The sequence below is a fragment of the Streptomyces sp. BHT-5-2 genome (assembly GCF_019774615.1).
Lineage (GTDB): Bacteria > Actinomycetota > Actinomycetes > Streptomycetales > Streptomycetaceae > Streptomyces.
This window is the reverse complement of sequence record NZ_CP081496.1, coordinates 6,236,203-6,317,233: the sequence shown is the minus strand read 5'-3', so window position 1 is coordinate 6,317,233 and position 81,031 is coordinate 6,236,203. Positions and strand designations below refer to the sequence as shown.

Here is an 81,031-nt window from a genome sequence, read left to right as displayed (position 1 = left end):
CTGGGTGCCGGGGCGGCCGTGGATGCCGCGGAGGCTGACCTCCGAGAAGACGGGCTGGATTCCGGCGAGCAGCAGGCCGCGGTTGTACCAGGCGGCGAGGTTCGGGGTGGAGAGCAGCAGGTGGCCGTCCGGGCGGAGGACGCGGCGGAGTTCGTCGAGGGCGGCGTCGGGGTCGACGAGGTGCTCGATGACCTCGCTGAAGAGGACGGCGTCGGCCGCGCCGGTCGTGAACGGGAGGCCGCCGTCGGTGAGTTCGCCGCGAACGACGTGCCGGATGTGGGTGCGGGCGCGGCGGAGGGCGTCCTGGGACCAGTCGACACCGATGACGCGGTGTCCCGTGAGGGTGTTCGCGGCGGTGGCTGCGGCGGTGCCGTCGCCGCAGCCGATGTCCAGGATGGTGGCGGGTGGGACGCCCGCGTGTACGGGGCCGAGGGCGCGGGCCAGGAGGCGGGCCTGCCGTCGGCTTCGGGCGTCGCCGGATGCGACGGGGACGGCGGGGTTCTCGTAGAAGTTCCGGAGGGCGGGGGGTGGGGTGGGGGTCGCCGGGGCCGCCGGCGCGGGGGGCGGTGTGGGGGTGGTCATGGGGTGGCTCCTTCCGGTTTCGGGGGTGGGGCGTCTCCTTGGGGTCGTGGGGTTTCTTGGGCGGTTCCCGCGTCGAGGGGTGGGCTTCCCTGTCCGGTTGGGGGTGTGAGGGGGCCGGGAGTGGGGTGGGTGGTGGCGAAGGAGGAGCGGAGGAGGGCGAGGAGCTGGGCGGCGGAGGCGTCGTCGAGGAGGGCGCGGGACCAGCGGAGGGCGAGGTGGACGCGGTCGCCGTCGTGGGTGGCGGCGGTGGTGATGCTCAGGCCGCGGGGCATCCGGGCCGGGGCGGAGAACCACACCGCGGTCGCCCGGCCGCCCGCCTCGCCGAAGTCGAGGGGGTACGGGATGCGGCCGATGTTGGAGACGAGCGCCGTGGGTGACCAGGGGGCGGCGAGGGTGCGGAGGGCGCGGACGAGGGCGCGGCGCGGGCCGACGGGGAGGGGGAGGGCGGCCAGCAGGGTTGCGGGCAGGCCGAGTTGGGAGGTGGGGGCGGCGGATTTGAGGGCGCGGGTTCGGGCGGCGGTCTGGTGGAGGAGGTGTGTCAGCGGTGGGGGCGGAGGTGGGGGCGGGGGGAAGGGGACCTGGGTGAGGCGGGTGCCGTTGCCGATGGGCATGTGGGGGCCGGGAGGACGGTCGTCGATGGGCATGGTGAGGACGACGGGGGCGGTGGGGCGGTGGTGGTGGAGTTGATTCCAGCGGGTCGTCATCAGGTAGGTGGCGACGAGGAGTTGGTCGTTGATGGTGTAGAGGGGACGGGAGGATTGGTTGGTGGGGTGTGGGGTGCGGGTGGGGAGGGGGAGGTCGGTGAGGAGCAGGCCGTTGCCGGTTGGTGGGGCGGTGGTCGCTGTCGTGGTGTGGTCGGGGGCGAGGCGGGCCGGGCGGGTGAGGGGGTTGGGGCGGGAGGGAAGTGAGGGGAGCAGGGGGACTGGGGGGAGCGGGTGGACGGTGTGGGGGGTGGGGGCCGGGGGTGGGGGCATGTCGGGGGTCTCGGCGTACAGTTCGGCGGCGGTGGCCAAGATGCGGAGGCAGGCCGGGCCGTCCAGGGCGGTGTGGTGGACGGTGAGCAGCAGCACGGTGCCGCCGGGGACGCTGGTGGCGGTGTTGCCGCCGGTGGGGGGTGGCTCGATCACCTCCAGGCGGAGCGGTGGCGAGGCGTCCAGAGGAGGGCACTCGGTGAGCGCGCGGGTCCGGGCGCGGGCGAGGGCGTCGGGTCCCGGGGGCGGGAAGGCGACCGGGTCCACGTCCGGGGCCGGGGTGAGCTGCCAGGTGTAGTGGCGGTGCCACCAGCGGGTCGGCACCTGGCGCATCAGGACGCGGGGATGGCGGGCGAGGGCCTGGTGGAACGCGGTGCGCAGCCGTTCGTGGTCGAGTCGGCCGGGGAGGTGCACTTCTATGTGGACGGTCTCCGGTTCGGCGTCCTCCAGGCAGTGGCGGGAGATCTCGTCCACGAGGGGGAAGGGGACGCGGGCGTCGGCGGGGCGGCGGGCGCCCCGCGCCTGCGGCGGGTCGTGGCGGGCCGGTTGGAGGGCGGTCATCGGGGGCTGTCCTCCTGGGGCGGCGCGGCCGGGTTCTCCCGGGGCGGTCCCCCTGCGTCTTCCCGGGGTGGTCCTGCCGCGAATTCCCGGCGTGGACGTACGGAGTTGGCTGCGGGCTCGGGCTCGGGACCGGGATCAGCACCGGGATCGGGATCGGACGGGGCCCCGTCCGTGGTGGCGCCCGTTGCGGGCGTCGGCACGGTGATGACCGCCGAGGCGAGGGCCAGGAGGGCCAGGGCCTGGGCGAGGGGACTGAAGGCGCCCGTCTGCTCGGCGACGGGGTGGCCCGCGCCGAGGGCCGCCGTGATGCCGGCCGCGAGCATCGCGGCGCCCGCCAGCGGTACCAGCGCCCGCGGCCGGAGCCGGGCCACCACGGCCAGCGGCAGGACGATCAGCGCGTACGGGCCGGCGGCCAGGGCCAGCACCGCCGTCAGGGCCGGTGTGCCCAGGACCCAGGACGGGGCGGGCGGTTGCTGCGGAGCGGTCGGCGGGGTCGGCGGTGTGCGGCGCGGGCGGCGGATCAGGGCGGAGGCGATGAGCGCGGCGATGCCCAGGACGCCGGCGATCAGGCCCAGGTCGTAGGAGGTTGCCGGGGCGTAGGAGAGCGTGACGGTGCCGCCGGCGCCGGCCGGGACGAGGAACGCCTGCTGCCAGCCGTCCACGCGGAGCGGGGTGAGTTCCCGGCCGTCGAGGGCGGCGTGCCAGCCGTCGTTGGCGTTCTCGTGGAGCTGGAGGTAGGCGGCCTGGCCGGCGCCGATGGTGACGGTGCGGTGGTCGCCGGACCAGTCCTTGACGGCGACGGTCCGTCCCGCCGCCGCAGTGCTCCCGGTGGAGGGCCGGCGGTCGGCAGGGGAACGAGCGGGGGCGGCGGACCTCTCCAGCCGCACGTCCGTGACCACCAGTGCCCCCTGGTCGCCGGCCTCCACGCGGTGTTGGCCGGCGCGGAGGAGGAGGTGGCTGCCGGGGGCGGCGGGGCCGCAGGGGCGGATGGTGACGGGGCGGCGTTCGGTGAGGTCGCGGACGTGGCCGTTGGCCTCGGTGGCGTAGAGGATGCCGTCGACGGCGAGCATGGGGCCCTTGCCGCAGGGGAGGGCGAAGCGCGCGGTGGGGTCCGGGCGGGGGGTGCGGTAGGCGTCGAGGGCGGGGAGGTAGATCTCGCTGAGGCCGACGGGGAGTTGGAGGGGTTGGCCGGCGACGGGGTTGCTGAGGGTGAGTTCCTTGACCTTGCTGATCGTGATGTCGAGGCGGTCGGTGGTGATCGGGTCGAATCGGGCCAGGCCGTTGTCGTCGACGCCGGCGGTGGCGGCTCCGTAGGGCGAGTTGAGCCGGATCTCCTCGGGGCGGGTGGAGATGCCGCCGGCGGCCGCCAGGACGATCCGGTCGATCTTCTTCTTGCCGGGCCAGCGCAGGTGGACGGTGGGTTGGGCGCCGGCGATCCAGGCCGTCGTCAGGTCGCCGTCGACGAGGTTGCGGGGGCTGAGGGAGCGGCCGAAGCCGAAGCCGGTGGAGTCGGCGGTGGCGGTGATGCGGTCCTTCTGCTCGGGGGCGACCTGGTCCAGGAGGCGGTCGAGTGCGCCGCCGGGGACGGCGAGCGCGCTGCCGGTGACGGTGTACGGGGCGGTGCGGCCGGTGCTGAACTGGCGGTGCAGGCCGGTCTCGGCGGAGGCGGGCGAGAGGCCGCCCGGGTCGCTGCCCCGGTGGAGCGAGACGATCTCGGAGGGGGCGTCGGACTTCGCCGCGTCGGTGGGGAGTTGGAGCAGCCGGGTGACCTGGACGCCGGGGACGGAGATCTCGGTGAAGCCGGCGCCGGAGAGGCCGGCGCGCGGGCTCTGGGAGCCCAGGATGGTGAGTTGGAGCCAGCGGGCCTTCCCGGGCGGGGCCTTGATCTGCTGGCGGGTGCCGTCGGGGCGGAGGGTGCTGTCGGCGCTGCCGCGGTCGGTCCGGATGCGGACGGCGGTGGGGGCGGCGCGCAGTCCGTCGCCGGGGAGCGGGGTGACGAAGAGGTGGGCGGGGATGGCGGTGGGCGTGGTGAAGGCGATGCGGATCCACTGGCCGACGGGGTTGCCGGCGCTGCCCTCGGCCCAGGCGGTGTCGGGGTTGCCGTCGAAGGCGTTGACCGGGTCGTACTGCGGCAGGTGGAAGAGCCAACTGCCGCTGGAGGAGGCGGTGACGGCGGCGGCGCCGCGGAGGACGGCGGTGGTCTGGTGCTCGATGCCGTTGGTGGGGAGGATCTGCCGTGGTGGTCGGCCGGGGTCCTGGAGGCTGCCGGGGAGGTTGTTCTCGTCGGCGCTGTAGGTGTACGAGGTGTTGCTGTTGACCAGGCCGAAGCGGGTGTCGGCGCGGCGCAGCCCGTCGGCGGTGAGCTGGAGCGGCGGGGTGCCGATGCCGGGGTGGCGGTCGCCGGTGAGGACGGTGGGCCGGTCGCGCAGCGCGGGGTCGGCGGAGAGTTGGAGGAGGGCTTCGGGGCCGCCGCTGAGCTGGGCGGTGGCCGCGGCGGCGGGGGCGGTGACGGGCCCGGGTTCGGGGACGCCCTGTGGCCGGTAGATCTCCACGGAGCGCTGCCGCGGGTAGAGGCCCTGGACCTGGAGGGGTGCGTCGGCGGGGATGCGGCCGCCGGTGGTGAGCGGCCCGAAGGCGGCGGTTTTGCGGTAGCCGGACGCCTCCAGGGTGCGTTCGACGGTCTGCGGGGGGACGTAGCCGATCTGGTCGGGGTCGAGGTCGTTGCGGACGACGACGTCGTGGATGCCGGCCCGGTGCAGATAGTCGCGCAGTCCGGGGACTTCGGCGCCGGTGAGCAGGGCCTGTTCGACGGCGTCCAGGGCACGGCGGGAGCCGGGGGTGCCGAACGGCACGAAGTCGCGCTGTGCCCACGGGGACCGGGCGAGCACGTCGAGGGGGTCGTCGATGGGGGAGCCCCAGGTGAACAGGCCGTGCGCGGTGGCGGGGACGACCAGGGCGCGGCTGCCGTCGGTGTGGGTCTTCAGCCAGTCGGCGGTCTGCTGCCAGTAGGCGGGGAGGCGGGTGAAGGCGCCGGGCTGGAGGACGTTGCCGTTGAGGTAGGGCAGTGCGAGGGCCGGCAGGACGAGCACGGCGGCGACGGCGGCGGGCAGCCGGCGGGCGGCGGGGCGGGTGGCGCGCCGCCCGGTGCCCGTCCACCGGACGGCGGCCAGTAGATGGGCCAGGCCCAGGGCGAGTGCCAGGCCGAGGCCGGGGGTGAACTTGTAGATGTTGCGGAACGGGCGCAGCCAGCCGTTCAGCCAGTCCTGCCAGGTGCCGTGCAGGGGGCCGCCGAGGGCGCCGCCGTAGCCGGCCAGCGTGATCAGGGCGACGGTCAGCACGGTGAGCAGCAGCCAGCGGCGTTCGGGCAGGTCGCGGCGGGCCAGGCCGGCCAGGCCGAGGGCGGCGGCGAGTGCCGAGCCGGCGACGGCGGCGGCGTTGCCGGTCAGGGTCCACCCGGCGGGCAGCCAGGGTTTGCCGAAGTCGAGGTAGCCGACCCAGTTGCCGGCGCCGCGCAGCAGTTCGGTGGCGGACATGGTGCCGGTGGTGGTGTCGGCCTGCTCGATGAACGGCATGAAGTTCTCGCCGTGCAGCCCCAGCAGGAGCAGCGGGATGGTCCACCAGGCGGTGGCCAGGACGACGCCGGGCAGCCACCGGACGAGCAGGGCGCGGCGGCGGGGGCCGGTACGGGAGAGCAGGTACAGCAGGGCGGGCAGCAGGGCCGCCAGGGTGGAGGCCGCGTTGACGCCGCCCATGCAGGGGATCAGCAGGGCCGAACGGGTCGCCGCGGCGCGGGCGTCGAGCCGGTGGTCGGTGAGCGGCAGCAGGACCCAGGGCAGTACCGCGCCGGGCAGGGCGGCGGCGGAGGTGGAGCCGACGACGAGGGTGAAGGCGGGCCACAGGGCGTAGCAGGCGGCGCCCAGCAGCCGGGTGGGCGGGCTTCCGACGCGGAACCGTTCGGCGAGCCGCAGCGCGCCCCAGAAGGCGGCGGTGACGATCAGCGACATCCACAGCCGCTCGGCGAGCCAGACCGGCAGGTGGACGAGGCGGGCCGCGCCGTAGTACGGGAGGGAGGGGAAGGCGTAGCCGATGTACTGGTCGGCGAGGCCGCCGAAGCCGGCCCGGTCGTGCCACATCTGCCCGAGGTCGGTGAGGAACCGCCAGGGGTCGAGCGCCACCCCCAGTTTCGTCTCGAACGTCGTCCGGCCCGCGGACGGGACCAGGAACGCGATCAGGACGGCGGCCCAGAAGGCGAACAGCCAGCGCCTGCGCCGGGGTTCGCCGGGCGGTGGCGCGGGGGCGGTGGCCGGGGTGCCGCCGGCGTCGGGCGCGCCGGGGGACGGGGACATCTTCAGCGTCTGGGTCATGGCAACCGCCGGAGGATGAGGAGGAGGTTCCAGGTGGCGATCTCGCGGACGCCGGGCAGGCGGGGGATGGTCTCGGCGAGGAACGGCGCGTAGCGGGAGCGGGCGGTGAGGACCGTGACGTCGTCCCGGGCGCGGACCTGGCGCAGGGTGCGGCCCACGTGCACGGCGAAGAGGTTCTCGCCCAGGGTGTGCTTGGCGGGGCGGCCGGTGCGCCGTTGGTAGCGGCGGCGGGCCCGCGCCGCGCCGAGGTAGTGCCAGGGCGCGGTCTCGTGGCCGCCCCAGGGGGAGAGCCAGTTGGTGAACGCCACGTAGATCAGGCCGCCGGGGCGGGTGACCCGCACCAGTTCGCTGAGGAAGGTCTGCGGGTCGGCGACGTGCTCCAGGACGTTGGAGGAGAAGCAGACGTCGGCGGTGCCGTCGGCGAGCGGCAGCAGGTAGCCGTCGGCGAGCACCGCGCCGTCGGGGGCCCGGCCGCGGGCGGTGAGTTCGGCGGTGTCGGGTTCGAAGAGGTAGCCGTGGGCGCCGCGGCGGCGGAACTCCTCGGTGAAGTGGCCGCTGCCGCCGCCGACGTCGGCGACCGTCGCGCCGCGCAGCGGGACGTACCGTTCGACCTGGTCGGCGGCGTCCCGGGCGAGCAGCCGGTAGCAGTGTCCGGGGTCGGCGGGTTCGTTCAGGAAGGCCCGGAAGAGGGTGAGGGACCTGCGCAGCGAGGGGTCGCGCACGGGGCCGTCACCACCCTGGGAGCGGCCGGAGGTACGCCTCCGCGGCGACAGCCCGGAAGCTGCGGACGGTGCGGCTCCATCTGAAGCGGGCGGCACGGTCGGCGGCGGCGGCGCCCAGGGCGTGCCGCCGCCGGGCGCTCAGGCCCAGGGTGCACCAGTGCGCGGCGAAGGTGCTCTCGCCGCGGGCCAGCAGCCCGGTGGTGCCGTTCTCGACGGAGTCCCGCAGCCCGGCGATGTCGAAGCCGACGGTGGGGGTGCCGCGCGCGGCGGCCTCCATCACCACCAGGCCCCAGCCCTCGACGAGCGAGGGGTGCAGCAACAGCCAGGCGGAGCAGAGCAGTTGGTGCTTGCGCTGTTCGGAGATCCGGCCGGTGAAGGTGACGTCGGGGCCGGCCAGCGCGGTCAGCCGGTCGCGTTCCGGGCCGTCGCCGACGATGACCAGCCGGCCGCCGGTGACCGGCCGGACCCGTTCCCACAGCCGCAGCAGCAGGTCGATCCGCTTGTACTCGACGAGCCGGCCCATGGCCAGGAACAGCGGCTCGGGGGCCTCGGGGAGGAGCGGGCCGGGCTCCTCGACGCCGTTGTGGACGAGCCGGATCCGGTCGGGGGCGACGCCGAGGTCCGCGAGGGCGCCGGCGGTCGAGTCGGAGACCGCGACCATCAGGTTGTGGCGGTGGGTGCCGGTCAGCGCCCAGTGCTCCAGGCGGCGGCCGAGCCGGGCGGCGGGCGCCGGGTAGCGCATCCGCCACAGGTCGGTGTGGACGTGGTTGACCAGGCACAGCGTCGGCCCGCGGTGCCACAGCGGCGCCAGGTACGGCATGCCGTTGCAGACCTCGACCAGCAGGTCGCAGCCGCCGGTCCGGCGCGCCACCTGGCGGGGGACGCGCAGGAAGTGGCCGGCGTCGCCGCCCGCCGACAGGACGCGGTAGCCGTGCTCGGCGGTCTGCCCGCCGCACAGCAGGGTGACGTCGTGGCCGTGGGCGGTGAGCCCGTCGGCGATCCGGTCCACCAGCAGTTCGGAGCCGCCGGCGGCGGGGTTGGCCAGGTCGCGGCGGGCCAGGAAGACGATCCGGCGGGGCAGCGGGGGCGCGGCCGGGGCGGCCGGCGTGGGGGCCGCCGGCGGAGCGGACCGGACGGGCGGAACGGGGACGGGCGGTGCGGCGGGCAGCGGTGGGGAGGGGGGTACATGCTGGGGCATGTGCGATCCAACTCGTCTCAGGGTGCGGTACCGGCGGTGGGGGACGTACTGCGTGCTGAGTCGTGCGGGCCGTGCGGAGCGTCGGGGAGCGGTCGGCGGGTGTTACGGAACGGTCTGCGGGTGTACGGGGCGGACGGTGCGGGGGGCGTACGGGGTCGTGCGGGGGCGTGTTCCCGGTGTGGGAGGCACAGTGTTCGCGGCGGGGCGGGGCCGCGGCTACTCACCGGGGTGACAAAAACCGCTCCGGTCCCGCCCGTCACGTCGTCACGCCGCTGAGAATCGGCCACCGGACCGTCGGCCGCGGGCCACCAGCAGCACCCAGGCGGCGGCGAGCACCCCGCCGGCCGCGGCCGCCGCCACCGGCAGGGTCCGCCCGACCAGCACCAGCTTGTCGCGGTCGGCCCGCGCCAGGGCGCTCTGCGCCCGCCGGGTGGCCGGCGTGAACGCCAGGTGCCGGGCCCGCAGCAGCACCACCGCGTCCCGCCGGGCGCCGGGTGCCCGCAGCGTCTTGACCGGCGCGATCGACGCGTCGACGATCCGCCCGGTGCGCTCCTCGACGACCAGGGCGATCCCGGTGTTCGCGTACCACTCCTCGGCCTGGATCTGGCCCTGTCCGGGCCGGCCGACCAGCCGCCCGGGGACCTGCCGGGTGCCGGTCCGGGTGGCCGGCACGGTCCCGGTGAAGCGGTAGCCGGTGATCCCGGACAGCCGCACGGTGCCGGCGAAGCGGAGCGGGACGGCCGCGCCGAGGGTGTCGTCCCACCAGCGGTAGGTCCTCTTCTCCAGCGCGAAGGGGAACTTGAGGTAGGCGTCCCCGTCGAAGCGGGTGGGGTACTCCCCGCAGCAGTGCACCGGTTCGTTGCTGCGCCGGTCGGTGACCCAGCGGCCGGTGGTCCACTGGAACGACCGGCGCGGGTCCGCGAGCGGCAGCGTGCGCGGGGTGTCCACCGTCGTGGACACGTTCCAGACCGCCCGCCCGCTCCGCTCGCTCGCCGCGACATCGCCCAGCACGTGCCGGGTGACGGTGATCCGCTGCCCGTCGCGGGTGGTCAGCGCGCCGGCGTCGAAGTAGCTGCCGGTGCCGGTGAAGACGGTGGTGACGTCCACGTCGACGGGGGTGACCGCGGCCCGCGGCGTCACGTACCAGGCCAGCAGCGGGGCCAGCACCAGCAGGAACACGCCGGCGCCCAGGAGGACGAGGGAGAGTGGCGAGGCGGTGCGGGCGGCCGGCGAGGGGGCCGCGGGGGACGCCGCGGAACGGCCGGAACATCTGGATCGGCGCATACGAGCACTCCTGGAAGCGGTGGGGGAACACGCCCTGGTGCACGTGCGGCGCCGCGACGCGGCGTCATGGGCCGGGAACGTAAGCGAACCCTTGACAGCGCGTCAATGCCCTTCCACACTCGGCAGGCACCACGACCGAAGCGGCGCCGCGCGGTGGGAACGCGGCACCGCCGCCGGTCCTCCGAGCCGTCGGACCCCGCGGGCCGCGGGGCCGCAGGGCCGCCCGCACCGGCGGCCGCACACCTGTCGACTGTCGACGTGCTCCGCTGTGCCGCTTTTCCGATACCGGTCCGGTTCGTGCCACTCGCCCGGTACCGGCTGCCGACGAAGGGACCGCCGCGTCATGCACCGCACGCTCGCCGCCGCGCTGACCGCGCTGGCCGCCGCCGCCCTGGCCGTGGGCGCCGCGCTGGGCATCGTCGCCGCCCTGCGGGCCGCCCCCGAGCAGCCGAACGTGCCGCTGGTGACCTTCGGCCGGCCCGGCGCGTAGGGCCGCGTCGTGGTGACCGCGGTCCGCTCGGCCTGGCGGGAGGTGCCGGCCTGTCAGGTGCACCGGTTCGCCGCCCTCGCCCTGGAGGAGGTCCCCGCGCTGGCGCAGGAGATCTTCCGGGAGATCCGGAGCGAGTACCCCCGACTGCCGCTGGTCCCCGACGAGTCGGGGGAGCCGCGGGCCCTGGTCGGCATCCGCCAGTCCCTGGAGCACTTCGTCGCGCACCTCACCACCGGCCTGGACCGGCCGCACGTCCACCCGCGCGTCTTCCAGGAGTTCGGCCGCGGCGAGGTCCTCCAGGGCCGCAGCCTGGACGTCCTCCAGGCGATCTACCGGCTGGGGGTGCGGCTGGCGTGGCGGCGGCTGGCGGAGATCGGCCAGCAGGTCGCCATCCCCGCCCCCGCCATGTACGAACTGGCCGAGTCCGGCTTCGAGTACCTCGACGGGCTGGTCGCCGAATCCGTCCGCGGCTATGCGGAGGCCGCCGCCCGCCAGGCCGGCGAACGCCTCCGGATGCAACGCCGCCTGATGGACCAGCTGTTCGCGGAACCGGACCCGTATCCCGGGGAGGGCACGGAAACCCTCCGCCGGCGGGCCGGCGCCGGGTACGGCCCTGCGGCCGGCCGCGCAGCCGGCGCAGTCGGCGTGGCCTCCGCTTCCGCCGCTGTCCCCGCCGCCGCCCCCGGTGGACTCTCCGAGGCGGGGGCCGCGGCTCCGCCCCCGTCCCCGCCCGCCCCCGGTGCCGGGAGCCCCCACCCCCGACTTGCCGAACGCGCCCGGCTGATCGGCTGGCCGCTGCCCGAACGGGTCGCGGTGGCGGTGCTGCTGCGCCCGGACCGGGAGGCGGTCGCGCCCGCGGTGGCCGACGGGATCCTGCTGGACATGGAGTGCGAACGGCCCCGGCTGGTGGTGCCGGACCCGGACGCCCCGGGCCGCCGCGAGCTGCTGGCCCGCGCCGCGGCCGGCTGGTCGGGTGCCATCGGCCCCGCCGTGCCGCTGCCGGACGCCGGGAAGTCGCTGCGCTGGGCGGCCTCCGCGGTCGACCTGATGGAGCGCGGACTGCTGCCCGCCGGCGAACTCCTGCAGTGCACCGAGCACACCGAGGCGCTGGTCCTGCTGCCGCCCGGCGAACTGATCGAGGACCTCACCCGCCGCCGCCTCGCCCCGCTCGACCACTGCGGCCCCACCCACGGCCGCCGCCTGGCCGAGACCCTGCTCGCCTGGCTGGAGACCCGCGGCGGCGCCCCCGAGGTCGCCGCCCGCCTCGGCGTCCACCCGCAGACCGTCCGCTACCGCCTCCGCCAGATCCGCGAGCTGTGGGGCCCCGACGTCGACGACCCCGACCGCCGCTTCGAACTCGAACTCGTCCTCCGCGCCCAACGCTTACGAGGCGAACTCGGCTAGCCGGCGGGACGCCTCACCTCCTCAGGTCTCAGGAACTCGTCAGCACGACCAGCTGCCGGGTCGCCCGGGTCATCGCGACATAGCGGTCCACCGCCCCCTCGATCCCGTCGCCGAACGTCTCCGGGTCGACGAGCACGACCAGGTCGAACTCGAGCCCCTTCGACAGCTCCGGCGTCAGCGACCGGACCCGGGGCCGCTCCCGGAACACGGGCGCGCCGATGACGCACGCCGTCCCGTCGTCGTGCGCGGCGAGCCAGCCGTCCAGGACGGAGTCCAGCTCCGCGACGTGCCCGTGGACGACGGGGATGCCGCTGCTGCGGATGGACGTCGGCACGTTCGCGTCCGGCAGCGCGGCCCGGATGACCGGCTCGGCCGCCGCCATCACCTCTTCCGGCGTCCGGTAGTTGATGCTCAGGGACGCCACCTCGACCCGGTCGAGTCCGATCCGTTCGAGCCGCTCCCGCCACGACTCGGTGAAGCCGTGCCGGGCCTGGGCCCGGTCCCCGACGATGGTGAAGCTCCGGGACGGGCAGCGCAGCAGCAGCATCTGCCATTCGGCGTCGGTCAGTTCCTGGGCCTCGTCCACGACGATGTGCGCGAACGGGCCGGCGAGCCGGTCCGGGTCGGTGCCGGGCAGTGCGTCCGAGTCGATCAGGGTGTCCTGGAGGTCGCGGCCGCGCAGCATCGTCACCGCGCCCTCCCCGTCGGCGTCGGCCGCGACGATGTCGCCGATCACGTCGGCCATACGGGCGCGTTCGGCGGCGACGGCGGCCCGGTGCCGGCGCTTGCGCCGAGCCGTCTCCGGGTCGCCGAGCCGCTGCCGGGCCGCGTCCAGCAGCGGCAGGTCGGACGCCGTCCACGCCTGGGGTGCCGCCTTGCGCTGGAGCCTGCGGACCTCGTCGCGGTCGAGCCAGGGCGCACACATCCGCAAGTACGCCGGGACCGACCACAGGTCCCCTACGAGGTCGGCCGCTTCGAGCAGTGGCCAGGCGCGGTTGAGGGTGGTGACCAGTTCCTCGTCGTGCCGCAGCGACCGGCGGAGCCGGTCGGGCGAGATGCCGCTGTCGTCGCCGCCGAGCTTGTCCAGCAGGATCGCGACCAGCTCGTCCCATATCTGCTCGCGCGCCTCGTTGTGCGGGGTGCCCGGGTCCGGTGCGTCGAACGCCTCGGCCCAGTCGTCGGCGCTGAGCCGGACGTCGGCCCAGTCGGTCGTGACGGTCATGCCCTCGGTGGGCGGCTCCTCGTAGAACCTCACGGCCGTCTCGATCGCCCGCACCATGTCCGCGGACGACTTCAGCCGGGCCACCTCCGGGTCGGCCTCGTCGGCCGCGCCGGCGCCCTCGGCGACGAGGTCCCGCAGCGTGCAGATCTGCACGCCCTCCTCGCCGAGGCTGGGCAGCACGTCGGAGACATAGGCCAGATAGGGCTGGTGCGGACCGACGAACAGCACGCCGCCCCTGCGGTGCCCGAGGCGGGGGTCGGAGTAGAGGAGGTAGGCGGAGCGGTGCAGTGCGACGACGGTCTTGCCCGTGCCGGGGCCGCCGTCGACGACCAGCGCGCCGCGGGAGCCCGCCCGGATGACGGCGTCCTGGTCGGCCTGGATGGTGGTGAGCACATCGCGCATCCGGGGCGACCGGCTGCTGCCCAGACCGGCGATGAAGGCGGACTGGTCGTCGAGCGCGGCATGCCGCTCCAGTCCGTCGGCGGTGAACACCTCGTCCCAGTAGTCGCTGATCCGGCCGCCGGTCCAGCGGTATCTGCGGCGGCTGGCCAGCCCCATCGGGCGGGCGTGGGTCGCCGCGAAGAACGGTTCGGCGGCGGGGGAGCGCCAGTCGAGCAGCAGCCGGCGCCCCGCGCCGTCGGTGAGGCCGAGCCGTCCGACGTACACGGGCTCGGGGTCGTCGGCGCGGACCATGCGCCCGAGGCACAGGTCGAGGCCGAAGCGGCGCAGGGCGCCCAGCCGGCCGGTCAGCCGGTGGATCTCCAGGTCGCGGTCCATGGCCTGCCGGCCGACGCCGCCGGGCGCCCGGCGTTCCGCGTCGAGGCGGTCGGAGAGTTCGGCGACGGCCGCGTCGAGGCTCTCCGCGAGGGCCGCGAAGTGCTTCTCGTCGCCGGCGATCAGCGCCGGGTCGGCCTTGGCCGCGAGTCGCTCGGGAAGGCCGAACGCGCCGGTGGTCAGGGAACTCATGCGATCGGCCCCGCTTCCGTGGCCGTCGCGCTCCCGGAGTGCGTCGACGCGCACACCCGGATCTCCGCCTCCGCGGCGCCGAGCGCCCGGCGTGCACCCGGCGCGATCCCCACCACGGGCCCGATTCCGGCCCACCGTTCCAAGACATGCAATTCCACACGCACTTCGCGAGTCCCCCGTTTCCGCAGCTACCGGCTCAGGCCAGTGATTGTGCGGCACTACCGGGGCCTTGCCGCAAGGCCCCCTGTGCGCTATACGTTGAGAGTGGCGAGGAGCGGAAAGTCTCCTCGCCTTTTCCTGTGAGCGGCCGCTTCTTGTCAGTGGCGTCTTCCTGCGAGCGGCGTCTTCCCGCGAGCGGCGTCTTCCCGCGAGTGCGGTTTCCGCTTGCCGTTCCGGCTCCTGCCGTTCCGGCTCCTGCCCTTCCGCCGGGCGCGGCGCCCGGACACGGAGGGAACAACCTCCCTCCCGGCCGCGTTGTGGCCCCGCAGGGGGCCCGCGCATCCCCTACGGGATCCGTTCGCCCCGCCTCTAAGGGATCCGTCCCGGCGACCGCCCCTCCACCACCATCGACATCCCGTCCAGCAGTCGCGCCAGTCCGAATTCGAAGAGCGAGTCCAGGGTCACGGCTTCCCCCTCCACCCCGTCCATCTTCGCGTACATGGGATACGCGCCGGACCGGAGGATGCGCTCGTAGGCCGGCTCCATGGCCGCCATCCACTGGTCCCGGTCCATTCCGGTGTGCTGCTCGGCCTCCAAGTCGTCCTCAAAGCCCGCGGCGGTGGCGCGCACATGGTTCAACAGCGTCACCGCCATGTGCAGCAGCGTCACCGGGTCCACCCCCTCGACCCGCGCCATGGTCCACTCGATGAGCGCCATCGCCCGCCCCATCGGCTGTGGCCGGCTGATCGACAGGTACGGGGCGAGCCACGGGTGCCGCCGGTAGAGCGCCCACTGCAGGCGGGCGCCCGTCTCCATCCGGTCCCGCCAGTCGGCAGGCGCCGGATCCGGCGTCCGCACCTCGGCGAACGCGGCGTCCGCCATCAGCATCACCAGCTCGTCCTTGCCGGCCACATGCCGGTAGAGCGCCATCGAGGAGACCCCGAACACGGCCGCCACGCGGCGCATCGACAGCGCGCGCAGCCCCTCCGCGTCGGCGACCTCGATCCCTGCCCGGACGATCCGCTCACGGGTCAGCGCGCCGTCGGCCTCCCGGGGCCGCCGCCCCCTCGGCGTCCCCTCGGGCTCCGCGCCCGCCGGCATGTATGGAGCGGCCTCGGGGGTGCCCGCCCGGTCGGCCGGTTCGGCGACCACCGTCCCCACTCCCGGTACGACCCGCACGACGCCCTCCTGGCGCAGCGCGACCAGTGCCTTGGTGGCGGTCGCCATCGCGACGCCCCACTCCTGGGTGATCCGCCGGGTCGACGGCACCCGGTCGCCCGGCGCCAGCTCGCCGGCGTCGACGCGCGCCCGGATCACGGCCGCGATCCGTCGGTAGGGCGGTGGCGCGGACTGGTTCACGCGGCGACCTCCGTACTAGTGCACTAGGGGGATCTCCCGGGTTTTCCGGGGTGTTGAGCGTAGCAGCGCCTGTGCCGGCGCCCGTTCGGCCCTCCAGGTGCACTAGTGTGATGCACCTCTAAATCCCTTGTGCGGCAAGGTGTTTGTGCCGTAAACCCCGCGTGCTTACGCTGTCGGCCATGACGTTTACCACGTATACCCCCGCGGTGCCGGGTGCGCCGACCCCGCCCACGACCGCGGGCCGTCGGGAGTGGACCGCTCTGGTCGTCCTCCTGCTGCCCTGCCTGCTCGTCTCGATGGACGTCTCGGTGCTCTACTTCGCCGTGCCGTTCCTGACGGCCCAACTGGAGCCCAGCGCCGTCCAGCAGTTGTGGATCCTCGACGTCTACGGCTTCGTGCTCGCCGGCCTGCTGATCACCATGGGCGCGCTCGGCGACCGAATCGGCCGCCGCCGGCTGCTGCTGTTCGGCGCGGTCCTCTTCGGCCTCGCCTCCTGCCTCGCCGCCTACGCGCAGAACGCCGAGATGCTCATCGCGGCCCGGGCGCTGCTCGGCGTCGGCGGCGCCACCCTGATGCCGTCCACCCTCGCCCTGATCCGCAACCTCTTCCTCGACGAGCGGCAGCGCGGCAAGGCCATCGCCATCTGGTCCGCGGCGGTGACCGGCGGGATCGCCCTCGGTCCGGTGCTCAGCGGGGCGCTGCTGGAGAACTTCTGGTGGGGCTCGGTCTTCCTGGTCAACACCCCTGCCATGGCACTGCTGTTGATCTGTGGGCCGCTGCTGCTCCCGGAGTTCCGGAAGCCGGCCGCCGGCCGCTTCGACCTCCTGGGGTCGGCGCTCTCCCTGGCGGCGATGCTGCCCGCGGTCTACGGGATCAAGGAGATCGCCCGCAACGGCGTGACCGCGCTCCCCGTCGCCGCCCTGGCCGTCGGCGTACTGGCGGCAGCGGCCTTCGTCCTGCGGCAGCGCACCGCCCGTCATCCCATGCTCGACCTGGAGCTCTTCCGGCACCGCGGGTTCAGCGGCTCGGTCCTGATGAACCTGCTGGCGATGTTCGCGGTCGTCGGGTGCGCGGTGTTCTTCACCCAGTACCTCCAGACCGTACGGGGCATGAGCCCGCTGCGGGCGGCGCTGTGGAACCTGGTGCCGACCCTGGCCGTCGGCGGGATGGCTCCGCTGTCCGCGGTGCTCGCCCGCAGGTTGGACCGGGCCTTCGTCGTCGCCCTCGGCTTCGCCGTCGCGGCCGGCGGCTTCGTGTGGCTGTCCTGGTTGGCGCCGTCCTCGCCGCTGTGGTTCGTTCTGGGCGGGTCCGCGGTCTACGCCTCCGGCCTGGTGGTGGTGATGTCGCTCGGCAACGAGCTGGCCCTCGGCGCCGCGCCGCCGGAGCGGGCGGGCTCCGCCTCGGCGCTGCTGGAGTCGGGCACCGAACTGGGTGGCGCCCTGGGCATGGCGATCCTCGGCACCGTCGGGAGCGCGGTCTACCGCGGCGACATACGGGGTGTGCTGCCCGGCGGTCTCACGGATCAGGCCGCCGGGACGGCACAGGAAACCCTGGCCGGGGCGCTGGCGGTCGCCGCCCGGCTTCCGGGCGAGGCAGGTCACGTGCTGGTGGCGGCCGCCAAGGACGCCTTCACGCAGGGACTGCACACCGCCGTGCTGTGTGCCGCGGGCGTGATGGGCACGGGGGCCGTCCTGGCGGTGGTGCTGCTGCGCGGCATGGGGGCGGCGCGGGGCACGGCGAAGGAGGGGGAGACGGCACGGCCAGGGGCGACGGGCACGGCGACGGGCGACGCCTCCGAGGACGCCGCTTCCGCCGCCGTCAACTGACCTCAGCTGAAGTCGAATTCCCCGGTGCGGGTCCGCTTCAGCTCGAAGAACCGGTCGTAGCCGGCGAGCAGCCGGGCGCCGTCGAAGACCCGCACCGCGTCCTCGCCCCGCGGGATCGACATCAGGACCGGGCCGAAGAAGGCCACCCCGTCGATGTGGATCGTGGGCGTGCCGACGTCCTCGCCGACCGGGTCCATGCCCTCATGGTGGCTCTTGCGCAGCGCGTCGTCGTAGGCATCCGTCTCCGCGGCGCGCGCCAGCCCGGCGGGCAGCCCCACCTCGGCGAGCGCCTCCTCGACGACGGTCGCGGTGTCCTCCCGGCCCTCCTTGTGGATCCGGGTGCCGAGCGCGGTGTACAGGTCGCGCAGCACCTCCTCGCCGTGCTCCTGTGCGGCCGCGATGCACACCCGCACCGGCCCCCAGCCGGCGTCCAGCAGGTCGCGGTACTTCTCGGGGAGGTCCTCGCGGCCCTCGTTGAGCACGGACAGGCTCATCACCCGGAACCGCAGCTCGATGTCCCGCTGGCGCTCCACCTCCAGGATCCAGCGGGAGGAGATCCAGGCGAACGGGCAGATGGGGTCGAAGTAGAAGTCAACGGAGTGCCGGGTGGGGCTCTGGTGCGTCATGCGGTCCAGATTAGGACGTCGGCGGCCCGGTCGGCTGGGACACTCCACTGCCGTGCGCCTGGGCCAATTCGGCCGCCGTGCGGCCCGGCCCGCCTTCCAGATCCTCCTGGCCTACCCCGCTGTGCCGCCCTTCTTGCCCCTGCCGGTCGTCCCGGCGCTCCCCGTCCCTCCGGTGTCGCCCGCGTCCTCGTCCGCTTCCGGCTCGACGCCCAGCATCCGCTGGAGCAGCTCCCTGAGCAGGGTGCGCTCGGCGACCGTCAGCCGGCCGAGCGGCTGACGGGCGAAGTCCAGCGACGTGCGCAGCCGCTCGGCCGTCTCCCGGCCTTCGGGGGTCGGCACGGCCAGCTTGACCCGGCGGTCGGCGGGGTCGGGGCGGCGCTCCACCAGGCCGCGGGACTCCAGGCGGTCCACGATGCCGGTCACGTTGGACGGCTCGCACTTCAGGCACTGGGCGAGCTTGCGCATCGGCATCGGCTCCATCACCAGCATCCGCAGCAGCCTGGCCTGGGCACCCGTGAGGGAGTGCTCGGCCGCGGCGCGCTCGTACTCCTCGTGATAGCGGGCGACGACGGTGCCGATGAGATCGACCACCTCGACGGTCAGCGGGTCTGGGCGCGGAGTCATACACACCAGGATACCCAATTGCTTGACAAGCTGAAATATTCAGCTGCATCATTGTTTCAGCATCTGAAGCATTTGGAGGATCACGCTCATGTCCGCACCGCTGCCGACGACCAGCCGCGAATGGCACCTCGTCGCCCGCCCGCAGGGCTGGCCCACCCCCGACGACTTCGCGCTCCGTGAGGCTGCGCTGCCCGAGCTCGCCGACGGCCAGATCCTCGTCAAGAACGTCCACTTCTCCGTCGATCCGTACATGCGCGGCAGGATGAACGACGTCAAGTCCTACGTCCCGCCCTTCCAGCTGGACCAGCCGATGGAAGGCGGTGCGATCGGCGAGGTCCTCGCCTCGCGCGCCGACGGCTTCGCGCCCGGCGACCACGTCCTGCACGGCCTCGGCTGGCGCGAGCACGCCGTCCTCGGCGCCGACCGCGTCGCCAAGGTGGACGCCTCGCTCGCCCCGCTCACCGCCTACCTCGGCGTCCTGGGCATGCCCGGCCTGACCGCGTACGCGGGCCTGCTGGCGGTCGCCGGGTTCAAGGAGGGCGACGCCGTCTTCGTCTCCGGCGCGGCCGGCGCGGTGGGCAGCCAGGTCGGGCAGATCGCCCGCCTCAAGGGCGCCTCCCGCGTCATCGGCTCCGCCGGCTCCGACGAGAAGGTCCGGCTGCTCACCGAGGAGTACGGCTTCGACGCCGCCTTCAACTACAAGAACGGCGACGTCACCGAGCAGCTCAAGGCCGCCGCCCCCGACGGCATCGACGTCTACTTCGACAACGTCGGCGGCGACCACCTCGAAGCCGCCATCAGCGTGCTCAACGTCCACGGCCGTGCCGCCATCTGCGGCATGATCTCGATGTACAACGCCACCGAGCCGAGCTGCGCCCCGCGCAACCTCCCCCTGGTGATCGGCAAGCGCCTCCGCCTGGAGGGCCTGCTGGTCAGCGACCACCAGGCGCTGCAGCCGCAGTTCGTCGAGGAGGTCTCCGCCTGGATCCGCTCAGGCGAGCTGAAGTACAGCGAGACCAAGGTCTCGGGTATCGAGAACGGCGTCGAGGCGTTCCTCGGCATGCTCCGCGGCACCAATACCGGGAAGATGATCGTGAGCCTGGCGGACTGAGGCCACCGTCCGGACGGCCGGGAAGCGCGGCGGCCGGCGGGCGTGCTCAACCGGCCTCCGTCCGGGGCGTGTTCACTCGGCCTCCGTCCGGGGGTGCGCTCGCCCGGCCACCGTCCGGCGGGCGCACCCACCCGGTTCCGACCGGCGGGCGCGCTCCCGGCTTCCGTCCGCCCGCTTTCCCGGCTCGCTCGTGGCGGGGCGAACTCCCTTGCGGCCGCGCCTGTTTCGCGCGGGCTGCACCGTCCCGCCTCCGCGGGCGCTAGCCCGTGGGTCCGTAGGTCGTAACCTCGCCCGTATGAACAACCGGAAGCGCAAGAAGCTCGCCGAACGCCTTGTCGCGGCAGCGGCGTTGGCGGGGGTCGCCCAGGTGACGGCGCTGCTGCGGGCCGGGGCCGACCCGGCGGCGGCCGACGCCGACGGCACCACCCCGCTGTACGCGGCGTCCGTGCACGGCGACGCCGACAGCGTCCGCGTACTCCTGGCGGCGGGCGCGCCGGCCGACGCCGAGAGCGGGCACGGCGAGCAGGGCACCCCGCTGTGCGCCGCCGCCTGCTGGGGCCACACCGCGGCGGTCCGCGAACTCCTCGCGCACGGCGCCGACCCGCGGCTCCGCGAGGACCACGGCACGGGCCTCGGGCCACTGGACTGGGCGCTGGCCGGGCCGCACCCGGAGACGGCCGCACTGCTCCGGGCCGCCGGCGCCGTCCCCACCCGCGCGCCGGCCGATCCGGCCTCCGCACTGTGAGACTCGCCTCCCGCCGGGCGGCCCCGGCCCGTTAGGCTCGTCGGCAAGCCGTCGCGATGAGTGGGCGCGAGTCGCGGCGAACCACAGGAGGATCCGGTATGTCCATCCAGCCCGTCGACGTCGTCTACACCGCCGTCGCCACCGCCGAGAACGGCCGCGACGGCCGCGTCGCCAGCGACGACGGCAAGCTCGACGTCGTCGTCAACCCGCCCAAGGAGCAGGGCGGCAGCGGCGCCGGCACCAACCCGGAGCAGCTCTTCGCGGCCGGCTACAGCGCCTGCTTCCAGGGCGCGCTCAGCGTCGTCGCCCGCCGGGAGAACGCCGACGTCTCCGGTTCCCGGGTGACCGCCAAGGTCGGCATCGGCAAGACCCCGGACGGTGCCTTCGGCCTCGCGGTGGAGATCGTCGCCTCGATCCCCACCGTCGACGCCGCCACCGCCAAGGACCTCGTGGAGAAGGCGCACCAGGTGTGCCCCTACTCCCACGCCACCCGCGGCAACATCGAGGTCACGCTGACCGTCGCCTGACGGACCGGAGCGGTCGGGGCGCCCCGGGAGGTCGGAGCGACCGAAGCGAACCGAGGGAGCCCGGGCGAGTGAGGGCGACCGAGGCGAGCGAGGTCGCCGAGTCCACCGGGACGGTCCGAACCGCCGCGTCCGGCATCGGCACACAGAGGGCCGCACCCCCCGACGGGGTGCGGCCCTCCGCCGTTCCGTACCGCTCGGCCGCGGCCCCGCCGGCATCCGCCGTGACACAGGTCACGTTCGCCGAATCTTGACGCCCGGCCCGTGTAATCGATTACGTAGCCCTCGCGCGACACGCGTAATCGATTACACACCGGCAGGACGGCGGCGGAGCCATGGCGAACATCAAGGACGTGGCGGAGCGGGCGGGGGTCTCCGTCGCCACCGTCTCCCGGGTCCTCAACGGCAACAGTCCGGTCGCCGAGACCCGCGAGCGGGTGCTCGCCGCGGTACGGGAACTGGGCTACCGGCCCAACAACGTCGCCCGTGCCCTGCGCACCGCCCGGACCGGCGCGCTCGGTCTGGTGATCGGCGATCTCACCAACCCCTTCTTCACCGAGCTGGCCGACGCCGTCGAGGACGCCGCCCGGGGCCTGGGCTACAGCCTCGTCATCGGCAACGCCGGCGAACGCCCCGCCCAGCAGGACGACTACATCCGCACCCTGCTGGACCGCCGGATCGACGGCCTGCTGGTCAGCTCGGCCGGCACCGGCTCGGCGATGCTCCGTGAGGTCGTCGCCTCCGGCACCCCGCTCGTCCTGCTGGACCGCGCCGTCCCCGGCATCGACGCCCCCTGCGTCCGCGCCGACGGCCGGACCGCGCTCACCGACCTCGCCGCCCACCTCGCCGCGCTCGGCCGTCGCCGCCCCGCGATCATCGTCGCCCCGGCCGGCACCCCCACCGGCGACGAGCGCCTGGAACTCTTCCGCTCGGCCCTGGCCGGCCACGGCATCGCGCTCCCCGACGAGCGGGTCGGCGCCACCCCCGACCTCCAACCCAGCGGCGGCCGCCGGGTGATGAGCGGTTTCCTGGACCTCCCCGAACCACCGGACGCGGTGCTGGCCACCGACAACCTGATGGCGCTCGGCGCGATGGACGAACTCCGCGCCCGCGGCCTGCGGGTGCCCGACGACATGGCGCTGGTGGTCTATGACGACGTGCCGTGGTTCGCGCACACCGACCCGCCGCTGACCGCCATCGCCCAGCCCACCCGCGACCTCGGCCGGGCCGCCGTGCAGACCCTGCTGGCACGCATCGAGGGCCGTCCCGCCGAGTCGGTCCTGCTGCCCGCCCGGCTGGTGCCGCGCCGCTCCTGCGGCGAGGCCCCCGCCCGCTGACCGCCCCCGCCCGCCGGCACCACCGACCGTCCGGAACATCCGGATCGCCCCGATCCGCCCGTCCCCCGCAGCCGATACGGCCCGCACAACCCACACGACCCGGGGGCCCGCCACCGCCACACCGTCCGGGGCCACCCGCCACCCGACGAACACCCACCCGAGGAACACACCGAGGAGAGAGGGGCAGCGCATGACCGGCGTCAACGACGACGTACCGGACGGCCGCGAACTGCTGCGCGTCGAGGGGGTGACCAAGGCGTTCCCCGGAGTCCGCGCGCTGGACGGCGTCGATCTGAGCCTGCGCGCCGGCGAGGTGCACGTACTGCTCGGCGAGAACGGGGCCGGCAAGAGCACCCTGATCAAGATGCTCTCCGGCGCCCACCGCCCCGACGCGGGCCGCATCCTCGCCCACGGGGGCCCGGACGGCTCGGCCGACGGGCTCCGCGAGGTGCGGATCCGCTCCGCGCAGGACGCCGAACGGCTCGGCATCGCCACCATCTACCAGGAGTTCAACCTCGTCCCCGGGCTGACCGTCGCCGAGAACATCTTCCTCGGCCGCCAGCCGCGCACCGCCCTCGGCCTGGTCGACAGGAAGACCATGCGCGCCCGCGCCGCCGAACTGCTGCGCCGGGTGCGCCTGGACGTCTCCCCGAACGCCCCGGTCGCCGAACTCGGCATCGCCCGGCTCCAGATGGTGGAGATCGCCAAGGCGCTCAGCCTGGACGCCCGGGTCCTGATCATGGACGAGCCGACCGCGGTGCTCACCTCCGAAGAGGTGGAGACGCTCTTCGGCATCGTCCGCGAACTGCGCGCCGCCGGCGTCGGCGTCGTCTTCATCACCCACCACCTCGACGAGATAGGCGCCCTCGGCGACCGCGTCACCGTCCTGCGCGACGGCCGCTCGGTCGCCGAGGTGCCCGCCGACACCGGCGAGGACGAACTGATCCGGCTGATGGTCGGCCGGGACATCGCCGAGCAGTACCCCCGCCGCCGTCCCGACGCACCGGGCGCGCCGCTGCTGCGGGTGCGGGGCCTGACCCGCCGCGGCGCCGGGCGAACCGGCGGCGCCCCGGCCCGGCCGGTCTTCGAGGGCGTCGACTTCGACGTCCGGGCCGGCGAGGTGGTCGGGCTGGCCGGGCTGGTCGGCGCCGGCCGCACGGAGGTCGCCCGGGCCGTCTTCGGCGTGGACCGTTACGACGCCGGCAGCGTCGAGGTGGCCGGTGAGCCGCTGCCCCGGGGCGACGTCCGGGCCGCGATGCGGGCCGGGTTGGGGCTCGTCCCCGAGGACCGCAAGGGCCAGGGCCTGGTGCTGGACGCCTCGCTGCAGGACAACCTGACGCTGGCCCGACTCGATCGGGACACCCGTGGCGGGCTGGTCGACCGGCGCGGGCAGCGTCGCCGGGCAGCCGCCGTCGCCGAGCAGTTGAAGGTGCGGATGAGCGGGCTGGGGCAGCACGCCCGCACCCTCTCCGGCGGCAACCAGCAGAAGATCGTCATCGGCAAGTGGCTGCTGGCCGAGACCCGGCTGCTGATCCTGGACGAGCCGACCCGCGGCATCGACGTCGGCGCCAAGGTCGAGATCTACCGGCTCGTCAACGAGCTGACGGCGGCCGGCTGCGGAGTGCTGATGATCTCCAGCGACCTGCCCGAGGTGCTCGGCATGAGCGACCGGGTGCTGGTGATGGCGCAGGGCCGGCTGACCGGCGAACTCACCGCCGACCAGGCCACCCAGGACGCCGTGATGGAGCTGGCGCTCCAGACCCCGCACGGGGCTTCCGACGGCACGCACACCCACGAGAGCGCGATGGAGGGCTCCGATGTCCGCTGAGCTGAAGACGACAGCCGCCCCCGAGGCGGCGGGCGGGGGCCCGGCCCCGGGCGGCCTCGGGCCGTGGTTCTCCCGGGCCGTCCTGCGCAACGGCCCGCTCGGCGGTCTGCTCGCCCTGGTCGTGGTGATGGCCGTGCTGTCGCGTGACTTCCTCAACGGCCAGAACCTCCTCAACGTCGGTGTGCAGGCATCGGTCACCGCGATCCTGGCCTTCGGCGTCACCTTCGTGATCGTCTCGGCCGGCATCGACCTGTCCGTCGGCTCGGTCGCCGCCCTGTCGGCCACCGTCGTCGCCTGGGCCGCCACCGGCCAGGGGCTGCCGGTCTGGCTCGCGGTGCCGCTCGGCCTCGCCGTCGGCGCGGCCGCCGGCCTGCTCTCCGGCGCCCTGGTCGCCTATGGACGGCTGCCCGCCTTCATCGCCACCCTGGCGATGCTGTCCGTGGGGCGCGGCCTGGCGCTGGTCATCTCCGGCGGTTCGCCGATCCCCTTCCCCGGAGCCGTCAACGCGCTCGGCGACACCCTGGGCGACTGGCTGCCGGTGCCCGTCCTCGTCATGATCGCGATGGGGCTGGCCGCCGCCCTGATCCTGGCCCGCACCTACTCCGGCCGCGCGATGTTCGCGATCGGCGGCAACGAGGAGGCGGCCCGCCTCTCCGGCATCGACGTCAGGCGCCGCAAGCTGGTGATCTACGCGCTCTCCGGGCTGTTCGCCGCCGTCGCCGGCATCGTGCTGGCGGCCCGGCTCACCTCCGCCCAGCCACAGGCCGCCGGCGGTTACGAGCTCGACGCCATCGCCGCCGTCGTCATCGGTGGCGCCAGCCTCTCCGGCGGCTCCGGCAAGGCGTCCGGCACCCTGATCGGCGCGCTGATCCTCGCCGTGCTGCGCAACGGCCTCAACCTCCTGAGCGTCTCGGCCTTCTGGCAGCAGGTCGCCACCGGTCTGGTGATCGCGCTCGCGGTCCTCCTGGACACCCTGCGGCGAAGGAGCGCGCGATGAGGCGGCGCACGGCACTGCTCGGCGCCGCCCTCGTGGTCGGTGCCCTCGCCCTGGCCGGCTGCGACCGCGGCGGTGACACCGACCTCGGCCTGGCCCTGTCCACGATGAACAACCCCTTCTTCGTCGGGATCAAGAAAGGTGCGCAGGCCGAGGCGGATGCCCGGGGACTGCGCATCAACATCACCGACGCGCAGAACGACCCGATGCAGCAGATCAACCAGATGGAGACCTTCACCAGCCAGCAGGTGAAGGCGGCCGTCATCAACCCGGTGGACTCCGACGCGGCGGTCCCGGCCGTCGGCGTCGCCAACCGCGCCAAGGTGCCGGTGATCTCCATCGACCGTGGCGTCAACGGCGGACGGGTCGGCTCGACCATCGCCTCCGACAACGTCGCCGGCGGCCGGCTCGCCGCGAAGACCCTCGCCGAGGCGCTCGGCGGCAGGGGCAAGGTGGCCTTCCTCGAAGGCCAGCCCGGCACCTCCGCCGCCCGCGAACGCGGGCAGGGCTTCGAGGAGGGCATCCGGCAGTACCCCGGAATCGAGGTCGTCGTCCGGCAGCCCGCGGACTTCGACCGCACCAAGGGCATGGACGTGATGTCCAATATGCTCCAGGCGCACCGCGACATCACCGGGGTGTTCGCCGCCAACGACGAGATGGCACTCGGCGCCTCCAAGGCGCTGGGCGCCCGCTCCGGCAAGGACGTGAAGGTGGTGGCGTTCGACGGGACCCCGGACGGGGTCCGGGCCGTCCGCGCCGGCACGCTCACCGCCACCGTCGCCCAGCAGCCCGAGCTCCTCGGCAGGCAGGCCGTGGACTGGGCGCTGAAGGCGGCCCGCGGGGAGAAGCTGCCGCGGACGGTCAGGGTGCCGGTGGTGCTGGTGACGGCGGCCAACGCCGCCCGGTTCGGCGGCTGACCGTGCCGCCGGGCGGCACCGGGGCGGCACACCGCCACCACCACCGGTACCCGCCGGGCGGCGACACACAGGAAGAAAAGGCAACGCGGCGTATGGACACGAGTGAACGACGCCCGGACAGAGAAGAGGAACGGCGCATGTACGACGTCCTGGTGGTCGGCTCGGCCAACGCGGACCTGACCGTACGGGTTACCCGGCGGCCCGGCGCGGGGGAGACCGTGCTCGGCACGGACCTGGTGGAGTCGGCCGGCGGCAAGGGCGCCAACCAGGCGGCCGCGGCGTCCCGGATCGGCGGGCGCACCGCCCTGCTGGCCCGGGTCGGCGGCGACGCCTTCGGCGAACTGCTGCTGGCCGCCCAACGCGCGGCGGGCACCGACGTGGCCCCCGTCATCGTGGACGGGAACGCCCGCACCGGCACCGCGATGATCATCGTCAGCCCCGACGGCGACAACAGCATCGTCGTCTCGCCCGGCGCCAACGCCGCCCTGACCCCGGACGACGTGGCTGCCGCCAAGGACGTCATCGCCGCCTCCGCGGTGGTCTCCCTCCAGCTGGAGATCCCGATGGAGACCGTGCGGGCGGCCGCCGCGGCCGCCGAGGAGGCCGGCACCCGCGTCGTCCTCAACCCCTCCCCGGCGCCCGAGAGCCTCGACCGTGAACTCCTCGCCGCGGCCGACCCGTTGGTCGTCAACGAGCACGAGGCCCGGCAGCTCTCCAGCCGCACCGACGGCACCCCCGCCGACTGGGCGGCCGCCCTGCACGAGCGCGGCGCCCGCTCCGTCGTGGTGACCCTCGGCGGCGACGGCGCGCTGGTCCTGGACGCCTCCGGGACGACCGCCGTGCCCGGCGTACGGGTCGAGGCCGTGGACACCACCGGCGCCGGCGACGCCTTCACCGGCGCCCTGGCCACACGACTGGCCGGCGGCGCGACCCTCGCCGAGGCGGCCCGCTTCGCGGTACGCGTCGGCGCCGCCGCCGTCACCAAGCCCGGCGCCCAGCCGTCGTACCCCACCACCGACGAACTCGCCCAACTGCCGGAACAGCCGTAGCCCCCGCAGACACCGGCCCCCGAGCCGGCAGAGCCGGCAGCGGCGACCGGCCCGTCCGGCCCGTCCCCTGAGCCACCGGAGGGGCCGCCCGGCGGTGCCCGGCGACTCGGCCGGACGGGCCGGACGGGCATGGTGGGACGGTCGGGCCGGACGGGACGGTTGTCGGGCTGGCCAGACCGACCTGGCCGACCTGGCCGAGCCGACGGGGCCGTCTGAGTCGAGTGGATCGACCAGGTGGCGCGGGCCGACGGGGCCGGCCTGGTGCGCCAAGACCGGGCCGGCCGGGGCGGCCTGCCGGGGGCAGGGCAAGGCTGGCCCAACGTGCCAGCACACTACGGCAGTTGACCGCGGGGCCGCCCCTCCCGATCGGCCCCGCCCACCACTCACCGCTCGGCCCCCACCGATCCCGTGCCGCCCGCGCCACCACCCATGCCCGCCGCGCCTTCCCCGTCTTCCTTGCCTTTCGATCCTCCGGCGCCTTCCTTCCCCGCCACCTTCGCCGTCCCTTCCGAGCCCTCCACCACTTCTGTCCCCTCCGTCTCATCGGTCGCAGGCTCCGCGCCCGGTTCCACGGGCCCGTACAGTGCGTGTTCCGCGCCGGTCTCCACTGCCCAGTAGCGGTCGCCGTAGGACCAGTGCCACCACTCGGTCGGGTAGTTGACCAGGCCCGCCCCGCGCAGCGCGGCGGCCAGGATCCGGCGGTGGGCGCGGGCTGCGGGCGTCACGTCCGGCGCCGAGGTGTAGCAGGCGCCGCCGCTCTCCTCCGGGGACGCGTCGACCGGTGTCCCCATGTCGACCTCCTCGCCGTCCGCGGTGACCAGCGTGAGGTCCACCGCACCGCCCGCGCTGTGCGGGGCGATCTCCGGTGGCGACACATAGCGGCTGGCCGCCCGGCGGATCCGTGCCTCGTCCCAGTCGGGGTGGTCGGCGCGGAGCCTGTCGGCGTACCCCGTGAAGTAGTGGCGCTGGAGGGCCGGCGGGCGGTACCCCTCGACGACCCGGAGCCGCCACCCGTCGGGCAGTGCCTCCTGCGCGGCCAGCAGCCGGCGCAGCACACCCTCCCGCAGCTGGGCGAACACGCCGTCCGCACCGTCGCCCTCGCCGTCCGCCCCGGTCCTGAGGCGGCCCGCCATCAGCTCGGGCGCGGCGGTGCGCACGTCCACCAACGGCTCGCCGCACTCCCGGACCGGCACCGCGGCCACCGCGGGGTCGGCCATCAACGTGATCGCGTCCCGGACGTCGCTCAGCACCAGCTCCGCACCGTCGCCGCCGGGACCGGCCGACGCCACCGGTTCGCCGGACGGCAGCCAGCAGCCGCTGAGCCCCGCGGCCGGCCCGGGGCTCCCGACGCCCGTGCCGTTGGCGAGCAGGACGTGCAGTCCGTGCTCGCGGGCCAGCTCGCCATAGCGCGCGACCCGTTCCGCGTCGCCGTGGAAGGCGCTGGACAGATACACCCGGCAGCCGTCCGCCACGGCCCGCTCCGCCACCTCGGGGAAGGAACTGTCGAAACAGGTGGCGAGCGCGAAGCGGATCCCGCCCAGGGTGAACCGGCCGTGCGCGCTGCCCGGCGCGAACACCGCGCTCTCGGTCTCGGTCAGATGCCGTTTGTCGTAGCGGGTGAGCAGGGCGCCGTCCGGTCTGTAGACGAAGCTGGCGATGGTGGGCCGGGCGCCGTCCTGGCTGCTGCCCCCGGGGCAGTTGACCACCGCCGCGACACCGGTCGCGCGGCACACCTCCCGTATGGGCGCCAGCCGGGGGTCGTCGGGCGGGACGGCCGCCTTCGCCGGATCGTCGGCAATCGGCCGGAGGTCGTAGTGGCTCAGGGCCAGCTCGGAGAACACCACCAGTCCGGCGCCGCGCTCGGCGGCCTCGGTGATGAGATGTGCCATCCGCGTGGCATTGCCGGCGATGTCGCCCGGTACGGAGGGGAGTTGTGCGGCTGCGATGATCATTCCCTCATGATGCCCACCCCGCATCCCGCCCGCGGCGGCCTGTGGATAACTCCCGACCAAACAGTCGGCACAGCACATGCAGCACACGCGGCCCGCGACGGCCGGCCGAGTCCCTCACCCCCGCTCCCCGCCCACGCCGCACCCACCCCTCCCGCCGAACCCACGCCCCTCATCTCCCCGTCCCCTCCCCGGACTTCCCGTCTCCGAGCAGCGTCAGGAAGTCGCGGAACGAGGCGGGCATGTCGACCCGTTCCGGATCCAGCAGCCACTGCAGCTGGAGTCCGTCCATCACCGCGACCAGGAGCGGGGCCGCCCGCTCCGGGGACAGGCCGCCGGGCAGGCGGTCGCCGAACTCGGCCCGCAGCGCGCCGGCGAGCGCCTCGCGGACGGCGCGGAAGCGGGCCTCGAAGAAGTCGCGTGCCGGGTGGTCCTCGGTGACGCTGTCGGCGGAGAGCACGGTGTACGCCTGGACGACGCCGGGGCGGGTGGCGTTGTAGTCGACGAGCTGGGCGAGGGTGGCGGTGCGCCAGGAGCCGGAGGCCGCGGCGGCCGCGTCCCAGCGGTCGCGCGCCTCCAGTACGCCGACCAGCAGCAGCTCCTTCGTCGGGAAGTGGTGCAGCAGCCCCTGCTGCGTCAGTCCGGCCCGCTCGGCGACGGCGGCGAGCGAGGTCCGGCGGTAGCCGCGCTCGGCGATCAGCTCCATGGCGGCCTCCAGGATGGCCTGCCGCCGTTGCGCGCGCTGCGCCTCGCGCCCGCCGCCGGCCCGCCGGGTACTGCGGGCCGGGCCCTGCTCCTGTGCACTCACCGGCCGAGGGTAACCCTCCCGTTCCGCCCCCTCCGCGGCGCGGCACAGGGGTAACGGAACGGGAACAGTGCCTACCTGCCATCCGGTGTGGCGGTAAGAATTCGGCCAGGGGGTCGCCCGTCCACGCAAGGGAGCGCCGCACATGACCGACCAGTCGCACGCCCGCCATGCCGCGCCCGGCCCCCGCACCGCCCCCGGCCCGGACGGGACCGCCCACATGGACCCCCGCGACCACGCCGCCGCGGTGGAGCGGGCGCTCGGCGCGCTCGACCTGGACACCAAGGCCCGGCTGCTCTCGGGCCAGGACATGTGGAGCCTCCCGGCGGTGCCCGCGATCGGACTGCGGTCGCTGGTGATGTCGGACGGTCCGATCGGCGTCCGGGGCCGGCAGTGGAGCGCGGAGGACCCGTCGGTGGCGCTGCCCAGCCCCACCGCCCTGGCCGCCACCTGGGACCCCGAACTGGCCCGCCGGGCCGGCCGTCTGCTCGCCCAGGAGGCCCGCCGCAAGGGCGTGCACGTCCTGTTGGCACCGACCGTCAACCTGCACCGCTCGCCACTGGGCGGCCGCCACTTCGAGTGCTACTCGGAGGACCCGCTGCTGACCGGCGCGATCGGCGCGGGCTATGTGCGCGGCGTGCAGGACGGCGGCGTCGGCACCACCGTCAAGCACTTCGTCGGCAACGACGCCGAGACCGAGCGCTTCACCGTCGACAACCGCATCGCCCCGCGCCCGCTGCACGAGCTGTATCTCGCGCCTTTCGAGCACATCGTCGCCCACGCCCGCCCCTGGGGCGTCATGACCGCCTACAACCAGGTCAACGGCTCCACGATGACCGAGCACCACCACCTCGTCACCGAAGTGCTGCGCGGTGCCTGGGGCTTCGACGGCTGCAACGTCTCCGACTGGACGGCGGCCCGGAACACCGTCCGGGCCCTGCGAGGCGGCCTGGACGTGGCGATGCCGGGGCCCCGCACGGTCTTCGGCGCTCCGCTCGCGGCGGCCGTCCGCGCGGGCGAGATCGACGAGTCGGAGGTGGACGCCGCGGTCCGCCGGGTGCTGCTGCTCGCCGCCCGGACCGGCTGTCTGGACGGGGTGCCGCCCGCGGTGGCCCCGGCCGACGCGCCCGGGGGCATCGACGGCCGGGCCGTCGCCCGCGAACTGGCCCGCCGTGCCATGGTGCTGCTGCGCAACGAACCGGTGGGCGAGACGCCCGAGGGCGGTGCGCGCCCGCTGCTGCCGCTGGACGCCGACGGGCTGCGCAGCGTCGCCGTCGTCGGCGCGGCCGCCCGTGACGCCCGGGTGCTCGGCGGCGGTTCCGCGACCGTCTTCCCCGCCGGGATCGTCTCCCCGCTCGCGGGCCTGCGCGCCGCGCTCCCCGAGGGCGTCGAGGTGCTCTTCGCCACCGGCGCCGACCCGCGCACCCGGATCCCGCACGCCCGCGAGGGCTTCACCCTGCGCGCCCGCTACCTCGCCGCCGACGGCCGGGTGCTCGCCGAGACCCCGCAGTTCGACGGCCGGGTCCAGGTGCTCGGCAGCTTCCCCGACGGCGTGGCCCGGCGGGACCTGCACGCCGTCGAACTCACCGGCAGCTTCACCCCTCGGGCCACCGGAACCCACACCCTGGCGGTGGCCGGCTCGGGACGGCTCCGACTGACCCTCGGCGCCGCCGTCCTCTTCGACGGCGACGGTGCCGGGCAGGAGAGCAGCAGCGACCCCTTCGAGGCGTTCATGCAGCCCACCGAACACCTGGTGGCAGCCGATCTGGCGGCAGGTCAGGAACTTCCGCTCACCCTGCGGTACATCCCGCACCACCTCGGCCTGGGCGGGGGCCTGGACACCCTGAACTTCGTCCTCGGCCACCGCGAGCCGCAGTGCGACGGGGACGCCGAGATCGCGGAGGCGGTTCGCACGGCGGCCGGCGCGGACGCCGCGATCGTCGTCGTCGCGACCACCGAGGAGGTCGAGTCGGAGGGGTTCGACCGCACCGACCTCAGGCTGCCGGGCCGGCAGGACGAGCTGGTCGCCCGGGTCGCCGCCGCCAACCCCCGCACCGTGGTGGTGGTCAACGCCGGCTCCCCGGTGGAGATGCCCTGGCGCGACCTGGTCCCCGCAGTGCTGCTGAGCTGGTTCCCCGGCCAGGAGGCCGGGGCGGCGCTGGCCGACGTCCTGCTCGGCGCCCACGAACCGGGCGGCCGGCTCCCCACCACCTGGCCGGTCCGCCTCGCCGACGCCCCCGTCACCGCCGTCACCCCCACCGACGGCACCCTGCCCTACGAGGAGGGGCTGTTCATCGGCTACCGCGCCTGGCAGCGCATCCCCACCGCCCCCGCGTACCCCTTCGGCCACGGCCTCGGCTACACCCGCTGGGCGTACGACTCCCTGGACACCACCCCGGACTCCGTACGCGTCCGGCTGCGCAACACCGGTGACCGTCCCGGCCGCGAGGTCGTCCAGATCTACCTCGCGCCGACCGGCGACATCTCCGGAAGCCCAGAACGCCCGTCCCGTTGGCTGGCCGGTTTCACCACCGTCGAGGCGGGCCCCGGCGAAAGCGTGGAGGCCGAGATCCCGCTGCCGGGGCGCGCCTTCGAGGTCTGGTCGGAACCGGACGGCGGCTGGCGCCGCGTCCCGGGCACCTACACCGTCGAGGCGGCCCACAGCAGCGCCGACATCCGGCTCACCGCGCGGATCACTGCCGACTGAGCACCGAGACGTCGCCGCCGCTCGTCCGGGCGGATATTTTGTGCGCCGAGCCCTCGTCCGTCGCGACGGAGACCTTGCGGTTCCCGCCGCTGGTCCCCGCGTCGACGGCGTAGGTGCCCTTGGGCACGCGGATCGTGAGGTCGCCGCCGCTGGTCCGCCCGGACACGTCGTCGGGCACCGCGTCGAGCGTCAGCTGCACATCGCCGCCGCTGGTCTTCACCTTCGCCCTGCGGACCTTGCTGTCCTCGACGGTGATGTTGCCGCCGCTGGTGTCCGCGGTGATGCCGCCGGAGGCGCCGCGGACGGTGATGTCCCCTCCGCTGGTGTGCAGGTCGACGGAGGCGTCACGCGGCAGCAGCACGCGGTAGCCCACCTCGCAGTGGCTGCCCGTCGAGCAGTCGTCGGCGGTCAGCGTCAGCCGGCCGTCCTTGAGGGTGTGCGCGGTCTGCGGCTTGGCGTCGTCGTAGCGGAACTTCTCCGTCACCTTGACCGGGACGCCGGCCTCCACCGGCACGATCTCGATGTCCCCGCCGTGCGTCGTGGCCGACAGCGAGCGGACCGTGCCGTCGACGCCGTATGTCCGCTGGGCGGACTTGAGCGGGCCGGTCACCAGCGAGCAACCGGTCGTCAGCAGGGTCAATGCCGCACAGGGCAGGACGAGATGGGCGGCGCGAAGACGGGCCATGGCGATTCCCCCGAAGCAGTGGTGACGGTGCGGATGCGGAAGGGCCGGAGCCGGCCGAACCGCATGGTCAACATCATCCCCATGCCGCACCCCGCGGACGTCGCCGCACGGTATGAGCTTCGCCATCCCCGCACGGTATGAGCCGCACCGCCGCCCCCTTAGGGGTATCCCCGAGACCGGTGAGGGCCGGACCGGCTCACCCGGCGGACGCCGCCTCACCCTTCAGGGGGTTTTCCTTGCGCGTGATCGTCCGGAACGCCAGCTCCGCCAGCTCCTGCTGGCCGCTCGGTCCCGGATGGAACCAGTCCCAGGTGCTCAACTGCCGCCCGGTGAAGCGGTAGTCGAAGACCGACCGGTCGAAGCGGCACAGCGCGTCCCGGGCACAGACCGCCGCCAGCGCCTCGTTGTACGCCATCACCCGCTCCCGGACCAGCGTCCGCCGGTCCTGTGCCGGCTTCGTCAGGTCGTCCGGGTCCCGCAGCATCGACCCGCAGATGCCCAGCTTCCACACCTGCTTGCCGAGCTCGTTCCGGCGCCCCTCCGACCACAGCCGCAGCAGGTCCGGCACGGCCGCCACGTACACCTGGGTGCGCGGCAGGCTGCGCCGCAGGGTCTTCAGGGACCGCTCGAAACCGGCGCGGAAGTCCGCCGGGGCGGTCATCGCCCCCACGTTGCTGCGGCAGGCGTCGTTGGCGCCGATCAGGACGGTGACCAGCTCGGGTCTGCGGGCCGCCGCCGCGGTGATCTGCCGCGGCAGATCGCTCATCAGGGCGCCGGTCCGGGCGAAGTTCCAGCTGTGCCCGGCCGGGTTCCTGAGCAGCCGTCGGGCGAGGCTGTCGACCTTGGGGCTGGTGCCGGTGGACCAGGAGACCTCCGGGCAGTCGGAGAGCACCGTGCAGGCGTCGAAGCCGACGGTGATGGAGTCCCCGAGGGCGGCGATCGAGGCGGGGTCCGTGCGCCAGGCAGGCGTGGGCTTCACGGTGGGTTTCACCGCGGCCCGGCCCTTCGGGGCGGAGTCGTCGGCGCAGGCGGTGGCGGTGGCCAGCAGCGCGGAAACCGTCGCGCAGGCCAGCGCGGCGCGGGCGGCGAGGCGGGGACGGCGAGGGCGGACGGGCTGATCGATCGGCGTCATGCCCTGTCCTCTCCGGCGTGCGAGTGATATCTCTTCGGGTACCGACGGTACGTCACTTCCGGTCCGGCACCGCGCGGTAGCTTGGCCCTGTGCCTGCCGGTCGGTGACCCGAAGTGGTACATGCAGTCGGCACAGACAAATTACAACACGTCATTTCCTGTCCCTTTTGCGGCAAATTCCGCCTAGTGGTGTTTACTGTAGGTCACCTCGCATGCTGGTGCCGAAGTGATCACTGGGGCAGAATGTTGGAAGCTGTCCCGGCCGCGACCGGAACGGGCACGAGGCCGCTGGGGAAGGCGAACCTCGAACCGCACGGGAGGTCCCGGTGACGACACGTGGAGTCTTGTACGTCCACTCCGCTCCACGAGCACTCTGCCCGCACGTCGAATGGGCGGTGGCGGGTGTCCTCGGGGTGCGCGTCAATCTCGACTGGATCCGCCAGCCGGCGTCGCCCGGCACCTGGAGAGCGGAGTTCTCCTGGCAGGGCGAGGCCGGCACCGCCTCCAAGCTCGCCTCCGCGCTGCGCGGCTGGCACCTGCTCCGCTTCGAGGTGACCGCCGAGCCGTGCTCCACCGCCGAGGGCGAGCGCTACAGCTCCACCCCCGACCTGGGTATCTTCCACGCCGTCACCGGCCTCCACGGCGACATCCTCATCCCCGAGGACCGGCTGCGCGCCGCCGTCGCCCGCTCCGCCCGCGGCGAGACCGAACTCGCCGCCGAGGTCGCCAAGCTGCTCGGCAAGCCCTGGGACGACGAGCTGGAGCCCTTCCGCTACGCCGGCGAGGGCGCCCCCGTGCGCTGGCTGCACCAGGTCGTCTGAGCGACGTCCCGCAAAGGGGCCCGTACGGAGCCTTGTGCGGGGGCCGCACGACGACACACGGTACGTGGTTGACCTGGAGTCCGCTCCAGGTCCTAGCGTGCGTCCATGGCTGACAACAACACCTCCGACACCCTCTCGGTCGCCGTCCTGGGCACCGGGATCATGGGCGCGGCGATGGCCCGCAACCTCGCCCGCGCCGGGCTGGACGTCCGCGCCTGGAACCGCACCCGCGCCAGGGCCGAGCCACTGGCCGCCGACGGGGCCCGGGTCACCGACACCCCGGGAGAGGCCGTCGACGGCGCCGACGTGGTCCTCACCATGCTGCTCGACGGCCCCGCCGTCCTGGACGCCATGCGCCAGGCCGCCCCGCACCTCGCCGCCGGCACCCTCTGGCTCCAGATGAGCACCGTCGGACCCGCGGCACTCGAACCGCTCGCCCGGTTCGCCGCCGAACAGGGCCTGGGCTTCGTCGACGCGCCTGTACTGGGCACCAAGGCGCCCGCCGAGAAGGGGCAGTTGACCGTCCTCGCCGCCGGGGCGCCGGCGCTGCGGGAACGCGCCGGGCGGGTCTTCGACATCGTCGGCGGCCGCACCCGGTGGGTCGGCGAGGACGCCGCGGGCGGGGCCGCCAGCCGGCTCAAACTCGTCGTCAACAGCTGGGTGATGACCGTCATCAGCGGTACCGGTGAAACCCTGGGGCTCGCCAAGGGGCTGGGCGTGGACCCGCGGGAATTCCTGGAGGCGGTGGCCGGCGGCTCGCTCGACATGCCGTACCTGCGGATGAAGTCGGAGATGATCCTCTCCGGCGAACTCGCGCCCAGCTTCACCGTCTCCGCGGCACGCAAGGACCTCCGGCTGATCACCGAGGCCGCCGAGGCGGCCGGCGTCCGGACGGACCTGGCGGCCGCGGCCGGGGAGCGCTTCCGCCGGGCCGAGGAACAGGGCCACGGCGGCGAGGACGGCGCGGCCGCGTACTTCGCCAGCTTCGACGGCTGACGGCCGCCCGCGGCAGCACGAGGGCCCGCCCGGTCGTCCTGACCGGGCGGGCCCCTGTTGCCTCTGTGCTGATCGTCGCCTGGTGGCGGGTCAGACCGTGCGGAAGGCGAGGACGACGTTGTGGCCGCCGAAGCCGAACGAGTCGTTCAGCGCCGCGATCCGGCCCTCGGCGGGCAGCGCGCGGACCTCGTCGCGGACGATGTCCGCCTCCACCTCGGGGTCGAGGTTCTCGATGTTGATGGTCGGCGGGGCCGTCCGGTTGTGCAGCGCCAGGATGGTGGCGACCGTCTCCACGCCGCCCGCGCCGCCCAGGAGGTGGCCGGTCATCGACTTGGTGGCGGAGATCGCCATGTGCCGCACGTCGTCGCCGAAGACCTTGTGCAGCGCCTTCAGCTCCGCCAGGTCGCCCTGCGGCGTCGAGGTGGCGTGCGCGTTGACGTGCACGATCTCGGACGGGTCGAGGTCGCTGTTGTCGAGGAGGTTCTGCAGCGCGTGCGCGATGCCGTTGCCCGAGGGCTCCGGCTGCACGATGTCGTGGCTGTCGGCGGAGATGCCCTGGCCGACCGCCTCGGCGTAGACCCGGGCGCCGCGCTTGGCGGCGTGCTCGGCCGACTCCAGGACGATCACACCGGCGCCCTCGCCCAGGACGAAGCCGTTGCGGTCGGTGTCGAACGGGCGGGAGGCGCCCTGCGGGTCGTCGTTGTTCTTCGACATCGCCATCATGTTGCCGAACGCGGCGATCGGCAGCGGGTGGATGGCCGCCTCCGTGCCGCCCGCGACGACGATGTCGGCACGGCCCGTACGGATCATCTCGATGGCGTAGCCGATGGCCTCGGAGCCGGACGCGCAGGCGCTGACCGGGGTGTGGACACCGGCGCGGGCGTTGACGTCCAGACCGACGTTGGCCGACGGCCCGTTGGGCATCAGCATCGGCACGGTGTGCGGCGAGACCCGGCGGACGCCCTTCTCGCGAAGGATGTCGTACTGGCCCAGGAGCGTGGTGACCCCGCCGATGCCGGAGGCGATGACCGTGCCCAGGCGGTCGGGGTTGACCGAACCGGCCGGGCCGGCGGCGGCGTCCGGCTCTCCGGCCTTGGCCGTGAAGCCGGCGTCCGCCCACGCCTCACGGGCCGCGATCAGCGCGAACTGCGCCGAGCGGTCCAGTCGGCGGGCCTGCGGGCGGGGCAGCGTCTCGGTCGGGTCCACCGCCGCCTGAGCGGCGATCCGGACCGGAAGCTCGGCTGCCCAGTCCTGCTCCAGGAGGCTCACGCCGGACCGGCCGGCGAGCAGGCCCTCCCAGGTCGAAGCGCTGTCGCCACCCAGCGGTGTGGTTGCGCCGATACCGGTGACGACCACGGTGCGATTGGTCGCGTTCACGGGAATTCTTACTCCACGGGTAGAGGTGTCTGAATCGACGGCGCCACCGCCGGGTGGCGACATGCGCTGCGCCAGATCAGGACTGGTGCTTGAGGATGTAGTCGGTCGCGTCGCCGACGGTCTTGAGGTTCTTGACGTCGTCGTCCGGGATCTTCACGTCGAAGCGCTCTTCGGCGGCGACGACGACCTCGACCATGGACAGCGAGTCGACGTCCAGGTCGTCGGTGAAGGACTTGTCCACCTTGACGTCCTCGGTGGGGATGCCGGCGATCTCGTTGACGATCTCGGCGAGACCCTTGACGATCTCTTCCTGAGTGGCGGCCATGATGGCGCTCCTTCGTATAGCGGGAAACTGCTTGATCTGACAGTGAAGCGGTGAAGGCCCGCACAGCGGCCGGCACGTCGTGCTCGGTGCCGGACTGCGCAGATCTTGCCTAGGGGAGAGTAACGACCGTCGCGGCGTACACGAGACCCGCCCCGAAGCCGATGACCAGCGCGGTGTCCCCGCTCTTGGCCTGACCGGTCGCCAGCAGCCGCTCCATGGCGAGCGGAATGGAGGCGGCCGAGGTGTTGCCGGTGGTCTCCACGTCACGGGCGACCGTGACGCTCTCCGGCAGTTTCAGAGTCTTCACCATCGAGTCGATGATCCGCATGTTGGCCTGGTGCGGGATGAAGACGTCCAGGTCGTCCGGGCTGACTCCGGCCTCGTCCAGCGCCTGCTGGGCGACCTTCGCCATCTCGAACACCGCCCACCGGAAGACCGCCTGGCCCTCCTGGGTGATGGCCGGGTAGCGGACCGCCTCCAGGGCGGGGCGCTCCGCCACCCCGTCGCCACCGGGCGTCGGGGTGGTGCGGTACACGTCCCAGGGGAGGGTCTGCTTGATGGTGTCGGACTTGTCGCCCTCCGAGCCCCAGACGGTCGGGCCGATCGCCGGCTCCTTGGCCGGGCCGACGATGACCGCGCCGGCGCCGTCGCCGAAGAGGAAGGCCGTGGCGCGGTCCTCCAGGTCCGTCAGGTCCGAGAGCCGCTCGACGCCGATCACCAGCACGTACTCGGCGGAGCCCTCGGTGACCAGGCCCTTGGCCAGCGTCAGCCCGTAGCCGAAGCCGGCGCAGCCCGCGGAGATGTCGAAGGCGGCCGGCTTGCCGGCGCCGACGAGGTGCGCGATCTCGGTCGCCACGGCCGGGGTCTGCTTGAAGTGCGAGACGGTGGAGACGATCACCGCGCCGATCTGCTCGGGCGTGATGCCGGCGTCCGCGACGGCCTTGCCGGACGCCTCGACCGCCATGGTCGCGACGGTCTCGTCGGGGCCCGCCCAGTGGCGCGTGGCGATGCCCGACCGCGAGCGGATCCACTCGTCGGACGAGTCGATGTGCTTGAGGATCTCCTCGTTGGGCACGACACGGGTCGGGCGGTAGCCGCCGACACCCATGATCCGCGCGTACGGGGCGCCCTTGGAGGGCTTGATCTTCGAGGTCATGCGCTGCGACTCCTATTCGGCCGGTGCTGCGGAAGCGGCGTCCGCGGCGGTGGCGATCAGCTCACGGGCCGCGTCGAGGTCGTCGGGCGTCTTCAGGGCGAGCGTCCTGACCCCGGGCAGGGCGCGCTTGGCCAGGCCCGTGAGGGTGCCGCCGGGCGCGGCCTCGACGAGCGCGGTGACCCCGAGCTCCTTGAAGGTCTCCATGCAGCGGTCCCAGCGCACGGGGTTGGCCACCTGGCCGACCAGTCGCCGCACCACTTCCTGGCCGGAAGTGACCACCTGGCCGTCCTTGTTGGAGACGTACCGGACGCGCGGGTCGGCCGGGGACAGCTCGGTGACCGCGGTCTCCAGTGCCGAGACGGCGGGTGCCATGTGGTGGGTGTGGAACGCGCCGGCCACCTTCAGCGGCACGACCCGGCGGGTGCCCTCCGGCTTGTCCTCGACCAGCGCGGCGATCTGCTCGGCGGTGCCGGCGGCCACGATCTGGCCGGCGCCGTTGACGTTCGCCGGGGTCAGGCCGAGCTTCTCCAGGTGCGGCAGGACGACGTCGGCGTCGCCGCCCAGCAGGGCGGCCATGCCGGTCTCGGTGACCGCGGCGGCCTCGGCCATGGCCAGCCCGCGGCGGCGCACCAGGGACAGCGCCTCGGCGTCGGAGAGGGTGCCGGTCAGGGCGGCGGCGGCGAGCTCACCGACGCTGTGGCCGGCCGCGGCGCCGGTGTGGGCGGCGACGTCGTCGACCGTCGGGAAGAGCTGTCGCGCGGAGATCAGAGAGGCCGCCACGAGGAGCGGCTGTGCCACCGCGGTGTCGCGGATCTCCTCCTCGGTGCCCTTGGTGCCGTAGTGGACGAGGTCCAGGTCGATGGCCGCGGACCATTCGCGGAGCCGGTCCTCGACTCCGGGGAGGTCGAGCCAGGGGGTCAGGAAGCCGGGCGTCTGAGCGCCTTGGCCGGGAGCGACGAGTACGAGCACCCTCACACTCTCTCTTGTGGGAGGTCCCGCCCGCCCGTGGGGACAGGGACGAAGAACCATCGGGGGAATTGTTGGTGTTCGACAAAAGTCTAGGGTTGCGTCTCGGCGCCGCTCAGGCGCCCCAGGATCAGCGCGATACGCAGCGTAAACGCGGAGCGTACATCCGACGGCGACCAGCCGGTGACGTCCGTCACACGTCGGAGCCGATAGCGCACGGTGTTGGGATGGACGAACAGCATCCGGGCGGCGCCCTCCAGGCTGCTGGCCTGCTCCAGATAGACGCTCAGAGTCTCCAGGAGCGCCGACCCGGCCTCCTCCAGCGGTCTGTAGATCTCCTCCACCAGCTGCTCGCGTGCGACCGGGTCGGAGGCCATCGCGCGCTCCGGCAGCAGGTCGTCGGCGAGCACCGGCCGGGGGGCGTCCGGCCAGGCCGCGCAGGCCCGCAGGCCGGCGGCCGCGGCCTGTGCCGAGCGGGTCGCGGCGAGCAGGTCGGAGACGACCGGGCCGGCCACCACGGGGCCGGCGGCGAACGGCCCGATCAGCGCCTTGGCGGCCTTGAGCGGATTGTCCGAGCCGCCCGCGATCACCACCAGCCGGCTGCCCAGGACACCGGTCAGCACCTGGAGCTTGGCGTGCCGGGCGGCCCGCCGGATCGCCTCCACGGTCAGCTCGCTGTCGCCGTCCGGGGCGGTGCCCAGCACCACGCACACATGCTCCGGGGAGTTCCAGCCCAGGGCCGCCGCCCGGGAGACCGCGCCCTCGTCGGCCTCCCCGGAGAGCACCGCGTTGACCACCAGGGACTCCAGGCGGGCGTCCCACGCCCCGCGCGCCTCGGCGGCCTGCGCGTAGACCTGGGCGGTGGCGAAGGCGATCTCCCGGGCGTAGACCAGCAGCGCCTCGCGCAGCACGGACTCGTCGCCCGGTGCCGCGACGTCGTCGATCGCGGCCTCCATGACCTCGATCGTGGTGCGGACCATCTCGACGGTCTGCCGCAGCGTGATCGCCCGGGTCAGCTCGCGCGGCGCCGTCCCGAAGACATCGGTGCTGATCGCCTGCGGCGTCTCGGGGTGGCGGAACCACTCGGTGAACGCGGCGATGCCGGCCTGTGCCACCAGGCCGATCCAGGAACGGTTCTCCGGAGGCATCGCGCGGTACCACGGCAGCGTGGCGTCCATACGGGAGATCGCGGCGGCCGCCAGTTTGCCGGAGGAGTTCTCCAGCCGCCGGAGGGTCGCGGAGTGCGGGTGCGCGTCGCGCGATGCGGGTTCAGACACGGGACCAAGCCTGCCCTATCGGGATGAGCGGGTGGAGCGGTGGGGCTACGGTGGCCCGATGATCGAGGTGCGCAGGGGCGGGGAACGCCATCGGGGCGGCGACGCGGACGCCGGGATCGGGTCGCTGCACGCGTTCTCCTTCGGGCCCCATTTCGACCCGGACAACCTGCGCTTCGGCGCGCTGGTCGCCTGCAACGAGGAGCGGCTGGCGCCCGGCGCGGGCTTCGACGAGCATCCGCACCGGGACACCGAGATCGTCACCTGGGTCGTGGAGGGCGAGCTGACCCACCGCGATTCGGCCGGGCATGCCACGACCGTACGCCCCGGCGACCTGGCGCGGCTGAGCTCCGCCGGCGGCGTCCGGCACGTCGAGCGCAACGACGGCCCGGTGCCGCTGCGCTTCGTCCAGATGTGGCTGACGCCCCGCGACCCCGGCGGCGAGCCGGAGTACGAGGTGGTGCGGGAGGTCGCCGACGGCGCGCCCTACGCGCTGCCGCGGGCCGGCGCCACCCTGCGGGTGTGCCGCCTCGGGGCGGACGGTCGCGCCGCCGTCCCGGATGCCGCCCGGGTCTACGTCCATGTCGTACGGGGCGAGGTGCGGCTCGGGGACGCGCTTCTGGCGGCCGGGGACGCGGCGCGGATCACCGACGCGCGGGGGCTGGAACTGCGGGCGGTGGCGGAGGCGGAGTGCCTGGTGTGGGAGACGGGGCCGGAGCCCGTGTACGGGTGAGACCGGGCACCGGGCACCGGGCCCCGGGCCGGCCGGAACGCCTCAGCCCGTCCCGGCCAGCTCGGCCAGGACCGCGTCGGTCAGCGGCGGCCACGCCTCGATCGCCCACGGGCCGAAGTCCCGGTCGGCGAGCGCGACGCAGGCCGCGCCGGCCGCCGGGTCCACCCACAGGAACGTGCCGGCCTGCCCGAAGTGCCCGAACGTGCGCGGCGAGGAGGCGGCGCCCGTCCAGTGCGGCGCCTTGCCGTCGCGGATCTCGAAGCCCAGCCCCCAGTCGTTGGGCCGCTGGTGGCCGTAGCCCGGCAGCACGCCGGTCAGGCCCGGGAAGGCCACCCGCGTCGCCTCGGCGAGGGTCTGCGGCGCCAGCAGCCGCGGCGCCTGCAGCTCGGCGGCGAAGCGGGCCAGGTCCGCGACCGTGGAGACGCCGTCCTTGGCCGGTGAGCCGGCCAGCTCCGTCGACGTCATCCCCAGCGGGGCCAGCACCGCCTCGTGCAGATACTGCGGGAAGGGGATCTCGGTGGCCTTGGCGAGGTGGTCGCCGAGCGCCTCGAAGCCGGCGTTGGAGTAGATCCGGCGGGTGCCGGGGGCGGCCACCTGGCGCGCCTCGTCGAACGCCAGCCCCGAGGTGTGGGCGAGCAGATGACGGACCGTGGAGCCCTCCGGGCCGGCCGGCTCGTCCAGCTCGACGGCGCCCTCCTCGACGGCGAGCAGCGCGGCGTAGGCGGCCAGCGGCTTGGTGACGGACGCCAGCGGGAAGCGGTGGTCCAGCGGGCCGTAGGTGCCGGCCACCGAGCCGTCGGCGCGTACGACGGCGGCCGCTGCGGTGGGCACCGGCCAGTTCTCGATCATCCCCAGGCTCTGCATGGCTCCGAGCCTACGGGGTGCCCCCATGCCTTCAAATTCCGGTCAAGAACGCTCGCGGTCGGCGCTTGCCTGGAGTGCACTCCAACTCTCTAGCGTTGGGGAGGTCGTGAAGGCGCCCCGGCGGAACGTCCGGCGGCGCGACGGCATCCGGGGCGGCGCGCACCGGGGACGAGTAGAGGGAAGACGCGGCATGACGGTGACGCAGAGCGAACCGGTGACCGGTGGCACGGCCCTGGCCGGACTGCCGGAGACGGTGTGCCCGGACCGGCGCCCGCTGCCGGCGGCGGCCCGGGACTGCGGGACGTCCCGCGGCGGCCATCCGCGCCCGGCCGGCCAGGACCGCTACACCATCGGCGAGGTGGCCGAGCACACCGGACTCAGCGCCCACACCCTGCGCTGGTACGAGCGGATCGGCCTGATGCCGCACGTGGACCGGACGCACACCGGGCAGCGCCGCTTCACCAACCGCGACCTGGACTGGCTCGACCTGGTCTCCAAGCTCCGGCTGACCGGTATGCCGGTCGCCGACATGGTCCGGTACGCGGAGCTGGTGCGGGAAGGCACGAGCACCTTCCACGAGCGCGAGGAGCTGCTCACCCGGCACCGCGCGGACGTACGGCAGCGGATCGCCGAGCTGGAGAGCACGCTCGACGTCCTCGACTACAAGATCGGTATCTACGCCGACGCCCGACGGGCGTCCGAGAGGTTCTGAGTTCCATGGCGAACGACACGAAGATCCGCACCGTCCAGCTGGGCACCGGCGGCCCGCAGGTCGGTGTCCAGGGCCTGGGCTGCATGGGCATGAGCTGGGCGTACGGCCCCACGGAGGACGCCGGCGAGGCGCGGGCCACCCTGGAGCGCGCCCTGGAGTTGGGCATCACGCTCTACGACACCGCCGACGTCTACGGGGACGGGGAGAACGAGCAGTTCATCGCCCCCTTCGTCCGGGCGCACCGGGACGAGGTCGTGCTGGCCACCAAGTTCGCACTCGCCAACGATCCGCAGGAACCCACCAGGCGCATCATCCGCAACGACCGCTCCTACATCCGCCGGGCCGTCGAGGCCAGCCTCCGGCGCCTCGGCGTCGAGCAGATCGACCTCTACTACATGCACCGCCGCGACGTGGCGACCCCCATCGAGGAGACCGTCGGCGCGATGGCCGAACTGGTCGCCGAGGGCAAGGTGAAGTACCTGGGCCTGAGCGAGGTGACCGGCACCGAGCTGCGTGCCGCCCAGGCCGTGCACCCGATCGCCGCCGTCCAGTCCGAGTGGTCGCTGTTCAGCCGCGACATCGAGGAGGGCGTGGTCCCGGCCGCCGCCGACCTCGGCGTCGCCCTCGTCCCGTACTCGCCGCTCGGCCGCGGCTTCCTCACCGGTGCCTTCGTCCACGCCGACCAGGAACTGGCCGCCGACGACTTCCGCCGTCAGCAGCCCCGCTTCACCGGCGACAACGCGGCCGCCAACGCCGCCCTGCTGGAGCCGGTCCGCACCGTCGCCGAGGCGCACGGCGCCACGCTCGGGCAGATCGCGCTGGCCTGGGTGCAGCAGCAGGCCGCCGAGCGCGGACTGACGGTCGTCCCGATCCCCGGCACCCGCCGGCGCGCCCGGGTCGAGGAGAACGCCGCCGCGACCCGGATCCGGCTGACCGCCGAGGAGTTGACACTGCTGGAGCCGATCGCGGGCAAGGTGGCCGGCGACCGCTACGCCGACATGCGGTTCACCTCGGCCGGGCGGGAATAGCCCGGCCGGCGGCGCGCCGCGGGGCGCCACGGCAGGTGTCGCCCACCCGCCGTGGCGCCTCGGCGCCAGCGCCCCGACGCTCCGCGCGCCGGCTACGCGTACCCCAGCGCGAACGTCGCGAAGGCCGCCGCCAGCACCGCCGCCGTCACCCGGCGGGTCCGTCCGGCCCCCGTCCACGGCGCCTCGAAGCGGCGGGTGACGGAGCCGATCAGGACGAGCAGCACGGCGAGGACAGGCATCCAGGCCAGCCGTGCCGCGATCCAGCCGAGGCCGTCCGGCACGGTGGTCAACCCCGGGACGGCGCCCGCGAACGAGGCCGGGACGGCCGCCGCGAACAGCGCCGTCTGATGCCAGCACAGGATCGTCATCGCGCTCAGGTTGACCGCCACCACCGGCGCCCACAGGGCCGGCCGCCGCAGCAGCCCGGCCAGCCGGTCCCGGAGCAGCACCGCCGCCCCGCACTGGGCCGCGGCCAGCGCCAGGACCAGCAGCGACGGCGGATGGGAGTTGGTGCGGTCCTGGCCGGGGACGCCCACCATGCTCGCGGGGTAGTGGAAGAACAGCAGCAGCGCGGCGAACAGCGCGGCGCCGCCCAGCAGCAGGGCCCCGGCGGCGCGCCGGCCGAGCCGCCGCTCGCCCCAGCAGACGCCGAGCTGGTAGGCGAACAGCCAGCCGGGCAGCAGATTGAGCAGACTCAGCCAGGACGGCATCGTCGGGGCGAACGGCCCGTAGCGCAGGAAGTCCACGGCGGCGACCGACGCCAGCAGCGGCGCCGCGCTCCAGATGCCCCACCGGCGCGCGACGGCGGCGCAGTACGGGGTGAGCGCGGTGACCACGGCGTAGACGCCGACGAACCACAGCGGCTGGATCACCAGCGTCGCCCCCGTGCGCAGCGTCGCGGTGGACACTCCCAGGCCGTGCAGCAGCGGCACCAGCGTGGCCCAGACGGCGGTCACGCCCAGCACCGGGCGGCCCAGCCGGGCGATCCGGCCGCCCAGCCAGCGGGTGGTGGAGCCGCCGAGTGCGGCGGTCCGGCGCAGCGAGAGCACCGAGGCGTGGCCGCCCACCAGGAAGAAGATGCCGAGCATCTGGAGCACCCAGCTCGCCGGGGCGAGCCAGCCGAGCGCGGTCAGCGGGCTGGCGTTGTGCAGGGTGCCGTCGGCGTCCCGGGCGAAGCCGCCGAGCAGCCAGTGCCCGGTGGGGACGGCGAGCAGGGCGAGGGCGCGCAGGCCGTCGAGGGCCCGGTCGCGGTGGGCCGGGGTGCGCGCGTCGAGGGCGCGCACGGCGGCACCGGTCCTGGCGTTGAGCGCGCGCAGGGCACGGAGCGGGACGAGAAGCGGGATCAGAAGCGGGACGAGGGCACCGGACCGTCCGGTGCGGACGGGGAGTTCGGTGCGGACGGGGGCTTCGGTGGACGGCCGTTGTGCGGTGGTGGTAGGTCTCGCATGGGCCGGGTGGCTCTCGGTGGTCATGTGGCGTCCTTGGGCGAGAAGGTCCGGGGGAGGAGGTCCGGGAGACGGGGTGGGGAGACGAGGTCCGGGAGAGGCGAGGCGGCAGGCGAGGGCGCGCGGCCGCCGGCGACGACAGGGCACGCTCGGCAGCGCCCTAGCGCACCTCGGCGTAGCGCCCCAGCGTGATCGCGGCGAAGTTGTGGAGGGAGTCGGTGCCGGGGGCGAGGTAGCCGGTGTGGCCCTGGGCCCGCTCGGCGGGGACCCGGTGGGCCCCGAACGCCGGGTCGGTGGGGTCCGTCCCGTGCCCCAGGCCGAGCAGTTCGACGTGCGGGATGTCACCGATCCAGTCCGAGGTGTCCCGCGCCGCCCAGACCCGGGCGGTGGTGTGCAGCTCCGCCGCGCTGTCCCGGCGCATCCCGGGCGAGCCGAAGACCACCAGGTCGCTGAGCAGGCCGGGGCCGGCGTGCGGGACGGCCAGGCCGCAGACCACCGAGCCGTAGCTGTGGCACAGCACGGCCGGGGCGGGGGCGCCGGTGGCGGCCAGGCCGGTCAGGAAGCGGGTCAGCCGGGGCGCGCCGGCCTCGGCGAGCCGGCCGGTCGCGGCGTCCGGGCCGAGGCCGACGGGTGTGGTGTACCCGACCCAGGCGATCACCGCCGTGCGGACGCCGGGCGCCTCGGCGGCCATCTGCCGGCGCAGCGAGGTCGCCATCCCGGTCGGCGTGCCGTACGGGTCGGTGGTGCGGTCGAAGGTGGCCAGGTCGATGTCCGAACCCGGCACGATCACCGCGGTCCGCTGCGCGGTCGCCAAGTCGCCGTGGACCTCGGCCACTTGGCCGCGGCCGCGGGGGTCGAAGGCGAGGATCCGGCGGCCGGGCGCGAGCAGCGCGGCGTAGCGCGCGGCCGTCTTCCTGGCCTGCTGGTGGTCCTGGAGGGTCCCGGCCGGGTCGGTGGCGCGGGCCAGCTCGCGGTCCCGTTCCGCGCGCAGAGCATGGGCGTTGGCGGCGTACCGCAGGGCGATCGGCGCCCCGTCGAGGTTGCCGACGGTGAGCGGGTGGCGGGCGGCGAGGGCCTGCTGCCGGTCCTCGGTCAGACCGGCGAAGAACCGGGCGACCTCGGCGGGGGAGGCGCTCGCCGGGTCCGGCAGGCGGACCCCGAGCGAGTGGTCGGCGCGCCAGTCGGCGGCGCCGGGAGCCGGGCCGGTGACCGCGGTCTGTGCGGAACCGGCCGCCCAGCCGCCGGTCCCCGCGACGACGCTCAGTGCGAGGACGGCGGCGACGAGCGTCCGCTTGCTGCGCCGGGCGGCGTTCCGCAGCACGGTCATGGTGGTCTCTCCCTCTTCCAGCGGTGTGGCGGAGGGAAAGGTACGAAGCGGCCCGGTGACGTGGCGTCACACCGCGGAGCCAACTCCCGGGTGATACCGGGGTAGGGGGTGCCGGACGGCGCTCGTACCCCGGGAGGAGGAGTCGGGGGCTGTCCCCTCGGGGCAGGTGGGGCTACCCCGAAGACCCGGTGGGGACAACCCGAAACGGCGGTCTCACCGCTCCCCGGGCGAGACCAGTCCCGACTCGTAGGCGAAGATCACGGCCTGGGCGCGGTCGCGCAGCTCCAACTTGGCCAGCACGCGGCCGATATGGGTCTTCACGGTCTGCTCGGCGAGGATCAGCCGCTCGGCGATCTCCTGATTGGACAGGCCGCGGGCGATCAGCTCCAGGACCTCCGTCTCGCGCGGGGTGAGGCCGTTGAGCCGGAGGGCGGTGCCGTCCGTGCGGGCCGCCGGCCGCTGGCGGGCGAAGTCCGCGATCAGCCGGCGCGTCACCGACGGCGCGAGCAGTGCCTCCCCGGCCGCCACCACCCGGACCGCGGAGATCAGATCGGCCGGCGGCGCGTCCTTGAGCAGGAATCCGGACGCGCCGGCACGCAGTGCCTCGTAGACGTAGTCGTCGACGTCGAAGGTCGTCAGCATCAGCACCTTCGGGCGGTGGGCGACCCCGATCGGCGGGTGGAGCAGCCGGCGGGCCGCCTCCAGCCCGTCCATCTCCGGCATCCGGACGTCCATCAGCACCACGTCGGGGTGCACCCGGCGGCTCAGCTCCACGCCCTGTGCACCGTCCGCCGCGTCGCCCACCACGTCGATGTCGCTCTGCGCGGCGAGCAGCGCGGCGAATCCCGCCCGCACCATGGCCTGGTCGTCGACGATGATCACGCGGGTCGTCATGGGGCGTCGGAGTCCTTCGCTGGGAGGGGGGCGGACGGGGAGCGCGGTGCGGCGAGGGGGAGCTGCGCGGCGACCCGGAAGCCGCCGTCGGGCAGCGGCCCGGTGTCCAGCGTGCCATCCACCAGGCGCACCCGCTCCCGCATCCCCACCAGGCCGTGCCCGGTGCCGCTGGTCTCCAGGGGCGCGGACACCGGCGGGGCGGGCGGTTCGTTGACCACCAGCACCGTCAGCCGCGAGCGGTCGCCGGTGACCGTCACCGACACCCGGGTCCGGGCGCCCGGGGCATGCCGCACCACGTTGGCCAGCGCCTCCTGGACGATGCGGTACGCCGACAGGTCCACCGCCGGTTCCAGCGCCACCGGCTCCTCCGGCAGCACCAACTCGACCGGCACGCCGGCCCGTACGGTCGCCTCGACCAGCTTCGGCAGCTGGCCGACGCCCGGCTGCGGGGCCTTCTCCGGCGCGCCCTGCCGCTCGGCCTCCTCGCTGCGCAGCACCCCGAGCAGGCGCCGCATCTCCGCCAGCGACTCCCGGGCGCTCGCCGCGATCGCCGCGAACTCCTCCTGCGCCTCCTGGGGTATCCCGCCGATGCGGTACGGGGCGCTGTCGGCCTGGACCGTGATCACCGACATGTGGTGGGCGACGACGTCGTGCAGCTCGCGGGCGATACGGGTGCGCTCCTCCAGCAGCGTGCGCCGGGCCCGCTCGGCTTCGCTGATGGTCTCCTGCTCCAGCAACTTCCGCTGGGCGTCGCGCCGTTCCCGCAGTGCGGCGCCGAGCAGCAGCAGCACACCGGAGAGCACGAACATCAGCACCCAGGTGCTCTGCACGCGTGGGGGTGCGACCGCCTCGAAGAGTATTCCGGCCGCCCCGGTGGTGAGCCAGACCGCGATCAGCGTCCTGCGGCGCTCGCGCATCGACAGTGCCAGCATCAGCGCGAGATAGCCGACGATCACCGTGGGCGGCCACGGCCACGCGTGGTCCACCACACCGTCGGTGCCGGTCAGCACCCCGGCGCAGACGACGGCCGCGGCGAACATCACCCACCACGCCTGCAGCGGCCGGGTCACCGCCAGCAGCAGCGGCACGCTCTGCGCGGTGGCCAGCGCGCCGGCCAGGCCGCCGGCCATGCCGTAGTCGTTGTGGAGGACGTTGACCCCCGACGGCAGCAGCGACACCGCGAAGGCGAACGCCACCGCGTACGGCAGGGCGCGCACCCAGCGGCGCCGGGAGCTGCCGAACAGCGGGGCGCCGGGCCGGGTCGGGGTGCCCAGCTCGGTGGCGAGCACCCGCAGCGCGGGCCGCGCGGCCCGCAGCACCCGGCGGGTGACGCGCAGCGCGGCGGCGCGGGCCGGCGGGCGTCCGTCGCCGCCGGCCGGCTCTTCTTCGGGGGTAGGAGATCGTTTGGACATCGCGGGATCAATGTAAGCGGATCCCGCCCACCCCGACGTCATACCGTGGTGCGGCCTTCCTCCCCGTACCACGGTATGAGGCCGGGCCCTGGCGCCCGGCCCTACAGTTCCGCCAGCAACTCCGCCTTCTTCGCGGTGAATTCGGCGTCGGTCAGCAGTCCCGCGCCGTGCAGCTCGCCGAGGTGCCGGATCCGGTCGGCGATGTCGGCGGGGTCCCGGCCGGTGCTGCCGGGGCGCCGTGCCGCGGGCCGTTCCGCACCGTCCGGCACGGGCCCGGCGGCGCGTACGGCCTGGAGCACGGAGGCCGCGAACGGCAGGGACTCGTGCACCGGCCCGTAGCCGAGGTCGAAGACCACCGCGGTCGGGTCCTGGTCCGCCGCGCCCGTGCGGACCTCGGGGGCGTCGCGTTCCAGCAGCCGCAGATAGCCGTTGACGATCTCCGGCGAGCGCCACTCCACGCCGGCCAGTTCCCCGACGGGGAAGGTCTGGTCGCCGCTCTTCCACTTCGCCGACGACGCGCCCGTCCAGAACCAGCGGAAGGCCACCGACCGCCCGTCGAAGGACGCCTTGCCGTCGTACGCCTTGAAGTTCAACGGGGGTTCCGGCGCGGCCACCAGGTGCCGCTCGGCGGGCTCCCGGGCGTCGGGGCCCAGCGCGGCGCGCAGCTGGTCGGCGTAGTACGCGGCCAGCGTCTCGCGCTCGGCCGGCAGCACCAGCCGGTACGGGTCGGCGTCCTCCTTGAGCTGCCCGTCCGCCGCCTCCATCAGGGGGTCGGCGCCCAGCCGCGGCACGGCATGCAGCACCACCGTGCCGCGCCTGCCCGTGGAGACCTCGACGGCTCTCAGCGCCTCGTACGGAATGCGTCGCTCGCCGAGTGCCTGGAACAGCTTCGGCCTGCGGATCCCCCGTTCGAAGCGGATGAGTACGGAGTCCGAGTCGAACTCCCAGACGGCGTGAAAACCGGCCAGCACATCACCCATGCGGCTCATCGTATGCGGGTGGTCGCCCGCCCGTCCCCCTTCCGGACACCAGCGCTGCGCGCGTCAAAACGGGTGCTCGGTCCCCCGGCAGCCGCCCTTGTCCTGTTCACGCCGACCGGCGTGGCGGCGGTTCCCGCGGGTACGGCCCGTCCCCGGGCGCCGGGCCGTACCCGCGGCCGCCGGCAGTGCGCGCCCGGCCGTCAGGCCAGGTCCGCGCTGCAGTGGGGGGCGGTGGTGGCGCAGTCCACCGAGCCCAGGTCGCCCACGCCGACCAGTGCGAAGTTGTGCAGGCTCCGGGTGCCGGGGGCGAAGTAGCCGGCGTGGCCGGCCGCGCCCTCGGCGGACAGGACCCGGGCGCCGAAGGACGGGTCGACCGGGTCGGCACCGTGGCCGAGCCCGCCGACCTCCAGGTACGGCACGTCCTGGATCCAGTCGTCGGCGTCCCGCATGGCCCAGACCCGGGCGTGCGTTCCCAGGCCCGCCAGGTTCCCGGCGCGCATGCCGGGGCTGCCGGCCACCGCGATGTCGGTGACGTTCCCGGGGAGGTTGCGGGCCGCGACGCCGCACACCACGGAGCCGTAGCTGTGGCAGAACAGCGAGACGTCGTCGGTCGCCGGCAGCGCGTCCACCAGGGCGCGCAGTCGGACCGCGCCGGCCTCGGCGAGCTGCCCGGTGGCCGCCTCGACGCCCAGTCCGGACGGTGTGGTGTAGTCGGCCCAGGCGATCACGGCGGTACGGGCGCCGGGGCGGGCGGACCGCTCGGCGCCGTAGAGGGACTCCGCCATGCCCACGGGGGCGGCGGTCGCCTTGGCGGTGCGCTCGAAGGTCGACAGGTTGGTGTCCACGCCCGGCACCACCACGGAGACGCGGTCGGCGGTGGCGAGGTCGCCGAAGACCTCCGCGGCCCGGCCGTCGCCCGCCGGGTCGAACGCCAGGATCTGGCGGCCGGGGCTCATCAGGGACTCCATGCGGTGCATCAGCCGGCCCGCCTCCTGGCGGCCGACGGGCGTGAGCCGGTGGTCGCCCATGCGGCGCTGCTCGACCTTGCGGGCGGCGTCGATGGCCGTCCGGTTGGCGCGGTAGCGGAGGTCGACGGGGGCGCCGCCCATGTTGCCGACGACCAGCGGGTAGCGGTCGGCCAGCTGCTGGCGCTCGGCCCGGTCGAGGGAGGCGAAGAACGCGCGGAGGGTGCCCGGCGCGGCGTCCGGGGCGGGCAGTGACCGTCCGTGGAGTGTGGCGTGCCGCCAGGCGGCTCTAGCCGTGGCCAGCGGGTTCGCGTCCTCCTTGGTGTTTCTGATCGCCGTCCAGCCCGTCAGCGCGAGCATCACGAACACCACCAGCAGGGCGAGCGCGGCACGCCAGGCGGTGGACTGCAGGAAACCGAAGGAGGGACCGAGGCCCGGGAAAGAAGTCACCGCGGGCCACCCTAGGAGACGTGACAGGGTGCCTGTGGGCCCTCGTGAGGCATCTCACGTTTTGTGGAGGGTATTTGGTCTAAATCGGACAGAACGGGTTGACGCTCAGTGTTCGATCGTGTGGATCCGGTCTCGTCGGGAGGTGGGCCGATCACGCACCGGGCGAGGGCGGTTACCGCTGGTCATGGGCGTGTTCATGCGCGGCGGCGGGCGGGCTCCGGTGCGCCCGCAGGTCCATCTCGATCGCCGGCCCGATGTGATCCAGGTAGGACTGCGTCAGCTCGCGGATCGCCTCCACGCTGCAGTCCTGCCCCTCGCCCCATACCTTTCCGGCCACCCGCAGCACCCCGCTGAACGCCGCCACCAGGACCCGCGGCCGCGGATCGGCGTCCACGTCCAGTCCCTCGCGCCGGGCGATCAACTGCGCGATCTGCTCCTCCAGTTCGGTGGAGCGCCGCAGATGCGCGGCGACCAGCGCCGGGGTCGACTCGATCATCTGGTACGTGCGCATGTGGAGATCCACCGGGACCACCGACGCGAGGGCGCTGCCGATCTCGTCCCAGGCGGTCATCACGGCGCGGCGCAGGGCGGTCAGCGGCGGCTCCGCCGCCGGCCGGGCGTGCAGCTCCTCCAGGAACCGCGCCTCGACCATGTCCTGGACGGCGAACGCCACTTCCTGCTTGTTGGCGAAATACCGGAAGAAGGTCCGCTGGGAGACGTCCACGGCCTCGGCGATCTCGTCGACCGTCGTCGTCTCGTAGCCGTGCTCGGTGAAGAGCTCCAGTGCCGCCCGGATGAGGGCGTCGCGGGTGCGCTGCTTCTTGCGTTCGCGCAGCCCGCCGGCGGGAGCCGTCCGCGGCGTCGGGTCTGCCATCCTGCGCCGCCTTTCCCTGGTGTTCTCGCTGCTCAGAATACCTGTGAGCTAAATGACAGTTACCGACTCATGATTCGCTTTGTCAACTGTCAGTGGCTGACATTAGCCTCGAATCATGAGCTCTCAGACCCCGGTCGCCGACGTCGCACCGGAACTTCCCGTACCGGAGCCTCGCAAGGGGCTGCGGGGCCATCCGTGGCTAACTCTCTTCTCCGTCGCCATCGGCGTGATGATGGTGGCGCTCGACGGCACGATCGTCGCCATCGCCAACCCGGCCATCAAGGAAGATCTGGGCGCGTCCCTCGCGGACGTGCAGTGGATCACCAACGGCTACATGCTCGCCCTGGCCGTCTCGCTGATCACGGCCGGCAAGCTCGGTGACCGCTTCGGCCACCGCCAGACCTTCCTGATCGGCATCACCGGCTTCGCCGTCGCCTCCGCCGCCATCGGTTTCTCCAGCCAGGTCGCGCTGGTCATCGTCTTCCGCGTGCTACAGGGGCTGTTCGGCGCACTGCTGATGCCGGCCGCGCTGGGCCTGCTGCGCGCCACGTTCCCCGCCGAGAAGCTGAACATGGCCATCGGCATCTGGGGCATGGTCATCGGTGCCTCCACCGCCGGCGGCCCGATAGTCGGCGGACTGCTGGTCGAGCACGTCAGCTGGCAGTCCGTCTTCTTCATCAACGTGCCGGTCGGCGTGCTGGCCCTCGCCCTCGGCCTGGTGATCCTCAAGGACCACCGCGCGGAGAACGCCCCCCGCTCCTTCGACATCCCCGGCATCGTGCTGCTGTCCGGCGCGATGTTCTGCCTCATCTGGCCGCTGATCAAGGCGTCGGAGTGGGGCTGGGGCTCCATGACGACCTGGGGCTTCCTGATCGGCTCGGTCGTCCTCTTCGGGCTCTTCGCGGTCCTGGAGAGCAGGGTGCGCGAGCCGCTCATCCCGCTGCGGATGTTCCGCTCGGTGCCGCTGACCGCGGGCACGGTCCTGATGGTCCTGATGGCCTTCGCCTTCATGGGCGGCCTGTTCTTCGTGACGTTCTACCTCCAGAACGTCCACGGCATGTCCCCCGTCGACAGCGGACTGCACCTGCTGCCGCTCACCGGCATGATGATCGTCGGCTCGCCGCTCGCCGGCGCGCTGATCACCAAGTTCGGCCCGCGCATCCCGCTGGTCGGCGGCATGGTCGTCACCGCCGTCGCGATGTACGGCATGTCCGGGCTGGACGCCGGCACCACCACCGGCCCGATGTCCGTCTGGTTCGCCCTGCTCGGCCTGGGCCTCGCGCCCGTCATGGTCGGTGCCACCGAGGTCATCGTGGGCAACGCCCCGCTGGAGCTCTCCGGTGTCGCCGGCGGTCTCCAGCAGGCCGCGATGCAGGTCGGCGGCAGCCTCGGCACCGCCGTGCTCGGCGCGGTGATGGCCTCCCGCGTAGACAAGGACCTTCCGGGCAACTGGCAGGGCGCCGGCCTCCCGCCGCTGCAGCCCGCACAGCTGTCCCAGGTGTCCGACGCCGTCTCGGCGGGCATCGCACCGGTACCGAAGGGCACCCCGCCGGAGTTCGCCCAGAAGATCACCGCCGTCGCCCACGACACCTTCGTCTCCGGCATGGGCCTCGCCTTCTCCGTCGCCTGCGGAGTGGCGGTGCTCGCCGCCGTCGTCGCGCTCTTCACCAAGCGCGGGGCGAACGCCGAGGCGGGCGCCGGCGTCGGCCACATCTGACCGCCGCCGCAGGGCAGTTCCGCGGCGTCCACCGGTCCGTTCCCACGGCGCGCGACCGGCCGAACCACCCCCTCGGCCGGTCGCGCGCCGTCGCGCGTGCGGGCCCGGGGCCGTTCCCCGGCCGGTCGCGCGCGACCGGACCGCACCGCGCGCGACCGGGTCACGCCGCCGTCCGTGGCCGTCAACCCCCGCTCCGCCGTACCCCGCGCCGGCAATCGCCATGCCCCAAGCGACAGTTGGCCTCTTCTCCGGCGCGGTATCCCTCATCCGGGTAACGCCGACCGGGAACCGGACCGCAGGCTGCCGTCCTCCTGGGCGAGAGGTCCGCCCAACTCCCTTTCCCCGCACGCGCAGAACGGTTTCCGCGAACCGCCCGTCGCCGTCCGCGGCACGTCAACTCCGCGTACCCGCCACCGGCTCACGACCTGCGGATTCGTCCCCATCCCCGATCCGGGTGGAGCAGCCGCCCCGGGCTTGGCGGAGGCGCCCGCTCCGCCGCACGCTCGAACCCGAACCCGCCGCGGGCACCCGCCCGCCGCGGACATCACCGCCGAGGCCCGCGCCCACCGCGCGGCCCGCCACGGCCACGACACGGGGGAGAGACTCCTATGCGTATCCGCACCAGCCACCCGACCGGCACCTCCCGCACCTTCCGAGGGGCCGCGCTGGCCACCGGACTCGCCGCCCTGGCCGCGGCGTTGGCCACACCGTCCGCCCTGGGCGCCCCGGCCGCCCGCGCGGCCACCGGCGGCCGCGCCCCGGCCGCTTCCGGCGACTGCTCGACCGGTCAGCTGTGCCTCTGGCCGCAAGCGGACTTCGGCGGCCGGCGGCAGACCTACGAGCTGTCCGGCACCGACCTCGAAAGCTGTGTGACCGTCCCCAAGGGAACGACCGTCGCCTCGCTCGCCAACCGCACCGGCCGACCGGTCACCACCTACCAGAGCGCCGTCTGCGCCGAGACCGGCGAGTTCGACACCTACCCGGGCGGCGGCAGCTGGGTGCCCCGATCCCCTTACCAGGTAAGGGCGTTCAAGCTGTGGGAGCGCTGAGCGGACGGCCCGCGGCGGACGCACCGCGCCCCCCGACCGGCGGGCTTCGCCGGTCGGGGGGCGCGGGGGAGACGGTGCGGCGGACGGCCGCGGAGAGGTCAGGCGTCGCCGCCGGCCTCACCCGCGTCGGCGGCCGCCACGTCCAGGAGCTGGTAGCGATCGATGGCCTGCTTGAGCAGCGAGCGGTCGACCTTGCCCTCCTTGGCCAGCTCGGTGAGGACGGCGAGCACGATCGACTGGGCGTCGATGTGGAAGAAGCGGCGGGCGGCGCCGCGGGTGTCCGCGAAGCCGAAGCCGTCGGCGCCCAGCGACTGGTAGGTGCCCGGCACCCAGCGCGCGATCTGGTCCGGGACGGACCGCATCCAGTCCGAGACCGCGACCGTCGGGCCCTCGGCGCCCTGCAGCTTCTGCGTCACGTACGGGACGCGCTGCTCCTCCTCCGGGTGGAGCAGGTTGTGCTCCTCGACCTCCACCGCCTCGCGGCGCAGCTCGTTCCAGGAGGTCGCCGACCAGACGTCGGCCTTGACGTTCCACTCGTCCGCGAGGATCCGCTGGGCCTCGACGGCCCACGGCACCGCGACGCCCGAGGCGAGGATCCGGGCCCGGTGCTCGCCCTTCTCGCCGGACGAGATCCGGTGCAGACCCTTGAGGATGCCCTCGACGTCGACGTCCGCCGGCTCCGCGGGGTGCTGGATCGGCTCGTTGTAGACGGTGAGGTAGTAGAAGACGTCCTCGCCCGGCTTGCCGTCGGCGGTCTCGCCGTACATCCGCCGCAGACCGTCCTTGACGATGTGCGCGATCTCGTAGCCGTAGGCCGGGTCGTAGGCGACACAGGCCGGGTTGGTCGAGGCCAGCAGCTGGGAGTGCCCGTCGGCGTGCTGCAGGCCCTCACCGGTCAGCGTGGTCCGGCCGGCGGTCGCACCGAGCACGAAGCCGCGCGAGAGCTGGTCGGCCATCTGCCAGAACTGGTCGCCGGTCCGCTGGAAACCGAACATCGAGTAGAAGACGTAGACCGGGATCAGCGGCTCGCCGTGGGTCGCGTACGCCGAGCCCGCCGCGATCAGCGACGCGGTGCAGCCGGCCTCGGTGATGCCGTCGTGCAGCATCTGGCCGGTCGGCGACTCCTTGTAGGCCAGCAGCAGTTCGCGGTCCACCGACTCGTAGCTCTGCCCGAGCGGGTTGTAGATCTTGGCCGACGGGAAGAACGCGTCCATACCGAAGGTGCGGTACTCGTCCGGCGCGATCGGCACGAAGCGCTTGCCGATCTCCTTGTCCCGCATCAGGTCCTTCAGGATGCGGACGAACGCCATGGTCGTGGCGATCTTCTGCTGCCCGGAGCCCTTCTTGGCGGTGGCGTACGCCTTGTCGTCCGGCAGCGCGAGCGGCTTGGCGCGCACGACGCGGGTCGGCACGTATCCGCCGAGTCCGTGGCGGCGGTCGTGCATGTACTGGATCTCCTCGGACTTGCGGCCCGGGTGGTAGTACGGCGGAAGGCCGTCCTCCAGGTCCTTGTCCGGGATGGGCAGGTGCAGCCGGTCGCGGAAGCGCTTGAGGTCCTCGACCGTCAGCTTCTTCATCTGGTGCGTGGCGTTGCGGCCCTCGAAGTTCGGGCCGAGGGTCCAGCCCTTGACGGTCTGGGCCAGGATCACGGTCGGCTGGCCCTTGTGGGCCTTGGCCGCCGCGTACGCCGCGAAGATCTTCCGGTGGTCGTGGCCGCCGCGACCCAGGTGCAGGATCTGGTCGTCGGTCATGTTCTCGACCATCGCGCGCAGTCGGTGGTCGTCACCGAAGAAGTGCTCGCGGATGTACGCGCCGGTCTCGGTGGCGTAGGTCTGGAACTGCCCGTCGGGGGTGGTGTTGAGCTTGTTGACCAGGATGCCGTCGCGGTCCTGCGCCAGCAGCGGGTCCCAGCTGCGGTCCCACACCAGCTTGATGACGTTCCAGCCGGCGCCGCGGAACTGCGACTCCAGCTCCTGCATGATCTTGCCGTTGCCGCGGACCGGGCCGTCCAGGCGCTGGAGGTTGCAGTTCACGACGAAGGTCAGGTTGTCCAGACCCTCGCGCGCGGCGATGGACAGCTGGCCGAGCGACTCCGGCTCGTCCATCTCGCCGTCGCCGAGGAACGCCCAGACGTGCGACTTGGAGGTGTCGGCGATGCCGCGGGCCTCCATGTAGCGGTTCATCCGCGCCTGGTAGATCGCGCCGAGCGGGCCGAGGCCCATCGAGACGGTCGGGAACTCCCAGAAGTCCGGCATCAGCCGCGGGTGCGGGTAGCTGGAGAGGCCCTCGGGGGCCTTGGACTTCTCCTGGCGGAAGGCGTCCAGCTGGCCCTCGGAGAGCCGGTCCAGGAGATACGCGCGGGCGTAGATGCCGGGGGAGGCGTGGCCCTGGAAGAAGACCTGGTCGCCGCCGTCGCCCTCGTCCTTGCCGCGGAAGAAGTGGTTGAAGCCCACGTCGTACAGCGAGGCGGAGGAGGCGAAGGTGGCGATGTGGCCGCCGACGCCGATGCCCGGGCGCTGGGCGCGGGAGACCATGACGGCGGCGTTCCACCGGGTCGCGTTGAGGACCTTGCGCTCGATCTCCTCGTTGCCCGGGAAGAACGGCTCGTCCTTGGTCGCGATGGTGTTGACGTAGTCCGTGCTGCGCATCTCGGGCACGGCCACACGCCGTTCGCGGGCGCGCTCGATCAGGCGGAGCATGAGGTAGCGGGCACGTTCCCGGCCCCGCTCGTCGACGGCCGCGTCGAGCGAGTCGAGCCATTCCTGGGTCTCTTCGGGATCGAAGTCCGGGACCTGGCTGGGAAGGCCACCAATGATGATCGGGTTTCGATCGGATCCGGAAGCCACGCTGTTCCTTCGTGTTCGGTTCGTGTCGTGCTCTGCCTGCTGCTGCCGCTGCGCACGGGGACGAATGCTGTCTGTGCCTTGTGTCGCGCCGTCTTCCATCGTGTACCGAGCCACTGGGATACGTCACCTCTACCGATGGGTAACCACCCGCTGAGAGAGGGCGCTGAAAGGGCCGGTACCTGTGGTCGGCCAAATCGCAACCATACGCCCATCTCGAAAGGGGTCCGCGTGCGGCCGTGCCATGCCCGGCGGCACGGGCGGGACGCTCCGATACCCTGCGCGGGGGCCATTCCTTCCCCCGTACCCCATATACCCGGCACAATGCTGTGGTGGGTATCACTTCATGGTGTCCTGGTGGGGGCCGGGCCGCAGTGGCAGGCGCGTCGATCGTCACCGTTTCGGCGGTCTCGATCGCCGGGTACTTGCGCGATCCGCCCGTCACGTGTGGACTACGCCCAATGCTCCGCGCACGCGCGGAGTCCCCGAGTACTTTCCGAAACATGACAGGAGGCAATCCGTGAGCGCGACCGCGGACCACGCGGAGGAGCGGACCAACCCTGCCACCAAGCTGGGGTTCGAGCCCGGACAGGTGGTCCAGGAGATCGGCTACGACGACGACGTCGAGCAGGAGCTCCGCGAAGGCATCGAGGCCATCATCGGCCAGGAACTCGAGGACGAGGACTACGACGACGTCGCCGATGTCGTCGTCCTGTGGTTCCGAGACGACGACGGTGATCTCACGGACGCGCTGGTGGACGCCATCGGTCTGATCGACGAAGGCGGCCAGATCTGGCTGCTGACGCCCAAGACGGGCCGCGACGGCTATATCGAGCCGAGCGACATCAACGAGGCCGCACAGACCTCGGGTCTGTCCCAGACCCGGAGCATCAACGCCGGCAAGGACTGGACCGGCAGCCGGCTGATCTCGCCCAAGCGCTGACCGGCCGCGTCACCTCACGTCCTCGCCGAGCCCCTCCCGGAGCCGATCCGGAAGGGGCTCGGCGCAGTTCAGGGGCGGGCGCGTAGGGTGGTCGCGTCCAGTTGAGAGTGACGCGGAAGGACCCAGTCCCATGGCGATCGAGGTCGGCACCAAGGCTCCGGATTTTGAGCTGAAGAACCAGCACGGCGAGCTGGTGAAGCTCTCCGACTTCCGCGGCGAGAAGAACGTCGTGGTGCTCTTCTACCCCTTCGCCTTCACCGGCGTGTGCACCGGTGAGCTGTGCGCCCTCCGTGACGAACTGCCGAAGTTCGTCAACGACGACGTGCAGCTGCTGGCGGTCTCCAACGACTCGCCGTTCTCGCTGCGGGTGTTCGCCGAGCAGGAGGGCCTGGAGTACCCGCTGCTGTCGGACTTCTGGCCGCACGGCGAGGTCTCCCGGGCGTACGGCGTCTTCGACGAGGAGAAGGGCTGCGCGGTCCGCGGCACCTTCGTCATCGACAAGGAGGGCGTGGTGCGCTGGACGGTCGTCAACGGCCTGCCCGACGCCCGTGACCTCGACGACTACGTCAAGGCCCTCGAAGCCCTCTGATCCCGCAGCCCCTCCGGTCATGGAGTGCGCGGTGGCCGATCGGACATCCGACGGGATCCGTGTGCGATATCTGCATTCGGCGGGAACCGCTCACTAGGATCAAATCGTTGATCCGATGCCATGCACGATGGGGGCGCAGATCTTGACGTACCCCTCGAATCTACGGGAGGACTCGTGGGAGTCAGCCTCAGCAAGGGCGGCAACGTCTCGCTGACGAAGGAAGCCCCCAATCTGACCGCCGTCCTCGTCGGTCTGGGCTGGGACGCGCGTACCACCACCGGTACGGACTTCGACCTGGACGCCAGCGCCCTGCTGACGAACGACCAGGGCAAGGTGGCCAACGACCAGAACTTCGTGTTCTTCAACAACCTCAAGAGCCCGTGCGGTTCGGTGGAGCACACCGGCGACAACCTCACCGGTGAGGGCGAGGGCGACGACGAGGCCATCAAGGTGAACCTCGCCGGTGTCCCCGCCGACGTCGACAAGATCGTCTTCCCGGTGTCGATCTACGACGCCGAGACCCGTCAGCAGAGCTTCGGTCAGGTCCGCAACGCCTACATCCGCGTGGTCAACCAGGCCGACGGCAAGGAACTGGCGCGCTACGACCTCAGCGAGGACGCCTCGACCGAGACCGCCATGGTCTTCGGCGAGCTGTACCGCAACGGCGCGGAGTGGAAGTTCCGTGCCATCGGCCAGGGCTACGCCTCGGGTCTGCGCGGCATCGCGCAGGACTTCGGGGTCAACGTCTGACCGCACGGCGACCGCGTCCGGCGCCGTACGCCCCGTCCGGGGAGTGCGGCGCCGGGCGCGTTTCCGGGGCGCGAGCGGCGTCCCGCACCGATACCGGGGAGGAAACGAACACCATGGGCGTGACACTCGCCAAGGGGGGCAATGTCTCCCTGTCCAAGGCGGCACCGAATCTCACCCAGATCACGGTCGGCCTCGGCTGGGACGCACGGTCCACCACGGGAGCACCCTTCGACCTCGACGCCAGCGCGCTGCTGTGCCGGTCGGGCCGGGTGCTGGGGGACGAGTACTTCGTCTTCTACAACAACCTCAAGAGCCCCGAGGGTTCCGTCGAGCACACCGGTGACAACCTCACCGGTGAGGGAGAGGGCGACGACGAGACCATCCTGGTCGACCTCACGCAGGTGCCCGAGGAGGTGGAGGCCATCGTCTTCCCGGTCTCCATCCACGAGGCCGATCTGCGCGGCCAGAGCTTCGGCCAGGTCAGCAACGCCTTCATCCGGATCGTCGATCAGGCCGACGGCGGCGAACTGGCCCGCTACGACCTCAGCGAGGACGCCGCCGGCGAAACGGCGATGATCTTCGGCGAGGTCTACCGCCGCAACGGCGAGTGGAAGTTCCGGGCCGTGGGTCAGGGGTACGCGTCGGGTCTGCGGGGCATCGCCCTGGACTTCGGGGTCAACGTTTCGTAAACGGCCACGCACAGAGTGTGGTTGGCGGCAAGGAGACGGAAGGCCACCCGCTGCGCCGGCGACGAGGCGGGTGGCCTTCCTGGGCCCGCCGCTCTCGAAGGACGGGAGTGTGCTCATCATGCCCAGGCGGTCACGCGGGTCCGAGCGGCCGGCCGGCCGCGGCGCGTCAGGCCCTCATGTACTGCGCGGCGTTGGCCGCCGGCGTCGCGCTCGTCGCGGCCGGCCGGGCCACGCCCGTCGAGGCGTCCGGATATGTCTCGCCGTTCCTCGTGATCTTCGAGAGGGCCCGACGGCGGAGCTGACGACGGCCCCACCTGCGACTCTCCGGCCGGGCCGGGGCCGACCGGCCCGGCCGGAGGGGAAGCGCTCTACACTTCGGGTCAACGTTTAGCAAAGCGCCGCGCACTGCGCGCGGGGGACCCACACAGCGAGGGAATGGGTAGGCAGTGCTCCTGAAAACCTTTGGCTGGTCGTTCGCCATCACGGTGCTCGGCCTCGGCCTGGCCGGCGTCCTCTGGGGGTGGCAGGGGCTCGCGATCGTCGGGATCCTGTCCATCCTGGAGATCTCGCTGTCCTTCGACAACGCGGTCATCAACGCGGGCATCCTGCGCAAGATGAACGCCTTCTGGCAGAAGATCTTCCTCACCGTCGGCATCCTCGTCGCGGTGTTCGGCATGCGGCTGGTCTTCCCCGTCGTCATCGTCGCGATCACCGCGAAGATGGGGCCGATCGAGGCGGTCCAGCTCGCCGTCAACGACAAGGCGCACTACGAGCAACTGGTCACCAGCGCGCACCCGGCCATCGCGGCCTTCGGTGGCATCTTCCTGCTGATGATCTTCCTCGACTTCATCTTCGAGGACCGCGACTACAAGTGGCTGTCGTGGATCGAGAAGCCGCTCGCCCGGATCGGCAAGCTCGACACCCTCTCCATCATCGTGGCCCTGGTCGTCCTGCTGGTCAGCGCCATGACGGTGGCGCCGCACGCCGCGCACGGCGGTGGCGACAAGACCATCACGGTCCTGCTGTCCGGTATCGCGGGCCTGATCACCTATCTCGTCGTCGGCGGGATCTCCGGCTACTTCGAGGGCCGCCTGGAGGACGACGAGGCCGAGGACGGGGACGGCGCCGAGGCGGCCGCGGCGGAGAAGAAGGGCGCCAAGGCGGGCTCCGTGGCGGGGCTGGCCGGCAAGGCGGCGTTCTTCATGTTCCTCTACCTGGAGGTCATCGACGCCTCGTTCTCCTTCGACGGGGTCATCGGCGCGTTCGCCATCACCAACGACATCTTCGAGATGGCCCTGGGCCTGGGCATCGGCGCGATGTACATCCGCTCGCTGACCGTCTTCCTGGTCCGCAAGGGCACCCTGGACGACTACGTCTACCTGGAGCACGGTGCGCACTACGCCATCGGCGCGCTGGGCGTCATCCTGCTCGCCACGATCCGCTACGAGATCAACGAGGTCGTCACCGGCCTGGTCGGCATCGTGCTGATCGCGCTCTCCTTCGGCTCCTCGGTGCTGCGCAACCGGCGCGAGGGCAAGCCGGGCGCGGAGCCGTCGGCACAGTCGGAAGTGACGTCCGGAGTGTGACGGGCCTCTTATTGAGGAACGCTTTCTGCGGGGCGGCCACGGGGACACACCCATGGACCGCCCCGCAGGTGGTTTACGGGCGAAAACATGGGGTGGGAAAGGTGTCGTTCCTGGAGAACCTGTGGCGCGGCAACGCGCCGAAACTCGACGGCGGCGGCGCGTCGTACGTCGTCGAGCTGACGAAGCGGAATCCGGTCGTCTCGCTGACGAAGCAGGGGGCGGCCAACGGACATCTGCGGGTCAATCTGAGCTGGCAGATGCGCACTTCGGACTTCGGCGAGCGGGGCGGGCAGCGCTCGGCGAGCCTGCTGCGGAACCCGAGCCGGCTGTTCCGGCCCGAGATCGTGCAGGCCCAGGGCCCGGCCGTGGTCAACGTCGACCTGGACCTGGCCTGTCTGTACGAACTCCAGGACGGCAGCAAGGGCGTGGTGCAGCCGCTGGGCGACTTCCTCGGCGATCTCAACGGCCCGCCGTTCGTCAAGCTCAGCGGCGACGACCGGTTCGGCTCCGGCTCGGGCGAGACGCTGTACGTCAACCTCGACCATCGCGACGAGATCAAGCGGCTGCTGATCTTCGTCTACATCTACGACGGGACGCCGGCGTTCGACCGCACGCACGCGGTGGTGACGCTCTACCCGAGCACCGGGCCGCGGGTCGAGGTCAAGCTGGACGAGCGGGCACCGCAGGCCCGTTCCTGCGCCGTCTTCATGCTGGAGAACGGCAAGGACGGCCTGTCGGTGCGGCGCGAGGTGAAGTACGTCTACGGCTTCCAGGCCGAGCTCGACCGGCTCTACGGCTGGGGGCTCCAGTGGGGCCGGGGGTACAAGTCGAAGGTCTGAAGGGCCCGCGCGGAACCGGTGCGGCCGGGTGCGCGGGCGGCTGTGCGCCGCCCGCGCCCCGGCCGTTCGCGCGGGGGCGTCAGCGGCGCTGGAACTGCGGCCCCTGGGGCGGCAGGACGAACGACGGGTCGGGCACGAACGGCTGCGGCTGCGCCGGCACCGGGTAGCCGTACGTGGGGGCGACCGGCGGGGGCTGCTGCGGATAGCCGTAGGCGGGCGGCTGTTGCGGCGGGTGGTAGGGCTGCTGCGGGGGCGGCCCCGGGTACCCGTACGTCGGCTGGGCCGGGGGCTGGGCCGGCGGGGGCGGGACGTTGGCCGGATAGCCGTAGCCGCCGGTGGGCGCGGGCGGCAGCGGGGCGGCGGAGAAGGGTTCCGGCATCCGGTCCGGCACGTGCTGGGTGACCGCGTCCGGGTCCGTCTGCGGGCCGCCGGCGGGCGGCGCGGTGGCCTCCTCGGGCCAGGCGCCGGGCGGCGGGGAGACCGGGCCGGACGGTGCGGGGGCCGGTGCGGCGGCGGGCGGTGTGCCGTCGGCGGGACGCGGCGCGGCCGCGGTGGGCCCCTCGCCGCCGGCCTCCGCGGCGGACGCCTCCGGGGACGGCGAGCCCGCCGCGGGAGCCGGCCGGCCGGCGGTCGCGTCGTTCTCCTCCACCGAGATGCCGAACTCCGTGGCCAGGCCGACCAGTCCGCTCTCGTAGCCCTGGCCCAGCGCCCGGAACTTCCAGTGCTCGCCGCGCCGGTAGAGCTCCCCGCAGATCAGCGCGGTCTCCTCGCCGGTCTCGGGCACCACGTCGAAGTACGCCAGCGGCTCGCCGTCCGGCGCCGCCGCGTCGTACAGCAGCACCCGCAGATCCGTCACCCCGGCGAACGGGCCGCCGTCCGAGGAGGCGGCGAGCACCACCCGCGCCACCGACGGGTCCAGCGGCGTCAGCTCCGCCTCGATGGTGTCGGTCAGCGCCTCGGACAGCTGGGCCTTGGGCAGGTGCCGGACCAGGCCGCAGGGGTGCCGCGGCTGGTTGTAGAAGACGAAGTCCTCGTCGGAGCGCACGCGTCCGTCCGGCCCCACCAGCAGGGCCGAGGCGTCGACGTCGGGGACGCCGGCGCCCGGCGTCCAGCGCAGGACGGCCCGGACGGCCGTGGCGTCGAGGGGTACGTTCGACCCTTTCAGCATCGCGTGCGTCATGCCGCAATCCTGCCTTCCCTCTGGTGACGGTCACAACGCGGGGGCCGGGCACGGCGCTTCCCGGTCACCCGGCGGCCGCTCGGGGGTGGCGAGATTCTCCCCGCGGACGGGAACTTTCGGTACCCCCGCGCACGTACGATTACCGGCTGGATCCAGACAGCGAGACGCAGCGGGGGTGCCCGGGTCCCGCTCTATACGGGGAGTTCTATGCGGCACTTTGGGCATCTTGCGCCAGACATCCGGAAGACCCTGTTCCACAAGGAGCCGGTGGAGTTCACCGCCGACTCCCCGGCCCGCATGCTCGCCGTCGCCCTCGGTGCCACGCTCTACAGCCCCGCCACCCGCTCCCGTCTCGCCGCCGACGTCCGCAAGCAGGCCGCCCGCGGCGTCACGTCCATGGTGCTGTGCCTGGAGGACTCCATAGGCGACGGGGACGTGGCGGCCGGCGAGGAGAACCTCGTCCGGCAGTTCGCCCTGCTCGACGAGGCCGCCGCCCGCGGCGAGGACCTTCCGCTGCTCTTCGTCCGCGTCCGCGAACCGGCCCAGATACCGGACCTGGTGGGACGCCTGGGGGAGGCTGTGCGAAGGCTGTCCGGATTTGTACTTCCCAAGTTCACCGCGGAGCGCGGCGCACCCTTCCTGGAAGCGCTGGCCGCCGCCGAATCCGCCTGCGGACGGCGACTGTTCGCCATGCCGGTGCTGGAATCCCCGCAGCTGCTGCATCTGGAGAGCCGCGCCGCGACCCTGGAGGGCATCGCCCGCACCGTCGACCACCACCGCGACCGGGTGCTCGCCCTGCGCCTCGGCGTCACCGACTTCTGCTCCGCCTACGGCCTGCGCCGCGCCCCCGACATGACCGCGTACGACGTCCAGATCGTCGCCTCCGTGATCGCCGACGTCGTCAACGTCCTCGGCCGCGCGGACGGCACCGGCTTCACCGTCACCGGACCGGTGTGGGAGTACTTCCGGCTGCACGAGCGGATGTTCAAGCCGCAGCTGCGCCGCAGCCCATTCCTGGGCCAGGCCGAGGAGCTGCGCACCAGCCTGATCGAGCACGACATGGACGGCCTGCTGCGCGAGATCGAACTGGACCGCGCCAACGGCCTGACCGGCAAGACCTGCATCCACCCCTCGCACGTCGCCCCGGTGCACGCCCTGTCGGTCGTCAGCCACGAGGAATACAGCGACGCCACCGACATCCTGCGCCCCGAGCGCGGCGACGGCGGGGTGCTGCGCTCCTCGTACACCAACAAGATGAACGAGGTGAAGCCGCACCGCGCCTGGGCCGAGCGCACCTTGCTGCGCGCGGAGGCGTTCGGGGTGGCCCGCGCGGACATCGGCTTCGTGGAGCTGCTGACCGCGAGCGTCCGGCCGGCCTGAGCGGCCGGGCGGGCACGGAAGACGACGAGGGCGACGGTGACGGCGACCATGGCGGACACGAACGACGGCACGAACGACCGCACGAACGACGGCAAGAGCGACGGTATGGACGACGGCTCGAACGGTGGCTTGGACGACGGCATGGACGCGGCGACGCAGGAGGCACGGCACGTGGTGTGGACGGGAGAGTGGGTCGCCCGACGGCTCGGGGTCGCGCTGAGCGGCGGGGACGAGCTGCCGGAGCTGCTCGGGCTGGCGCTGCGGCGCAACCCCAGGCGCGCCCACCTGCTCGTCTCCCACGTCCTTGGCAAGCACATACCGCAGCGTCCCGACGTGGTGCACGGCGCCGGCGCCGGACTGGGCCGCCGGGTGCGCGCCCTGCTCGGCGACGCCGAAGCCGCCCGCGCCGTCGTCCTCGGTTACGCCGAGACCGCCACCGCCCTGGGGCACTCGGTCGCCGACGGGCTCGCGCTCGCGCCGTATCTGCACTCCACCCGCCGGCCGGTACCCGGTGTGCCGCACGTCGCCGGCTTCGAGGAGGAGCACAGCCACGCCACCTCGCACCTGCTGCTCCCCGAGGACGGTGCCCTGCTCGCCGGCGACGGCCCCCTGGTCCTCGTCGACGACGAGTTCTCCACCGGGCGGACGGTGCTGAACACCATCCGCGCGCTGCACGCCCGCCACCCGCGGCGGCGGTACGTCATCGTCGCCCTGGTGGACATGCGGTCCGCCGCGGACCAGGAACGCCTGGCGGAGTTCGCCGCCGAACTGGGCGCCCGGGTCGACGTGGTGGCGCTGGCCGGCGGCGGCGTCCACCTGCCCGCCGACGTCCTGGAGCGCGGCCGGGAACTCGTCGCCGCGCACGAGGAGCCGCCCGCGCCCCCCGGAGGCGGCGCGGCCCGGCGCCCCGAGGCGCTCCGTGTCGACCTCGGGTGGCCCGCCGGCCTGCCCGACGGCGGACGGCACGGCTTCACCCCCGCCCACCGCGCGCGCCTGGAGGAGCACCTGCCCGCCATGGCCGCCCGGATCGCCGCCCGCCTCGGCGCCGCCCGCCGCGTCCTCGTCCTCGGCAACGAGGAACTGATGTACGCCCCGCTGCGGCTGGCCGGGGCCCTGGACGCGCACCTCACCGGGACCGGCGCGGCCGTGCACTTCTCGACCACCACCCGCTCGCCGGTGCTCGCCGTCGACGACCCCGGCTACGCCATCCGCACCCGCCTGACGTTCCCCGCCCACGACCGCCCGGCGGACGGCCCGGGGGAGCGCTACGCCTACAACGTCGCCCCCGGCAACGACCCGGCCCGCCGCTTCGACGCCGTCGTCGCCGTCGTCGACTCCGCCGGCGACCGGCCCGAACTCCATGCCCCCGGCGGCCTCCTGGACCGGCTCGCCGACCACACCGACCGGCTGCTGCTGGCCGTCGTCCCCGCCCACGCACCGCGCGGCGCGCTCCCCGGCCCGCTGCGCGGCCCCGCCTTCTCCTCCTACGCCCCCGACGAGGTCGGCTGGCTGCTCCAGGACCTCTCCGGCGTCACCCTGGAGGCGCCCACCGAGGAGCGCGAGGAGGCGATCCAGCAGGGCGGCGCCCACTACGCCGAGTCGCTGCCGGTCGAGTACCAGCCCAGCCAGGAGTACCAGGAGCTGTTCCACGCCGCGCTGCGCACCTCCGCCGGCCGCATCGCCCGCGCCGTCGGAGCGGTCACCGAGACCGTGCTCGCGGAGCGGGGCCCCCGTCCCGTCCTGGTCTCGCTCGCCCGGGCCGGCACCCCCGTCGGCATCCTGATGCGCCGCTGGGCCGCCCACACCCGCAGCCTGGACCTGCCGCACTACGCCGTCTCCATCGTCCGCGGCCGGGGCATCGACACCACCGCCCTGCGCTGGCTCGCCGCCCACCACGACCCGGCGGACGTGGTCTTCGTCGACGGCTGGACGGGCAAGGGCGCCATCACCCGCGAACTCGCCGGTGCGCTCGCGGACTTCACGGAGCGTTCCCACTCCGCCGGGTGCCGCGGTTTCGACCCGCGGATCGCGGTGCTCGCCGATCCCGGCGGCTGCGTCGAGACCTACGGCACCCGCGACGACTTCCTCATCCCGTCCGCCTGCCTGAACTCCACCGTCTCCGGGCTGGTCTCGCGCACCGTCCTGCGCGCCGACCTGGTCGGACCGGACGACTTCCACGGCGCCAAGTTCTACCGCGAACTGGCCGGCGCCGACCTCTCGGCGGAGTTCCTGGACACCGTCACCGCGCACTTCGCCGAGGTGGCCGACGCGGTCGCCGCCGACGCGCGGGAACTGGCCGCCGCAGACCGCACCCCGACCTGGGCCGGCTGGGCCGCCGTCGAGCGGATCAGCCGGGAGTACGGCATCCACGACGTCAACCTCGTCAAACCCGGCGTCGGCGAGACCACCCGGGTCCTGCTGCGCCGGGTTCCCTGGCGCGTCCTGGCCCGGCGCGGCGCCGGCCGCGACCTCGACCACATCCGCCTGCTGGCCGGGCAGCGCGGCGTGCCCGTCGAGGAGGTCGACGAACTCCCCTACACCTGCGTCGGGTTGATCCACCCCCGCTTCACCCGCGGCGCCACCGGTGCCGACGGCCGGGCGGTGGCCTCCCGATGACCGCATCCGCCCCGCTGGTCGCCAGCGACCTCGACCGCACCCTGATCTACTCGGCCGCCGCGCTCCACCTCGACGGCCCGGACGCGACCGCCCCCCGGCTGCTCTGCGTCGAGATCTACCAGGGCCGTCCGCTCTCCTACCTGACCGAGACGGCCGCCGCCCTGCTCACCGAACTCGCCCGCCGCACCACCTTCGTGCCGGCCACCACCCGCACCCGCGAGCAGTACCGGCGCATCCGATTGCCCGGCCCGCCGCCGGAGTTCGCGGTCTGCGCCAACGGCGGCCGGCTCCTCGTCCGGGGCGAGTCCGACCCGGACTGGCAGCGCACCGTCGCCGCCCGGATCGCCGCCCGGTGCGCGCCGCTCGACGAGATCCGGGCGCATCTGGACCGCACCGCCGACCCGGCCTGGCTGCGCTCGGCGCGCACCGCCGAGGACCTCTTCGCCTATCTCGTCGTGGAGCGGCCGCTGCTGCCGGAATCCTGGGTCGAGGAGCTGGCCGCCTGGGCCGAACCGCGCGGCTGGACGGTCTCCCTCCAGGGCCGCAAGATCTACGTCGTGCCCGGGCCGCTCACCAAGAGCGCCGCGGTGGCCGAGGTGGCCCGCCGCACCGGCGCCCCCGGCATCCTCGCGGCCGGCGACTCGCTGCTCGACGCCGACCTGCTGCTGGCCGCGGACCGGGCCTGGCGCCCGGGCCACGGCGAACTGGCCGACTCCGGCTGGCGGGCCCCGCACGTCACCGCCCTCGCCGAACGGGGCGTGGCCGCCGGCGAGGTGATCGCCCGCGCGTTCCTGGAGGGCGCCACCGCCCAGGGGTGTGCCTGGTGACACCCCGCGGGTGCCCGCAATAGGCTGCCCGCGACTGGGAGGAGAGTCCGTGACCGAGCCGAAGAGCCCACCGCTCACGCCCGATCTGTACGACTACGTATTGGCGCACAACCCACCGCTGGACCCCGTACTGCAGGACCTCGCGGACCTGACCCGCGAGCGGTTCCCCGAGGCGGCCGGCATGCTGTCGGCGCCGGAGCAGGCCTCGCTGCTGGCGTTCCTGGTCCACCTGACCGGGGCCCGGCAGGTGGTCGAGGTGGGCACGTTCACCGGCTTCGCCACCCTGGCCATGGCCCGGGCGCTGCCCGACGACGGGATGCTGACCGCCTGTGATGTCTCCGAGGAATGGACCGCGTACGGCCGGGACGCCTGGGCGAAGGCCGGGGTCGCGGACCGGATCCGGCTGCGGATCGCGCCCGCGCTGGAGACCCTCCGGGCGATGCCGGCCGAGCCGCACCTCGACCTGGCCTATCTCGACGCCGACAAGGGCGGCTACATCGCGTACTGGGAGGAGCTGGTGCCGCGGCTGCGGCCCGGCGGCCTGCTGATCGCGGACAACGTCCTGTTCCACGGCGCGGTCACCGACCCCGCGGCGACCGGATCGGCCCTGGCGATCCGGGAGTTCAACGACCACGTCCTGGCCGACGCGCGCACGGAGGCGGTGCTGCTCACCGTCGCGGACGGGCTGACGCTGGCCCGCAAGCGGTAGGGGCGGACCGGCCCGGGCCCACTCCCGGCCGGCGTATCCGGCCCGCCGGTCAGCCGCAGCAGCCGCCACCGCAGCAGCCGCCGCCCCCGCCGCGCGGGGCCGCCGGGGCCGCCGCGGTCCCCCCGACGGCGACGGTCGAGAGCAGCTTCACGGTGTCCTCGTGGCCGTCGGGGCAGACGGCCGGGGCGGACGACTCGGCCATCGGCCGGTTCAGCTCGAAGGTGGTCCCGCAGGGACGGCAGCGGTATTCGTAACGGGGCATGGGCCCAGATTACGGGGCGCGGCCACGGCTGCGGGCAGGTCCCTGGGGACGGCCGCCACGCCGCACCCCGCCCTCACCGCACGACGGTGCCCGGCGGCGCGCCCAGCAGCCCCAGCTCCGCGCGGGTCGGCGCGCCCTCCCAGTCTCCCGGGGAGGCGGCCGCGAACGCGCCGGTGGTGGCCGCCCGCGCCAGCCGCCCGGCGACGTCCGCGCCGTCCAGCAGCGCCGAGAGGTACCCGGCCGCGAAGGCGTCGCCGGCGCCCACCGGGTCCACCGCCTGGACGGGGACGGCCGGTTGGTGGCACGGGCCGCCGTCACCGGTGAACGCCGTCGCGCCGTCCGCGCCGTACGTGACCACCACCTCGCGCACGCCGCCGTCCAGCAGCCGCCGGGCCGCGTCCTCGGCGGGGGCGCCGGCCGTCCCGGGCACGCACAGCGGCAGCTCGTCCTCGGAGGCGAGCAGCACGTCCACCCAGGGCAGCCAGCCGCGCAGCACCTCGGCGGCCTCCTCCGGGGACCACAGCCGGGCACGGAAGTTGACGTCCAGACAGACCTGCGTGCCGTGCCGGCGGGCCAGGCGGAGGGCGTGCCCGGCGCTCGCGCGGGCCGTGGGGCCGAGCGCCGGGGTGATGCCGGTCAGGTGCAGCACGCGCGGCGGCGCCGTGGCGAAGACCCGCTCCACGGCGTCCGCCGCGGGCCGCGAACCGGCCGAGCCCGCGCGGTAGTAGTGCACCCGAGTCAGCTCCGGCAGCCGCGGCTCGAAGAGGATCAGCCCGGTCGGCGCGCCGGGGTCGCGGGTGGCGCCGGACACCTCGACGCCCTCGGCGCGCAGCGTCCGCAGCACCAGCTCCCCGGCCTCGTCCGCGCCGACCGCGCCGGTCCAGTGGACGCGGTGGCCGAGCCGCGCCAGGCCGATCGCGACATTGCTCTCCGCCCCGGCGACCGAGACCCGCATCGTGCCGCCGAGCTTCAGCGGGCCGCTGCCGCGCAGCGCCAGCATGGTCTCGCCGAAGGTGAGGAGGTCGGGGGAGGCGGGGACGGGGGCGGCCTGCGGTGCGCGGGGGCTCGTCACCATTCGGCGAAGCCGCCGTCCTCGTACCGCCAGACCGGGTTCCGCCAGGCGTGGCCGCCCGCCGCGTCCGCCGCGCGGAGGGCCGCCTCGTCCACCTCCACCCCGAGGCCCGGTCGGTCGGTGCGCGGCAGCGCGCCGCCGTCGAAACGGAACGGTGCGGGGTCGACGACGTAGTCCAGCAGCTCGGCGTCCCGGTTGTAGTGGATGCCCAGGGACTGCTCCTGGATGAGGAAGTTCGGGGTGGTGAAGGCCACTTGGAGGGTGGCGGCGAGGGCGATCGGGCCGAGCGGGCAGTGCGGGGCGAGATGGGCCCCGAAGGTCTCCGCCAACGCCGCGATCCGGCGCAGTTCGGAGATCCCGCCGGCGTGCGAGACATCGGGCTGCACCACCGCGATCCCGGCCTGGAGTGGGGCGAGGAATTCACGGCGGGTGTAGAGGCGTTCACCCAGTGCGAGCGGAATGCCGGACGCGTCGACGAGGGAGGGCAGCGCGTGCACGTGGTCGGGGAGGACGGGCTCCTCGACGAACATCGGCGCGTGTTCCGCCAGCAGGGGCAGCAGTCTGCGGGCGTTGGAGGGGGAGACCCGGCCATGGAAGTCGAGGGCGAAGTCCCGGTCGTCGCCGAGGACTTCACGGGCGGTCTCGGCGCGCCGCAGGCACGCGCGCACCTCCGCGCGGGTCGCCAGCGGGGACATCCGCCCGCAGCCGTTCATCTTGACCGCGGTGAAACCGGCGGCGACCTGCGCGGTCAGCGCGTCCCGGATCTCCGCCGGCTCGTCGCCGCCGACCCAGGCATAGGTCCGCACCCGCTCGCGCACCGGCCCGCCGAGCAACTGGTGGACGGGCAGCCCGCAGTGCTTCCCCTTGATGTCCCACAGCGCCTGGTCCAGGCCGGCGACGGCGGAGGAAAGCACCGGGCCGCCCCGGTAGAAGCCGCCCTTGGTCAGCACCTGCCAGTGGTCCTCGATGCGCGCCGGGTCCTGCCCGAGGAGATACTCCGCCAGCACCGCCACGGCCGCCCGGACCGGCTCGGCCCGCCCCTCGACCACCGGCTCGCCCCAGCCCACGACGCCCTGGTCGGTCTCCACCCGGACGAACAGCCAGCGCGGTGGCGCGAGAAAGGTCTCGACACGGGTGATCTTCATGGAGTCGGCCATGGCGCGGGCCCGTCCTTCCGTCGCGGCGTCCGTCGGGGGCGTCCGCCCGCGGAGCCGCGGGCGTTCACCGACGGAGAGATGCCCACTCGTCGGGAGGCGCGCACGCGTACGGAGGCGCGTACTCGTCGGGAGAGGCGTACTCATCCGGAGACGTACTCATCTGCCGAGGGGCGCCCGCGTGTCGGCACGGCTTCCCGCCCCGGCCTTACGGATGCTCGCGCGCCGACTTGTCGAGCAGTTCCAGCATCGCCATGTACGCCCCGTCCAGGTCCCGGTCGCGCACGGCCTCGGCCACCGCCGCGTGCACGGTGTGCGGATGCTCGAAGGCCCCGGAGGCGTACACCTCCCGGCCGCGCTGGATGATCACGGGCACGATCACCCGGTGCATCTGCGCGTAGAAGCGGTTGTTGGAGGCGAGCAGCATCGCGGTGTGGAAGGAGGCGTCGGCACGGACCAGCAGCACGGGGTCGTCCTCGGTCGCGGACATCGCGGTCAGCGCGGCGTTGAGCGCTTCGAGGTCGTCGTCGGTACGGCGCTCGGCGGCCAGCGCGGAGGCCGCGGGCTCGATGGACCGGCGGAGTTCGAGCATGTCGGCGAAGAAGTCGGACGAGGCACCGGCCGCGAGCTTCCAGCGCAGCACGTCGGAGTCGAGGAGGTTCCACTCCTCCCGGGGCCGGACGTACGTGCCGTGGTTCTGGCGGGTGGCGAGCAGGCCCTTGCCGGTCAGCACCTTCACCGCCTCGCGCAGCACGGTCTGGCTCACGCCCAGCTCCGCCATCAGCTCCGGCAGGGCGAGGACGTCCCCCTCGCCATAGCCGCCCTCGAAGATCCGTTTGGCGAGCGCCTCGACGGCCGTGCCGTGCGGACCGTTTCCCGCATGCGAGGCGGGATTCCCCAACTGCCCCATGGTCGCTCCCACCTGCCCGGTGCTCCCGGTGTCACGCGCCCGCCGGCCCGCCACTCCCGGAATCCACCACTCCGCGCAACTCCGCGTGCCGGCACGCCCGTTGTGGCAGCCGTCGTACGCCGCCGCGCGCTGCACGGCTGCCGGCCGACCGCGCCCCGTCACCGTCAGGGCGCACCGGGCATCTTTCTCTCTCCCCGCCCGCTCCTCACAGTTCCTCGGAGCTGCCGGCCGGGGGTGCTCCGCCGGGGCGGGTCCCCTTCCCGGGCTCGGTGCCTGCCGCGCGGGCCTCCGAGTCCGGACGGGCCGCCCCGCGCAGAGAGGTCTCCACACGGGCGGTGTGCCGGGGGTGCGGGCCGGTGCGACTGGTGCCCGGGCCGAGCGAGCCGAGCCCGCCGTGCCAGGAGCCCTGCATCCGCCGCCGCGCCGACTGCCGGCCGGCCGTCATCCCGGACACCGGGTGCAGATCCCCGCTGGCGAAGCGTTCGGCCTCCTCCGGATGCCTGGCGCGCCAGTACGGGTTGTCGTGCGACAGCCCGCCGCTGACCCGCCCGTACATCCCGAACACCAGCAGCAACAGCCCCACCACGAAGCTGAAGAGCACGTTCTGGATCTTGAAGGCGAGGAAGTTGGCGTCGGTCTGCAGCAGCCCCAGGTTCACGAACCCGCTCAGCAGGAAGAGCGCGCCGAGCACGATGTTGAGGGTGGAGGCGAAGTTCCCGCCGACCACCATCCCGGCGAAGAGCACCGCCCCGACGACGATCGAGATCACGCTGAGCGAACCGTTGGTGCTCAGTCCGGCCACGGTCGCACCGCCGGTGTCGAAGAACCCGATGTTGTGGGTCAGGCCGAGGATGCCGAACGCGACCAGCACCAGCCCCATCAGGCCCGCACCGATGCGGTAGACCTGGTTCAGCCGGTGGTCCACGGGCAGGTGCTCGTTGATCTGGGCGCGCCGCCGCTTGAACCGGCGGAGGGGGTTGGTGGGCCTGTGCAGCATCTGGCCAGGTGCACCGGTGGCAGCCATGTCCGGCCTCCTTCGCGCAGTCGAACCGCCTGGGCCGGCCGTAGGCGGCCCGGTCCAGGTCTCCAGCATCCGACACACGGGGCTTTCGTGCCATCGCGAACGAAGGGCCCACCCATGCGGAAACCCCGGAGAAGGGGAGACGACAAGCGAGAAGGCCCCCGGCATGGGCCAACGGACCAACGGACCACTGGGCCGATGAGCCAACGGGTCGACGGGGCAATGGGTCAATGTGGCACCGGACGCCTCGGAACCCGACGCCCCTCAGCGGCCGGAGGCTCTCCGACGCCGGCGGCTCAACCGCCCCCGTGCTTCAAGCGGCTCCCCATGCGCTCAGCGGCTGCCCATGCCCTCATCGACCGACCTGCCCGCAGCGTCCCCCATGCGTTCAGCGGCCGCCGCCCGGCATCGTCCCGCCCCGCTCGTCGCGGATCTCCTGCACCACCCGGGCCGCCGTCTCCCGCACCGCCTCGGTCTCGGTCAGGAAGTGCCACCAGTCCGGGTGGCGCCCCTCCAGGCCCGCGACCGCGCGGTCCAACCGCGCCACCGCCTCGTCCAGCGGCCCCGCGTGCCGCGGGTCGGGCGTGCTGCGCCCGGTCATCGCCAGCCGCTGGGCGTCCCGGACCGCGAAGCGCGTCCGCTCGATCTCCTGCTGCCGGTCGGCCGCGACGGTGTCCAGCCGCCGCAACCGGTCGCCGGCCGCCGACACCGCCTCGTCGGTGGTGTTGAGCAGCGCCCGTGCGGTCGCCAGCCGGCTGGTCGCGTCCGCCCACCGCTGCTCCGTACGGGCCTGGCCGGCCTCCTGGAGGGCGGTCCGGGCCTGCTCGACGGAGGCCACCGCCTGCTCGGGCACCTTCTGGAGGTCCTGCCAGCACGCCGCGCTGTACCGCCGCCGCAGCTCACTGAGGACCGGGGCGACCTGCTGCGCGCGGGTGGTGATCGCGTCCGCGCGGGTCCGCAGCGACACCAGCCGCTTGTCGATCTCCGCGGCGGTCGCCGGCAGCCGCTCGGCCTCCGACCGGATCGCCCCGGCCCGCCGCTGCGCCTCCTCCGCACGCCGGATGGTCTCCGGTACGCCGTGCTGTGCGGCCCCTTGGTTCAGCTTGGTCAGCTCCGGGCCGAGCGCCGCCAGCCGCGCCGCGAGATCGTCCGCCCGCAGGCCCTGTTCCCGGACCGCGTCCAGTGCGTTGCTCGCCCCCAGCAGCGCCTGCCGGGCCTGCTCCACGGCCGGGGCCACCCGGGCCAGCTGGGTCTCGGCGTTCTGCAGCAGCGGCGCGAGGCTCTGCGCGAACCAGTCCAGCTCGCCGCGAACCCGCTCCAGTTCCTCCCGGGCCCGGGTCAGATCGGCGCGCGCCCGGGCGAGCGCGGCGCCGTCGATGTCGTCCCGGTCAAGATCATGGGAGTCGACCGCGGTGATGTACCCCTGGCTGACCTGGTCGATCCGCCGGCCGAAGCTCTCGTACTCCGCCACGGCCTGCCGGGCCCGCGGGGAGTCGTCGACCGCGGTGATCGTCTCCACCGAGATCCGCAGGTCGCGGTGGGCGGTGTCGAGGTCGTAGAACGCCGCCGCCGCGGCGTCCTTCGCGGCCTGCGCATCGGCCCGCTGGCTCTCCCCGCGCCCGAACCACCGCCGGGTGCCGCCCCCGGCGAACGCCATCGGAGCCACCGCCACCAGCAGCGGCAACGGCAGCAGGGCCAGCCCCACGGCCTCCCGCGCCGCCCGGCCGAGCCGGCTCCCGCGGGCGCGACGGCGGTTCCCTCGCCCGGACTGCATGTGTGTCGCCGTCACATCCCTCTCCCGATCGGATCGCCCCAGGACCGGCTGACATTCTCCCACCCACCCGAACGAACATCCCGGCCGGTGAGTTCTCGTCCCCACCCACCACCCCGAACCGCCCGCCCGCACGCCCACACCGCGCCGTTCCGCCGCTCGGCCCGGGTTTGCAGTCCTGGCCCCAGGGCAAGGTAGTCTGTCGGCTCGGCCAGGGCGCATAGCTCAGCGGTAGAGCGCTGCTCTTACAAAGCAGATGTCACAGGTTCGAATCCTGTTGTGCCCACCACCCGAACCACCCCACCAAAAGGCCCAGGCAACCCCCACCGGGAACCTGGGCCTTTGTCATGCTTTCCGTCCGAGATGGCCTTCCCGTGGCCACGGCCAAGGCCATACGCGCGGGCTGGCTCCCCAGCCTGCCTCTCGAATTCCTCCTGAACCACCACGTAAGCCTGCGAGCAACCGATGGTCAACTACGGCCCGGCATCAGTTGCATGCGAACTGTGATTGGAAGGGGGGTGAAGGTCCTCGCTGATCGTGCAAATCGAAGCCACGGGGTGTGAGTCCCCTGCGAGGAGCTCCAGTTGACCGAGCGGACGGGCGTCGACGCTGGATAGCTGATTGCGTGGCGACCGGCGCCATGGGATCTTGCGATCCGCTAACAAGCGGACGAGTGGGGAGAGTTACGTGGTGAGCACTGAGGCTTCGGCGAGTTGGGACCTCAATCCTGGGGAAACGATCCAGCGTAAGGCGCTGCACGCCAGGTTTGGTGGGCGGACTCAGGGGGGCATCGGGCCGTCCGCCAAGACGCCCAACGTCTTCATCTTCACGGACCCCGTGGCCGGCGAGAAGCACGGGTACTACGACGACTGGATGCCGGACGGCCGCTTCCACTACAGCGGCGAGGGGCAGAAGGGGGACCAAAAGATGGTCTCCGGCAATGCAGCCATAGTCAATCATCGGGAAGAAGGGCGTGCGCTCCGGGTTTTCCAGGGTGCGAGGGGTACGGTCACCTACCGCGGCGAATTCGTTATAGACCAGGAAGAGCCTTGGTGCGAGGCGGATGCCCCAGAGACGAACGGTGGCCCCCTCCGCAAGGTCATCGTTTTCCGGCTGAAGCCAGTGGATGCCAGTCCGCAGAGCCCAGCCACTCGGCTAGGACGCTTGTTGGACAGTGGGCCCAATAAAGTCGACAAACTCCCGATCGAACGGAGTGAGACGGAGCGGACTTTCGTTAACCCGAACCGTGAAGCGTATGTAGCCGAGCGCGCGGAAGGTCGTCTCGTGCGGGGGTTTGCGGACTGGCTGACCAGCAAGGGGTTCGAGTCGCACCGTCATCGGGTCTTTCCTCCGGGGGAGTCCCGGCCATTGTTCACCGACCTCTATTGCGGGGGGCTTGCGCTGCTCATCGAGGCGAAGGGGAGCGTGACGCGGGAGAACGTTCGGATGGCGATAGGGCAGCTGGCGGACTACGGGCGCTTCGTCGATCACTCGACGCGCGCCATATTGCTTCCTTCGAAGCCGCGCGCCGATCTCTTGGCGCTCACGGAAAGCCAAGGAGGGGTAGCCATATGGCCAGAGGGTAGCGGCTATATATGCTCCGATCCGAATGTTCTCCCATAGTCGGGTCAATGCTCCGCACTCCCTCGATTCTCTGCTGTCTGCGTCTTTTCTGTGTTTTGGGTCACCGGAAAACGAAATGAAGTAAGGCGGCCTTGGGTGTATGGGGCTGCGGCGGTCCGGAGGGGCGGTCGCGAGGCGGGACAGACCCTCCGGCTTGCGTCGCGGGTGGCTGGAAGCGGGCGAGTAAGGGCGATTTGGGGGGTTTGGTGTGTGGTGGGGGGCGGGTAGGCTTGAGGGAGACTTGAATGTTCAAGTAAATTGATGGGTGGTTCGTCGGCGGTGGGTGGTGGCCGGCGCGATGGGAGATGGAGGGTTGATGTCTGTTCGGCGGCTCAATCATGCGGTGCTGTACATCCGTGAGGTGGCGCGGTCGGTGGCGTTCTACACCGAGGTGCTGGGGTTCACGGTCGACGTGGAGATTCCGGGGCGGGCGGCCTTCCTGAGCGCGCCCGGTTCGCACAACGACCACGATCTGGGGCTGTTCGCGGTGGGGCCGGACGCGCCCGGGCCGGAGCGCGGCCGGATCGGGCTGTACCACCTGGCCTGGGAGGTCGGGACGCTGGGCGATCTGGCGGCGATCGCGGCGCAGTTGCGGGAGCGGGATGCGCTGGTGGGCACCAGCGATCACCTGGTCTCCAAGTCGCTCTACGCCCGGGACCCGGACGGCAACGAGTTCGAGGTGATGTGGCGGGTGCCGCGGGAGGACTGGCCGGGACCGGATGTGGCGGACCGGCTTCGGCCGCTCGATCTGGCGGCGGCGATGGAGCGCTGGGGCCCGGATCTGTTGACGGGCGCGGCGGCCGGATCGGCCACCTGAGGAGTCGGGCGGCGGGCGTCTCAACGTCACGGATGGCAGGCAGCGGCAGGCGCGGGTCGCGGAATGTGGTGCGGATGAGGCGGTGCGGCCCGTCCCTTCGATGGAGGGGCGGGCCGCGATTCGGTGGGTGGGGGCGGCTATGGGGTGGTGTCGGGTTCGTCGGTGCGCGGGGTTGGGGTGGTGGGCTCGGTGGCTTGGGTGGTCTTGGCGACCTGGGCGACCTCGGTGGGCTCGGTAGTCGGGGTGGGCTCGGCAGGCTCGGTGGTTGATGTGCGGGTGGCCCAGCGTTTTTCGACGCCGCCGAAGCGCCAGTACGCCAGTGCCGCGGCCCACACCACGACGAACAGGCCGACGATGACGAAGCCCACGTTGTCCAGGTCGAGGGCGGAGATCCCCGAGGTCAGCGGGTCGTCGAGGCCGAGCTTGTCGTGCAGGACGGTCACCAGCTCGATGGTGCCGACGAGGAACGCGACCGCGATCGACAGGCCGGTGATGGTGAGGTTGTAGTAGACCTTGCGCACCGGGTTGGCGAACGCCCACTGGTACGCGAAGTTCATGAACGTGCCGTCGAGGGTGTCGAACAGGCTCATCCCGGCGGCGAACAGCAGCGGCAGGCACACGATCGCGTACCAGGGCAGGCCCGCCGCGGCGCCGCTGCCCGCCATCACCATCAGCGTCACCTCGGTCGCGGTGTCGAAGCCGATGCCGAAGAGGAAGCCGAGCGGGAACATCTGCCCCGGGCGGCTGATGGACTTGGTGAGGCGGCCGAGAATCCGGTTCATGAAGCCCCGGGAATCCAGGTGCTGTTCCAGCTCCTGCTCGTCGTACGCGCCCGACCGCATCGCCCGGAAGACCTTCAGGATGCCCACCAGGGCGATCAGGTTGAGGGCGGCGATGAGGTAGAGGAAGGTGCCGGAGACGGTCGTGCCGACCACGCCGAGCGTCTGGTGCGTACGGGAGTTGTCGTCCATCAGCGCGCCGGCGAGCTGGGCGCCGCCCGACACCAGCGCGGCCATCACGACGACCACGCTGGAGTGGCCGAGGGCGAACCAGAAGCCCACCGAGACCGGCCGTTTGCCGTCGGCCATCAGCTTGCGGGTGGTGTTGTCGATCGCCGCGATGTGGTCGGCGTCGAAGGCGTGCCGCATGCCCAGGGTGTATGCGGTGATGCCGAGCCCGGCGCCGAACACCTGGCTGCCGACCGTGTAGTGGCCCGGCACGACCAGGAGGAAGAGCACACCGAAGGCGACGATGTGCAGCGCGGCGATCACGGCCATCAGGCCGGCGGTGCGGACGGTGTCGCGGCGTTGCCAGCGGAACGATCCCGGGGGTCCGGGTATGCCGAGGCGGGGGGTGGGGGTGTTGTGGGGGGAAGGGGAATTGTCCTGCGTGTCAGTGGACAGGGCCATGCGGCCATCACGCTCCAGCACCTCGTGGATCACTTCGTGAGATGCCGTGGCCGGTCTCCTGGCTTACGGGTATCCGCGTCCGCCCCGCCTTCCCGGCCGCAGGCTGCGGTCAGTGGCGCCGTACGCGCACGGGGCGCGCACACGGGGGCGGAAACTCCCCGATCACAGTGGCGAGGGCCGCGCCGGCCTGGGACACGAAGGTCCTGCACCGGTCTTCCCGAACACCACGGCCCGGTCACTGTAGCCGTCATGGCCGGGAACCGGCCATGACGGCCCCGCCCCGGGCGGCCGACCGGAGCGGGGGCGGGCCGAGTTCAGAGCTCCAGGGACGACAGGAAGGCGTGCAGTTCCTGGTCGAAGCGCGGGGTGTTCTCGAGGTTGACCATGTGACCGGCGGCCGGGACGCGTATGCGGCGGGCGCCCGGGACCTGTAGCGCTATGGCGTGCGCGTTGGCCGAAATGTCGGTGGAGTCGAGGTCGCCGTCGAGGACGGCGGTGGGCACCCGTATCTCGCCCAGGCGGTCCGCGGCGCCGAC

General features: G+C 73.3%; 66 protein-coding genes, 1 tRNA gene, 1 pseudogene and 1 riboswitch (1 of these 69 cut by a window edge). Of the genes and pseudogenes, 31 read left to right on the top strand and 37 right to left on the bottom strand.

Going from position 1 to position 81,031, the window contains the following annotated elements:
* From K2224_RS27950 to K2224_RS27925, 6 genes are all read right to left on the bottom strand, one after another.
* Nucleotides 1-582, bottom strand: a 582-nt coding sequence (locus K2224_RS27950; protein ID WP_221909337.1) for a bifunctional 2-polyprenyl-6-hydroxyphenol methylase/3-demethylubiquinol 3-O-methyltransferase UbiG, incomplete at its 3' end; no start/stop codon positions are given.
* Nucleotides 579-2,114 (bottom strand): condensation protein, encoded by a 1,536-nt coding sequence (locus K2224_RS27945; RefSeq protein ID WP_221909336.1) that lies wholly within the window; start codon nucleotides 2,112-2,114, stop codon nucleotides 579-581. The genes K2224_RS27945 and K2224_RS27950, both read right to left, overlap by 4 nt.
* Complete coding sequence (locus K2224_RS27940) at nucleotides 2,111-6,478, bottom strand: alpha-(1->3)-arabinofuranosyltransferase family protein (protein WP_221909335.1); 4,368 nt, start codon at nucleotides 6,476-6,478, stop codon at nucleotides 2,111-2,113. The genes K2224_RS27945 and K2224_RS27940 overlap by 4 nt, the downstream gene beginning before the upstream one ends.
* On the bottom strand, nucleotides 6,475-7,200 hold the full coding sequence (locus K2224_RS27935) for a class I SAM-dependent methyltransferase (RefSeq protein WP_221909334.1): 726 nt from the start codon (nucleotides 7,198-7,200) through the stop codon (nucleotides 6,475-6,477). Before K2224_RS27935 ends, K2224_RS27940 begins: the two co-directional genes overlap by 4 nt.
* 7 nt (nucleotides 7,201-7,207) lie before the next feature.
* Nucleotides 7,208-8,398: a glycosyltransferase family 4 protein gene (locus tag K2224_RS27930; RefSeq protein ID WP_221909333.1), complete on the bottom strand. Its 1,191-nt coding sequence runs from the start codon at nucleotides 8,396-8,398 to the stop codon at nucleotides 7,208-7,210.
* A 264-nt stretch (nucleotides 8,399-8,662) separates the two neighbouring features.
* The gene (locus K2224_RS27925; RefSeq protein WP_260693392.1) at nucleotides 8,663-9,682 is read right to left on the bottom strand and encodes a DUF3068 domain-containing protein; all 1,020 of its coding nucleotides are present in this window, start codon (nucleotides 9,680-9,682) and stop codon (nucleotides 8,663-8,665) included.
* A gap of 343 nt (nucleotides 9,683-10,025) precedes the next feature.
* Between K2224_RS27925 and K2224_RS27920 the strand changes: the two genes are divergently transcribed.
* Together K2224_RS27920 and K2224_RS27915 are read left to right on the top strand one after the other, a co-directional pair.
* Nucleotides 10,026-10,172 carry a hypothetical protein gene (locus K2224_RS27920; RefSeq protein ID WP_221909332.1) on the top strand — a complete coding sequence of 49 codons (147 nt, stop codon included), beginning with the start codon at nucleotides 10,026-10,028 and terminating at the stop codon, nucleotides 10,170-10,172.
* A 9-nt stretch (nucleotides 10,173-10,181) separates the two neighbouring features.
* Nucleotides 10,182-11,576, top strand: coding sequence for a helix-turn-helix domain-containing protein (locus K2224_RS27915; protein ID WP_221909331.1), 1,395 nt, complete (start codon nucleotides 10,182-10,184; stop codon nucleotides 11,574-11,576).
* Nucleotides 11,577-11,604: 28 nt separating this feature from the next.
* Here the strand turns inward: K2224_RS27915 and helR are convergent, their stop codons facing one another.
* Nucleotides 11,605-13,764 carry an RNA polymerase recycling motor ATPase HelR gene (helR, locus tag K2224_RS27910; RefSeq protein ID WP_221909330.1) on the bottom strand — a complete coding sequence of 720 codons (2,160 nt, stop codon included), beginning with the start codon at nucleotides 13,762-13,764 and terminating at the stop codon, nucleotides 11,605-11,607.
* Nucleotides 13,765-14,292: 528 nt separating this feature from the next.
* Nucleotides 14,293-15,282 carry a TetR/AcrR family transcriptional regulator C-terminal domain-containing protein gene (locus K2224_RS27905; RefSeq protein WP_221909329.1) on the bottom strand — a complete coding sequence of 330 codons (990 nt, stop codon included), beginning with the start codon at nucleotides 15,280-15,282 and terminating at the stop codon, nucleotides 14,293-14,295.
* Nucleotides 15,283-15,461: 179 nt separating this feature from the next.
* Between K2224_RS27905 and K2224_RS27900 the strand changes: the two genes are divergently transcribed.
* The gene (locus K2224_RS27900; RefSeq protein ID WP_221909328.1) at nucleotides 15,462-17,108 is read left to right on the top strand and encodes an MFS transporter; all 1,647 of its coding nucleotides are present in this window, start codon (nucleotides 15,462-15,464) and stop codon (nucleotides 17,106-17,108) included.
* Between the two features lie 2 nt (nucleotides 17,109-17,110).
* Here the strand turns inward: K2224_RS27900 and K2224_RS27895 are convergent, their stop codons facing one another.
* Together K2224_RS27895 and K2224_RS27890 are read right to left on the bottom strand one after the other, a co-directional pair.
* Entirely contained in the window at nucleotides 17,111-17,734 is a 624-nt protein-coding gene (locus tag K2224_RS27895) for a DsbA family protein (protein ID WP_221909327.1), read from the bottom strand.
* Nucleotides 17,735-17,845: 111 nt separating this feature from the next.
* Entirely contained in the window at nucleotides 17,846-18,358 is a 513-nt protein-coding gene (locus tag K2224_RS27890) for a MarR family winged helix-turn-helix transcriptional regulator (RefSeq protein WP_260693391.1), read from the bottom strand.
* Between the two features lie 88 nt (nucleotides 18,359-18,446).
* On the opposite strand from K2224_RS27890, the gene K2224_RS27885 reads away from it, so the two are divergent.
* The 7 genes and pseudogenes from K2224_RS27885 (at nucleotide 18,447) to K2224_RS27850 (ending at nucleotide 26,863) form a co-directional block, all read left to right on the top strand.
* A complete protein-coding gene (locus K2224_RS27885; protein WP_221909326.1) occupies nucleotides 18,447-19,469 on the top strand; it encodes an NADP-dependent oxidoreductase in 1,023 nt (340 codons plus the stop codon).
* 295 nt (nucleotides 19,470-19,764) lie between these two features.
* Complete coding sequence (locus K2224_RS27880; protein WP_221909325.1) at nucleotides 19,765-20,214, top strand: ankyrin repeat domain-containing protein; 450 nt, start codon at nucleotides 19,765-19,767, stop codon at nucleotides 20,212-20,214.
* A 98-nt stretch (nucleotides 20,215-20,312) separates the two neighbouring features.
* Nucleotides 20,313-20,741 (top strand): organic hydroperoxide resistance protein, encoded by a 429-nt coding sequence (locus K2224_RS27875; RefSeq protein ID WP_018539653.1) that lies wholly within the window; start codon nucleotides 20,313-20,315, stop codon nucleotides 20,739-20,741.
* A 332-nt stretch (nucleotides 20,742-21,073) separates the two neighbouring features.
* Entirely contained in the window at nucleotides 21,074-22,075 is a 1,002-nt protein-coding gene (locus K2224_RS27870) for a LacI family DNA-binding transcriptional regulator (protein WP_221909324.1), read from the top strand.
* Nucleotides 22,076-22,265: 190 nt separating this feature from the next.
* Nucleotides 22,266-23,903, top strand: a complete 1,638-nt coding sequence (locus tag K2224_RS27865) for a sugar ABC transporter ATP-binding protein (RefSeq protein ID WP_221909323.1) — start codon at nucleotides 22,266-22,268, stop codon at nucleotides 23,901-23,903.
* A pseudogene (locus tag K2224_RS40860) lies at nucleotides 23,893-25,814 on the top strand (substrate-binding domain-containing protein). The gene K2224_RS27865 and the pseudogene K2224_RS40860 overlap by 11 nt, the downstream one beginning before the upstream one ends.
* A 137-nt stretch (nucleotides 25,815-25,951) precedes the next feature.
* Complete coding sequence (locus K2224_RS27850; protein WP_221909320.1) at nucleotides 25,952-26,863, top strand: ribokinase; 912 nt, start codon at nucleotides 25,952-25,954, stop codon at nucleotides 26,861-26,863.
* A 383-nt stretch (nucleotides 26,864-27,246) separates the two neighbouring features.
* Here the strand turns inward: K2224_RS27850 and K2224_RS27845 are convergent, their stop codons facing one another.
* Both K2224_RS27845 and K2224_RS27840 read right to left on the bottom strand, forming a co-directional pair.
* A complete protein-coding gene (locus tag K2224_RS27845; protein ID WP_221909319.1) occupies nucleotides 27,247-28,815 on the bottom strand; it encodes a nitrilase-related carbon-nitrogen hydrolase in 1,569 nt (522 codons plus the stop codon).
* A 169-nt stretch (nucleotides 28,816-28,984) separates the two neighbouring features.
* On the bottom strand, nucleotides 28,985-29,518 hold the full coding sequence (locus tag K2224_RS27840) for a TetR/AcrR family transcriptional regulator (protein WP_221909966.1): 534 nt from the start codon (nucleotides 29,516-29,518) through the stop codon (nucleotides 28,985-28,987).
* A 244-nt stretch (nucleotides 29,519-29,762) separates the two neighbouring features.
* Between K2224_RS27840 and K2224_RS27835 the strand changes: the two genes are divergently transcribed.
* Complete coding sequence (locus K2224_RS27835; RefSeq protein WP_221909318.1) at nucleotides 29,763-32,324, top strand: beta-glucosidase; 2,562 nt, start codon at nucleotides 29,763-29,765, stop codon at nucleotides 32,322-32,324.
* On the opposite strand, the gene K2224_RS27830 is transcribed toward K2224_RS27835, so the two are convergent.
* Both K2224_RS27830 and K2224_RS27825 read right to left on the bottom strand, forming a co-directional pair.
* The gene (locus K2224_RS27830; RefSeq protein WP_221909317.1) at nucleotides 32,311-33,009 is read right to left on the bottom strand and encodes a DUF4097 family beta strand repeat-containing protein; all 699 of its coding nucleotides are present in this window, start codon (nucleotides 33,007-33,009) and stop codon (nucleotides 32,311-32,313) included. The two genes, K2224_RS27835 and K2224_RS27830, sit on opposite strands and share 14 nt — an antisense overlap.
* 196 nt (nucleotides 33,010-33,205) lie before the next feature.
* Complete coding sequence (locus K2224_RS27825) at nucleotides 33,206-34,141, bottom strand: SGNH/GDSL hydrolase family protein (RefSeq protein WP_221909316.1); 936 nt, start codon at nucleotides 34,139-34,141, stop codon at nucleotides 33,206-33,208.
* A 325-nt stretch (nucleotides 34,142-34,466) separates the two neighbouring features.
* On the opposite strand from K2224_RS27825, the gene K2224_RS27820 reads away from it, so the two are divergent.
* Both K2224_RS27820 and K2224_RS27815 read left to right on the top strand, forming a co-directional pair.
* Complete coding sequence (locus K2224_RS27820) at nucleotides 34,467-34,961, top strand: DUF3145 domain-containing protein (protein WP_221909315.1); 495 nt, start codon at nucleotides 34,467-34,469, stop codon at nucleotides 34,959-34,961.
* Nucleotides 34,962-35,066: 105 nt separating this feature from the next.
* Nucleotides 35,067-35,957, top strand: coding sequence for an NAD(P)-dependent oxidoreductase (locus K2224_RS27815; protein WP_221909314.1), 891 nt, complete (start codon nucleotides 35,067-35,069; stop codon nucleotides 35,955-35,957).
* Nucleotides 35,958-36,047: 90 nt separating this feature from the next.
* On the opposite strand, the gene K2224_RS27810 is transcribed toward K2224_RS27815, so the two are convergent.
* The 5 genes from K2224_RS27810 to K2224_RS27790 all read right to left on the bottom strand — a co-directional run bounded on the left by K2224_RS27810 (nucleotide 36,048) and on the right by K2224_RS27790 (nucleotide 41,058).
* Nucleotides 36,048-37,334 (bottom strand): beta-ketoacyl synthase, encoded by a 1,287-nt coding sequence (locus K2224_RS27810; protein WP_221909313.1) that lies wholly within the window; start codon nucleotides 37,332-37,334, stop codon nucleotides 36,048-36,050.
* Nucleotides 37,335-37,410: 76 nt separating this feature from the next.
* A complete protein-coding gene (locus tag K2224_RS27805; RefSeq protein ID WP_100601360.1) occupies nucleotides 37,411-37,659 on the bottom strand; it encodes an acyl carrier protein in 249 nt (82 codons plus the stop codon).
* Nucleotides 37,660-37,768: 109 nt separating this feature from the next.
* A complete protein-coding gene (locus K2224_RS27800; protein WP_221909312.1) occupies nucleotides 37,769-38,815 on the bottom strand; it encodes a ketoacyl-ACP synthase III in 1,047 nt (348 codons plus the stop codon).
* A 12-nt stretch (nucleotides 38,816-38,827) separates the two neighbouring features.
* Nucleotides 38,828-39,784 carry an ACP S-malonyltransferase gene (locus K2224_RS27795; protein ID WP_221909311.1) on the bottom strand — a complete coding sequence of 319 codons (957 nt, stop codon included), beginning with the start codon at nucleotides 39,782-39,784 and terminating at the stop codon, nucleotides 38,828-38,830.
* Between the two features lie 89 nt (nucleotides 39,785-39,873).
* On the bottom strand, nucleotides 39,874-41,058 hold the full coding sequence (locus K2224_RS27790; RefSeq protein WP_221909310.1) for a CdaR family transcriptional regulator: 1,185 nt from the start codon (nucleotides 41,056-41,058) through the stop codon (nucleotides 39,874-39,876).
* Between the two features lie 58 nt (nucleotides 41,059-41,116).
* On the opposite strand from K2224_RS27790, the gene K2224_RS27785 reads away from it, so the two are divergent.
* Nucleotides 41,117-41,788, top strand: a complete 672-nt coding sequence (locus K2224_RS27785; RefSeq protein ID WP_221909309.1) for a pirin family protein — start codon at nucleotides 41,117-41,119, stop codon at nucleotides 41,786-41,788.
* 42 nt (nucleotides 41,789-41,830) lie between these two features.
* Here K2224_RS27785 and K2224_RS27780 read toward each other — a convergent pair whose 3' ends face one another.
* The gene (locus K2224_RS27780) at nucleotides 41,831-42,652 is read right to left on the bottom strand and encodes a serine hydrolase (RefSeq protein WP_221909308.1); all 822 of its coding nucleotides are present in this window, start codon (nucleotides 42,650-42,652) and stop codon (nucleotides 41,831-41,833) included.
* A gap of 190 nt (nucleotides 42,653-42,842) precedes the next feature.
* Between K2224_RS27780 and K2224_RS27775 the strand changes: the two genes are divergently transcribed.
* Together K2224_RS27775 and K2224_RS27770 are read left to right on the top strand one after the other, a co-directional pair.
* The gene (locus K2224_RS27775) at nucleotides 42,843-43,364 is read left to right on the top strand and encodes a MerR family transcriptional regulator (RefSeq protein ID WP_221909307.1); all 522 of its coding nucleotides are present in this window, start codon (nucleotides 42,843-42,845) and stop codon (nucleotides 43,362-43,364) included.
* A 5-nt stretch (nucleotides 43,365-43,369) separates the two neighbouring features.
* Complete coding sequence (locus K2224_RS27770; RefSeq protein ID WP_221909306.1) at nucleotides 43,370-44,392, top strand: aldo/keto reductase; 1,023 nt, start codon at nucleotides 43,370-43,372, stop codon at nucleotides 44,390-44,392.
* Between the two features lie 92 nt (nucleotides 44,393-44,484).
* On the opposite strand, the gene K2224_RS27765 is transcribed toward K2224_RS27770, so the two are convergent.
* The 7 genes from K2224_RS27765 to K2224_RS27735 all read right to left on the bottom strand — a co-directional run bounded on the left by K2224_RS27765 (nucleotide 44,485) and on the right by K2224_RS27735 (nucleotide 52,739).
* A complete protein-coding gene (locus K2224_RS27765) occupies nucleotides 44,485-45,864 on the bottom strand; it encodes an acyltransferase (RefSeq protein WP_260693387.1) in 1,380 nt (459 codons plus the stop codon).
* Between the two features lie 133 nt (nucleotides 45,865-45,997).
* Entirely contained in the window at nucleotides 45,998-47,164 is a 1,167-nt protein-coding gene (locus tag K2224_RS27760) for an alpha/beta hydrolase (RefSeq protein WP_221909305.1), read from the bottom strand.
* A gap of 213 nt (nucleotides 47,165-47,377) precedes the next feature.
* On the bottom strand, nucleotides 47,378-48,058 hold the full coding sequence (locus K2224_RS27755) for a response regulator transcription factor (protein WP_221909304.1): 681 nt from the start codon (nucleotides 48,056-48,058) through the stop codon (nucleotides 47,378-47,380).
* Nucleotides 48,055-49,470 (bottom strand): sensor histidine kinase, encoded by a 1,416-nt coding sequence (locus tag K2224_RS27750; RefSeq protein WP_221909303.1) that lies wholly within the window; start codon nucleotides 49,468-49,470, stop codon nucleotides 48,055-48,057. Before K2224_RS27750 ends, K2224_RS27755 begins: the two co-directional genes overlap by 4 nt.
* 101 nt (nucleotides 49,471-49,571) lie before the next feature.
* Nucleotides 49,572-50,450 carry a DUF4429 domain-containing protein gene (locus K2224_RS27745; protein WP_221909302.1) on the bottom strand — a complete coding sequence of 293 codons (879 nt, stop codon included), beginning with the start codon at nucleotides 50,448-50,450 and terminating at the stop codon, nucleotides 49,572-49,574.
* A 200-nt stretch (nucleotides 50,451-50,650) separates the two neighbouring features.
* The gene (locus K2224_RS27740; protein ID WP_221909301.1) at nucleotides 50,651-51,865 is read right to left on the bottom strand and encodes an alpha/beta hydrolase; all 1,215 of its coding nucleotides are present in this window, start codon (nucleotides 51,863-51,865) and stop codon (nucleotides 50,651-50,653) included.
* A gap of 172 nt (nucleotides 51,866-52,037) precedes the next feature.
* Complete coding sequence (locus K2224_RS27735; RefSeq protein WP_221909300.1) at nucleotides 52,038-52,739, bottom strand: TetR family transcriptional regulator; 702 nt, start codon at nucleotides 52,737-52,739, stop codon at nucleotides 52,038-52,040.
* Between the two features lie 115 nt (nucleotides 52,740-52,854).
* Between K2224_RS27735 and K2224_RS27730 the strand changes: the two genes are divergently transcribed.
* Together K2224_RS27730 and K2224_RS27725 are read left to right on the top strand one after the other, a co-directional pair.
* Nucleotides 52,855-54,456, top strand: coding sequence for an MFS transporter (locus K2224_RS27730; RefSeq protein ID WP_221909299.1), 1,602 nt, complete (start codon nucleotides 52,855-52,857; stop codon nucleotides 54,454-54,456).
* Nucleotides 54,457-55,064: 608 nt separating this feature from the next.
* On the top strand, nucleotides 55,065-55,505 hold the full coding sequence (locus tag K2224_RS27725; protein ID WP_221909298.1) for a peptidase inhibitor family I36 protein: 441 nt from the start codon (nucleotides 55,065-55,067) through the stop codon (nucleotides 55,503-55,505).
* A gap of 98 nt (nucleotides 55,506-55,603) precedes the next feature.
* Here K2224_RS27725 and aceE read toward each other — a convergent pair whose 3' ends face one another.
* Nucleotides 55,604-58,351 carry a pyruvate dehydrogenase (acetyl-transferring), homodimeric type gene (gene aceE / locus K2224_RS27720; protein WP_221909297.1) on the bottom strand — a complete coding sequence of 916 codons (2,748 nt, stop codon included), beginning with the start codon at nucleotides 58,349-58,351 and terminating at the stop codon, nucleotides 55,604-55,606.
* A 517-nt stretch (nucleotides 58,352-58,868) separates the two neighbouring features.
* Between aceE and K2224_RS27715 the strand changes: the two genes are divergently transcribed.
* The 6 genes from K2224_RS27715 (at nucleotide 58,869) to K2224_RS27690 (ending at nucleotide 63,744) form a co-directional block, all read left to right on the top strand.
* Nucleotides 58,869-59,291, top strand: coding sequence for a DUF3052 domain-containing protein (locus K2224_RS27715; RefSeq protein WP_039636896.1), 423 nt, complete (start codon nucleotides 58,869-58,871; stop codon nucleotides 59,289-59,291).
* A gap of 130 nt (nucleotides 59,292-59,421) precedes the next feature.
* Nucleotides 59,422-59,880: a peroxiredoxin gene (locus tag K2224_RS27710; RefSeq protein ID WP_221909296.1), complete on the top strand. Its 459-nt coding sequence runs from the start codon at nucleotides 59,422-59,424 to the stop codon at nucleotides 59,878-59,880.
* Between the two features lie 174 nt (nucleotides 59,881-60,054).
* Nucleotides 60,055-60,630, top strand: coding sequence for a TerD family protein (locus tag K2224_RS27705; protein WP_221909295.1), 576 nt, complete (start codon nucleotides 60,055-60,057; stop codon nucleotides 60,628-60,630).
* A 113-nt stretch (nucleotides 60,631-60,743) separates the two neighbouring features.
* Nucleotides 60,744-61,319, top strand: a complete 576-nt coding sequence (locus K2224_RS27700; protein ID WP_221909294.1) for a TerD family protein — start codon at nucleotides 60,744-60,746, stop codon at nucleotides 61,317-61,319.
* A 446-nt stretch (nucleotides 61,320-61,765) separates the two neighbouring features.
* Nucleotides 61,766-62,905 (top strand): DUF475 domain-containing protein, encoded by a 1,140-nt coding sequence (locus K2224_RS27695; RefSeq protein ID WP_221909293.1) that lies wholly within the window; start codon nucleotides 61,766-61,768, stop codon nucleotides 62,903-62,905.
* A gap of 101 nt (nucleotides 62,906-63,006) precedes the next feature.
* On the top strand, nucleotides 63,007-63,744 hold the full coding sequence (locus K2224_RS27690) for a Tellurium resistance (RefSeq protein ID WP_221909292.1): 738 nt from the start codon (nucleotides 63,007-63,009) through the stop codon (nucleotides 63,742-63,744).
* 79 nt (nucleotides 63,745-63,823) lie between these two features.
* Here K2224_RS27690 and K2224_RS27685 read toward each other — a convergent pair whose 3' ends face one another.
* Nucleotides 63,824-64,924, bottom strand: coding sequence for a TerD family protein (locus K2224_RS27685; RefSeq protein WP_221909291.1), 1,101 nt, complete (start codon nucleotides 64,922-64,924; stop codon nucleotides 63,824-63,826).
* 207 nt (nucleotides 64,925-65,131) lie between these two features.
* Between K2224_RS27685 and K2224_RS27680 the strand changes: the two genes are divergently transcribed.
* The 4 genes from K2224_RS27680 to K2224_RS27665 all read left to right on the top strand — a co-directional run bounded on the left by K2224_RS27680 (nucleotide 65,132) and on the right by K2224_RS27665 (nucleotide 70,456).
* Nucleotides 65,132-66,304 carry an HpcH/HpaI aldolase/citrate lyase family protein gene (locus K2224_RS27680; protein ID WP_221909290.1) on the top strand — a complete coding sequence of 391 codons (1,173 nt, stop codon included), beginning with the start codon at nucleotides 65,132-65,134 and terminating at the stop codon, nucleotides 66,302-66,304.
* Between the two features lie 141 nt (nucleotides 66,305-66,445).
* Nucleotides 66,446-68,920: a phosphoribosyltransferase gene (locus K2224_RS27675; protein ID WP_221909964.1), complete on the top strand. Its 2,475-nt coding sequence runs from the start codon at nucleotides 66,446-66,448 to the stop codon at nucleotides 68,918-68,920.
* Nucleotides 68,917-69,747, top strand: coding sequence for an HAD family hydrolase (locus K2224_RS27670; RefSeq protein ID WP_221909289.1), 831 nt, complete (start codon nucleotides 68,917-68,919; stop codon nucleotides 69,745-69,747). The genes K2224_RS27675 and K2224_RS27670 overlap by 4 nt, the downstream gene beginning before the upstream one ends.
* A gap of 49 nt (nucleotides 69,748-69,796) precedes the next feature.
* Entirely contained in the window at nucleotides 69,797-70,456 is a 660-nt protein-coding gene (locus tag K2224_RS27665; protein ID WP_221909288.1) for an O-methyltransferase, read from the top strand.
* A gap of 49 nt (nucleotides 70,457-70,505) precedes the next feature.
* Here K2224_RS27665 and K2224_RS27660 read toward each other — a convergent pair whose 3' ends face one another.
* The 6 genes from K2224_RS27660 to K2224_RS27635 all read right to left on the bottom strand — a co-directional run bounded on the left by K2224_RS27660 (nucleotide 70,506) and on the right by K2224_RS27635 (nucleotide 76,664).
* A complete protein-coding gene (locus tag K2224_RS27660; RefSeq protein ID WP_018539697.1) occupies nucleotides 70,506-70,718 on the bottom strand; it encodes a zinc ribbon domain-containing protein in 213 nt (70 codons plus the stop codon).
* Between the two features lie 73 nt (nucleotides 70,719-70,791).
* The gene (locus K2224_RS27655; protein ID WP_221909287.1) at nucleotides 70,792-71,793 is read right to left on the bottom strand and encodes a sugar kinase; all 1,002 of its coding nucleotides are present in this window, start codon (nucleotides 71,791-71,793) and stop codon (nucleotides 70,792-70,794) included.
* Nucleotides 71,787-72,935: a galactonate dehydratase gene (gene dgoD, locus K2224_RS27650; RefSeq protein ID WP_221909963.1), complete on the bottom strand. Its 1,149-nt coding sequence runs from the start codon at nucleotides 72,933-72,935 to the stop codon at nucleotides 71,787-71,789. The genes K2224_RS27655 and dgoD overlap by 7 nt, the downstream gene beginning before the upstream one ends.
* Before the next feature lie 217 nt (nucleotides 72,936-73,152).
* Nucleotides 73,153-73,866, bottom strand: a complete 714-nt coding sequence (locus K2224_RS27645) for a FadR/GntR family transcriptional regulator (protein ID WP_260693385.1) — start codon at nucleotides 73,864-73,866, stop codon at nucleotides 73,153-73,155.
* 193 nt (nucleotides 73,867-74,059) lie between these two features.
* Nucleotides 74,060-74,878, bottom strand: a complete 819-nt coding sequence (locus K2224_RS41755; protein WP_398202434.1) for a DUF4383 domain-containing protein — start codon at nucleotides 74,876-74,878, stop codon at nucleotides 74,060-74,062.
* A gap of 385 nt (nucleotides 74,879-75,263) precedes the next feature.
* The gene (locus tag K2224_RS27635; protein ID WP_399019890.1) at nucleotides 75,264-76,664 is read right to left on the bottom strand and encodes a hypothetical protein; all 1,401 of its coding nucleotides are present in this window, start codon (nucleotides 76,662-76,664) and stop codon (nucleotides 75,264-75,266) included.
* Between the two features lie 196 nt (nucleotides 76,665-76,860).
* Between K2224_RS27635 and K2224_RS27630 the strand changes: the two genes are divergently transcribed.
* The 3 genes from K2224_RS27630 (at nucleotide 76,861) to K2224_RS27620 (ending at nucleotide 79,086) form a co-directional block, all read left to right on the top strand.
* A tRNA-Val gene (locus K2224_RS27630) sits at nucleotides 76,861-76,935 on the top strand.
* Between the two features lie 398 nt (nucleotides 76,936-77,333).
* Nucleotides 77,334-78,269, top strand: coding sequence for a restriction endonuclease (locus tag K2224_RS27625; protein ID WP_221909286.1), 936 nt, complete (start codon nucleotides 77,334-77,336; stop codon nucleotides 78,267-78,269).
* Between the two features lie 316 nt (nucleotides 78,270-78,585).
* Nucleotides 78,586-79,086: a VOC family protein gene (locus K2224_RS27620; RefSeq protein WP_221909285.1), complete on the top strand. Its 501-nt coding sequence runs from the start codon at nucleotides 78,586-78,588 to the stop codon at nucleotides 79,084-79,086.
* 137 nt (nucleotides 79,087-79,223) lie between these two features.
* Here K2224_RS27620 and K2224_RS27615 read toward each other — a convergent pair whose 3' ends face one another.
* Both K2224_RS27615 and K2224_RS27610 read right to left on the bottom strand, forming a co-directional pair.
* The gene (locus K2224_RS27615; protein WP_260693382.1) at nucleotides 79,224-80,495 is read right to left on the bottom strand and encodes a HoxN/HupN/NixA family nickel/cobalt transporter; all 1,272 of its coding nucleotides are present in this window, start codon (nucleotides 80,493-80,495) and stop codon (nucleotides 79,224-79,226) included.
* A gap of 30 nt (nucleotides 80,496-80,525) precedes the next feature.
* Nucleotides 80,526-80,739: riboswitch (cobalamin riboswitch) on the bottom strand.
* A 70-nt stretch (nucleotides 80,740-80,809) separates the two neighbouring features.
* Nucleotides 80,810-81,031 carry the final stretch of an alpha/beta fold hydrolase gene (locus tag K2224_RS27610; protein ID WP_221909284.1) on the bottom strand. It continues 627 nt past the right edge of the window, so the window shows 222 of its 849 coding nt (coding positions 628-849); the start codon falls outside the window, past its right edge; the stop codon is at nucleotides 80,810-80,812.

Excerpts from the sequence above, each read along its gene's own strand:
- K2224_RS27700 (WP_221909294.1), top strand. The coding sequence starts at position 60,744 with ATGGGCGTGACACTCGCCAAGGGGGGCAATGTCTCCCTGTCCAAGGCG.
- K2224_RS27800 (WP_221909312.1), bottom strand. The coding sequence starts at position 38,815 with ATGACCTCGAAGATCAAGCCCTCCAAGGGCGCCCCGTACGCGCGGATC.
- K2224_RS27845 (WP_221909319.1), bottom strand. The coding sequence starts at position 28,815 with ATGATCATCGCAGCCGCACAACTCCCCTCCGTACCGGGCGACATCGCC.
- K2224_RS27750 (WP_221909303.1), bottom strand. The coding sequence starts at position 49,470 with ATGTCCAAACGATCTCCTACCCCCGAAGAAGAGCCGGCCGGCGGCGAC.
- K2224_RS27675 (WP_221909964.1), top strand. The coding sequence starts at position 66,446 with ATGGACGCGGCGACGCAGGAGGCACGGCACGTGGTGTGGACGGGAGAG.
- K2224_RS27940 (WP_221909335.1), bottom strand. The coding sequence starts at position 6,478 with ATGACCCAGACGCTGAAGATGTCCCCGTCCCCCGGCGCGCCCGACGCC.
- K2224_RS27725 (WP_221909298.1), top strand. The coding sequence starts at position 55,065 with ATGCGTATCCGCACCAGCCACCCGACCGGCACCTCCCGCACCTTCCGA.
- K2224_RS27755 (WP_221909304.1), bottom strand. The coding sequence starts at position 48,058 with ATGACGACCCGCGTGATCATCGTCGACGACCAGGCCATGGTGCGGGCG.
- K2224_RS27620 (WP_221909285.1), top strand. The coding sequence starts at position 78,586 with ATGTCTGTTCGGCGGCTCAATCATGCGGTGCTGTACATCCGTGAGGTG.
- K2224_RS27895 (WP_221909327.1), bottom strand. The coding sequence starts at position 17,734 with ATGACGCACCAGAGCCCCACCCGGCACTCCGTTGACTTCTACTTCGAC.
- K2224_RS27745 (WP_221909302.1), bottom strand. The coding sequence starts at position 50,450 with ATGGGTGATGTGCTGGCCGGTTTTCACGCCGTCTGGGAGTTCGACTCG.
- K2224_RS27805 (WP_100601360.1), bottom strand. The coding sequence starts at position 37,659 with ATGGCCGCCACTCAGGAAGAGATCGTCAAGGGTCTCGCCGAGATCGTC.
- K2224_RS27880 (WP_221909325.1), top strand. The coding sequence starts at position 19,765 with ATGAACAACCGGAAGCGCAAGAAGCTCGCCGAACGCCTTGTCGCGGCA.
- K2224_RS27770 (WP_221909306.1), top strand. The coding sequence starts at position 43,370 with ATGGCGAACGACACGAAGATCCGCACCGTCCAGCTGGGCACCGGCGGC.
- K2224_RS27825 (WP_221909316.1), bottom strand. The coding sequence starts at position 34,141 with ATGACGCCGATCGATCAGCCCGTCCGCCCTCGCCGTCCCCGCCTCGCC.
- K2224_RS27710 (WP_221909296.1), top strand. The coding sequence starts at position 59,422 with ATGGCGATCGAGGTCGGCACCAAGGCTCCGGATTTTGAGCTGAAGAAC.
- helR (WP_221909330.1), bottom strand. The coding sequence starts at position 13,764 with ATGAGTTCCCTGACCACCGGCGCGTTCGGCCTTCCCGAGCGACTCGCG.
- K2224_RS27685 (WP_221909291.1), bottom strand. The coding sequence starts at position 64,924 with ATGACGCACGCGATGCTGAAAGGGTCGAACGTACCCCTCGACGCCACG.
- K2224_RS41755 (WP_398202434.1), bottom strand. The coding sequence starts at position 74,878 with ATGGCTGCCACCGGTGCACCTGGCCAGATGCTGCACAGGCCCACCAAC.
- K2224_RS27670 (WP_221909289.1), top strand. The coding sequence starts at position 68,917 with ATGACCGCATCCGCCCCGCTGGTCGCCAGCGACCTCGACCGCACCCTG.
- K2224_RS27780 (WP_221909308.1), bottom strand. The coding sequence starts at position 42,652 with ATGCAGAGCCTGGGGATGATCGAGAACTGGCCGGTGCCCACCGCAGCG.
- K2224_RS27775 (WP_221909307.1), top strand. The coding sequence starts at position 42,843 with ATGACGGTGACGCAGAGCGAACCGGTGACCGGTGGCACGGCCCTGGCC.
- K2224_RS27865 (WP_221909323.1), top strand. The coding sequence starts at position 22,266 with ATGACCGGCGTCAACGACGACGTACCGGACGGCCGCGAACTGCTGCGC.
- K2224_RS27885 (WP_221909326.1), top strand. The coding sequence starts at position 18,447 with ATGTCCGCACCGCTGCCGACGACCAGCCGCGAATGGCACCTCGTCGCC.
- K2224_RS27615 (WP_260693382.1), bottom strand. The coding sequence starts at position 80,495 with ATGGCCCTGTCCACTGACACGCAGGACAATTCCCCTTCCCCCCACAAC.
- K2224_RS27655 (WP_221909287.1), bottom strand. The coding sequence starts at position 71,793 with ATGGTGACGAGCCCCCGCGCACCGCAGGCCGCCCCCGTCCCCGCCTCC.
- K2224_RS27930 (WP_221909333.1), bottom strand. The coding sequence starts at position 8,398 with ATGCCCCAGCATGTACCCCCCTCCCCACCGCTGCCCGCCGCACCGCCC.
- K2224_RS27920 (WP_221909332.1), top strand. The coding sequence starts at position 10,026 with ATGCACCGCACGCTCGCCGCCGCGCTGACCGCGCTGGCCGCCGCCGCC.
- K2224_RS27835 (WP_221909318.1), top strand. The coding sequence starts at position 29,763 with ATGACCGACCAGTCGCACGCCCGCCATGCCGCGCCCGGCCCCCGCACC.
- K2224_RS27900 (WP_221909328.1), top strand. The coding sequence starts at position 15,462 with ATGACGTTTACCACGTATACCCCCGCGGTGCCGGGTGCGCCGACCCCG.
- dgoD (WP_221909963.1), bottom strand. The coding sequence starts at position 72,935 with ATGAAGATCACCCGTGTCGAGACCTTTCTCGCGCCACCGCGCTGGCTG.
- K2224_RS27850 (WP_221909320.1), top strand. The coding sequence starts at position 25,952 with ATGTACGACGTCCTGGTGGTCGGCTCGGCCAACGCGGACCTGACCGTA.
- K2224_RS27870 (WP_221909324.1), top strand. The coding sequence starts at position 21,074 with ATGGCGAACATCAAGGACGTGGCGGAGCGGGCGGGGGTCTCCGTCGCC.
- K2224_RS27785 (WP_221909309.1), top strand. The coding sequence starts at position 41,117 with ATGATCGAGGTGCGCAGGGGCGGGGAACGCCATCGGGGCGGCGACGCG.
- K2224_RS27830 (WP_221909317.1), bottom strand. The coding sequence starts at position 33,009 with ATGGCCCGTCTTCGCGCCGCCCATCTCGTCCTGCCCTGTGCGGCATTG.
- K2224_RS27815 (WP_221909314.1), top strand. The coding sequence starts at position 35,067 with ATGGCTGACAACAACACCTCCGACACCCTCTCGGTCGCCGTCCTGGGC.
- K2224_RS27730 (WP_221909299.1), top strand. The coding sequence starts at position 52,855 with ATGAGCTCTCAGACCCCGGTCGCCGACGTCGCACCGGAACTTCCCGTA.
- K2224_RS27945 (WP_221909336.1), bottom strand. The coding sequence starts at position 2,114 with ATGACCGCCCTCCAACCGGCCCGCCACGACCCGCCGCAGGCGCGGGGC.
- K2224_RS27840 (WP_221909966.1), bottom strand. The coding sequence starts at position 29,518 with ATGGAGCTGATCGCCGAGCGCGGCTACCGCCGGACCTCGCTCGCCGCC.
- K2224_RS27875 (WP_018539653.1), top strand. The coding sequence starts at position 20,313 with ATGTCCATCCAGCCCGTCGACGTCGTCTACACCGCCGTCGCCACCGCC.
- K2224_RS27660 (WP_018539697.1), bottom strand. The coding sequence starts at position 70,718 with ATGCCCCGTTACGAATACCGCTGCCGTCCCTGCGGGACCACCTTCGAG.
- K2224_RS27890 (WP_260693391.1), bottom strand. The coding sequence starts at position 18,358 with ATGACTCCGCGCCCAGACCCGCTGACCGTCGAGGTGGTCGATCTCATC.
- K2224_RS27765 (WP_260693387.1), bottom strand. The coding sequence starts at position 45,864 with ATGACCACCGAGAGCCACCCGGCCCATGCGAGACCTACCACCACCGCA.
- K2224_RS27680 (WP_221909290.1), top strand. The coding sequence starts at position 65,132 with ATGCGGCACTTTGGGCATCTTGCGCCAGACATCCGGAAGACCCTGTTC.
- K2224_RS27735 (WP_221909300.1), bottom strand. The coding sequence starts at position 52,739 with ATGGCAGACCCGACGCCGCGGACGGCTCCCGCCGGCGGGCTGCGCGAA.
- K2224_RS27760 (WP_221909305.1), bottom strand. The coding sequence starts at position 47,164 with ATGACCGTGCTGCGGAACGCCGCCCGGCGCAGCAAGCGGACGCTCGTC.
- K2224_RS27925 (WP_260693392.1), bottom strand. The coding sequence starts at position 9,682 with ATGCGCCGATCCAGATGTTCCGGCCGTTCCGCGGCGTCCCCCGCGGCC.